At 28.5% G+C, this 92,130-nt stretch carries 68 protein-coding genes and 5 tRNA genes; 42 read left to right on the top strand and 31 right to left on the bottom strand.

The genetic code is table 11. The annotated features are described in order from the left end of the window. Positions 1 to 122 precede the first annotated feature (122 nt). From lysS to IQC44_RS03595, 3 genes are read right to left on the bottom strand one after another with little or no spacing between them, the layout of a single operon-like run. Positions 123 to 1,646: a lysine--tRNA ligase gene (gene lysS, locus IQC44_RS03605; RefSeq protein ID WP_198304840.1), complete on the bottom strand. Its 1,524-nt coding sequence runs from the start codon at positions 1,644 to 1,646 to the stop codon at positions 123 to 125. 11 nt (positions 1,647 to 1,657) lie between these two features. Then, positions 1,658 to 2,359 (bottom strand): CvpA family protein, encoded by a 702-nt coding sequence (locus tag IQC44_RS03600; protein ID WP_198304839.1) that lies wholly within the window; start codon positions 2,357 to 2,359, stop codon positions 1,658 to 1,660. Positions 2,360 to 2,416: 57 nt separating this feature from the next. Beyond that, a complete protein-coding gene (locus IQC44_RS03595; protein ID WP_198304838.1) occupies positions 2,417 to 4,489 on the bottom strand; it encodes a sensor histidine kinase in 2,073 nt (690 codons plus the stop codon). 109 nt (positions 4,490 to 4,598) lie between these two features. Here IQC44_RS03595 and ispG point away from each other — a divergent pair, with 109 nt between their 5' ends. The 3 genes from ispG to IQC44_RS03580 all read left to right on the top strand — a co-directional run bounded on the left by ispG (position 4,599) and on the right by IQC44_RS03580 (position 7,564). Continuing rightward, positions 4,599 to 5,660 (top strand): flavodoxin-dependent (E)-4-hydroxy-3-methylbut-2-enyl-diphosphate synthase, encoded by a 1,062-nt coding sequence (gene ispG / locus IQC44_RS03590; protein WP_198304837.1) that lies wholly within the window; start codon positions 4,599 to 4,601, stop codon positions 5,658 to 5,660. Then, complete coding sequence (locus IQC44_RS03585) at positions 5,660 to 7,105, top strand: replicative DNA helicase (RefSeq protein ID WP_198304836.1); 1,446 nt, start codon at positions 5,660 to 5,662, stop codon at positions 7,103 to 7,105. Before ispG ends, IQC44_RS03585 begins: the two co-directional genes overlap by 1 nt. A gap of 63 nt (positions 7,106 to 7,168) precedes the next feature. Beyond that, entirely contained in the window at positions 7,169 to 7,564 is a 396-nt protein-coding gene (locus IQC44_RS03580) for a type II secretion system protein (protein WP_198304835.1), read from the top strand. On the opposite strand, the gene IQC44_RS03575 is transcribed toward IQC44_RS03580, so the two are convergent. After that, positions 7,565 to 8,368, bottom strand: coding sequence for a DNA ligase (locus tag IQC44_RS03575; protein WP_198304834.1), 804 nt, complete (start codon positions 8,366 to 8,368; stop codon positions 7,565 to 7,567). 130 nt (positions 8,369 to 8,498) lie between these two features. On the opposite strand from IQC44_RS03575, the gene apt reads away from it, so the two are divergent. The 4 genes from apt to IQC44_RS03555 are packed head-to-tail and all read left to right on the top strand — an operon-like array spanning position 8,499 to position 12,382. Further along, positions 8,499 to 9,047 carry an adenine phosphoribosyltransferase gene (gene apt / locus IQC44_RS03570; protein ID WP_198304851.1) on the top strand — a complete coding sequence of 183 codons (549 nt, stop codon included), beginning with the start codon at positions 8,499 to 8,501 and terminating at the stop codon, positions 9,045 to 9,047. Positions 9,048 to 9,058: 11 nt separating this feature from the next. Beyond that, the gene (gene trpB / locus IQC44_RS03565; RefSeq protein ID WP_198304833.1) at positions 9,059 to 10,270 is read left to right on the top strand and encodes a tryptophan synthase subunit beta; all 1,212 of its coding nucleotides are present in this window, start codon (positions 9,059 to 9,061) and stop codon (positions 10,268 to 10,270) included. Between the two features lie 8 nt (positions 10,271 to 10,278). After that, entirely contained in the window at positions 10,279 to 10,980 is a 702-nt protein-coding gene (locus IQC44_RS03560) for a DedA family protein (RefSeq protein WP_198304832.1), read from the top strand. Then, entirely contained in the window at positions 10,970 to 12,382 is a 1,413-nt protein-coding gene (locus tag IQC44_RS03555; RefSeq protein ID WP_198304831.1) for a leucyl aminopeptidase, read from the top strand. The genes IQC44_RS03560 and IQC44_RS03555 overlap by 11 nt, the downstream gene beginning before the upstream one ends. Before the next feature lie 59 nt (positions 12,383 to 12,441). Here the strand turns inward: IQC44_RS03555 and IQC44_RS03550 are convergent, their stop codons facing one another. The 11 genes from IQC44_RS03550 to selA form a co-directional block, all read right to left on the bottom strand. After that, a complete protein-coding gene (locus IQC44_RS03550; protein WP_198304830.1) occupies positions 12,442 to 13,236 on the bottom strand; it encodes a restriction endonuclease in 795 nt (264 codons plus the stop codon). 48 nt (positions 13,237 to 13,284) lie between these two features. Beyond that, a tRNA-Leu gene (locus IQC44_RS03545) sits at positions 13,285 to 13,371 on the bottom strand. A 21-nt stretch (positions 13,372 to 13,392) separates the two neighbouring features. Continuing rightward, positions 13,393 to 13,468, bottom strand: a tRNA-Phe gene (locus IQC44_RS03540). Positions 13,469 to 13,491: 23 nt separating this feature from the next. Then, positions 13,492 to 13,576: transfer RNA gene (locus IQC44_RS03535), tRNA-Tyr, on the bottom strand. 23 nt (positions 13,577 to 13,599) lie between these two features. Then, positions 13,600 to 13,674, bottom strand: a tRNA-Gln gene (locus IQC44_RS03530). A gap of 71 nt (positions 13,675 to 13,745) precedes the next feature. Beyond that, positions 13,746 to 14,492 (bottom strand): hypothetical protein, encoded by a 747-nt coding sequence (locus IQC44_RS03525; RefSeq protein WP_198304829.1) that lies wholly within the window; start codon positions 14,490 to 14,492, stop codon positions 13,746 to 13,748. Between the two features lie 9 nt (positions 14,493 to 14,501). Continuing rightward, a complete protein-coding gene (locus IQC44_RS03520; protein WP_198304828.1) occupies positions 14,502 to 16,601 on the bottom strand; it encodes a hypothetical protein in 2,100 nt (699 codons plus the stop codon). A 15-nt stretch (positions 16,602 to 16,616) separates the two neighbouring features. Next, complete coding sequence (locus IQC44_RS03515) at positions 16,617 to 17,561, bottom strand: hypothetical protein (protein ID WP_198304827.1); 945 nt, start codon at positions 17,559 to 17,561, stop codon at positions 16,617 to 16,619. A gap of 3 nt (positions 17,562 to 17,564) precedes the next feature. Then, a complete protein-coding gene (locus IQC44_RS03510; RefSeq protein WP_198304826.1) occupies positions 17,565 to 19,046 on the bottom strand; it encodes a UvrD-helicase domain-containing protein in 1,482 nt (493 codons plus the stop codon). Next, on the bottom strand, positions 19,043 to 20,872 hold the full coding sequence (selB, locus tag IQC44_RS03505; protein WP_198304825.1) for a selenocysteine-specific translation elongation factor: 1,830 nt from the start codon (positions 20,870 to 20,872) through the stop codon (positions 19,043 to 19,045). Before selB ends, IQC44_RS03510 begins: the two co-directional genes overlap by 4 nt. Then, entirely contained in the window at positions 20,865 to 22,220 is a 1,356-nt protein-coding gene (gene selA, locus IQC44_RS03500; protein WP_198304824.1) for an L-seryl-tRNA(Sec) selenium transferase, read from the bottom strand. The genes selB and selA overlap by 8 nt, the downstream gene beginning before the upstream one ends. Positions 22,221 to 22,276: 56 nt before the next feature. On the opposite strand from selA, the gene IQC44_RS03495 reads away from it, so the two are divergent. The 8 genes from IQC44_RS03495 to IQC44_RS03460 all read left to right on the top strand — a co-directional run bounded on the left by IQC44_RS03495 (position 22,277) and on the right by IQC44_RS03460 (position 32,390). Beyond that, positions 22,277 to 22,375: transfer RNA gene (locus IQC44_RS03495), tRNA-Sec, on the top strand. A 74-nt stretch (positions 22,376 to 22,449) separates the two neighbouring features. Next, positions 22,450 to 24,780, top strand: coding sequence for an EcoAI/FtnUII family type I restriction enzme subunit R (gene hsdR / locus IQC44_RS03490; protein WP_198304823.1), 2,331 nt, complete (start codon positions 22,450 to 22,452; stop codon positions 24,778 to 24,780). Continuing rightward, the gene (locus IQC44_RS03485) at positions 24,780 to 27,080 is read left to right on the top strand and encodes an nSTAND3 domain-containing NTPase (protein WP_198304822.1); all 2,301 of its coding nucleotides are present in this window, start codon (positions 24,780 to 24,782) and stop codon (positions 27,078 to 27,080) included. The genes hsdR and IQC44_RS03485 overlap by 1 nt, the downstream gene beginning before the upstream one ends. A gap of 422 nt (positions 27,081 to 27,502) precedes the next feature. Beyond that, positions 27,503 to 28,987, top strand: coding sequence for a class I SAM-dependent DNA methyltransferase (locus tag IQC44_RS03480; RefSeq protein ID WP_198304821.1), 1,485 nt, complete (start codon positions 27,503 to 27,505; stop codon positions 28,985 to 28,987). An 86-nt stretch (positions 28,988 to 29,073) separates the two neighbouring features. After that, complete coding sequence (locus IQC44_RS03475; protein WP_198304820.1) at positions 29,074 to 29,658, top strand: hypothetical protein; 585 nt, start codon at positions 29,074 to 29,076, stop codon at positions 29,656 to 29,658. 131 nt (positions 29,659 to 29,789) lie between these two features. Then, a complete protein-coding gene (locus tag IQC44_RS03470) occupies positions 29,790 to 31,019 on the top strand; it encodes a restriction endonuclease subunit S (RefSeq protein WP_198304819.1) in 1,230 nt (409 codons plus the stop codon). A 43-nt stretch (positions 31,020 to 31,062) separates the two neighbouring features. After that, positions 31,063 to 31,884 carry a tetratricopeptide repeat protein gene (locus IQC44_RS03465; RefSeq protein WP_198304818.1) on the top strand — a complete coding sequence of 274 codons (822 nt, stop codon included), beginning with the start codon at positions 31,063 to 31,065 and terminating at the stop codon, positions 31,882 to 31,884. After that, positions 31,881 to 32,390, top strand: a complete 510-nt coding sequence (locus IQC44_RS03460) for a tetratricopeptide repeat protein (protein WP_198304817.1) — start codon at positions 31,881 to 31,883, stop codon at positions 32,388 to 32,390. Before IQC44_RS03465 ends, IQC44_RS03460 begins: the two co-directional genes overlap by 4 nt. Before the next feature lie 10 nt (positions 32,391 to 32,400). Here the strand turns inward: IQC44_RS03460 and selD are convergent, their stop codons facing one another. Then, the gene (selD, locus tag IQC44_RS03455) at positions 32,401 to 33,438 is read right to left on the bottom strand and encodes a selenide, water dikinase SelD (protein ID WP_198304816.1); all 1,038 of its coding nucleotides are present in this window, start codon (positions 33,436 to 33,438) and stop codon (positions 32,401 to 32,403) included. A gap of 219 nt (positions 33,439 to 33,657) precedes the next feature. On the opposite strand from selD, the gene IQC44_RS03450 reads away from it, so the two are divergent. The 3 genes from IQC44_RS03450 to IQC44_RS03440 are packed head-to-tail and all read left to right on the top strand — an operon-like array spanning position 33,658 to position 35,354. Then, positions 33,658 to 34,749, top strand: a complete 1,092-nt coding sequence (locus IQC44_RS03450; protein WP_198304815.1) for a transglutaminase-like domain-containing protein — start codon at positions 33,658 to 33,660, stop codon at positions 34,747 to 34,749. After that, positions 34,746 to 35,072 carry a mercuric transporter MerT family protein gene (locus IQC44_RS03445; protein ID WP_198304814.1) on the top strand — a complete coding sequence of 109 codons (327 nt, stop codon included), beginning with the start codon at positions 34,746 to 34,748 and terminating at the stop codon, positions 35,070 to 35,072. The genes IQC44_RS03450 and IQC44_RS03445 overlap by 4 nt, the downstream gene beginning before the upstream one ends. Before the next feature lie 3 nt (positions 35,073 to 35,075). Beyond that, positions 35,076 to 35,354 (top strand): heavy-metal-associated domain-containing protein, encoded by a 279-nt coding sequence (locus IQC44_RS03440; RefSeq protein WP_198304813.1) that lies wholly within the window; start codon positions 35,076 to 35,078, stop codon positions 35,352 to 35,354. A 1-nt stretch (position 35,355) separates the two neighbouring features. Here IQC44_RS03440 and IQC44_RS03435 read toward each other — a convergent pair whose 3' ends face one another. From IQC44_RS03435 to IQC44_RS03425, 3 genes are read right to left on the bottom strand one after another with little or no spacing between them, the layout of a single operon-like run. Continuing rightward, positions 35,356 to 36,015, bottom strand: a complete 660-nt coding sequence (locus IQC44_RS03435; protein WP_198304812.1) for a response regulator — start codon at positions 36,013 to 36,015, stop codon at positions 35,356 to 35,358. Then, entirely contained in the window at positions 36,012 to 37,577 is a 1,566-nt protein-coding gene (locus tag IQC44_RS03430) for a sensor histidine kinase (protein ID WP_198304811.1), read from the bottom strand. Before IQC44_RS03430 ends, IQC44_RS03435 begins: the two co-directional genes overlap by 4 nt. Then, positions 37,574 to 38,713, bottom strand: coding sequence for an ABC transporter substrate-binding protein (locus tag IQC44_RS03425; RefSeq protein WP_198304810.1), 1,140 nt, complete (start codon positions 38,711 to 38,713; stop codon positions 37,574 to 37,576). The genes IQC44_RS03430 and IQC44_RS03425 overlap by 4 nt, the downstream gene beginning before the upstream one ends. A gap of 137 nt (positions 38,714 to 38,850) precedes the next feature. Here IQC44_RS03425 and IQC44_RS03420 point away from each other — a divergent pair, with 137 nt between their 5' ends. The 9 genes from IQC44_RS03420 (at position 38,851) to IQC44_RS03380 (ending at position 48,888) form a co-directional block, all read left to right on the top strand. Beyond that, entirely contained in the window at positions 38,851 to 40,536 is a 1,686-nt protein-coding gene (locus IQC44_RS03420; protein WP_198304809.1) for a 4Fe-4S binding protein, read from the top strand. Continuing rightward, positions 40,517 to 41,113 carry a TorD/DmsD family molecular chaperone gene (locus IQC44_RS03415; protein ID WP_198304808.1) on the top strand — a complete coding sequence of 199 codons (597 nt, stop codon included), beginning with the start codon at positions 40,517 to 40,519 and terminating at the stop codon, positions 41,111 to 41,113. The genes IQC44_RS03420 and IQC44_RS03415 overlap by 20 nt, the downstream gene beginning before the upstream one ends. Positions 41,114 to 41,193: 80 nt before the next feature. Beyond that, positions 41,194 to 41,418: a formate dehydrogenase gene (locus IQC44_RS03410; RefSeq protein WP_198304807.1), complete on the top strand. Its 225-nt coding sequence runs from the start codon at positions 41,194 to 41,196 to the stop codon at positions 41,416 to 41,418. A 27-nt stretch (positions 41,419 to 41,445) separates the two neighbouring features. Next, positions 41,446 to 44,244, top strand: coding sequence for a molybdopterin-dependent oxidoreductase (locus IQC44_RS03405; RefSeq protein ID WP_198304806.1), 2,799 nt, complete (start codon positions 41,446 to 41,448; stop codon positions 44,242 to 44,244). Positions 44,245 to 44,254: 10 nt separating this feature from the next. Beyond that, entirely contained in the window at positions 44,255 to 44,851 is a 597-nt protein-coding gene (gene fdh3B / locus IQC44_RS03400; protein ID WP_198304805.1) for a formate dehydrogenase FDH3 subunit beta, read from the top strand. A gap of 10 nt (positions 44,852 to 44,861) precedes the next feature. Continuing rightward, on the top strand, positions 44,862 to 45,818 hold the full coding sequence (locus IQC44_RS03395) for a cytochrome b/b6 domain-containing protein (RefSeq protein WP_198304804.1): 957 nt from the start codon (positions 44,862 to 44,864) through the stop codon (positions 45,816 to 45,818). After that, a complete protein-coding gene (gene fdhD, locus IQC44_RS03390; protein WP_198304803.1) occupies positions 45,815 to 46,672 on the top strand; it encodes a formate dehydrogenase accessory sulfurtransferase FdhD in 858 nt (285 codons plus the stop codon). Before IQC44_RS03395 ends, fdhD begins: the two co-directional genes overlap by 4 nt. Next, the gene (locus tag IQC44_RS03385; protein WP_228286245.1) at positions 46,635 to 47,648 is read left to right on the top strand and encodes a cysteine desulfurase; all 1,014 of its coding nucleotides are present in this window, start codon (positions 46,635 to 46,637) and stop codon (positions 47,646 to 47,648) included. Before fdhD ends, IQC44_RS03385 begins: the two co-directional genes overlap by 38 nt. A 1-nt stretch (position 47,649) precedes the next feature. Beyond that, entirely contained in the window at positions 47,650 to 48,888 is a 1,239-nt protein-coding gene (locus IQC44_RS03380; RefSeq protein ID WP_198304802.1) for a molybdopterin molybdotransferase MoeA, read from the top strand. Positions 48,889 to 48,914: 26 nt separating this feature from the next. Here the strand turns inward: IQC44_RS03380 and IQC44_RS03375 are convergent, their stop codons facing one another. Continuing rightward, positions 48,915 to 50,207, bottom strand: a complete 1,293-nt coding sequence (locus IQC44_RS03375; protein WP_198304801.1) for an NAD(P)/FAD-dependent oxidoreductase — start codon at positions 50,205 to 50,207, stop codon at positions 48,915 to 48,917. A gap of 16 nt (positions 50,208 to 50,223) precedes the next feature. Beyond that, a complete protein-coding gene (locus IQC44_RS03370) occupies positions 50,224 to 50,520 on the bottom strand; it encodes a c-type cytochrome (RefSeq protein ID WP_198304800.1) in 297 nt (98 codons plus the stop codon). A gap of 307 nt (positions 50,521 to 50,827) precedes the next feature. Between IQC44_RS03370 and IQC44_RS03365 the strand changes: the two genes are divergently transcribed. Beyond that, positions 50,828 to 51,493, top strand: a complete 666-nt coding sequence (locus IQC44_RS03365) for a DUF4198 domain-containing protein (protein ID WP_198304799.1) — start codon at positions 50,828 to 50,830, stop codon at positions 51,491 to 51,493. Positions 51,494 to 51,502: 9 nt separating this feature from the next. Then, positions 51,503 to 52,741, top strand: coding sequence for a PepSY-associated TM helix domain-containing protein (locus IQC44_RS03360; RefSeq protein ID WP_198304798.1), 1,239 nt, complete (start codon positions 51,503 to 51,505; stop codon positions 52,739 to 52,741). A gap of 21 nt (positions 52,742 to 52,762) precedes the next feature. Here the strand turns inward: IQC44_RS03360 and IQC44_RS03355 are convergent, their stop codons facing one another. From IQC44_RS03355 to IQC44_RS03340, 4 genes are read right to left on the bottom strand one after another with little or no spacing between them, the layout of a single operon-like run. Continuing rightward, complete coding sequence (locus IQC44_RS03355) at positions 52,763 to 53,353, bottom strand: helix-turn-helix transcriptional regulator (protein ID WP_198304797.1); 591 nt, start codon at positions 53,351 to 53,353, stop codon at positions 52,763 to 52,765. After that, complete coding sequence (locus IQC44_RS03350; RefSeq protein ID WP_198304796.1) at positions 53,353 to 54,726, bottom strand: HlyD family type I secretion periplasmic adaptor subunit; 1,374 nt, start codon at positions 54,724 to 54,726, stop codon at positions 53,353 to 53,355. The genes IQC44_RS03355 and IQC44_RS03350 overlap by 1 nt, the downstream gene beginning before the upstream one ends. Continuing rightward, positions 54,719 to 56,872, bottom strand: a complete 2,154-nt coding sequence (locus tag IQC44_RS03345) for a type I secretion system permease/ATPase (protein WP_198304795.1) — start codon at positions 56,870 to 56,872, stop codon at positions 54,719 to 54,721. The genes IQC44_RS03350 and IQC44_RS03345 overlap by 8 nt, the downstream gene beginning before the upstream one ends. A gap of 20 nt (positions 56,873 to 56,892) precedes the next feature. Further along, entirely contained in the window at positions 56,893 to 59,457 is a 2,565-nt protein-coding gene (locus IQC44_RS03340; RefSeq protein ID WP_198304794.1) for a TolC family outer membrane protein, read from the bottom strand. A gap of 222 nt (positions 59,458 to 59,679) precedes the next feature. Here IQC44_RS03340 and IQC44_RS03335 point away from each other — a divergent pair, with 222 nt between their 5' ends. Together IQC44_RS03335 and kcuS are read left to right on the top strand one after the other, a co-directional pair. Further along, positions 59,680 to 61,779 (top strand): carbon starvation CstA family protein, encoded by a 2,100-nt coding sequence (locus IQC44_RS03335; RefSeq protein WP_198304793.1) that lies wholly within the window; start codon positions 59,680 to 59,682, stop codon positions 61,777 to 61,779. A gap of 1 nt (position 61,780) precedes the next feature. Next, positions 61,781 to 61,978, top strand: a complete 198-nt coding sequence (gene kcuS / locus IQC44_RS03330; RefSeq protein ID WP_198304792.1) for a KCU-star family selenoprotein — start codon at positions 61,781 to 61,783, stop codon at positions 61,976 to 61,978. A 166-nt stretch (positions 61,979 to 62,144) separates the two neighbouring features. On the opposite strand, the gene IQC44_RS03325 is transcribed toward kcuS, so the two are convergent. Further along, positions 62,145 to 63,683: an ATP-binding protein gene (locus IQC44_RS03325; RefSeq protein ID WP_198304791.1), complete on the bottom strand. Its 1,539-nt coding sequence runs from the start codon at positions 63,681 to 63,683 to the stop codon at positions 62,145 to 62,147. Positions 63,684 to 63,825: 142 nt separating this feature from the next. On the opposite strand from IQC44_RS03325, the gene IQC44_RS03320 reads away from it, so the two are divergent. The 6 genes from IQC44_RS03320 to IQC44_RS03295 all read left to right on the top strand — a co-directional run bounded on the left by IQC44_RS03320 (position 63,826) and on the right by IQC44_RS03295 (position 79,588). After that, the gene (locus IQC44_RS03320; RefSeq protein WP_198304790.1) at positions 63,826 to 76,107 is read left to right on the top strand and encodes a Calx-beta domain-containing protein; all 12,282 of its coding nucleotides are present in this window, start codon (positions 63,826 to 63,828) and stop codon (positions 76,105 to 76,107) included. A gap of 123 nt (positions 76,108 to 76,230) precedes the next feature. Next, a complete protein-coding gene (locus IQC44_RS03315; protein ID WP_198304789.1) occupies positions 76,231 to 76,938 on the top strand; it encodes an ORF6N domain-containing protein in 708 nt (235 codons plus the stop codon). A 141-nt stretch (positions 76,939 to 77,079) separates the two neighbouring features. Further along, positions 77,080 to 78,507 (top strand): catalase, encoded by a 1,428-nt coding sequence (locus IQC44_RS03310; protein WP_198304788.1) that lies wholly within the window; start codon positions 77,080 to 77,082, stop codon positions 78,505 to 78,507. Between the two features lie 3 nt (positions 78,508 to 78,510). Then, positions 78,511 to 78,993 (top strand): ankyrin repeat domain-containing protein, encoded by a 483-nt coding sequence (locus IQC44_RS03305; RefSeq protein WP_198304787.1) that lies wholly within the window; start codon positions 78,511 to 78,513, stop codon positions 78,991 to 78,993. Between the two features lie 54 nt (positions 78,994 to 79,047). Beyond that, positions 79,048 to 79,362, top strand: a complete 315-nt coding sequence (locus tag IQC44_RS03300) for a BrnT family toxin (protein ID WP_198304786.1) — start codon at positions 79,048 to 79,050, stop codon at positions 79,360 to 79,362. Continuing rightward, positions 79,340 to 79,588 (top strand): BrnA antitoxin family protein, encoded by a 249-nt coding sequence (locus tag IQC44_RS03295; RefSeq protein ID WP_198304785.1) that lies wholly within the window; start codon positions 79,340 to 79,342, stop codon positions 79,586 to 79,588. Before IQC44_RS03300 ends, IQC44_RS03295 begins: the two co-directional genes overlap by 23 nt. Before the next feature lie 8 nt (positions 79,589 to 79,596). On the opposite strand, the gene ciaB is transcribed toward IQC44_RS03295, so the two are convergent. Together ciaB and aqpZ are read right to left on the bottom strand one after the other, a co-directional pair. After that, positions 79,597 to 81,489 (bottom strand): invasion protein CiaB, encoded by a 1,893-nt coding sequence (gene ciaB / locus IQC44_RS03290; protein WP_198304784.1) that lies wholly within the window; start codon positions 81,487 to 81,489, stop codon positions 79,597 to 79,599. A 103-nt stretch (positions 81,490 to 81,592) separates the two neighbouring features. Continuing rightward, positions 81,593 to 82,291: an aquaporin Z gene (gene aqpZ / locus IQC44_RS03285; protein ID WP_198304783.1), complete on the bottom strand. Its 699-nt coding sequence runs from the start codon at positions 82,289 to 82,291 to the stop codon at positions 81,593 to 81,595. Between the two features lie 199 nt (positions 82,292 to 82,490). On the opposite strand from aqpZ, the gene IQC44_RS03280 reads away from it, so the two are divergent. The 4 genes from IQC44_RS03280 (at position 82,491) to IQC44_RS03265 (ending at position 88,926) form a co-directional block, all read left to right on the top strand. Further along, entirely contained in the window at positions 82,491 to 86,735 is a 4,245-nt protein-coding gene (locus IQC44_RS03280; protein WP_198304782.1) for a response regulator, read from the top strand. Continuing rightward, positions 86,725 to 87,981 carry a diguanylate cyclase domain-containing protein gene (locus IQC44_RS03275; protein WP_198304781.1) on the top strand — a complete coding sequence of 419 codons (1,257 nt, stop codon included), beginning with the start codon at positions 86,725 to 86,727 and terminating at the stop codon, positions 87,979 to 87,981. The genes IQC44_RS03280 and IQC44_RS03275 overlap by 11 nt, the downstream gene beginning before the upstream one ends. 141 nt (positions 87,982 to 88,122) lie before the next feature. Then, complete coding sequence (locus IQC44_RS03270; protein ID WP_198304780.1) at positions 88,123 to 88,539, top strand: hypothetical protein; 417 nt, start codon at positions 88,123 to 88,125, stop codon at positions 88,537 to 88,539. A 240-nt stretch (positions 88,540 to 88,779) separates the two neighbouring features. Beyond that, positions 88,780 to 88,926, top strand: a complete 147-nt coding sequence (locus tag IQC44_RS03265) for a hypothetical protein (protein ID WP_198304779.1) — start codon at positions 88,780 to 88,782, stop codon at positions 88,924 to 88,926. 347 nt (positions 88,927 to 89,273) lie between these two features. Here the strand turns inward: IQC44_RS03265 and IQC44_RS03260 are convergent, their stop codons facing one another. Both IQC44_RS03260 and IQC44_RS03255 read right to left on the bottom strand, forming a co-directional pair. Continuing rightward, on the bottom strand, positions 89,274 to 89,546 hold the full coding sequence (locus IQC44_RS03260) for a type II toxin-antitoxin system YafQ family toxin (protein WP_198304778.1): 273 nt from the start codon (positions 89,544 to 89,546) through the stop codon (positions 89,274 to 89,276). A gap of 1 nt (position 89,547) precedes the next feature. Then, positions 89,548 to 89,745: a hypothetical protein gene (locus IQC44_RS03255; protein ID WP_198304777.1), complete on the bottom strand. Its 198-nt coding sequence runs from the start codon at positions 89,743 to 89,745 to the stop codon at positions 89,548 to 89,550. Positions 89,746 to 90,033: 288 nt separating this feature from the next. Between IQC44_RS03255 and IQC44_RS03250 the strand changes: the two genes are divergently transcribed. Then, entirely contained in the window at positions 90,034 to 90,498 is a 465-nt protein-coding gene (locus tag IQC44_RS03250; protein WP_198304776.1) for a hypothetical protein, read from the top strand. 283 nt (positions 90,499 to 90,781) lie between these two features. On the opposite strand, the gene IQC44_RS03245 is transcribed toward IQC44_RS03250, so the two are convergent. Next, on the bottom strand, positions 90,782 to 92,071 hold the full coding sequence (locus IQC44_RS03245) for a major outer membrane protein (RefSeq protein WP_198304775.1): 1,290 nt from the start codon (positions 92,069 to 92,071) through the stop codon (positions 90,782 to 90,784). Positions 92,072 to 92,130 lie beyond the last annotated feature (59 nt).

Genomic DNA, 92,130 nt, shown 5'->3' with positions numbered 1-92,130 from the left:
TCACTAGCAATCATCTCAAGGTGAGTTGTTTGTCTTACAAGCTCTGCTTCAACAATATCAAATACCTCAATATCAGCTGTTTTCAAATTATCTTTTGTTATGTAGTTCATCGCTTTTCCTTTTTATTTTTCAGTATTTTCATCTAAAAGTAAATCAAAATCTTGTTTTACAGGTTTCATTGCAGGGAAAAGTAAAACATCTCTAATAGAGTGTTCATTTGTAAGCATCATTACAAGTCTATCAATTCCTATTCCTTGCCCTGCTGTTGGAGCCATACCATAAGATAGTGCATTTACAAAATCTTCATCCATTTCGTGTGCTTCATCATCACCACTATCTTTTGCTTCCATTTGTCCTTCAAATCTACTTAATTGATCAAGTGGATCATTTAACTCACTAAAGGCATTTGCAATCTCTCGCCCTGCGATAAATAACTCAAATCTATCTGTAAGATGAGATTTTGTATCACTTCTTCTTGCAAGTGGTGAAATTTCAACTGGATACTCTGTAATAAATGTTGGATTTATAAGTTTACTCTCTACAAACTCATCAAAAAGCTCTCCTTGAAGTTGTCCTAAATTCATACTCTCTTTTGCTTCAAGTTTATTTGCTCTTAAAAACTCTAAAATTTTTGCTTTATCTTCAACTATATCTTGTGGAACTCCACCAATTTTATATAAAGACTCTATTAAAGGAATTTCAGTAAATTTTGTAAAATCAACTTCTAAATCGCCATAAGGAAGAGTTGTTGGAAGATTTAAATTTTTAAATAGATATTCAAAATACTCTTTTGTTAAAGCAATCAAATCTTTATAAGTTTTATATGCCCAGTAAAACTCAATAGATGTAAATTCAGGGTTATGAGTTGCATCCATTCCTTCATTTCTAAAGTTTCTATTTATCTCAAAAACAGCTTCAAATCCACCTACAATTAATCTTTTTAAATACAGTTCAGGTGCAATTCTTAAAAATCTATCAACACCTAAAGCATTGTGATGAGTTACAAAAGGTTTTGCATTAGCCCCTCCTGCAATTGGGTGCATCATAGGAGTTTCAACCTCTAAGAAACCTTTATCTTCAAAAAATCTTCTTGTAAGACTAATAACTTTACTTCTTGTATGGAAAGTTTTTCTAACATCAGAGTTCATTATTAAATCTAAATATCTTTGTCTATATCTTAGCTCTTTATCAACAATCCCGTGGAATTTTTCAGGAAGTGGAGAGATGGCTTTTGTAAGAATTTTTAAGTTATCAACATGAAGTGAAAGTTCACCTTGTCCTGTTACAAAAGGGTATCCAGAAACTTCAATAATATCTCCAACTTCTACAAATTTTTTAAAAATATCATTATAGAAATTTTCAACTAGATTATCTCTTGCTACATAAACTTGAAGCATTCCGCTCTCATCTTCAATCTTTAAAAAAGAGGCTTTCCCCATAAGTCTAAAAAACTTAATTCTTCCAGCTATTGTGAAATTTCTACTTTCATCTCTTTTAGTTTCTAAGTTAAAAATATCTTCATTTTTTTCTAAATACTCTTTTATAGTTAAATCTCTTTGGCTATCGTTTGCATAAGGATTTATTCCTAAATCTCTTAAGCTTTGTGCTTTTTCTATTCTTTGTTGTATATATTTGTTTTCAAACAATTTAAATCCTTTTAATTCTCTTTTGTATCTTCTGTTTTCTGATTTGAAAGTTCTTGTGTTACATCTTTAAATTTTTCTTCTAAACTATCTGTAACTTGCTCTTTTATATTATCTTCAACTGCTTTTTGTGTTTCATTTATATTTTCTTCTATTGATTTCTTAGCATCATCAATCATTTCACTTGGTTTTACTGTATCAACTGCTTTGTCTAATTTTTGAGTTAAAGCTGTTGTGTCAAGTTTTATAATATATGAACCAACACTTAATAAATGAGGCATAACCATAGAGTTTTCAAATTTCTCATCAATAACTTTTTTAAATGAAGCAACTTGATATAAGGCATAAGCGATAACTGCAAATATTAAAAATATTTTTAAAGCACCAAAAATAAATCCAAAAATTCTATCTATTGCACCTAAACCACTTGCACTAAATATTTTGCTAACAACAACTCCAGCACTATAAATAATCAGCCAAACAATTACTAATGCAGCAACAAAACCAATTAATTTAATAGTAGCTTCGTTTTCTAAAACTAAAATAGGAGCTATTAAATCTCCTAGCTCTTTAGATATTCTTGAAGCTACAAATATAGCACCAACAATACCTAAAAGTCCAAAAACTTCCTTGATAAAACCTCTAAAAAGACCTTTTAGTCCAAGTAATAATGTAATTGCAATAATTATTAAATCAAATAACGAAAAATCTTGCATCAAATTCCTTTTATTCTAAATCTGGGCAATTTTATCTAAAAATATCAAAATAAAAGTTTAATTAAAGTAGATTGTGAATTTTAATCCCTTTAACTTTTTGTTTTCATAAACAAATTCTTCATTTTTTAGCTCTATTTTTTTGTTTAAAGTATTTGTAAAAAACTCTTCAACAACATAAAGCCCTAATCCAACTCCAAAAGATTGATGTTTTGTAGTGAAATATGGCTCATAAACTTTTGAGATAATCTCTTCATCTATCCCTTTTCCGCTGTCAATTATATTTAGTGTTTTATCATCTAAAGTTATTAAAATGTATCTTTCTTGCTCTTTTGAATTTTCTATTAAAGCTGAGATTGAGTTATCAAAAATATTTAAAATAACTTCTGAAAAACTGTTGCTATCACAATCTAAAAGAATATCGTTTGAGTGTTCAAATTTACAAATTATTTTATTCTTATCAAAAATTGAATCTAAAAATTCTATTATTTCATTTATTGATTCAACAACTGAAACACTATTTCTTTCATCTTTTATAAAGAAATTTGTGAAATTTTCTATTGTATTTGATAATTTTACTGTATTAAAAACTATTGTGTCACAAGATTTATTGAGTTCATTATCACTTAAAATATTTAAATCTTTTTTGAGTTTAATTCCACTTGAAAGTGTACTTATAACACTTAAAGGTTGTCTCCATTGGTGAGCGATATTATTTAAAGTATTTTTTATAGCATTTAATTTTGCTTGTTGGAATATAAATCTTTGCTCATTTTTCTCTTTTTCAGTTTTAAAAATATCTTGAGAAATATCTGTAAATGTTGCTATTATTAAATTGTTATCTTCAATTTGACTAACTTTTACAGAAAAATGTTTTAAACTTTTATTGTTATCGTACATAGCAACTTTAAAATCTATATCTTGATTATTTAAAGCATGTTGAGCCCAATTTCTACCACTATAATCAATATCTAAAAGGTAATCTTCTCTATTCATATCAACAAACTTTTTGCAAATACACATATATCTATCTTTGAACTCTTTTAAAGATTTACACATTTTGAAGAACTCAAGTAGTTTTTTATTTGAGTCAATTATCTCTTTACCATTTGTAATAATTACAATACTAGATTGTGTATCAAGTATTAATCTATTCTTCTTCTCTTGAGATTTTATGCTATTTGTGTATTTTGTGTAAAAATATATAATAAATAGGAATAAGATTGTTATTAAGATTATTAATATTGTTAAAATATCTTGTTTTTTAATAGAATTTATATATTTAGAATCTATATTATTTAAATCATAAAAGTTTAAAATTGAACCGATTTTTTCATTTTTTTCATTTAAAAGGTGATAGTTTGCTATTAAGTAGCCATTTTCTACTAAATAAGTATCAATATTTACATATTTCTCAATACCATTATCTTCTAAATATTTGCATAGCTCTTTATTTGCATTTCCATTTGCAATATGATAATCATCTATAAAAGTACTTGATAATAAAGGATATTTTAAATTTTTTCTAAATCTTTTTTCTGCAATTATAATAGGTTCTAAATTGTCTTTTTCTAAATCTTCAGAAATAGAGTCAAAGTGTGTAACTACTTCTAAAGCTCCAAAAAGTTCATTATTATCATCTAAAATTGGAGTTCTAGCTTTTATACCTATATTAAAAAGCCCAATACTTATTGAAGTTGATATTTTTCTTAGTACATTTTGATTTTGTAAATCATCTCTAAATTGAACTCCATCTCTAATATCTGTCCAAGAACGATATAAGCTATTTCTATTTTTATCTAAAATTTGAATCCAAATATTTTTATATTTTGAATTATCTTCTATAAGTTTAGCTATATTTTTGTAGTTAAGCTTATCATAATCTTTATTTCTAAAGTGATTATATAGATTTTCATCCTTTGATAATGAAATTGCAATTGCTAAAGATGTATTTGATTTATCGCTAATTAGACTACTTACTTTTTCATTTATATTTTTATAAGTTGTTTGATAAATATTTTCTAAAAGCTCTTTTTGTTTTTTTGATATACTATTATAAGTTATAAAAGTTATTAAAGAAGAAATTATAGTAAAAACAAAAATAATAATTAGAAAATTTCTATTAATAGCCAATACTTCCCCTTTTGTGTATAAAGTAATTATACAATTATTATAAAAAATAATATCTTTTATAAAATTAAACTTCACTTTAATTTAATCAATTTTGGATAAAATCCCACTTATGATTAAAAGATACCCAACAAAACAGATAAAAGTAGGAAATGTCCTAATAGGTGGTGATGCACCAATAAGTGTTCAATCAATGACATTTACAAAAACATCAGATGTAGAAGCTACAGTTGAGCAAATAAGAAAACTTCATTTTGCTGGTGCAGATATTGTAAGAGTTGCTGTTCCACATCTTGAAGATGCAAATGCTTTAAAAGAGATAAAAAAACAAGTAGATTTACCTATAGTTGCAGATATTCACTTTCACTATAAATTAGCACTTATTGCTGCTGAGGTAGTTGATTGTATTAGAATTAATCCTGGAAATATTGGAGAAAAAAATAGAGTAAAAGAGGTTGTAAAAGCTTGTCAGGCTAGAAATCTTCCAATAAGAATTGGGGTAAATTGTGGTAGTTTGGAAAAAGAGTTTGAGGATAAATATGGACAAACACCAAAAGGTATGGTTGCAAGTGCTGATTATAATATTAAATTTTTAGAAGATTTAGGATTTACAGATATAAAAGTATCTCTAAAAGCCTCTGATGTTCAAAGAACTGTTGAAGCTTATAGACTCTTAAGACCTATGAATGATTATCCATTTCATTTGGGAGTAACTGAAGCTGGAACACAATTTCACTCTACTATAAAATCATCTATTGCTCTAGGAAGCCTACTTCTTGATGGAATAGGAGATACTTTAAGAGTTTCAATGACAGGAGAACTTGAAGAAGAGATAAAAGTGGGAAGGGCTATCTTAAAAGATTTAGGTATTTCAAAAGAGGGCTTAAATATTATATCTTGTCCAACTTGTGGAAGAATAGAGGCTGATTTAGTAAGTGCAGTTGCTGAGATTGAAAAAAGAACTTCTCATATAAAAACACCACTTGATGTTTCTGTTATGGGTTGTGTTGTAAATGCAATTGGAGAAGCAAAAGCTGCTGATGTTGCAATTGCTTTTGGAAAAGGAAGTGGGCTTGTTATGAAAAAAGGTGAAATAATTGCAAAATTAAGTGGTGATGAACTTATAAATAAATTTGTTGAAGAAGTTGAATTTGAAGCAAAAAGAAAAGCATAATGGATAGTATTTATAGCATAAATATTGAAAGAGCTGTTCTAAGCTCAATATTTTTTAATCCTGAAGAGCTTGAGGATATTTTAGGAATTTTAAAACCAAAAGATTTCTATCTTCCTGCACATAAAGCTATTTTTGAAGCTATGGTAAAACTTCACGAAGATGATATGCCAATTGATGAAGATTTTATTAGAAATAAGATTAATTCAAAAGATATTGATGATTCAGTTTTACTCGAAATTCTAAGTGCAAACCCTATTACAAACACAAGTGCTTATGTAAAAGAGATAAAAGATGCTTCTGTAAAAAGAGAACTTGCAACTTTAGCTACAACTATTAAAAAAGTTGCTATTGAAGAGCAAGTAAGTGCAAATGAAGCCCTTGATACTATTCAAGGAGAGCTTTATAAAATCTCTACAAATAGTGCAACAAGTGAACTTAAAGATATGCAAACAGTTACAGGCGATACTTTAGCATATATTGAAAAGATGAAAAAACTTGGTAATAAGTATTTAATAGGACAAACAACAGGTTTTGACTCACTTGATAAAAGAACAACAGGTTTTAATGAAGGTGATTTAGTAATCATTGCAGCACGTCCAGCTATGGGAAAAACCGCAATAGTTTTAAATATGGCACTTAAAAATATAGAAAGAGATAAAGGTGTTATATTTTTCTCTTTAGAGATGCCAGCAGAACAACTTATGTTAAGAATGTTAGCAGCAAAAACATCAATTCCACTACAAAATTTAAGAAAAGGTGATATGAATGATCAAGAGTGGTCAAAATTAAGTGATGCTTTTGGACAGCTAAATACAAAAAAACTTTTTGTTGATGATGGTGGAAGTATAAATATTAATCAACTTCGAGCAAGAGTGAGAAAATTAGCACAAAATGAAGATAATAAAATAAGTTTAGTAATAATAGATTATCTTCAGCTAATGCAAGGATTAGGAAACAAAGATAGACATCAAGAGGTTTCAGATATAAGTAGAGGTCTTAAAATGTTGGCAAGAGAGCTTAAAATTCCAATCGTTGCACTTTCACAGCTAAATAGGGGACTGGAAAATCGTCCAGATAAAAGACCCATGCTAAGTGATTTAAGAGAATCTGGAGCTATTGAACAAGATGCTGATATTATAATGTTTGTTTATAGAGACGATGTTTATAAACAAAGAGATGAAGCTAGAAAAGAGAAAGAGGCAAAGGATAAAGGCGAAGATTATAAGTCAAAATTTCAAGATAAACCAATAGAAGAGGCTGAAATAATTATTGGAAAACAAAGAAACGGACCAATTGGTACAGTTAAACTTGATTTTCATAAAAACCTTACAAAATTTGTAGATAAAGAGAATGATTTTGGAGGACAAGCTCCAATTGAAGTGGTTTTTGAAACAATTGCTGATGTAGAAAAAGAGGCAAATATAGATATTCCAGATATATTATAATTAGTTATATTATTTTAAGTTATAAAAATTTATAATCTCCTAAATTATTTTAGGAGATTTTCTATGAAAAGTGCTTTTTCTTTGCTTGAGTTGATTTTTGCTATTGTTATTTTGGGAATTATTGTTGCTTTTGCAGTTCCTAGATTTATGGATACAAAAGATAGTGCTTTAGCCTCAACTATAAAAAGAGATGTAAATACAGCTATAAACTCTATTCAATCTTATTATTTGTTAAATAATAAAATTGATAAAATTAGTGATGCTATGAATATTTCAGATACAAATTGGAATATTGAAGATTTAAAATTAAGTGATAAAAATGCTTGTTTATCTTTGGAAGTAAATAAAACAAAAACTCCAATCACAATAGATTTAAAGGTTGATACAACAAAAATTTCATCAATTTGCACAAAGATAAAAGATAGTGGATTGGTTACAAAAAGTTATGAAGTTTATTGATTATTCATCTTTTCTAACTCTTAAAAATGAGGCAAATTTTGGTTTATTGTTTTTTGTAAAACCATAATATTTAAATGTTACAGTTGAGCCAATTTTAGGTGGTTTTTTTCTATCTTTAAGAGAAAAACCACCACCTAATTTAAATATTGTTCCATCTTTTAGCTTTAAATTTAAACTTCTAAAACTTCCATCTTTATTAAAATTGTGAGAAATAACTTCTCCTTCTTCATCAAAAAATGCTTTAACTTTTAAAATATTTTGGCTTCTTCCTGCTTCATAAGATAAATTTGGATTTTTAACAATTACTCCTTCTCCATTTTTTCTTAATATTTCATCTAAAAAAATATTTAAATGTTTTTTATCTTTTATTTTTATTTGAGGTATTATTTTTATAAATTTATTTGGATTTTTTGATAAAAAATTTTCTAAAACTTTTAATCTTTCAAGAAAATTCCCATTTTGCTTTGGAACTTCGAAAATATTATAAGTTATATTTTCCCAATTTTCACTTTTGTTTTGCGATAAAACTATACTTTGAATATTTTCAAAATCTTCATATTTTGTCCAAAGTTCTCCATCTAGTTCAAAATTTGGAAAATTAACAGTAAACCAAGCAGGAGCATAGATTTTATTTCCATTTTTTGTTTGTAGCTCTTTTCCATTCCAAATTGCTCTAATTCCATCTAGTTTTTCACTCATTAACCAATCTTGTATATTATGCTTTGTTTCATCATATATAGATGGTTTTATAATATCAATAGAGAAACAGAGAGAAAAACTAAAAATTAGAAGAAAAATTTTCATAAAATACCTTTTAAATAATTTTTATAATTATATATAAAATTCTATTTTTTTACAAAAATCATAAAGAAATAATATTTATTTGGCTAGAATAGTGGACTTTTCTTGAATAGTAGAGGTTATTTTGAATAATATAAAAAATTTAGATAATAAAGATAAAGAGTTTTTATTAAACTCAATAAGAACAGTTGAAGATTTTCCAAAAGCAGGAATTAGCTTCAAAGATATTACTACACTTTTAAACAATAAAGATGCTTTTGAACTTTTAATGAACCATTTGGAAGAAAGATATAAATCATACAATTTAGATTATATAGCAGGTATTGATGCTAGAGGTTTTATTTTTGGTTCAGCTTTGGCAACTAGGCTTAAAATTGGTTTTGTGCCAGTTAGAAAAAAAGGAAAACTTCCAAGTACAACAGTTTGTGAAAAATATGAACTTGAATATGGTTTTGATGAAGTTGAGATACATTTAGATGCTTTTAGTACAAGTATAAATAAGCGAGTTTTATTAATAGATGATTTGGTTGTAAGTGGTGGAACAGCTTATGCGGCTGCTAATTTGATTAAAAAATTGGAAGCAAATTTAGTTGAAGCTTGTTTTATTATAAATTTTACAGTTTTAGCAGGTAAGAAAAAACTAGAAGAGTTAGTTCCTGTTTATTCTGTTTTAGATATTTAAAAGAGAGAAAAATGAGTAATTATATACCTAAAAAAAGCCCTTTTGATCCAAATGAGAAAGGTGAATTTGGTGGAGTTTTTGGTGGGCAATATGTACCAGAAACTTTAATGCCAATTTTAAAAGAGCTAGAACTTGCATATAGCAAATATAGATTTGATAAAGAGTTTTGGGATGAGGTAAACTACTACTTAAAAGATTATGTAGGACGAGAAAACCCACTATATTTTGCCCAAAATCTTAGTTCTGAATTAGATGCAAAAATATATCTAAAAAGAGAAGATTTAAACCATACGGGAGCTCACAAAGTAAACAATGTAATAGCTCAAGGCTTATTGGCTAAAAAAATGGGCAAAACAAAGGTAATAGCAGAAACAGGTGCAGGACAACACGGAGTTGCAACAGCAACAATAGCAGCACTTATGGGACTTGAATGTACAGTTTTTATGGGTGCAAAAGATGTGGCTAGACAAGAGCTAAATGTATTTAGAATGAAGCTTTTAGGTGCAAAAGTAATTGCAGTTGAAAGTGGAAGCAAAACTTTAAAAGATGCGATGAATGATGCTATACGATATTGGGTAACAAATGCAAGAGATACTTTTTATATTATTGGAACAGTAGCTGGTCCTCATCCATACCCTATGATGGTGCGAGATTTTCAAGCAATTATAGGATATGAAGCAAGAAAACAGATTTTAGAAAAAGAGAATAAATTGCCTGATTTTGTTGTTGCTTGTATTGGTGGTGGATCAAATGCTATTGGGATGTTTTCACACTTTTTAGAAGACAAAGATGTTACTTGTGTTGGAATTGAAGCAGGTGGTTTAGGTCTTGATACACCTAAACACGGAAGCTGTTTAGCTCTTGGAAGCCCTGGGATTTTACACGGGCAATGTTCATATCTGCTTCAAGATGATGATGGGCAAGTTCTTGAAGCTCACTCTATTAGTGCAGGGCTTGATTATCCAGGGGTTGGACCTGAACACTCTTTTCATAAAGATAATAAAACCGTAGAGTATGATAATATCACAGATAAAGAAGCACTTGATGCTTTTGTTTGGTTAAGTCAAAAAGAGGGAATAATTCCAGCTTTTGAGTCATCACATGCGGTTGCATATTTGAAAAAAGCAAAAGATAGAATAAAAGGAAAAACAGTAATTGTTTGTTTATCTGGTCGTGGAGATAAAGATATGATTCAAGCAAAGAGCTTACTAAATTTTGATTAAGGAATAAGATGAAAGAACTTTTTATAAAAATCCAACCATATATGGGAAAAATATTTGCTATATTTTTAACACTTTTTATATCATTTTTAGCATATGCTTTATATCAAGCACCAGTTGAGGGGATTGATGAAAAATTTGTATATCTTTTGAAGCAACATGGATATATTATTTTATTTGTTTGGGGAATGCTAGAAGGTGAAGCAGGGCTTGTTATGGCTGGTCTTTTATCTCACTCTGGTGATATGAATCTTTTTTTAGCAATTTTTATAGCAGGTCTTGGTGGATTTGCTGGTGATCAGGTATATTTTTATATTGGAAGATTTAATAAAGAGAATGTTTTAAAAAGATTAAGAGGTCAAAGAAGAAAGTTTGCTTTTGCTCACTTGCTTTTGAAAAAACATGGATGGCCAATAATATTTACTCAAAGATATATGTATGGAATGAGAACGATTATTCCAATTTCAATCGGACTTACAAAATATGATGCAAGAAAATTTGCATTTATAAATCTAATCTCTGCTTGGTGTTGGGCTGCTATTACAATAGTACCTGTTTGGTATTTTGGAGAGCAGATTATGGTTGTTCTTCATTGGGCAAAAGAACACTGGTATATGGCAATTCCAATAGCACTAATAGCTGGTGGAGGAATAGTTTATATGTTTAATAATGCAACAAAAAAAATTGAAAAAAGGGTAATGAATGAAAATTAAAATTTTAGAAATATCAAAATCAAAAAATTGTGATTTAGAGATAGTTTTAGTAAATAAAAGTGAAGATTTAGGCGATAAAAAAGAGCTTTTAGATAGTTTAGAGTTTAAAATTAAGGATGAAGCATCTATTTTTCTACCAGAATCAAAACTAATTTTTTCTGCATTTGAAGAATTTTCTTATGACTCAATAGCAATAGCTATTGCAAATGCAGTTAAAAAAGCTAGTGCAACAAAGTATAGAAGTGCAAAAGTTGTATTAAATAAAGAGTTAGAAAATGAGTTTAAAGCTTTGGTTGAAGGTGCAATTTTAGGAAGTTATAAATTTGAAACTTACAAAAGTGAAAAGAGCAAAAATGAGCTAGAGTTATTTTTCATAGTTGAGAAAAAAAGTGCAATATTAAGTGATATATTAGAAGAGTCAAAAATTATTTCAGAGGCTGTAAATTGTGCAAGAGATATGGTAAATACTGCACCACAAGATTTTACACCAAAAACTTTTGTAAAAGAAGCTGAAACTTTAGCAAAAGAGCTAGAACTTGAAATTGAAGTTTTAGGAGAAAAAGAGCTAGTAAAACAAAAAATGATGTCAATGCATAGTGTAGGACGTGCTTCAATTCACGAGTCTCAGCTAATTCACCTAAAATATAAACCAAAAAAAGCAAAAACAAAAATCGTTTTGGTTGGGAAAGGTTTGACTTATGATAGTGGTGGATTATCGCTAAAACCTGCAGATTTTATGATTACTATGAAAGCTGATAAATCGGGTGGAGTTGCCGTTTTAAATACTATTAAAACTATTGCAAAATTAAAACTTCCTGTTGAAGTTCATGCTATTATTGGAGCTGTTGAAAATATGGTTGGTGGAAATGCTTATAAGCCAGATGATATTTTAAAAGCAAAAAATGGAAAAACTATTGAAGTGCGAAATACTGATGCTGAAGGGCGATTGGTTTTAGCAGATTGTTTATGCTATGCTCAAGATGAAATCAAAAATATTGATTATATTTTTGATTTTGCAACATTAACTGGTGCTTGTGTGGTAGGGCTTGGAGAATATACAACAGGAATTATGGGAAATTGTGAAAACCTAAAACAAAAAGCATTAGAGTCTTGCCAAAAATGTGGTGAATATGCTACAAAACTAGATTTCAATAGATACTTAAAAAAATGTATAAAATCTGAAATAGCAGATGTTTGTAATATCTCTAATACAAGATATGGTGGAGCAATCACTGCTGGTATGTTTTTGGATAACTTTGTTTATGAAGAAAACAAAGAAAAATGGATACATTTTGATATAGCTGGTCCTGCTTTTGTTGAAAAAGCTTGGGGATACAACCCTTATGGTGCAAGTGGAACTGGTGTTAGATTTGCAGTTGAGTTAATAAAATCTCTTTCATAAAATAAAAGGGACTATAAAATAAAAATAGAACACTACATTTGTAGTGTTCTTTACTGTATTCAATTCTCTTCAAATGGGACACATTTAAATTTTATAAATTTGTTTTTTTCTAAAAATATTTCTGCTGATTTTGTTAATATATCTTCGTGAGAAACAATAAAATGGTAAGACACTTTTGTGTTTGTTAAATCTATATTTTTTAAATACAAAAAACAATCCCCAACAAATGCTCTTAAATCTTTTTGATTTATTTTATAACTATTAGACATAGACCAATTTTTGCACTGTACTAATATAATATTATTATCTTTTTTCGCAATTACATCAATTCCACCATCATCAAATGATTTTTCTATTCCTATATTTTGAACTTCATATCCTAAAACTAAATATTTATTTGAAATAAACTCTTCATAGCTATTTCCATAATGTTTCTTTTTTTTATGTTCATCAATATTACAAGCTAATATATATCTTGAGTATGTAGAAGTAAGCTTTTTAATTTTATAAACAACTTCGTTCATAAAAAAAGATTCCATATCATTATGTTTAACTTCTTCTAAGCTATAAAATGAAATATAAACATCTTTAAGAATATTATGTTTATATATCATTGTAACTGTATGTATTAATTCAATCTTATGTTCAAAGATATTAAAATTTCTATTTCCTAAAGAATCACTTAAATCTTTTCGTTTCCCATCTTTTGTAGAAACTAAAAAAACTTCTATTGTCCCAGTCATAAAAGAGATTAATTTTTTTAAGTGACTTATATTGCAAGGAGTATATATTTTAATTGTGATAGTTTCTAAATAAGGGAGTGATTGTTTTATTAAATAATAATCTTCATTCAATATTGCTAACCTTATATTAAATTTAAAAGTATTTTTTGTAAAAAGGGGTGGTGCGAATGGTGAGAATCGAACCCACACTCCAAAACTGGAACGGGATTTTAAGTCCCGCGCGTCTACCTGTTCCGCCACACTCGCACAAGTGTGTATAAATCAAAGTGGTGGTTCGAGACAGAATCGAACTGTCGACACAAGGATTTTCAATCCTTTGCTCTACCGACTGAGCTATCGAACCATAATTTGATTATTTAAAAAAAGTGGTGGTGAGAGAAGGATTTGAACCTTCGAAGCCGTAGGCGGCGGATTTACAGTCCGCAGGATTTGACCACTCTCCAACCTCACCATAATAAAAAAGACTTAAATTTTTGGATGGGGTAGAAGGATTCGAACCTTCGAGTGACGATACCAAAAACCGTTGCCTTACCGCTTGGCGATACCCCATTAATTTAAGTGGACGGAATTATATAATTATAAATATTAAGAATAGCTAAAATTTAAAGCTTTTTATGAAATTATTCATAAAAAGCTGGAATTGGTGGGAATGTATCAAATGATCTTTTTAAAGCAAAAGTTATAGCATTTCTATTTTTAAAATTTTGCATAGGATTTGAGAATTGAAGATATTTTATTGATTCATCTGCTGTTTTCTCTTTTTTATATACAAAGGCTACTTTTTTCCCACTTTTTACACTATTTTCGTATAAAGTTTTTGCATAATTAAATATATTTGGGAACTCTTTTTCATTTATTTTATCTCCCCAACAAAAATATACAAATTTCCCATTTGGGATGAAATTTTGAGCATCTATATACATAATATCTCTATCAAACTCTGTATTTTGATTTGAGTTATATTTTTCTAAATCTTCATTAAATTTTGATAATAAAGTTGAAGAGTCGATATGCCCTTCAATTAGGTTAAATAAATTTTTAATCTCTACAATTTTTCCACTACAATGTTCACTCATAGCTTGTTTAAATGCTGTAATATAGTTTTCACATTTTAATTCTACTAGAGTTTCAAAATCTTCAAAATCCTGTTTTAAAAGCTCTTTATTTGAATCAAAACCAACAGGTGTAACCACTGGATTGTAAATAAATACTGTTCCTATGATATTTTTCTTTCTATCATCTTTTGTTTTTATTAGGTTTTTTAGCTCTTTTGCACTTATTTCTTCATCATCTTTGTTGAAATACATATAGCTTTTTGTTAAAAAAACCTCTTCATATTTTGTCTCAATTTCTCCGTAATACTGCATAATTCTCCTTTATTTTTTGTTTACATAAGTTCTAAAATCGCCACACTCTTTGAGTAACTCTTTATAATATTTTGTATCGTTGAAGCTATTTTTTAGAGTATCAAAATCTTTTGCTCCACCACTTTTTAGAAAGCTTTCATAAAAATCATCACTATAACCATAATTCCAAGTTTTATTTTTTCTCCACCAAGAGCTAGATTGTGGTGCATCTTTTGATTTTAAATCAAAAAGTGCTAATTTTGTTTTTGCAATTTGATAAGTTATTTTTGCTTTTAACTCTTTGTCATTTGTACTTTCTAGTGCAAGATTATAGTGTTTTAAAGCAAGATTTAATTTATCTTCTTGAAGCTCTGGAGTATGTATATGGGCTACACTTCTATATGTTGTTGTAGCTTTTGAAGAGTTTCCAAAATAGCTTAAATTATACAAAGCATTTGCATATAAAAAGTTATCCATATCATTATTTTGGTTTTTTTGAAGTTTCTCTTCAATCTCTAAAATAGTATTTAAAAAATCTTTTATACTTAATTGCTCTTTTTTACCACTTCTATTATTTCCTCTAATAAGACCATTAAAAGGATTGAACTCTAGTTTATAATCTAAAATTCCTAAATCTGTATCTAATGCCTCTTTAAATTTAAGATTGTTTATTAAAACTGCAACTTTTGCATAAGCAAATTCGCCATCATTGTCTATTAAATTTTTAAATCTTTTTTGAAGATAAGTTTTTAGTTTTGAACTTTGAGGTTTTGCTAAAAACTCTTCAAATGTTTTAAATTTTTTCAAATCTAAATCTGTATAGTTTATATATGATGCATTTTGTGTCAAAAATAGATTAAAATCTAAATTTTGTTTTTTATACAATTTTGCTAAAACTTGTAAAGTGTATTCATAAATTGCATTTGATGTATGCTTCTCATCTATTAATTTTTCTATTTTATCAATAATTATATTTTCAGTTTTATCATCTATCTTTTCTAAAGATTGAAGATATAATAAATATGCAAAAGTTTGTACTTCATGAGATTTTGGATTTGTCTCTAAAAGAGAGTTTAAAACTCTATTTGCTTCATTAAAATCTTTTTTATACAAATAAAAATATGCTAAACTTAAATCTTGCAAATATCTATTTTCAAGCTCTAAACTATTTAAAAAATCAATATATTTTGTATAAAAGCTATTTTCATTTTCCCCATTTTCATCTTCAAAATAGTCTTCATTATTAAAAAAAGTTTGAGATTTTAAGAGTTCTCTATATAGCAAAAATTCAAGCCATTTTGAGTTTTTATCAAGAGCATAGATATTTTGCATCTCTTCAATTGTATTACTTGCATTATCTAAAGCTCTTAAAGTGTAAATAACAGCTTTTTCATCGCTATTTTTAGCTAAATTTATAACTTCGTCAAAATCTTTTTGCTCTCTTAGGTAAAAAAAGTTATAAAGAGCTAAATGAGAATTTATAGCATCTGGGAAAAGCTTTGAAAATAAGTACACACCTTTTGCTTTTTCACCACTTTTTATTATAGCACCTGCATATAAAGCATCTACCCAATCTTTTACAATAGAGTTTGAATTTTCTACTAAATAATAGTGTTTTTTATATATCTCTAAAGGTTTTTGTTTGTGGTAGTGAGCAAGTCTTAAAGCCAAAAAGAAATATCTTTGTTTATAAAAATCTGTTTTTGAATCTTCTAATTTTTTTAAAGCTTTTGAAATATAATTTGTACATCTTGTTGGTTTTGAATCACTGAAATTTGCAATAGTACAATTGCTTTGTTCATAGATAAAATTTATATAATCTTTTGTATCATTTTCTTCTAGGTTTGTAAGATTTTTATTATAAATAAAATCTTCAAGTTCAACTAAGCTATATTTGTTTTTTAGCTCATTTTTCCACTCTAAAAGGTTTTTTTCTCTATTTTTTTCTTCATATTTATACAGTATTTCATTATAAATTGCTGGGTCGTTTAAATCTTCACTAAATTGTAAAAAGATATTATCTCTTTTTTCCAAAAACATATATTCTATACTATTTGGATTCCAGTAATCAGCACAAGAAAATAAAGATATTTTCAACAATAGACTTATAAAAAGAGTTCTAAAAAACATATTTTTCCTAATTTCCTAATTTTTTAATAAATTTTGCAAATTATACTTTGTTTTGTATTTAATTGTATAAAAAATAACTTCATCAAAACTATTTTTTGATAATTTAAAAAAATCATCAAAAGCAATTTTAAGCTCTTTTTCATCTACATTTTCAACTCTTAAAATATCATCTTTATAGATATATTTTCCTTTAAAATAGTGACTATTTAGGACTTTATATCTATTGTTTCCAAGATTTTCAAAGTTATTTACTAGCTCTTTTTCATCTATATTTTCAAATAGATTTATAGCTTCTTCATCTCTAAATTGTACTGCTTGAGAGTATAAAGGAAGAGCTAATTTTAATTTTAGTGGATAGTTTTCAAAATTATAGTGATATTTTTTCGCTTCAGTATTATCTAAAATATAATTTTTTGTTTCAAAATCGGCTAAATTTGACATATTATAATACATCAAAACTCCATAATCAACTGGCGGAACTCCAGTTTTTTTGAAATATTTAATTTGATGAAGCCTAATTGTGGCACTCAAAGTTTTATTTAGCTCTTTTTTAAGCTCTTCTAAAAATAAAAAATAGTTACTTTTTGATGATTCACTCCAATCACAATCTATTTGAATTTCACTGAAATTGAATTTGTTTGTATATTTCAAAATTTCATTTGATAAAATCTTATAATCTACATTTTGCAAAGTTTTATTTGTAATAAAAATTACTGGAATAAAATCTTTTGGTGGATTTTTTATAAAATTTGTTTCAATAATTTCTAATTTATTTGCATATTTTATATCTAAAATTTTTATATATAGTTTTTCATTTTGATCATCTAAATTGTATTTGTTTTCCCAAAAATAAAATGAACTTGTAAAGTTTCTATCACTATCTTTTTGTATAAAAAATATTGAGATGGAAAAAAAAGAGATTACTATAAAAAATAGTAAATAAACAAAAGATTTTTTCATAATTTACTCCAAACTAGCTAGTGCTATAACACTTTTTACTCTTGTACTTGCTACATAATAGATATTTAGCTCTTCATTTATCTGATTAAAGCTAAGAGATTTTTTTGTATTTAAAATATCTTTTTTTGTAATAAAATCATCAGTCATAATAACTTGCTCATACTCCATACCTTTTGCTTTGTGTGTTGTTGTAAAAATTATATTCGCTTCCTCTTTTATAGTGGTTACCAAAGTTTTTATTTTTTTATTTATCTCAAAAATATTGTCACCATAAGTATTTATAAATTTAATTATATTTAAATACTCTTGATTTTTTGTCTCTTTTGCAAATGTTTCTAAATCATATATTGAAGAGAAATTTTTAAGCTCATCAACTGTTATTTTCTCATTTTTCCTATTTTTTAGATAAAAAATAGAGTAAACAGTTTGATTCATAAAAGAGTAACTTTGGTAACCACCTTCAAAATACATTTTTTTATTTCCACTTAGATATTTTATAATCTCTGAAATAAGGGCAAAAGATGTTCTTGAAATTATTGTAAAAGGTTTATTGAAATTTATAAACTCCAAACCAACTTTTGTTGAGCTTTCAATACCATTTATATTTAAAGTTTTTCCGCTATTTTGACTATACATTTTGTTTAATAAACTTTGTAAAGTTTTTGCATAAGAGTTTGAAAATCTAAAGCTAGTTGTCAGGTTATATGAAGGTAAATCTATCTTGGAAAGGGCATTTGTAGCATATCTAAAAGAGTAGATTTGCTGAAAACTATCTCCTACATAAACTCTTTTTTTTGCAAAATTTTCAACAATAGCAATCATAACATCGCTTATATCTTGGGCTTCATCTATTAAAATTAAGTCAAAATCTATATCTTTGCTCAAATTTTTGTTTAGATAATACATTTTTAAATAAAAATCGTGTGTTGCTTCTAAATGTCCTTGTTTCATTGCACCTAAAACAGCTTTTAGATGATTTAAGAGTTGTTTCTTCTCTTTGTTTATAAGCTCCAAATACTGGGCTTCAAAATCACTTTGTTTTATAAAATTATCTAGTAATTTCTCATCAAGAGCAATCAAACTAGAGTTACAATAAAAGTTTACAAAATCTTTTAAAACAGCTAAATATAAGTTTGAAGCATAGAAATTTCTTTGATTATTATCTAGTTCATAGTAGCTTAAAAATCTATCTAAAATATGGGCTTTTAGCTCATTTGTTAGCTGGTAGTTGTAGGCTCTTGTTTTGTTATATGCTAAAGAGTGAATTGTACTTGTTTGAAGATTTGAAACTTTAAAAACTTTTAATTTCTCTAAAATACTCAATTGCAAAGATTTATTATATGCCAAATAAAGTATTTTTAGATGTGGATTTTTTTGTGCATAAAGTAGCAAAGTTGTAGTTTTTCCACTTCCTGCAACTGCATTTATTTTAAATGAATCCAAAGAACTATTTATAATATTTTCTTGCTCTTGTGTTAAAATCAAGCCAAAACTCTTCTGTTTTCTAGTTTCTTTATATCGCTAAAATTATCCAAATAATCTAAATATGCTACAAGATATTTTCTACTTAAATCAACTCTTTGCTTGAAGTTAAAAATCTCAATATAGCCATCTTCTTTTATAATATCTCGCATTAGTTTTATTACAAAATTTAGGCTCTCAAAGTGTATAAAAAGATTGTGTGCTAGACGAATGACTTGCTTTTTTGCTGTTAGAGATTTTAAAATATTATCTCCTAAAACTCTATCAATATCAAGTTCATCATAGATATTATAAGGAGCAGTTGGGCTTAAATGTTCATTTTTAAGCCTATTTAGAAAAATATCTTCTAAATCTTTTTTAATATCTTCTTTTATATTTGCACTTTTAAAAAGATTTCCATCTTTTACTAAAAAGCCACTTCCAACTAAAATATCAATAGCACTTTGAATAAATCCTAAACTTGCCCACGAAACTCTTAAAGCTATTGAAGAGCTTGAAAGTAGGGCATATTGGTTTTTTGTATAGATATTTTTTATAAAATCAACTATCTCATTTTTTGTCTTTATTGGATAGATTACTAGCTCTTTTTCATCTATAAAAACATCTTCTAAACTCTTTGCAAAGTTTATTGCACTATCGTGTGAAAGAGCAAATCTTTGAGTAGATGAGATAACTCCTAAACCTCTTTTATGGGCATTTAAAAGAGTTTTAAAGGCATTTTTAAAATCTTTTTTATCCAAATCTTCTAGTAAAATCTTTTTTTGATTTTTATTCATAGGGTCAATTATTGGATTTAATACAACTCCACCTGCAATAGTCTCATTTTGGTTTCGTAAAATCAGTTTCTCTCCAAAAATGCAGAAGATGTTTTCATCTGCTTTTATTGTGGCAAATCCGCTCTCTTCACTTGTAATTGAGTCAAATAGCAAAACTTTTACTTCAAGTTTTTTTGAACCTATAAAAAGAGTGTAGTTTTGATTGTGGTTTAGTTTTCTGTTTTTTAGAGCTTTAAAGCTAATATCAATTGAGCTAAAACCTCTTAAAAAACCTTTTTTGGTAATTATATCTCCTCTATTTAAGCTATCTTTTTCAATATTTGCTAAATTTAGAGCAGCTCTGTTTGAGATATTTGCTTCAAGTGCATTTTGGTTATGTACTTGAATATTCTTTACACGACTCTCTTTTTGTAAATTTGGTAAAAATACTTTCTCTTCTAGTGAGATTTTTTGTCCCAAAACAGTTCCAGTAACCACTGTACCAATACCTTTTACACTAAAAACTCTATCAATATAAAATCTAAAAAAGTTCTCCTCTTGTTTTTGGCTACTATTTATTGAAAAAAGAGTATTTTTTAGCTCATTTATTGAAGCTTCATCATAAATTGATACTTTTTTTACAAAATTTATTATAAAACTATAAGAGCTTAAAAACTCTAAAATAGCTCTTTCTTGCTCTTGTAAAGTTTCACTATCTACTAAATCTTTTTTAGAAATTACTACTATAATATTTTTTATTCCCAAAAGCTCTAAAATCTCAATATGCTCAATAGTTTGGGGCATAATTCCCTCTTTTGCACTAATAACAAGCATTACATAGTCAAATCCAAAAGCTCCTGCAATCATATTTTTTATAAGTTTTTCATGTCCTGGAACATCTATAAAAGCTATGTTTCTTTCAGCTTTTGTAAGGTTTGAGAAGCTTAAATCAATAGTTATTCCTCTTTGTTGCTCTTCATTTGTGCTATCTCCTTCAAAACCATTTAATGCTCTTACAAGTGCCGTTTTTCCGTGGTCAATATGTCCTGCTGTTCCAATAATTATATTAGCCATTTTTAAAAATCTCTTTTAATATTTTTTCTAATGTATCCATTTCATCTTCTAAAATTGTTCTAAAATCAAGTACCACTTTATCATTTTCAATTCTAGAAATAATTAGATTTTTTCTTAAAATCTCTTCAAGTATATTTGCTTTAAAATCCTTATAAACAAGGCTTAAAACTACTGTTGGGATTTTTCTATTTGGAGTTGTTCCACCACCAATTAAAGTTTGTGAAGTTTGAATTTGTGTTTTTAAATCCAAAATATCTTTTAAACTCTCTTGAAGTTTTATTGCTCTTTTTTCTAAGTCTTCTACTTTTGTATTTAGCATTTTAAGAGTTGGGATTTTATCAAGTTCATTTTTTAGATATAAATTAATACTCTCTTCAAGAATGGCAAGGGTGATTTTATCGACTCTTAGCATTCTTAAAAGCTGATTTTTCTTTAGTTTATCTATAAGCTCTTTTTTCCCAACTATAACTCCAGCTTGAACACTTCCTAAAAGTTTATCTCCAGAAAAACTAAGCAAACTAGGGTTTAATTTCATAAGCTCTTTAATGCTAGGTTCATTTTTATCCAAATTATAAGGAAGCGAGTTTATATGCCCACTTCCCATATCATAATAGTCTATTAGCTTATGCTCTTTTGCTAAAGATGAAATATCTTCAAAGCTTACATCACTAGAAAAACCAACTATCTCATAGTTTGATTTATGCACTTTTAAAAGCATACTAGTTTGCTCATTTATTGCATTTTCATAATCTCTTAAATGAGTTTTATTTGTAGTTCCAATCTCTTTTAAAACTGCTCCACTTTGAAGCATAACTTCAGGAACTCTAAAACTTCCACCAATCTCAACCAACTCTCCACGGCTTACAACAACTTCTTTATTTTTACAAAAAGTGTTTAAAATCAAAAAAACAGCACTTGCATTATTGTTTACAATTAGTGCATCTTCACAACCTAAAAGCTCTTTTAAGCTCTTTGTAATATGCTCGTATCTCTCTCCCCTTTGACCTTTTTCTAAGTTGTACTCCAAGTTATTATAAGAACTTGCTATTTTTATAGCTTTAGAAAATGTTGATTTATCTATCAAACTTCTTCCTAAATTTGTGTGAACTATTATTCCTGTTGCATTTATTAGGGGTTTTAAAGAAGATGAAGTTATATTTTTGTACTCGTCTAAAATCTCATTTATCAGCTCTTTTTCATCTATATTTTGAGTTTTGTTTTCTAAAATATCTGCTCTTAAATTTGAGATTTTATCTTTTGTTATCTTTTTTATTAAACTTTTTGATAATCCTTCAAAAGCTTTGTTTGTGATAAACTTATCAACCTTTGGAATAGATTTTAAAATCATTTTTAACCTTTTTATATATCTTTAAAGGTTTGTATTATACTATAACAACCTTATTTGGAGGGTATGTGTATCTGGTGAGCACCACAGGCTTCAACCCTGATTGACGGTTTTGATGACAAAGCTGTGAGAGGTTCGATTCCTCTACCTTCTCGCCAAATAATCTTATCAAAATAACAACTCATTTAATCAACACTTAGCTATAATCAAGTATTTTATAATAGGGAAAAATATGTCTTATAGTGAAGCTGATACTCGTGCAAATTTAATAGATCCAAAACTAGAAAACTCAAACTGGAAATCTTCAAATATAGTTAGAGAGTACTATTTTACAGATGGAAGAAAGTTAATTGGTGGAAAAAGAGGAAAGAGATATTTTGTAGATTATCTTCTAACTTACAAAAATACAAATCTAGCAATAATTGAAGCAAAAGCCCAAAACAAAGACCCACTAGATGGAATACAACAAGCTATAAACTATGCACAAAAACTAAAAATTGATTTTGTTTACTCTACAAATGGAGATAAAATCTATGAACACTCTTTGCTTAGTGCAAATGGAGGGTTTATAGAAAACTATCCAAGCCCACAAGAGCTGTTTATTAGAAAATATGGACAAATTGAAGAGAAAAAAGAGAACTCTATCACTCAAGCCTTTTATCTTGAAGATAAAAAACCACGATTTTATCAACAAATCGCCGTTCAAAAAGCAGTAGAAAATATAGTAAATGCTAAAGATAGAGTGCTTTTAACTCTAGCAACTGGAACTGGAAAAACCTATATTGCTTTTCAGATAGTTTATAGGCTTTTTTCTTCAAAATGGAATAAAGAAAACAAAAACAGAAGACCAAAAGTTTTGTTTTTGGCTGATAGAAATATCTTAAAATTTCAAGCTTTTAATGAGTTCAATCCCATGGAAAAAGAGCTAGTTGATATAAATGGAAGAGATATAAAAAAAAGAGGTGGAAAAGTTCCTACAAATGGAAATATATTTTTTGCTATTTATCAATCTATTGCTGAAAACAAAAATAGAAGTTTTGATACAAGCGAAGATGAAAATGAAGATGATGTAACAGCATATTACAAACAATATCCAAAAGATTTTTTTGATTTAGTGATAATTGATGAGTGCCACAGAGGAAGTGCAAATGATGAGAGTTCGTGGAGAGATATTTTAAACCATTTTTCAAGTGCTACACATTTGGGACTTACTGCAACTCCAAAAAGAGATGACAACAGCGATACTTATGCTTATTTTGGAGAGCCAATTTATGAATACTCTTTAAAAGATGGAATAAACGACGGATTTTTAACTCCATACAAAGTAAAAAGAGTTCAAACAAATATAGATGAGTACAAGTTTAATCCAGATGATATTATAAGTGGAGAGTTAAAAGAAAATATAGTAAAACTTGAAGAGTTTGAAAGAAGTGTGATTATCCCAAAAAGAACGAAGCTTCTAGCAAAAACAGTTTTGCAAAATATAAATCCACTTGATAAAACTATAATTTTTTGTGTAAATCAAAAACACGCACTAGATATGAAAGTTGCAATTGACAAATATAAAACTATAAAAGATAACAATTATTGTGTAAGAGTTACAAGTGATGAGGGCGATATAGGAAGAGATTTTTTAGAGAAGTTTCAAAACAATGACTTGGATATTCCTGCAATTCTTACAAGTTCAAAGATGCTTACAACTGGAGTTGATGCAAAAAATGTAAGAAATATTGTTTTAACTGCACCAATTAAATCTATGACAGAATTTAAACAGATAATTGGACGAGGAACTAGAACTTTTGAGGGGAAAGATTTTTTTACAATTATAGATTTTGTAGGGGCTACAAATTTGTTTTATGATAAAGCTTGGGACGGGGAAGCTGAAGTTTTTGAAAAAGAGCAAAAAGAGCAAAAAGAGGATAAAGAGAAAAAAACAGAAGATAAAAAAGATTTTGATGATTTTAAAGAAAAAGAAGAAAAAGAGAAAAACGAAAAAGTAACAATAGATATAAAAGGCAAAAAATTAAAAGTTATAAATATAGAAACAACTTATGTAGGTTTTGATGGAAAACCTCTAAGAAGTGCAGACTATTTGGAGTTTTTAATAGGAGTTTTAGGAAGATTTTACAACGATGAACAAGCTTTAAGAGAGATTTGGAGTAGCCCAAAAAATAGAAAAGAGTTGCTTGAAGAGTTAAAAAAATTAAATATAGATGAGCTTCAACTAGAAGAGCTAAAAGAGATTTTTGAAGCAAAAAATAGCGATATTTACGATATTTTAGCCCACTTATCTTTTAATCTTGATATAAAAACAGTAAGCGAAAGAGCTTTGAGTGTAGAAAACTCAAAATTTATAGAGAAATATCAAAATGAAAAAGCAAAAACTTTTATAGAGTTTATCCTAGAAAAATATAGAAAATATGGCTTCAAAGAGCTAGATGAGAATAAACTCTCAACTTTAATAGAGCAAAGTGGAATTGATAAAAAAGAGCTAATCTCTTCTTTTGGTAAATATAAAATAAGAGATGAGTATTTTGAGCTTCAAAGGGAGATTTATAGATAATGATTGATTACGACTTTTCAACACTAAATGATAAAGAGTTTGAAAATTTATCTATCGATTTAATTTCAAAAGATAGAGATAAAAGATTTGAACGATTTAAAGCTGGAAAAGATGGTGGAATTGATGGAAGATTTTATTGTGATAATGGCTCACAAGAAATAGTTCAATGTAAACATTATTTAAAAACAGGTTTTAGCGGATTGATAACTTCATTAAACAAAAAAAATGATAAAGGAATCAATGAAATTGACAAAGTAAAAAAATTGAATCCATCTAAATATATTTTTGTTACATCATTACAATTATCTGCCGAAAATAAAAAAACAATCAAAGATATATTTCATTCATATACAAAAAATGATAATGATATATATGGGCAAGAAGATTTAAATCAAATACTTGGGAACTATCCTGATATTGAGAAAAGACATTATAAACTTTGGCTAAGTAATACGGTTGTTTTAGATAGGATTTTAAATAATGCTATTGAAAGTAGGAGTGAATTTTTACTAGAAGATGTAAAAGAAAAGTCAAAATATTATGTAGTAACTGAAAATCATCAAAAAGCTATAGATAAACTTGAAGAATCACATATTATAATAATAGCAGGTGAACCTGGAATTGGTAAAACTACTTTAGCAGAGCATTTAGCCTTGTGGTATGTTGAAAAAGATTTTAAGCTTTATAATATAGAAAATTATATTAATGAAGCAGAAAGTGTTTATAAAAGAGATGAAAAACAGATATTCTATTTTGATGATTTTTTAGGTGCAAACTATTTAAATGCAATAGAAGATAAAAAAGATTCTTATATTGTTAAGTTTATGGATAGAATTAAAAAAGATAAAACAAAACGATTTATTCTCACAAGTCGAACAAATATTTTTAACCAGAGCTTGGCACTTAGTGATACTTTTAAAATTAAAAATATAGAGAATGAAGAGTTCATAATAAAAATTGAATCTTTAAAAGATATTGATAAAGCACATATCCTTTACAATCATATTTGGCATAGTGAATTGGATGAGGAGTTTATTGATGAAATTTATATTAATAAAAGATATAAGGATATTATTAAGCATAAAAATTTCAACCCTAGATTGATAGAGTTTATAACAGACATAAAAAAAATACAATTAGAAAAAGTAGTGGCGAAAAATTATTGGGAATATATACTTGATAAGATAAATAATCCACAAGATATTTGGAAAAATACATTCGATAAACAAAGTGATAGTTTTACTCGTGCTATTGTTATGTTAACTGTATTTAATGGAAATCAGATAGAAGAAAATAAACTTAGAGATTCTTATTATAAATATATTGAGTTGGCTGGATTGAATAATAGTTCCCATACATCCAAAGAATTTGATAGTATCATAGAAGAAGTTGTTAAATATTTTTTGAATAGAAATCTAACATATAGTAAAAAAATAGAATATTCCTTATTTAATCCATCAATAGCTGATTTTGTATTAAATAGATATAAAAATAATCTTATGATATTGAAAAATATATATAGATCATTAGAGAATGACAAATCATTAGTTAGTCTATTTAAATTAAATAAAAATGGATTTATAAAAGATAAAGATTATTTAGAAATTTTAGATTTGCTGTTAAGTGAAGCAGTTATTGAAAAAAATATAGATTATTTAATTAAATTAAATCATTTTGCACATCAGACTTCCTTAAATGTTAATCAAACAGTATTGAGAAGATTGATACAAAAAATTATAAATGGTGAAGAAAGTACAAAATGGATTAAAGATTTTTCTAATCTTTTAAATTTATTTAATATTAGTGAGTTTATTGTAAGTGATTTTGATTTCTTTTCAGATATTATTTTCTATGCATCTAAAGATATTGATGATATTAATAGTTTGATTAAGATATATAATTATTTTAGTATTGAAGATAAAGATGTTGATAGAGAAATCAATGATTTAATTACAGAATACTTTAAAGAAGAGTTAAGAAATGAAGCAGATTCAATATATGAAGGAGATATTGAATTTGAAAACTTTATAAATGATGAAGGCTGCTTTGAGGTCATTGATGGAGAGGTAGAACAGATTATCGATAGTAAATATAGTGAATTAGAAACAAGTCTTGAATATTTTTCTGGTTTAAATATAGATGAATATGCAATTAAAGATGAAATTGATATTTATGATATTAAGCAAAGATTATCATATGATTATACATCTGAGAAATACAATGATTTTAGTTATGAAAAAGATGATGATTCTTCTCAAAAATTAACAAAAAATGATATTGAAAGTTTATTTGAGAGGTAATAATAAATAGAAAGTTCAATAATTTATCCTTAGTAAATAGGACTTTGGTAAACTTAAATGGAGTTACAAGGATTATAAAAATAAAAATAGTAAATATTTTATAAATTTAGAGCTTTTTGATATGTTGAAAAAAGGCATTTAAAATGACATATAAAATTAATATGTCGAAAAAAGTAAAAATTTCGACATAAAAAATCAATATGTCGAAAAATTAAAATATTTTCGATATAAGCTATGAGTAAAAAATCAGAAAATTTACACATAGTTTCAAACCTATGTTAAAAAAATAGAAAAAAATTAACATAGTTTCAAAGCTATGTAAAAAAAACAGCAAAAATTTAACATATAAGAAGTGATATGTAAAAAAAACAGCAAATTTTTTACATATAGATTTAAAAACACCAACGAAAAAGGAAAGAAATTTGGAAAGCAAAATAAACAGAATAACAGATATTTTAAGAAGAGATGATGGAATAAGTGGAGCAATGCACTACACAGAGCAGATTTCTTGGGTACTATTTTTAAAATTTTTATCAGATTTTGAAGATAGTAGCTATGAAGATGCAGAGCTAGATGGAGAAACATATAGCTATATTTTAGATGAAAAGTATCGTTGGAATATATGGGCTGCACCCAAAAAAGATGGAAAAATAGATATTTTAAATGCTTTAAGCGGAGATGATTTACTAGATTTTGTAAATAAAGATTTATTTCCATATCTAAAAAGTTTCAAAAATATCACAGAAAACCCAAAATCTATAAAGTACAAAATAGGGGCTATTTTTGAGTTTTTAGACAATCGTATCGCAAACGGACATACACTTAGAGAAGTGCTTGATATTGTGGATGATATGAATTTTCACTCATCTTCTGATTTGTTTCAACTTTCACTTATTTATGAAAAACTCTTAAAAGATATGGGAAGCGATGGTGGAAATAGTGGGGAATTTTACACTCCACGACCGCTTATAAAAGTAATAACACAAATCGTAAACCCAAAAATAGGGCAAACAGTATATGACCCAGCGGTTGGAAGTTGTGGATTTTTAATCGAAGCATATAATCATATAAAATACAAAGATGTAGAAAAAAATATACAAAATGAGCTTTCAACAGATCAGTTGAGGTTTTTAAATGAAGATACTTTTTTTGGAAATGAAAAAACCCCACTATCCTATGTGATGGGTGTTATGAATATGATTTTACACGGAATAGAATCTCCAAATATAGCTAAAAAAAATACACTAACAGAAAATAATAGAGGACTTGAAGAGAAAGATAGATTTGATTGTATTTTAGCAAATCCCCCTTTTGGTGGAAAAGAAAAAGAGCAGATACAAAACAACTTTCCAGTAAAATCAAATTCAACAGAGTTGCTATTTTTACAACATATGATGAGCCATTTAAAACAAGGTGGAAAGTGTGGAGTTGTAGTGCCTGAGGGTGTTTTATTTCAAACAAATAGTGCATTTTCTAGTGTAAAACAAGAGCTACTAGAAAAGTTTAATGTCCATACGATTTTATCTCTTCCTAGTGGAGTTTTTTTGCCTTATAGTGCGGTAAAAACAAATGTTCTGTTTTTTGATAGAGCTGGAAGTACAAGCGAAATTTACTACTATGAAGTAAATCCACCATACAAGCTTACAAAAAATAAACCAATAATCTATGAGCATTTTGCAGAGTTTTTAGAAAGTTTTGAAAAAAGAGAAATTACTCAAAATAGCTGGGTTGTAAATGTAAATGATATAAAAGATTTTGATTTGAGTGCAAAAAATCCAAATAAAAATGAGAAAATAGAACACAAAAGCCCAATAGAACTTGTAGAAAATATAAAACTAAACAATGCTTTGATAGATGATTTATTAAATGAAGTTGAAGATATTTTGATTGGAAAAAGTGTTGAATAAAAAAAGTCCCAAGCTTTATCTCAAAGGATAAAGACTTACTGGGCACCATGGAAGAATTATAACGAAATAGAAAAAGGAAGTCAAGTTTGAAAGATATTGTAAAAACTCAATTCTTATCTACTCAACGATTGAATGTTTATGTTGATTTTGAAGAATATCAACATAATCTAAAAAATTCAAAAGAGTCTTATGTCTTACTTTGTATGTTGGAAGTTAGTTTACGAAACTCTATAAATCATTGTTTTCTTGAAAATATATCTACCAATTGGCTTGAAAATGATTTTTTAAATAGTAATTCAAAAAATAAGATAAATGAAGTTAAGCAACGGATAAATAAAAGTTCAAATACAGATATTCATAATAAAATAATATCAGAACTTAGTTTTGGATTTTGGACTGCATTATTTAGAAAAGATTATGCACATATTATGAGAATAAAAACAATCAAAGATATATTTCCAAATTTACCAAAAGCAAGTGAAAAATTTATAGACAGAGATTATATGAACAAAAAATTAAATCATATTAGAATATTCAGAAACAAAGTATTTCACTATGATAAAATTATCAATAAAAAAGAGTTCGAAAATATTTATAATGATATTTATGAAATATTAGGATATTTTGATATTGAAATAGCAGAATTTACAAAAAAGGTAAATTGTGATTAAAATAAATATTTTTGGATTTAGTAAAAAAGTGTTGAATAAAAAATCACCCCAGGCTATATCTCGGAGCTTGAAGCTTGTATATAGGCTTACAGGGGAATTACAAAAGGATTATAAAATGTTTAGGCTTAAATATGAGTGAATTATATGAGTTACCAAAAGGTTGGGAGTGGAAGAAGTTAGGAGAATTAGCTAAGTTTCAAAGTGGTGGTACTCCTTCAAGAAGCAATAAGGCATATTGGGAAAATGGAGATATTCCTTGGGTTAAAATTTCAGATATTACAGATGATATGTATGTATCTAAAACAGAAGAATTTATTACTAAAAGTGGATTAGATAATTCATCAGCTAAATTATTTTCAAAAGGAACAATTCTTTATACAATATTTGCAACAATAGGAAAAATAGGAATATTAGATATTGAAGCTACTACAAATCAAGCAATTAGTGGTATTCAACCAAATGAAAATATAGATTTATTTTATATGTACTATGGTTTGAAGTTTATTACAAATGAAATTCAAAAAATATCTGTTGGAGTTGCACAAAATAATATCAATCTTACAAAATTAAAAGAGCAATGGTTTCCACTTCCACCACTTGAAGAGCAAAAAAGGATTGTGGAAAAACTGGATTTGCTTTTTGCTAAAATTGATAAAGCTATTTTACTTCATCAAAAAAACATAGATGAATCAGATATTTTTATGGCAAGTGTTTTAAATGATATTTTTGAAGAATTAGAAGAGAAATATGAGAAAAAATATTTAGATAATATTGCATTTCTTATAGATGGTGATAGGGGAGTTAATTATCCAAAAAAAGAAGAGTTTTTTGAAGATGAATTTTGTTTATTTTTAAATGCAAAGAATGTAACAAAAAATGGTTTTATATTTTTAGAAAATCAGTTTATAACAAAAGAAAAAGACAATATTTTAAGAAAAGGAAAATTAGATAGAGAAGATTTAATAATAACTACTAGAGGTACAATAGGTAATGTTGCTATCTACGATAAGTCAATTAATTTTGATAATATAAGAATTAATAGTGGTATGGCAATTATAAGACTTAAAGATAAAAATTCAATATACAATAGGTATATCTATAAATATTTATTTTCTCCACAATTTATAAATTACTTGAAAGATGTACAAAGTGGAAGTGCACAGCCACAAATTACTATCAAAAATCTTAAAGAGGCAGAAGTATCACTCCCACCCCTAGAAACTCAACAAAAAGTAGTTTCATATTTAGATGAAATTTCAAGTAAAATAGAAAAAATAAAAGAGCTTCAAAAATCAAAAATGCAAAGTCTAAAAGAGCTAAAAGCTTCAATTTTAGACAAAGCATTTAAAGGATTGCTATAAAGTGATTTTGTATAATAACAAAAGATATTTTTAAAGGATTATTTTGAAAAATTTTATATCAAAATTAGCTCTATTTTTCACTCCTATTTTCTCCTCAAAACTTGAAGAGGGAATTAAGGCTTATGATGAGTTTGATTATATAAAAGCTTTTAAAATTTTTGAAAAATTTGCCGAAAAAAACAATAAAATAGCTCAATATTATTTAGGTAGAATGTATGAAAAAGCCGATTTTGTGGAAAAAGATATAGAAAAAGCAATGTTTTATTATGAAGAGGCAACAAAAAAAAATCACGCAGATGCGGCTTTTTGTCTTGCTATGATATATCATAGAGGAAAAGATGTTCCAAAAGATGATGAAATAGCAAAAGATTATTTTGATTTGGCAATTATAAATGGAAATCTTGAAGCAAAAGAGATGATGAAACTTTTTGAAGAAGCTGAAGCAAAGATTTATTTAAAAGATGGAATTGCATTTTTTAAACAAGAAGAGTATCTAAAAGCTTTGGATGTTTTTAAGGCTTTGGCGAAGAAAAATGACACAGATGCACTTTTTTATATAGCTTATATTTGTGAATATTTTGATTTTGAGCAAAAACCTGATAATATTGAGCCTTTTGAACTCTTTTTAATTTCAGCTAATGCAGGAAATAAAAATGCTCAATATGAAATGGGTTTGCAAGAGTACTATAAAGACAACTATGAAGAGGCTGTTTTATGGTATGAGAAAGCTGCAAAGCAAGGCTTAAAAGATGCCCAAAAAAATCTTTCAACTATGTATGAATTGGGATATGGAGTAAAAAAAGATTTAAATATGGCAAAATTTTGGATGAAAGAATTTCTAAATAGTGATAAAGAGGATATATGAAAAGATTAATTTTATTTTTTGTATTACTTACAATTTTAAATGCAAAAAATTTTGATGATGTAACAAGAGCTTTGGAAAATGAAGATTATAAAGAGGCTTATACAATTTTAAAAAGTTTAGAAAAAAAGCAGGATAAAGATGTTTTGTTTGAGTTGGCTAGATTGTATGATTATGGCTGTTGGGTTAGACAAAATATCAGTGAAGCAGTAAAATATTATAAAAAATCTGCAGCTTTAGGACATACTGAAGCAAAATATAATTTAGGGATTATATATTATTTGGGTGAAGAGAGTATCAAAGATACAAATACAGATGGAAAGCCAACATCTTGTAACAAATATATGGATGAGAAAGATGATATAAAACCTAGTTTAGTAGAAGTAAAAGAGGATTTTAAAGAGGCTTTAACTTGGTTTTCTAAAGCGAGTAAAGATGGATTTAGCGAAGCAAAGCACTCAATAGAGCTTATTTGTGAAACAAGACCAGAGGTTTGTAAGCAAAACTAAAAAGTTTTGCTTAACAAACTATAATTGGACTACTACTTTTTGGTATTACTTCACCAACTATTTTTGCATATCCAAAACTTAACTCTTCAAGCTCTTTTATATACTCTTTTGCATCGTCTTTATTTATAGCTATTAAAAGTCCACCAGATGTTTGAGCATCGCATAGTATTGTTCTTAGAGTTTCATCTACACTAGAAGAGTAGCTAACTTTATCTTCTAAAAATTTTTGGTTTCTTTTTGAACCTCCTGGAACTACTTGCGCTTTACATAGTTCGTAAGCCTCTTTTACAAAAGGAACATTTCTTGAGTTTATAGAGAAGCTAATATTTTCATTTATACACTCAAAAGCATGACCCAAAAACCCAAATCCTGTAATATCAGTACAAGAGTTTACTCTATATTTTTTCATAATTCTTGATGGTAAATAGTTTAAACTAGCCATAATATCAGCACAATGTTTGATTAAAGGAAGTTCTAGCAAATCTCTTTTTATTGCTGTTGTTAAAACTCCCATACCCAAAGGCTTTGTAAGAACCAATACATCACCAGCTCTTGCACCATTATTTCTTTTTACATCTTTTGGGTTTATAACTCCTGTTACACTAAGTCCATAGTACATCTCAGGCGAACCAATAGTATGCCCACCTAAAAGTGAGCCACCACACTCTTTTACTTTATCAAAACCACCTTTTAATATCTCAGCTAAAGCCTCTTTTGATACATTTTTACTATCAAAACCAACAATATTTAGGGCTGTTTTAACTTCACCTCCCATAGCAAAAACATCACTTAAAGAGTTTGCAGCTGCAATTTGCCCATAAATATATGGATCATCAATAACAGGAGTTATAAAATCTACTGTTTGAACTAAAGCTAAATCAGGGCTTAGTTGATAAACTCCAGCATCATCACTTGTATCAAATCCTACTAATACTTGTTCACTATTTGCTTTTAGGTGGCAAAGAGCTTGTTTTAGATCCCCCGGACCCATCTTTGCAGCACAACCAGCAGCTTGAACAAATTTAGTTAATTTATATTCATTGTTCATTTGCCTATCTTTATTTTAAATTAAAAGTATTATACTTAAGCAATTTAAAATATTTAGTTAAATAAAAGTAAAAAATATTTTACTATTTAAGTTGCAACTTATAAAAAATTGACTATGATTTTTCTAATATAGTTCATAGACCATAGGTTATGGTTCGACATAAAGGGCTTAAAACTCTCCTTTATCTCTTAATAGAACAAAAAAATATAGAGAAAAATCATGAAAAGACGAACATTTTTAAAAACAACTTTTGCACTATCAAGTGCAGCATTTTTGTATCCAAATATTGCATTGGCAAATGCTAAAAATCCATTTGGAATCTCTAAAACACCAAGAAAATTTCAAGTAACAAATAGTTATGAGTTTGAACAAAGTAGTGAAGTAACACAACTTTGGGTACCACTTCCAAAAGATGAAAGCTACCATAAAGTTGTAAATTTTGATTATAAAGGAAACTATACAGAAGCAAAAATTGTAAAAAATCCTTATGATACAAGAGTTTTATATGTGAAATGGGATAATAAAGATGTAAAACCTAATTTAGATGTAGATTTTGCACTTGTTATGCAAGAGAGAACTACTGATTTTTCAAAAGCTACAGCAAATACTGATTATCCAAGTGATGTAAAAGTTTTCTTAGAAGGTACAAAACATATTCCTGTAACTCCTAAACTTACAAAGTATGCAAAAGATATATCAAAAGATACAAAAACTCCACTAGAAATTGCAAAAGCAATATATGATTGGACAACTACAACTATGTATAGAGATGAGAGTGTTGTTGGTTGTGGAATTGGAGATGCCCAAAAATCTATTGAAGATAAAATATATGGTGGAAAATGTACAGATATAAGCTCTGTTTTTGTATGTTTATTAAGAAATGCTGGAATTCCAGCACGAGAAACTTTTGGAATAAGAGTAGGGCAATCAAAAATTTCAAATGCTTGTGGAAAAGCAGATGATAAAGGCTTTGCAGATGTTACAGGTGGACAACATTGTCGAGCAGAGTTTTATATAGATGGGATTGGTTGGGTTCCTTGTGATCCTGCTGATGTTTTAAAAGTAAAACTTGCTGAAAATTTACCAAATGATGATAAAAAATTAGCTAGTGTAAAAGATTATTTCTTTGGTTCGTGGGAGATGAATTGGGCTGCATTTAATAGTGCAAGAGATTTTATCTTAGAGCCAAAACCGACTCAATATCCACTAAATATGCTAGGTTATCCTTATGCTGAAGTTGGTGAAGATGCAAAAGATTATTACAAACCAAAAGAGTTTAAATACACTTATTCTTCACAAGAGATTTTATGAAAAAATCAAATTTTGCGATAATTGGTGCAGTTTTTACTGCACTATTATCGACTTTATGCTGTTTACCAGCTTTTTTATTTCTGTTTTTTGGAGTATCAAGTGGAGTTTTAGGCTTCTTTACGACTTTGGAATATAGTAGAGTTCCACTTGCTATTTTATCTCTTATATTTTTTTTAATTGCAATTTATAATTTTAGGAAAAAAATATCTTGTTCTTGTAGTAAAAAAGATAGAAAAAAACAGTATATTTTGTTTAGTTTATTTTTTATTTTGATTTTAGCTTTGCTTTTTTATCCTGAGATTTTACCACTTTTTATGGAGTAGTTTATGAAAATTTTAGTTCTATTTTTATTTTTAGCAAAATTTATTTTGGCTTTAGAAATATCTGTTTTCAAAGTTGATGGTATGCACTGTCCACTTTGTACAACTGCTGTTAAAAAGGCAATTAGTGAAGTTGATGGAGTGCAAAAAGTAAGTGCAAGACTTAATACAAAAGAAGTTAGTGTTATTTATGATGAAAAAGTAAAAATAGAAGATATTTTAGAAGCTATAAAAACCACTTCATATATTGGAGTTGAAATCTCTACAAAAAAGTTTGAAGAGTAATTTATATACTCTCCAAACTACTTTCATTAAAAACATAGGTTTTATGAGCAGATTTTACTAGGATATTTCTATCTGCTAAATCTTTAAATAGTTTTATAAGTGTTGGTTTTGAGATAGAAAATTGCTCCATAATCTCACTATATGAGCCAAAAAATTGATTTTTTTCATTTAAATTATTGAAAATATATTTTATAATTTCTACTTGTTTTGTCTCACTAATAGCCCCAATAGTTTTTACAATATTTTGATTTTTCTTTAGCTCTTTTTCTTGAATTTTTGGTAAAAGAATATTATGTAAAGTATCTAAAAGTTCATTTATATTTATAGGTTTTACTATATAGTTTTCAACTTTTAGTTTTATAGCTTCAAGTAGATAATCTGTGTCTGTATGGGCTGTTGTAAGAATGCTTGGAATATTTATATCTCTATTTTTTAGGTATTTTAAAAAGTTTATTCCATTTTCATTTTCTAGTAAAATATCACTAATTATTACATCAATATCTTGTTCTACAATTATTTTCATAGCTTCAACTGTTGTTTTAACACTATAAAGTTTTTTTACAAAGTCTTCCAAAATATCGCTTGTATGTCTTAATAAATCTTCATCATCTTCAAGATAAAGAATGTTGAAATTTTTTAAAATATCAAAATTTTTGCTCATAAATCCTCTTTTAGTGGTATTTTTATTGTGAAAGATGCACAAGAAAAAACTCTATCATCTATCATTTTTTGTTTTATATTTTTGCAAGAGAGTTGTCCTTTTATATGTCTTTCAATTATTTGTTTACTCATATAAAGCCCAATTCCAGTTCCTGCACTTTTGTATTTTGTTGTGTAATATGGCTCAAAGATTTTTGGCATAACTTCAAGTGGAATTCCACCACCATTGTCAATAATATTTACAAACAAAAAATCTTTTTTGCTATTTACAACAATTTTTATTATTCTATCATTTTTATCAACATTACTTATTAAAGCATCTTTAGAATTACTTATAATATTTAAAAATATATGTGAAAGTTCATTGTAGTAGCTCAAAATTTCAATATCTTTTTTTATAATTAACTTTAATTTTATATTTTCTTTATTTAATAGATATTTTGAAAGCTCTATTGTATGCTCTATACAATCTTTTATAAAAAATCTCTTTTTTGCACGGCTAGGGTCAAAAAAGTTTTTAAAATCATCAAGTGTATTTGACATATTTTGTGCCAAAAGTAGGGCATCTGCTACTTTTTGTTCTACAAATTCTGGGCTTAGTTTTCCCATTTGCATTTTAATTTGAAAGCTTTGAATAATCATAGATAGACTTCCCAAGGGTTGTCTCCACTGATGAGCAATATTATTTAACATCTCTCCTAAAGAGGCAAATCTTGCTTGTTGAAACATAATAATATCTTTTTTCCTATTTTTACTCACCTCTTGAGCAACTTTTAGTTCAAGTTTGCTGTTTAGCTCTTTTAACTCTTTTGTTTTGTTTTCTACACTTTTTTCTTGGCTTTCGTGTATTTTTCTAAAGTGTACGGTTATAAACAAAGATAAAATAAGAGTAAATAAAAGCACCAAAAAAATAGAGATAAATGAGAAAATTGTAACAATATTAAATATATTATCTGTATCTCTTTTTTCATTTATAGCCAAAGTTAAATCATAATTTACCAAACTAGAAAGATAGATAGTTGTTGTATCGATTTCAAAAATTATTTGTGAAAAGTTATTGTTTTCATCTTTTAAATTTTTTGTTAAATCAAAGATTTTTTCTATCTTTTTATCTATATTTTTTATAATATCTTCTTGTAAAATCTTATTTTCATAAAAATTATTTGAGTTTAAAATAAACTCTTTTAGAATAGAAATAATATAAACTTTTTCATCTAATTTTAATCCAGTTTTATAGTTTTGCCAATTTTTATTAATAATCTCTTTTGCAATTTGTAAAACTTCAATAGTTTGATTGTAGTTTAAATTACCATTTTCAAAGCTATTTAGAGTATCTTTCATATTTATTTTATATGTATCTTTGATATTTTCAAGCTCTATTAAACCTTTTGTTCTCTTTTCAAATAAAATATCAAAATCGTGTTTTAGAGTAAAAATTGATATTTGAGATAAAATAATTATACAAAGCATTCCACCAGCAATTATTAAAATTAAGAAATTTGTTTTATATGAGAATTTTAGACTATTAAAATAGTTTAGAATTTTTGTTAATAAGTTTCTCATTTTAACTCTTTAAAACTATCTTCTACATACTCAAAAAGATATGTATTTTTGAGTAAATGTTTATTTTTATAATCTATTTCTATCTCATAAAGAAGCTCTTTTGGTGTGTTTTCTATGGCTTTTATAAACTTTTTTTTTGTGAGATTACTATTTGCTTTTGAAAGAGCATTTACCAAAACTTTTGATGCCAAAAAACTCTCAAAAGATAAAAAACCCAAACTTGAATTTGGAGAGTATTTTTTCATAATCTCTTGATACTCTTGTACAATTTTTAGATTTTTATCATCATAATTTGGTACAACTTGAGAAAAAATAATATTTTTTGTATCTGTTTTTGAAGCTTTTAGTTCATCTATTATTGAGTTTGCATCAGAAAAAGAGATATTGCAAAATATTTTATCTTTCAAAGTTTCATCATTTTTTGCTTTTTGTAGAAAAAAACTATTTGCTCTATATGCTCCTATTAAAATTATTGCATCTGGATTTGAGTTTTTTATTTCACTAAAAGCATGTTCAATAGCAAGTGTATTTCTTTTGTAATTTCCTGTTGAAGCAAGATTTAGATTGTTATTTTTTAGTATTTGTAAACTTGAAATATATCCCTCTTCTCCATAATCATCATTTTGATAAAAAATTGCTATATTTTTACTATTTTTATCTTTTAAATAAGAGATTAATTTTTCAAGCTCTTGTTTATATGAAGCTCGAAAATTTATTAAAGTGCTTAAGCTTCTATCTTGTAAAAATTCTGCTCCTGAAAATGGTGAGAAGATTAAAATATTTTCATCATAAACTATAGGTAAGACTCTTTTTATTGTTGGTGTTCCAACAAGCCCAAAAAAAGCAAAAATATCTTTTTGATGAAGTTTTTTTATATTTTCATAGGTTAAATCTGGTTCATATTTATCATCTAAGACTCTAAACTCTAAGTTTCTATTTTTTACAAGATTATTTTCATTTGCATAATCAAAATAGCTTTTTGTAGCACTATAAACAGCATCTCCCCAAGGTTGCATTAATCCACTTAAAGGCATAGAAGAGGCTATTTGAATATTTTTATTGTTATATTGTTCTTCTTTTTGGAAAAAATAGAGCAATAAAATAGCAAAGGCAATAGGTAAAATTTTTTTAATCATATAGAAGTTTACTAAAGTGTTTATTAAAGATTTAAATGTGTAAATAAATCCGATATTTTAACTATTTAAGTACACTTTAATTTGTATCCCTATAAAATAAGGTAAAATATTTTTTACTAAAATTAAGGGCATAGGTTATGCAAGAGTTTATATACTACAATAAAGAGGGTTTGGATTTCCCTTTAAGTGAAAAAATCCAAGTTGCTACTTCTTTAGATGATTTAAAAGGCAAAAGCTTTTTAATATCAAACTCAAATGAACTAGAAAGTGAATTTATTGCAAATGAGATAGATTTTTATATTAGAAATTCACAAGATAGTTTCTCAAAAAAAATTGAAAATGTTTTAAAACTTTATGAGATGAATGCTCTAAAATTTGATTTTTCGCAAGATTTCCCACAAGAGCATAAGATTTCAAACTCTTTAATGATTATTTATGAAAATGTAGATGATTACAATAACTTTACAAAATATTTACAAAAAGATGAATTTGAACTCTATAGAGTTGAAGAGAAACTAATAAAAGAGATAAAAAACTCTATTGGAAACTTTGAAGTTATTGTAAATAGCAACGATAAAGAGATAGTTTTAAAAACTTCTCAAATTGTTTGGTTTGACCAAAAACTAAAAAAAGTTAAAAAAGGGATTTTTGACCCAAATTTAATCTCTAGTGAAAATATTGTAAAGATTTTAAAAGAGAATATTTCTAGTTTTACATCTAAGAAAACTATTCTTTATGATAAATCAATTTGTCAATATAGTGAGCGAAAAGATGAAATTTGCTCAAAATGTGTTGATGTTTGTCCTACAAATGCAATTACAAAAGATGAAAAAAATAGAAAATTGGTTTTCTCTTTGGTTGATTGTATAACTTGCGGAGAGTGTGTTAGCTCCTGTCCTAGCGGTGCTTTGAATAGTGCCGCAACACCAATAGATAGTTTATATGAAATTTCGCAATTTTATAAAAATACAAAACCTTTAATAATATCTTCAAAAGCTGATATTTCAAAATTAAATGTAGCTTTAAATGAGAATGTTTTACCACTTTATATTGTTGGGGATATTTTTGATGAAACTACATTTTTAACATATTTACAAATAAGTGGTTCTCAACTAATTTATGCTTCAAATGATATTTCAAAAGGTACAAATGAAAGTATTAGAATTGTAAATGAGATATATTTAAAAAAATATGGAAAAATTGCTATATATTTAGTTTCAAATGAAGCTGAATTAAAAGAGGCTTTAGAAAATCAAGAGTTAATAGAAAACTCTTACTATAACTTCAATCAAGCAAATATGAAAAAAAGAGAAATTTTCTCATATAGACTTCAACATCTTGTAGAAAATGAAGATTTAGGAGTTGTAAAAACTGGTGAACATATACATTATGGAAGAGTAAAAGTAAATGAAGCAAATTGTACTTTATGCCTTTCTTGTGTTGGTGCTTGTAATGTAGATGCTCTTTTTGCTGTTGAAGAGGATTTTACTCTAAGAGTAAATCCTAGTCTTTGTACAGCTTGTGGATATTGTGAAGCTGTATGCCCTGAAAATGATTGTTTAACTATAAATTATGATGAGTTGGAATTAAATCCAAATTGGTTTCAAGAGTCTATTTTGGCAAAAGATAAACTTTTTGCTTGTGTTGAGTGTGGAGTTGAGTTTGCTACAACAAAAGCAATTGAAAAAATTGCAAAAATGATGGAGCCAATATTTGCAAAACAAAGCCCAGCAAAGGCTAGAAGCCTATATTGTTGTGCTGATTGTAAGCCAAAAATTATGATTATGGAGGAGATTAGTAAAAATGCAAAATATACAAACTAATCAAGCAAGGCTTTTTGTTTATAATCTTCTATCTCTATTTTTTATTGAAGAGTACACAAAAACAAAACAAGATGAGATTGTAAAAAATCTTGAAATTTTAAGTCAAAATGCTTTTAGCCCTATTGTTGAAAAAGCTTGTATTGAGATTTTGGAATTTTTAAAACAAAAAGAGCAAAATGAGATTTTCAACCACTATCAAGAGCTTTTTTTAATCCCTTTTGGAGAGTGTGTTCCTATTAGTGTTTCGTGGTATCACGAACAAAGAGAGGGTGGAATAATGCAGTTAAAAGTAAAAGATGTATTAGCAAAAACAAAAATAAGAAAAGATGAAAACTCTTTTACAGCTCAAGAAGACCATTTGGGATTTATCTTTACTCTTTGTGCATATTTGTTGGAGCAACAGCTAAATGAAGAGATAAAAGAGGATTTACAAAAAGAGCTTTTTGTTGAAGTTTTAAGTCCATATATTGATAAGTTTTTTTATAGATTAATGGCAGCAAAATCTCCTATATATTCAAATGTTGGGCTTATAGTAGAGAGTTTTTATGAGTTTGAGAAAGCTTATATAGAGTCTTAAACTTTTTAAAAAAGTCGCTCTAAAAATTTATTAGAGTTTTTAGAGGGGCTTTTTACCCTGAATTAAATAAAGGAGTTATCATGGCAGATGAATTAGAACAACGAAGACAATTTATCAAAAGAGCAGCAATTGCAAGTACTGTTTTGGCTGGAAGTGTTGTAGCAACAGCAGCAACAACTGAAAGACAAGATAGAGGAGCAACTAGCAGTAAAGGTAACGGAGTGGTTGTTGGAAGATCTACTAAAAAAGAGATCTTATATAAAAAATCAGCAGCTTGGGAAGAGTTTTATAACTCTACTAATTAATAAATAAATTTTAAAAAGGAGGATGGCATGGGAGCAAATAGCTTTGGTAGAAGAACATTTTTAAAAATGGCTTCACTAGCGACTGCTTTTACAGCTACATCTGCTTTTGCAAATACAAATAAAGTTTTAAGAGATGCAACTGAAGAGGAAGTAAGAAATCCTTTCCCAGGTTCAAAACTAATAAAATCAATTTGTACACACTGCTCAGTAGGTTGTGGAGTAATAGCTGAAGTTCATAATGGTGTTTGGGTAAGACAAGAAGTAGCTCAAGATCACCCAATAAGTAGAGGTGGACATTGCTGTAAAGGTGCTGATATGATTGATAAAATCAGATCAACAAATAGACTGCAATACCCTACAGAAAAAATTGCTGGAAAATGGAACAGAGTATCATGGGATGATGCTATGAATAAAATTTCTAATAAACTTTTAGAGTTAAGAGAGAAATTTGGACCAGATTCAGTTATGTTTTTAGGTTCAGCAAAAACAAGTAATGAGCAAGGATATTATATTAGAAAATTTGTTTCAATGTTTGGAACAAATAATATAGATCACCAAGCTAGAATTTGACATAGTCCAACAGTTGCCGGTGTGGCAAATACATTTGGATATGGAGCTATGACAAATCACTTAGGAGATATGCATAAATCTAAAGCCATTATAATTATTGGAGCAAACCCTGCTGATAATCATCCAATTGCGATGCAACATATCTTAAAAGGGAAAGAGCAAAATGGTGCAAAAATAATCGTTGTAGATCCAAGATTTACAAAAACTGCTGCTAAATCGGATTTATATTGCCGAATTAGAACAGGAACAGATATTGCCTTTTTATATGGAATGATTAGACTTATTAGAGAGAACAAATGGTATGATGAAAAGTTCTTAAATGATAGAGTACACGGTGTAGATTTAATCTTTAAAGAGTGTGAAGAGTACACACCTGAACATGTAGAACACATTACAGGGCTTCCAAAAGAGGATTTAATTCAAGCTGCAACACTATTTGCAAGTGCAGATCCAGGGTGTTTGATTTGGAATCAAGGTTGGACACAACACACAATTGGTTCATCAAATACTAGACTTGGTTCAATTATGCAATTAATCTTAGGAAATGTTGGAAAACCAGGTGGTGGATGTAATATTTTAAGAGGGCATGATAATGTTCAAGGTGGAACAGATATTGGATGTTTATCTGATAGTTTACCAGGATATTATGGATTAGCTGAAGGTTCTTGGAAATATTTTGCAAGGCAGTGGAAAGTTGATTATGAGTGGTTAAAAGGAAGATTTAAATCAAAAGAGATGATGGAATCTAAAGGTAACTCTCTTTCACTATTTGCAAATGGAGTTTTAGATGAGAATAATGCTAAATATAATGGTGGTTCAACTCTAAAAGCACTTGTTTGTATTGGAAATGGAATTTCAACGGTAACAGATGTAAAAAGAATTAAAGATGCACTAGATAAACTTGATTTAGTTGTATTTATTGACCCATATGTAAATGATGCTGCTGTTATTACAACAAGAAGTGATAATTTATTCTTACTTCCAGCTGCTTCACAAGTTGAAACAAGTGGAACAGTTGTAAACACAGGACGAAGTGTTCAATGGAGAAGTAAAGTTGTTGAGCCACTTTATGAAGCAAGAACAGACCATGATATTTTATTTGATTTTGCAAAAAGAATGGGCTTCTACAACGAATTTATTGCAGGTATGGGTAAAGGTGATAACTTTACTTGGCCAGAAGATGCAACAAATGAGATAGCAAGAGCTTTAAAAACTATAGGAATGACTGGAATTACGGCTGAAAGAGTTAAAAAACACCAAGAAAATTGGCACTTATTTAATAATACTACACTTCAAGGAACTGGAGAGTTCTCTAAAGAGTATTATGGATTGCCATGGCCTTGTTGGACAACATCACACCCTGGAAGCCCAGTTTTATATAATACTACTTTACCTGTAAGTCAAGGTGGTATGGGATTTAGAGCAAACTTTGGACTTGAAAGAGATGGAGTTAGTCTTCTTGCTAGTGAAGGAAGTCATCCAAAAGGTTCAAAAATTAAAGGTGGATATGCTGAAATAACTGCTTTAAATATTGAAGAACTTGCTGGAATTACACTAAGTGATGAAGAAAAAGAGTTAGTAAAAGGTACAAACTGGAAAACTGATGATAGCGGTATTTTAGTAAAATATGCAATTGAAGCTGGACTTGTTCCTTACGGAAATGCAAGAGCTATGACAATAGTTCCATCATTTAGTGATCCAATTCCAAAACATAGAGAGCCACTACACTCATTTAGACCAGATTTAATTGAGAAATATCCAGCTCCTAAAGATAAAACAAATCACTTTAGGGTTGATATTCCTTATGAATCAAGACAAAATGAACAAGTGTGGGTAAATGACTTCCCTATAAATATAGTTTCAGGTCGTGTGGTTGAGCATATGGGAACAGGAACGGAGACAAGAGCATCGCATTATTTAGCAGAACTTAGCCCTGAAATGTATGGAGAACTTCATCCAAATACAGCAGCTAAACTTGGAATTAAACATGGTCAAATGATGTGGGTTCACGGAACTAAAGGTGGAAAAATAAAAATTAAATGTAAAGTTAGTCTAAGAGTTGCTGAAAATTCAGTATTCTTACCTCAAAACTTCTCAGGATGGTGGAGTGGTGAAGATTTACTTACAAGATACCCAGACCAAACAGCACCATATGCAAGAGGTGAAAACTCGACACAAGTTACAAGTTATGGGTTTGATCAACAAACAGCTTGTCCAGAGACAAAATGTTCTCTTGTAAGAATTGAAAAAGTATAAAGGATTAGTCATGAGTAGTAATAATGTAGATTTTTCAAGTATGAAATTTTATTGTGATGAAAACCTTTGTATCCACTGTAATGGTTGTGTTGTTGCTTGTAAAGAGGCTCACGAAGTTCCTGTTGGTGTAAATAGAAGAAAAGTTATAACTGTAAATGAGGGAGTTGTAGGAGCTGAGTTCTCTTTGTCTATGGCTTGTATGCATTGTGATGATGCACCTTGTCAGCAAGTTTGTCCAACTGATTGTTTTTATATAAGAACAGATGGAATTGTTTTACACGATAAAGATAAATGTATTGGTTGTGGATATTGTTTATTTGCTTGTCCATTTGGAGCTCCTCAGTTCCCACAAGATGGTGCATTTGGTACAAAAGGAAAAATGGATAAATGTACTATGTGTGCAGGTGGTCCACTTGAGACTAATACACCTGAAGAGTATAAAAAATATGGACAAAATAGAATAAGTGAAGGAAAAGTACCTATGTGTGCTTCTATGTGTTCAACTAAAGCTTTACTTGTTGGTGATGCAAATGAGATTGCAAAAATAAAAACATATAGAGCAATAAATAAGAGAAAAGGAATTGCAACTCCTTCTTATGGTTGGTAAGGAATAATTTATGGAAAAAAGCTCATTCTTTCAAAGAAATAAAGCTTATATCTTCACTCTTGCTGGACTTGGAGTTGTAGGAACAGTTTTTGTTGGATTTATGATGATTATGGATTGGGAGTACTTGTTTAAGTACACAATCCATGTATTAACAGGCGGAAATCTTGATGGTATTTTAGTTCCAGCAGATTCACACTATAAAGAGATGGTAAATAGAGCATTTGGACCAAACTATGAAGCTATTGCTCCTGAGATAATACGAGCTAGTAATGAAAGACAACTTTATATTTGGTGGGTTTTTGTAGCTGAAATTGCAATATTTTGTTATATGTATGCAGTTTATGGAAGAAAAGAAGCAATTATCACAAACCCAAATGATCAAGTAGAAGTATTTTCTTTAGTTCATAGAGCTATTATTTGGTTAAATGTATTTATTATCATTACTTTGATTATTACAGGATTTAATATAACTTGGAGTTTAAGAAGTGAAGGTGGTTATTTACCATTTATTCTTAGAGGTACACACGAAGTAACAGGACTTTTATGGTTTCCTATTTGGTTATTAATGACTATTATTGCTTTTAAAGATTTAAAAATCTTATCAAAAAATAGTCTAATAGCAAAAATAGTTCTCCCTGGGAAATATAAGCCTATGAAAAGAATTATTTATATAGCTTTTGTTACTATGGGAGCTGGATTACTACTAAGTGGTGCTATTATTTGGTATATGCATCCAGATGCTTATACAAATGCTCAATATATTCAGTTTAAAAGAGCATTATTATATGTGCATTTTGGTTCAAGTGTTTTAATTATGTTCTTCCTTATGGATTTTGTCTATTCTGCTTTAGTTGCTGTAAAAGGTAACCTAAAAGGCTTAATAACAGGAAAATACCCAAGAGAGTATTTAGAACAATTAGCACCTGATGTATTAGAAGATATTAAACAAAGAGAAGGAAAAAAATGACTTCTTTTATTGGAACTGAGACTTCCTTGTTGGCTAATTTTAAAGCTGAGGTTAAAACCTCAGTTCCTAATAAAACAAACACAAAAAAAGTTATCGTAGATAAATTTTTTGAAAATAACTTTGAGAGTTTTGAAGATTTTGTTATAAAAGATGAGAAGATTGATTTTTATTTAAATGGTGAAAAGCTAATTTCAGTAATGAGTTTAAAAGAGCATCAAGATGCTCATATAGTTGGATTTTTACTTAGTGAAGCTGTAATTTCTAGCCTAAATGATATAAAATTATTAGAAGTTAGTGAAGATGGTTTGAGTGTTTTTGTAGAAGCAGATATTTCAAATATTGCTTATGAAAACCTGTTTAAACAAAAAACTTTAACTTCTGGATGTTGTGTAGGGGTTACAGGAAATGCTGAAAAAGCTTTTGATTGTGCTTTTATCTCAACAAAATATAGTCTAAAATCATCTTTTATCTTAAAACAGATGAGTGAATTTAACAAATCTTCAAAGCTCTTTGATGATACAGGTTGTGTACATAAAGCAAGAATAGTTTTAGAAGATGGAACATTTTTTGAAACAGAAGATATAGGGCGACACAATGCTATTGATAAAGTAATTGGTCTTGTAACTTTAAATAAAAAAGATTTAAAAAAAAGTGTTTTATATGTTACTGGAAGATTGTCAAATGAGATGGTGGTAAAGTGTGTAATGCATAAAATCCCAATAGTTGTATCAAAAGCAGCGGTTACTTTTGAGGGAATAAAAGCTGCAAATGAACACGGAGTTACACTTATAGGTTTTGCAAGAGAGCATAAAATGAATGTTTATACTCATAGTGGAAGAGTTTTTCTTGATTAAGCTAAATTTTTTACAATACAATCAGACAAATTTAGATTTATTAAACAATAATTTAAGCCTTGATAGCTTAGTTACAAATAGTGAATTTGATGATTTATGCAAAGATTTTTTAAATCATTTTGGCTTTAAAAAACTAAAAACTTTCTCTTTTTCAAAAGAGGGTTTTTTAGGACTTTTTTTAGAGTTAAAAGATAAAAAAATTGCTGTAAGTTTAGGTGAAAGTATAGCTTTGCTTGAAGGTGCAAAACTTTATGAAAGTTTAGGTTTTACTCTTTCTTATTTACCTTTAAAAAAGGATGGAAGTGTAGATTTAGATTTTTTGGAAAATGAAGATTTTGACTATATTTTTATCTCATCTTATATTATGGATACTTTTTTAAAAACTAATTTAGAAAAGATAAAGAGTATTTCAAATGCAAAAATTATCTCAAATGCAAGTGCAGATTTCTCAAAATCTAGCGATATTATATATTTTGATAACTATAAGCTAAGTGGTTACTTTTTAAGTTCTGTAATACTTTTTTCTGATGATAGTTTTGCACAAGAGTTTATTGGTTTTACAGACTCTTTGGCTATATTTTCTTGTTTTAAGTCATATCAAAATATAAAAAAAGATATTACTATAAAAGATATTTTTTTAGAAAAATTAAAAGCTAAATTAAAAGATGATTTATATTTCTTTGTTGATAATAAAAATACACTAAAAAACTCTTTTCATATAGCTTTAAAAGGTATAAAAGCAAGAGAGCTTATACGAACTTTGGCATTTGAAGATATTTTTCTATCAAATGGAGAGGGCTGCTCTTTGGGGCTATCTAAACCATCAAGAGTAATTCAAGCTATGGGATATGATGAACTTGCAAGTAGAAATGCTTTAAGTTTTAGTTTTAATGAAAATTTTAGTGCAAAAAAAATAGATTTTATAGTAGATACAATATATAAAAAATATAGACAAATAAGAAGTTTTGGAGAGTAAAATGAAAAAGAGTTTAAATTATGTTGATTTTAGCGTTGCTTGTAAGATTAGTTTAGAGCTTATAAAACCTATTACAAATATAGAATTTGTAGATATTTTAAACTCTTTAGGAAGAGTTGTAAGTAAAGATATATTTTGCAAAAAAAATCTTCCAGCTTTTGATAACTCTGCAATGGACGGCTTTGCTTGTAAATTTGAGGATAGAGGGAAAACTCTTAAAATAGTTGATACTATTTTTGCAGGTGATAAAAAAGAGTTTAAAGAGCTAAAAAGTGGCGAATGCTACAAAATAATGACAGGAGCAAAAACTCCTTTTGGAACTGAAGTTGTTATTCCTTTTGAGCTTTGTGAAGTTTCACAAAATAGTGTAAAAATTCCAGAAGATATAAAGCTAGGCTCTAATATTAGGCTAAAAGGTGAAGAGCAAAAACTTGGTAATATCTTGATAAAAAAAGGTGAAAAAATAACAAGTTCGCATATTGCTTTATTGGCTACTCAAGGACTTATGGTTATAGAAGTTTTTAAAAAATTAAATATAGCAATTTTATCAACAGGAAATGAGTTAAAAGAGCCTTGGGAAGACTCAAATGATGATGAGATTTACAACTGCAATGCCTTTGCTTTGCAAACTTTACTAAAAGAAAATGATTTTGAAGCTACATATTGTGGGGTTATTCCTGATAATTTAGAAGAAACAGTATCTTTTTTAAACTCATTAAAAAAGTATGATATTGTTTTAAGTAGTGGGGGAATTTCTATGGGAGAGGCTGATTTTTTAGCCGAAGCTTTTGAAATGTGTGGTTTAAAAGTAGCATATCATGGAGTAAATTTAAAACCAGGTCGAGCTATGCTTTTGGGAGAGTTAAACTCTACAATTTTTATCTCTTTACCTGGAAACCCATTGGCGGCTTTGATAAATTGCTATTTATTTGTAATGCCAATACTTAAAAAATATCAAAATGATAGCTCTTTTTATCATGATTTTATTTTGTGTGAAAATAAGACAAATTTCAAAGTAAAAGGAAATAGAGCAGAGGCAGTTTTTGGAAAAGTTACAAATGGAGTTTTTGAAGTAACAAGAGAAAACAAATATGGTTCAGGAATGATAAGTGCCATATATGAGAGTAATGCTTTGGCAATATTTTTGGGTGAAAGTAATCAAGTTTTAGAAAATAGGGCTATAAAAGTTTTGGAGTTTAAAGGTAGATTTACAAAAGATAAAGTAGCTTTTATAAACTAAAAATTAGGAGAATTTCTCCTAATTTTTTATTTGAATATATCTTTTGCTTGATTGTCATACCAAGCATAAGCATATTTTGCTTCAAGAAGTCTGATATGTCCATCTGGGTCTTGCTCAGGACTTACTCCTCCTGCACCATCTACACTTTCAATTTTATCATCATGTGCATTGTAAACAGCAGCAATAGAAATACCATAAGTTGGGCTTAATAAACTATAACAAGTATTTGCAAGTTTTGGAGGATTTACTATCTCTTTATTTGCTAAAATTCTTGCTATTTGCATAGCTACAACTTTACCTTGAGTACTTGCACTAAATGCTGATTTTGGCATAGGTGCTGCACTTGAAGCATCTCCTATAACATGCACATTTTTTACAAGTTTAGATTCAAAAGTTTTTGGATGAATTGGACACCAATCTTGACCTTCTGGTACAAGACCTGAATCAAATGCTAGTTGTCCTGCTTTTTGATTTGGAATATAGTTTAAAACATCAGCAACAACATCTTCATCTTCAGTTTTTACAGTTTTTTTAGCTGGATCAACACTTATAACTTTTCCACCAAATTGACCTGCTCTCCACTCAATCATATCACCATAAAGCTCTTTCCAACCATTTGTAAATAGAACTTGTTTAGAGAATTTATCTTTTTGATCCAAGATAATAATTTTTGAATTTGGTTTATTTGTTTTTAAATAGTGAGCTACTAATGAAACTCTTTCGTATGGTCCAGGAGGGCATCTAAATGGATCTGCTGGAGCAACCATTACAAAAGTTCCACCATCTTTCATATTTTCTAGTTGTTTTTGTAAAAGTATTGTTTGTTCACCAGCTTTTACAGCATGAGGTGCTAATTTTTGATTCTCTTGTGTATAACCTTTTTCATATTTAAAGTCAATTCCAGGACTTACAATAGCTCTTGTATAGCTGATTTTTGAGCCATTTTCTAAAATTACACTGTTTGTTGCTCCATCAACTTTTTTAACTTTTGCATATACAACTTTAACATTGTGTTTTTTTTCTAAAGCTGATAAGTCTTGTTTTATAAAATCAATTTTTTCCATTCCTGCAATTACTGCATTTGAGAAAGGACAAGTGTAGTACTCTTTATTTTGCTCAATTACAACAATCTCTACATTTGAATCAAATTTTCTTAAATATCGTGCAGCTGCTGCTCCACCAAAACCACCACCAACAATAACAACTCTTTGTTTATTTGCTGGAATTGTTGCTAAATTATTTGCTAAACCATTACAAGCAGCAAAAGATAGAGCTGTTGCTCCTAAAACTATTTTTCCGAAACTTCTTCTATTTAACATAATTTATCCTTTTTGCTTATTTAACTTTTGAAAAGTAGTAAGATAGTTGCTCAAGCTCTTCATCAGTAAAACCTTTTGTGTGCTTTTGCATCATATATGTATCAACTCTTTTTCCTGCTTTATAATCAAGCAGTGTTTGGTACATATAATTTTTATCAAGACCTGCAATAGTTGGAATTGCAGCATCTGATTTTCCATCTGTTCCATGGCAATTTGCACATGAAAGTGAAAGCATTTCACCTCTTACGGCATCATATTCAACAGCATAAGATAAACTTGCAAGAGTTACAAGTAAAAAAGCTAGTTTTTTCATCAAATCTCTCCTTATTATTAATTCATTAAAGATATTAAAGATAATAAACTTAATAGCAATTTAATAAAATAAGTAAAAAATAATAATAAATACTAAAGATAAATTTTGTAACATTTTTACACATTATTATATTTGTACTTTAAAAAAATAATTTTATTTTAGAGTTTAATTTGAAGAATTAATTGCAAGTAGCTTATCAAGATAAAGCCTAAAAAGTCCAATTGTGATAATAATTATTAATTTGTTAATATAGCATTAAGATAGGTCTTGTAGAATTCAAAGTTTAATTATAAATATAGGAGCAAATATGAAAAAATTCGTTTATAGTATGATGTTATCATCAGCTATTATTGTAGGTGCAAATGCACACGAAATTTGGTTAGAGCAAGATAGTAATAAAACTACTGCACAGCTATTTTTTGGACACTTTGAAATAAAAGAGAAAGAAAGCGGTGAAAAATTTGCAAACATTAAAGAGGGTGTTGCTTATCCAAAAGATTTAGTAAAAGATGTAAAAAGAAATGATAATAATATTACATATACTTTTTCAAAAGCTACTGATGCAGTTGTTGTAAGAGAAGATGCACCAAGAAAAAATAAAACAGATGGAACTAGTACAAAAAGAATTTCTTACTCAAAAGTTGGTATTACAAATAAAGATGCTATTACAAAATTTGACATTGTTCCTGTTGATGCAAGTAAAAATATGTTTAAAGTTGTTTTTTATAATAAACCTTTAGAAAAAGCAAAAATAACAGCTATATCACCTACTGGTTGGACAAAAAGTTTTATGGCAAATGAAAAAGGTGAGTTTGCTATTGAAACTCCATGGAAAGGTGCTTACCTTTTACAAGCAACTTTTGAAGACTTAACAAAAGGTGAAGAAAATGGTGTAGCTTTTGATAAAACTGTTCATAATTTATCTTTAAATATCACAAATGAGCAAGGTTTACCTTGGGAAGTAAAGAAGTAAGGTTAGTTTATGCATAAATCAGTTTGGTTTCAAATACATTGGTTTTTTGGGTTCGTTTTTGGAATTCTTCTTCTACTAGTAGGTGTTAGTGGAGCGGTTTTATCTTATGAGAAAGAGATTTTAAGAGCTATAAATAAAGATACATATTTTGTACAAGTTCCACAAAATCAAGAAAGATTAAGTGAAGCAGAGATTTTAAAAATTTATGTTGAAAAAAATCCAAGTGAAAAGATAAATAGTATAGGTTTTTCTACTCAAAAAGATACTTCTGTAACATTAAATATAGCAAAAGAGGGTGAGAGAAAAGGTCTTACTATATATTTAAACCCTTATACAGCTGAAGTTTTACCTGATGTTGTAGGTAAAGATTTTTTTATGTTTTTCTTCTCTTTACACAGATGGTTGGCTATGGATGGAGATTTTAGAAGTATAGGAAAAAATGCAGTTGCATTGGCTACTATTGCTGCAATAATTCTTACTATTGGTGGAGTTATTGTCTATTGGGGAAGAATAAAAAATAACTTTTTCAAAAGTTTTACTTTTAGTTTTAAACATAAAAATAGAGCATTTTTATCAACTATGCATAGTGCTTTAGGTATGTGGGTTGTACCATTTTTCTTATTAATGTGTCTTACTGGTCTTTATTGGTCTTATGATTGGTATAGAGGTGCTATGTATAGTGTATTTGGTGTAGAACAACCAAAAAGAGAAGCTCCAGCTCAACAACCAGCACAACAAAATCAGCAAAAACAAGCTCAAGGAGAAAGACCTCAGGCTGGACAAGGACAACAAAGAGCTGAAAGACCTCAAGGTGAAAATAGACAAAATACTCCACAAGTTATAGTTTATGAAGATATTAAACAAACAGTTGAGATTTTTAATAAAAATGTTGCTAGAGATTATAAAAATGCTAGTCTTAGATTAACTCCAAGCAAAGAAGGAACATATACAATATCTTATTTATATGCAGATGCAACACACTTTAGAGAGTCAAACTCTATGGAAATTGATTTTAAAAATCAAAAAGTTACAAAAGAGGCAAAGTTTGAAGATAAGAAATTAAATGAACAGATAATGAGTAGTATTTTACCGCTTCATAGTGGAGAATATTTTGGTTGGTTTGGACAACTTGCATATTTTATCTCTTCAGCTTTAATGGCACTTTTTGTAATTACTGGATATATGTTATATTATGATAGATGGAAGAAAAAAAGAGCAAAAGCTCAAAGAGAGAAAGCTATAAGCTAAGGTTTTAAACCTTAGCTTTTTTTATAAGAATAGCTTCATAAAAGCTGCTCTATCTTGTATATTTAACTTATCGTAGATATTTTTTATATGTTTTTTTACAGTATTGATTGTGATATTTAACTCTTCACAAATCTCTTGATTTTTGTAACCATCTTTTAGTAAATATGCTACTCTTTTTTCACTATTTGTAAGATTTTCCAAAATACTATTTTTGCTATCATCAATTTTATAATCAGAAATATCTCTAAAAAGCTCAGTTGCAATTTTTGGTAAAAGCCAAATATGATTAGTTTTTATACTCTCTATACTTGATTTAAAAAATACTAAATTCATCAAAGAGTTTCCATATCCATCTACTTTTTGAGCTAACCAAAGTTTTGCATTTTGTAGAGTTGGAACTCTCTCTAAAACTAAAATTTTATTATTTTTTGATTTTAGCTCTTTAATTGTAGAAAATTTTATAGAGCTACAAGAACTAAAAATAAAAATAGAGTTTTCAAGATTTAAAATATCTTTTTCATCTTCTAAAACTACAATTTCATAACTGTTTTTTAAAATATTTCCCCATCTTGTAAGCAGATTTATATCCCTAGAAAAGCAAAAAATCTTCATCATCTCTCCGTAAAAGTGTATGTTTTTGTTTTTAATATTGGTTTTAATATATAATCTAAGATAGTCTTTTTCCCTGTAATAATATCTACATCAGCTATCATTCCTGGAATTATATGTTTTTCAACTCCATCTTTTTCAATATAATTTTTTTCTGTTTCAACTCTTACAATATAAAAAGTTTTTTCATCTTTTTCTGTAATAGTATCAGGGCTTATTCCTACAACTTTTCCATCAAGTCCACCAAATATAGAGAAATCAAAAGCTGAAAATTTAACTATAGCTTTTTGGTCAAGATAGATAAATGCTATATCTTTTGGTAAAACTTTTACTTCAACAATCAGCTTATTGTCAGTTGGAACAATCTCTAATAAATCTTGAGCAGGTTTTATACTTCTACCAATTGTATTTATATGTAGTTTTTGAACAAGACCATTTACAGGTGCTTTAACAATAGTTCTATCAACTTGGTCACTAGCAGCAACTTTAGAAGCTTGTGCATCTTTTAGTTGAGTTGTAACTTCATTTAGTTTTTCTCTTATTTGGCTATCATTTACCTCATAAGTTTCATTTATTTTTTTATTTAACTCTTCTATTTCAAAACTTGCTTTATTTGCAGCTAAAGAAGCACTAGAAAGTCTTTGTCTTGCATCACTTTGTTCTCTTTGAAGTTTAAGAAAATCAACTTGAGACCTAATTCCTCTTTCTACCATAGGTCTTGTCATCTCTACTTCTTTGCTTACAGCATCGAGTGAGAATTTTGCATGAGTTGATGTTTGTCTTGCATCTTGTAAGTCGCTTTGTTTCTGTTTTATTTGCTCTTTTAAAATAGCTATTTTTGACTCTAGTTGTTTTTTATTTGTTAAAAAAAGCTCTTTTTCATTTTGTAAAAATTCATTTAATTTTTCATCTTCACTTTTTTCAAAAATAAAATCTTCTCTTTTTAATTCAGCTTCAAATCTTTTTATTTGTGCTTGAAAATATAGAGCTTTTAGCTCACTTGACATTGCACTTGAAACACCTTTTTCATTTGAGATTTTGAGTAAAATTTGGTCTTTTACAACACTATCTCCCTCTTTTATCAAAATCTCTGAAACAATTCCACCTTCAAGATTTTGTATAATTTGGTTTTGTCCTGTTGGAACAACTTTTCCATTTCCTCTTGCAATCTCATCAATAGAGGCAAAATATGCCCAAATAATAAATGCAAAAATTGTAATAGAAAAAGAGACTAATACCCAGTGCATTCTTTTTGAATTTGTCTCTAAAACAGCAGCACTAAGGCTATTTATGTACTCTATATCTTTTTTTGATAAATTCTTATTTGATACTTTTGGAGCTTTTTGGAAAAAAGCATTTAAAATCTCTTTAGCCATTTTGACCTCCAAGAGCTTTTATAACTTCCTCTTTTGTTCCATCTAAAACTTTTTGTGCATTATTCATAACAATTACTCTATCAACAAGTGCTAAAAGGCTCATTTTTTGAGTAACCAAAAGTAGAGTTTTATCATCTTCATTCTCTTTTAAATTTTTTAATACAATATTTTCGCTTGTTTGGTCCATAGCATTTGTAGGTTCATCAAAAAGCCAAGTTTTTGAGTTGTTTATCAAGGCTCTAGCAATTCCTACACTTTGTCTTTGTCCTCCACTTAAGCCCAAACCTCTTTCACCTATTGGCATATCATAACCAGCTGGATGAAGTTTTACAAATTCATCTGTTCCAGAAGTTTTTGCACACTTAAGCATCCATTCATCATTTACAAATCTATGAGAACCTAAAATATTTTGTTTCATTGAACCTCTAAATAGATGAATATCTTGCGGAACATAAGATATATTTTCTCTAATATCATTTGGGTCTAGTTGATTTATATCTATTCCATCTATTAAAATAGAACCACTTTCAGGCTCATAAAGTTTTAAAATAAGTTTGGCAATAGTTGATTTTCCACTCCCAATTCTTCCAATAAAAGCAACTTTTTCACCCTCATTTATTTTAAAACTTACATTTTTTAAAGCATAAGCTTCACTATTTGGATATTTAAAACTTACATCAATAAACTCAATATTTCCTTTTAAATTCTCTCTTTTTACAAACTCTTTTGCAAGTGGTCTCTCAAGTGGTTTATTTACAATATCATCAAGCATTTTAAATGATGTTTTTGTATCTTCAAAGTTTGTTATAAGACCTACTAGTTGTCCCATTGGTGCAATTGCGCGACCTGAAAGAATCATAGTTGCAATTAATCCTCCCATTGTAAGTTTGAAATCTTGAATTAAAAAAACTCCAACACAAACAACTAAAACAGTATTAAATCCAACCATAAGACCTGTAACTGTAGGAATTGAAGCTCCTATTAGTTTTGATTTTAGACTTTTATTTGCTATTTCTCCTGTTGATTCTTCCCAGTCATATTGAATTTTCCCACTCATTCCATGAGTTTTTACAGTCTCAATATTTTGTAAAGCTTCAATTAAAATTCCATTTTTCTTTGCACTTGCTTCATAAGTACTTTCTATACTTTTTTGAAGAGGTTTTTTTATTAAAAAGGCATAAATTATAATAATCAAAACAGTAATAATAGGTACAATTACTAAAATTCCACCTAAATAAAATATAACAATAAAAAATAAAATAGCAAAAGGAAAATCTATTAAAACACTCATTGTTGCATTTGTTAGAAATCCTCTTACACTATCAAAGCTTTTTATATTGTTTGCAAAAGAGCCAACAGAAGCAGGATGAGAAGATAATTTTAAATCCAAAACTCTTTCAAAAATAATAGATGACATAATAATATCACTCTTTTTTGCTGCCATTTCAAGAAAATAAGAACGAATAAATTTTAAACTTGCATCAAGTAAAAATACCACAACAATACCTATTGTAAAAACTAAAAGTGTCTCTTGGGCATTGTTTGGAATAACTCTATCATATACATTCATAGTAAAAAGTGGAGTTGCCAAAACGAATAGATTTATCAAAATAGATGCCAAAATTACATCTTGATATATCTTTTTTGAAAAACCTAAAGTACTCCAAAACCAATGTTTTTGAGCTGAAAAATCTAATCTTTTTTTACCTTTTTCATCTTCATACTCATAGATTTTTTTTAGCATAAAAGCATAGCCTAAATATTCATCTTCTAGCTTTTCAATATCTATCCACTCTTCAAGAGCTTCACCATTTTCACTAAAAACTATTTTTGCTTTTGTTTTATCGCTACTTAAACTATCTAAAATACAAGCTTGATTGTTTGATAAAAGTAAGATACAAGGAAGTTGTAGATTTAAAAAATCTTTAATATCTTTTTCTACAAGTGTAGATTTTAAACCAGCTCTTAGAGCAACTCTTGAAAACATTGACTTTTTTTTATCTTTTGAAAAAAGTAAATTTTCACTTAAATTTGTCTCAAGTGGCAAACCAGCCACTAAAGACTCTGCTGAGTAAGGTTTGTGAAATAGTTTTGTAAATAAAACCAAACTCTTTAAAAGACTATCATCTAAAAAACTTTTTTGCAAACCAAACCCCTTTTATAGCACTATTTTTTTATTAATACTGCTTCAATTCTTCTATTTTTTGCTTGACCTTCAGCTGTATCATTATCTGCTATTGGTTCACTATAACCTTTTCCTTCAGTTTGTATTCTTGAAGCTTCAACTCCATTTTTAATTAAAAGTTCTTTAATAGCATCTGCTCTTTTTTGAGATAGATTTACATTATAAGCTGCACTTGTTCTTTTATCTTGACTTGCATGTCCACTAATAACTGTATCAAACTCTTTGTTATCATTTAAATATTTAGCAAATGCAACAACTTTTTCACTTGAAGCACCAAGAACTTTATCTGAAGCATTTTCAAATAAAACTTCTAAGTTTATAGTATTTGGGCAACCATTTTCATCAACACTGTAACCTTTTGGTGTATTTGGACATTTGTCTAATTCATTTATAACACCATCACCATCATCATCTTTAATATCAGTTTTCTTTGCAATTTCAGAGCTTTTTTGAACATATAATGCAACTGCTGTTACATCATTTAAATCTTTATCACTTCTATTTGTTTCTAAGAAATATCTATCATAATCTACTCTTGATTGAGCAACTAGCATTTTCTCATCAACACCTTTGTTTACTAACTCTTTTTTAATTGTTTGTGCATACTCAAGACCTTTATTAAAGCTCTCATCTTTATCTTTTGCACTTTGTGTGTTTCCAATTAGAGTTACAATTGCATTTGTTCCATTATATTTTTTAAGTTCATTTGCAATAGTGTCAAGATGTCTTTCACTTTTATTCATATTGATAAAAGGGAATCTTTTAATCATAGCAAAATCACCATACATTAACTTATTATCAAGTTCAGTAGATTTTACATTTTTATTTGCAGCAGTGTTAAATTCATAATCATATAAACCTAATTTTGCATCTTTTTTAGGGCTAGATTCTGTATATTGTAGAGCTGATTCGATATAATCTCTATCTTTTGCTACAAATTTATTTTTTGAATCTTTAATTTCACAACCATTTATATCTACAATAGCACCAAATACTGTATCTGGACATCTATCTTTACTATCTGGAATTCCGTCAAAATCGCTATCTTTTTGGTTTTTTACACAACCATAAGGAGTGATATTATCACCTTTTGTTGAATTATCGCAAAGGTCTAAACTATCAACAATTCCATCATTATCAACATCATATTTTACAGGTAATTCATCTTTTACAACATCAAGAGGGTTTATTGTAGGGTTGATTAATTTATTATAATCTTTATCTTCAACAATAGAGCTAACCATCATACCCATAGCATCTAAAATTCTATATTGAGCATATAATTTGTCCATTTGAGCATTTACAATTTGGCTTTTTGAACTTACTAAATCATTTTGAGCTGAAAGTAAATCAAGAAGTGTTCTTCTTCCCATTTCATACTCACTTTGGTAGCTTTCTAAAGTCTCTTGTGAATTTTCATAATATGTATGTAAATCTTTTAATTGTTTTCCAATCATCTCATAAGCATTCCAAGAAAGCTCTAAACCTTCAATAGTTTGTCTTTTTAAATCTCTTAAAAGTTCCACTTCTTTATTGATTGTACTTTTGCTTTTTTGAATATCAGCTATATGAGCTCCACCTTTAAATAAGTTCCAGTTCATTACAACATAAGCTCTTTGTCTATCATCAGCACTTCCATCAAAAGAGTTATCTTTGTTGAAGTCGTTATAAACTTGTTCAAACTCTAAATCAATTACTGGATAAAACTTACTTTTTTTCTCTTTATATAGTTCTTGAGCACCTTTTATATTAAAGCTACTTACTATTAAAGAAGGATTATTTGTAATTGCAATTTGAGCCGCTCTTTCAATACTTTCAGGCATAGCTAAATCCATTTTTGGTAACTCTAAAGTAGAAACATCAATATTTCTTCCAAAAAGTCTTTTAAATCTAGCTTCTTTGTCCATTGAGTTATTTTGTTGAACTGTTAAGTTTGAGTTTGCTAGTGATAATGAAGCATTTATTTTTGTCATCTCAGATTTTGTAGTTAAACCTTGATTATAAAGTGCTTGTACATCTTCATATATTTTTTTGTTTATTGCAACATTCTCTTTTGCAATTTGCAGAAGTTTATAACTTTTAATTACATCAATATATGATCCAACCATTTGAAATGCAATATCATTTGCATTTTCTACATAGTGATGAGCAGCAGCCATAATTCTAGCTTCTTGATAGTTCATTTTATGAGTTGTACTAAATCCATTAAAAATATTTTGAGTTAATTTTAATGAGTTTGTATAGTTAGCATAGTTTCCACTTTGAGTAACACTATGATCCCATCTACTATTTCCACTGTCTTTAAAATGACCTGCATTAGAAATACCAAAAGTTCCTCTATAATCTAAACTTGGTAACCACTCTGATTTAGCTATCTCTAAATCTTGTTGTGTTTCGTGAAAGTTTTTAAGTCTCTCTTGAACAACTGGATTTGTATCCATAGCTTCTAAAATACTCTCTTGTAATGTTAAAGCATTTAAGCTACTAACTCCTCCAAACATACAAGCAACACTAGCTGCTAAACTTAAAAATCTATTTTTTGCCAAAATTTTTCTCCTTGTTAAACTAAAAAATAATTGTAACCACATTTTAATATGAAATAGTATCGATTTGGTATCAAAAAGTTATTATAATCAAAATAATTTAAAATTCCTTGTAACAAAGCCAATAAAAATAAAAAATAAAATTATTTTATTTAAACTTATTATTTTTATATATTTTTGTTATACTTATTTCGAAATTTTATATTTTTTTGAAAGGATTTTACTATGAACAAACTAATGTGGATTGTAATAGCAATAATTGGGGCTTTATGCTTTGGTTACTTAGCATTACAACAAGGTGAAACAGTTTCTGCTATGTATTTAGTTGTAGCTGCTGTTTGTATCTATATGATTGCATATAGATTTTATGGAAGATTTATTGCCTATAAAGTTTTAGAACTTGATAAAAATAGAGCAACTCCAGCTATGGTTCACGATGATGGAAGGGATTTTGTTCCTACAAATAGGTCTGTATTATTTGGACACCACTTTGCAGCAATTGCAGGAGCAGGTCCTTTAGTTGGCCCAATCCTAGCAGCTCAAATGGGTTATTTACCTTCTATGCTATGGATTTTGGTTGGTGGAGTTTTTGCTGGTGCTGTTCACGATTTCGTGGTTTTATTTATCTCTTCAAGAAGAGATGGTAAATCTTTGGGAGAGATTGTAAAAGAGGAACTAGGAACTTTTGTAGGAAGTATTACTATGATTGCTATATTTGGGATTATGTTAATCATCATAGCAATTTTAGCAATGGTTGTTGTAAAAGCACTTGCTGTTTCTCCTTGGGGACTATTTACTATTGCTATGACTATTCCAATAGCTATTTTTATGGGAATATATATGAGATTTATAAGACCAGGTAAAGTAGGAGAAGCTTCAGTTATAGGATTTATTCTTCTGATTTTTGCTATTCACTATGGAAGTGTGATAGCTGCTGATCCTGTTTGGGCTGCTAGATTTACTTTTGATGCTCCAACACTATCTATTATTATGATGGCATATGGGTTTATAGCTGCAATTTTACCTGTTTGGTTCTTACTAGCTCCAAGAGATTATTTATCAACATTCCTAAAAATTGGGGTAATTGCTCTTATGGCAGTTGCAATTGTTATTGTTGCACCTGATATTCAAATGCCAAAAACAAACCCACAATATTTTGATGGAAGTGGACCTGTATTTGCTGGAGCTATCTTCCCATTTTTATTTATTACTATTGCTTGTGGTGCGATTTCTGGTTTCCATGCATTAATCTCAAGTGGAACAACTCCAAAAATGCTTGAAAATGAAACTCATGCACTTCCTGTTGGATATGGTTCTATGTTAATGGAGAGTGCTGTTGCTATTATGGCTTTAATATGTGCTACTATTTTACACCCTGGATTATATTTTGCTATAAATTCACCAGCTGCATTTATTGGAACTGATATAGTTCAAGTTGCTAGTACAATTTCTAGTTGGGGATTTACTATAAGTCCTGATGAAATTATTGGATTAACAAAAAATATTGGTGAAGAGACTCTTTTATCAAGAACAGGAGGAGCTCCTACTTTTGCTATTGGGGTTGCACTTGTACTTCACGAATTATTTGGTGGAATTGATATGATGGGATTCTGGTATCACTTTGCTATTTTATTTGAAGCACTATTTATTTTAACTGCTGTTGATGCAGGAACTAGAGCTTGTAGATTTATGGTTCAAGATATTTTAGGAAATGTTTATAAACCTTTAGGAAATACAAACAACTATTTAGCTGGACTTATTGCTACTTTTTTAAGTGTTGCTGGATGGGGATATTTTCTTTATCAAGGAGCTATTGATCCAAAAGGTGGAATCTATTCACTTTGGCCACTATTTGGAGTAAGTAACCAAATGTTAGCTGGTATGGCTCTTTTACTTGCAACTGCTATTTTATTTAAAATGGGTAAAGCAAAATATGCTTGGGTTACAGTATTACCTGCTATTTTTGTTTTAACTGCAACACTTTATGGTGGAATTCAAAAAATCTTACCATTTAAAGAGGGAGATAGAGTTCATAATGCTGTAAGTCATGTTGCTATTGCTCAAATTCAGATTAAAAAAATAGCTGATTTAGAGGCAAAATTACCAACTCTTACTGATGAAGTAGAAATTGCAAAAGTAAATAAAGATATTTCAGCAGCTTCTCATATTAAGTTCTCAAATATCTTAAATGCTATTTTGGCAACTTTCTTTATGATTACTACACTTTTAGTAATCATTTCAACAATTTTGGTTTGCTTAGGAAAACTAAGAATTCCTCTAAAAGAGTCGCCTTATGTTAGTTTGGAAAGCTTGAAAAAGGCTTGATATGATTAAAAAAATCAAAGCTTTATATGAAAAATCTGAAAAGTTTTTTCATCCCCTTGTGGGGCTTTCTAGCTATGAAAAATATCTTGAGCATATGAAAAGAACTCACCCAAATAAAGAAGTTTTAAGTAGAGGTGAGTTTTTTAAAGAGGCTATTGATAGGAAATATAACTCTGGCGGTTTTAAAAAGTGTTGTTAAACACTATAAGAGTAGAGTTTCTACTAAACACAAAATTTTAGATTAAACCTAAAATCTCAAAAATAGTACCTTTTTTGGTACTATATAAAATAAAAAAATCTACTAATATCTTTCTTTAATATAAAATTTAGATAAGTATAGAGTTAAAGTTTATGAATAACTTCTTTTAAATCTTCTCCCACTCAAAATTACTTATATTTTTTTCCTTGCTATCAAACTCAATTCCTACTAAATAAATATCTTTTTTCTCTTGCAGATATTTTTGTGCATAGTTATTCTCTTTTATCTGCTCTAAAGCATTTTTGCCATCTACTTTAAATTCTATTATAAATATTGCTTGAGGCATAATAATAGTTAAATCTATTCTTCCTCTGTTTGTAACATCTTCACCAATAATATGTAAACCCAAAGATTGAAGATAGATAAAAACCACACTTGCATAGAAGCCCTCGTAAGTGTGAATATAATTATTTGAGTAGTTGTTGTATGGAATTTTTGCAAATATTGAGACTAAAGAGTTTTTAAAATCTTCCATATTGTTTGAAAGCAAACTTTTATAAATAATAGTTTTTTTAGGCAAATACTCTCTATCTTTTAGCAAATAATTTATAATATAATCACCAAAAGATAACCTAACTTCTTTGTTTGGTATTTTTAAAAGATATTCAAGTGTTCCAAAAGGTGTTTGCATAACTTTATCAATAGTTAAATAGCCTGTTTGATAAAGTATTATTTCTAAATCAAGATTATTTATATCAAAACTAGAAAGAAGTTTTTCATCCACTTTTAAATCTGATAAATTTGGTAAGAAATATCTATTTTTTTCTATTAATTTTATTAAAAAAGTAGGAGTTCCAGTTTCAAACCAGTAGTTTTTAAACATAAAGTTATTTCTAATAAACTGTAACAAATCAAATGGATTATACATAGGACTTCCTAGAAAATTATATCCATTGTACCACTCTTTTACCATTTCCATATCTGCTCCAGCTAAATGCTCTTTAAATACTGTTTCTAAATCATTTTGGCTATATCCACAAATATCTCCAAACTCAACATTTAAAGATATATCTTCAATATTATTAAGTCCAGAAAAAATAGAAGTTTTTGCAAATTTACTAACACCAGTTATAAATGCAAACTGTATAAGCTCATCATTTGTTTTTATTGCACCATATATACCTGATAAAACTTCTCTTATATCTTTAGCTAGTTCAGGGTTTGTAATATTATCTAGTATTGGTTTATCATACTCATCTATTAAAACAACTACTTTTTCTTGGTATTTTTCATAAGTTTTTTGAATAAGGTCTCCAAAGCTTCTAAGGTCTCTACTGTCGTATCTACACTTTACACCAAGTCTTTCACTATTTAAGTCTATATTTTGTTCAAATTTATCTGTAAGTTCATCAAGATTCCTATATGTACCATCTGAAAAAGCAATATGAATAACAGGATGCTTTCTATCCCAATTCCATTTATCTTCTATTTCCAAACCAGCAAAATACTCTTTTTTCCCTTCAAAAATATTTCTTAAAGTATCAAGAAACAAAGACTTTCCAAATCTTCTAGGACGTGAAAGAAAAACATATTGATAATTTTCTATTAAATCATAAGCAATACCTGTTTTGTCCACATAAACAAAATCATCTTCTCTTATTTTACTAAATGTTTGAATACCAATTGGAAGTTTCTTTAGTTTCATATTTTTAACCTAGATTTTTAAATTTGTTTTGATTATATCTAAAATTGCTTGTATAGAAAATAGTACCCAAACGGGTACTATACAAAACAAAAAAAATCTACTAATATCCTGCCATAATATAAAATTCTATAAAGGAAAAAATATGGCAACACAAGCAGGAATAGTACAATCACTACAAAGTGGGAAATTCTTTGTAAAAGATGAATTAGGGAATATAAAAGAGCTTAAACAAGGCGATATTATAAATGAAAATGATACAGTTTACGGAGATAGTTCAAACTCAAGTAGTTCAAAAATAGAGATTTTACTTGACGGAAATGATGTAATTGTTTTGATGCAGGGACAACAACAGTTAATAGATTCTTCTTTAATAGAGACAGCTTTTGGAAGTGAAGAGCTATTTTTTACAAGAGGAGATTTAGAGCAAATCCTAGAAGCTCATAGAGCAATGACTGATATAGAAAGCGATTTAAGAGATGCTAAATTTAAAGGTGACAAAAATATCACTGAAGAAGAGACAACAGAAGGACAAGAAGAAGTAGAAGATGAAGAGAGTTCTGCTAGTCAATTTGCAGCAAGAACAGGAGCTATGACTGATATAGAAAGTGATTTAAGAAAAAAACTTTTTTCAAGTAGTATAAATCTAAGAAAAGAGGAAAATGCTCTTGGAAATGATTTTAAACTTCCAAAATCACAAAGTTATAGTGAAGCTCAAAATAATTTTAACAATCAAACAAACAACAATAAACCGCTAGGAGAAAGACCTTCAAATCCATTTGAAAAACCAACATATCCTACAACACCACCAACTAGACCAAATACAGATAAACCAACAGAAGAGCCAGATAGACCAACATCTGAAGTAAGACCAGATGAGCCAAAACCAGATGTAAAACCACCTGTAACTCCACCACCAGCACCAGAATCAGCTGCAAAATTAAGTATAGATGACCAAATCATCTGGGAACAAGATGGAAAAATGTGGTTTACAGTTACTCTTGATAAGCCTTTAAGTGGAGATGTTACATTTACATATAAAACAAGTTCAGGAACAGCAACTGAAGGAAAAGACTATATAGGAAAAACAGGAACAATCACAATTCCAGCAGGATCTACAAGTGTAAAAATTCCCGTAGATATTTTAGATGACTTCTTCTATGAAAAAAGTGAATATTTCAATATAGATATTACAAATATCACAGGAAATATAAATAAAAACGATTCAAAAACACATGGAATAGGAACTATTCTTGATAATCCTCCTGTAAAAGATAGTCCAATCACTCCAAACTCTCCAGATAGTTCTACAGGTTCTTATGGAGAAGAAGATACTGTTTATGCAATCATAACAGGAGATCCAACTGTAAAAGAGGGTGATAAATCTGGCTATATAGTAAAACTTGTTGATAAAGATGGAAATCCTGTAGTTGTGGATGAAAATACAGATGTAACTGTTGTTTATAAAAATATAACAACTCAAGACAATGATACACAATATAAAAATGGCGATAAAATCACAATAACAATCCCAAAAGGCTCAAACCAAGCAACTTTTATAGTAGAAACAAAAGATGATTTTTATGCTGACAATGGAGAAAAATTTAATCTTTCAATCGAAAAAGTTGATACAAATGAGTTTGAGAATGTTGTAATTGGAGATAAATATGGAAATAATAAAGATGTTACAACTGAGATTTTAGATAACACAACAACAAATCCAAATAACCCAAGTACAGTAGAGCCAAATCAAGAACAAGTAATCTTAAAAATAGTAGCAGCCGATAAAGATGGAAATCCAATCATAAAAGATGGAAAATATGTTTTTGCAAATGAAGTTCCAGAGGGATCAGATGCAAAATATAAAGTTTTAGCATTTGCTCCAAATACAACAGAGTTTAAAACTACTGATAAGCTAGATATTCAAGGTGGAAAAGTAACAATAAAAACTGAAAATGGTTCTGCAAATGGTGTAAGTAATCAAACAAAAATAGACGGAAGCGAAGATTATAAAACTACACAAATTGAAGTTGATTTAGATTCTGTAATTAGTGTTGAAACTTTTGATGATTATTTAAAAGATGGTGGAGAAACTTTTAATGTAGTTATTGTTGATAACTCATATAAACACCCAACAACACCAGTTTATGAGAATGTAAAAACAGATACAAAACCAGTAACAACAACAATAACAGATAATCCATCTAAAATTGACCAACCAGATACAAGTACAAATCCAGATGATAAAACAACTGGAATATACGACCAAACAGATACAGTATATGCGGTAATCACAGGAACTCAAACAATAAAAGAGGGAGATGAAAGTACAGCTTATACAGTAAAACTTGTAGATAAAAACGGAAATACAGTAATTCCAACAAAAGATACAAAAATCACAGTTACTTATAATAATATCTCAACACAAGATGAGGATACACAGTATAAAAATGGCGATACAATAGAAGTAACAATCCCTGCAAATAGTTCAGAAATCACATTTACAGTAAAAACAAATGATGATGTATATAAAGATAACAACGAACAATTTAATCTTACTATTACAAATATAGAAAATACAGGTGAATTTGAAAATGTAAAAATCGGTGATAAAAATGGAAACGACAAAAATGTAATTTCAACTATCACAGATAATACAAATACAGGAACAGAAGCAAACATAGACCCTGTAAATATAGTACTTGTTGCTTTAGAAAAAGGTCAAACATTAGTAGATATTACAGATAGCAACGGAAAATTAATCTATAAAAACACAAACACAACTCCTGAAAGTGGAAAATTATATTATATTGCAGTTGCAGTTGATAAAGATGATAAAGTTCTAGTTCAAAGTGGACAAGTTACAGTAAATACAGCAAATGGTACTGCAACAGGACATAATAATCCAACAAAAATAGATGGAAGTGAAGATTATAAATCTTTGGTAAATAAACCTATAAATATTGGAGAAGTATTTGAAGTAGAGACAAATGATGATTATTTAAGAGAAGATAGTGAAGCATTTACAGTTAAAATAACAGATGTTGTAAATACAAACTATGAAACACCAACTATTGATACTACAAAAGATACAGTAACATCGACTATTACAGATAATCCAGCAAAAGTAGAACAACCAGATATAGGAACAGGAGAAGATAATCCAACAACAGGAAACTATGGGAAAGATGATACAGTTTATGTGAAAATATCAGAAACTCCATCAGTTGATGAGGGTGGAAATTTAGTTCATACTGTAACTTTAGTTGATAAAAATGGAGTAGAAGTAAAAGTTCCAGCTGGAGAAAGTGTAACTGTAAATTTAACATATAGTGCAAATACTGGAAGCTTTACAGAAGATGATTTATCTACAATAGTAAAAACTGTAACAATTACTGGTGGAAATAGTTCACAAAACTTTACAAATATTTCAATAGTAGATAATAAAGTTGAAGGTACAGAAAAATACAATGTAACAATTGGGAGTGTAACTCAAAGTGGAGCATTTGAAAATGTTGCAATCCATACAGATAAAACAACAACAGGAGAAATAAAAGATAATCCTGTAAAAATAGTACTAGTTGCTACAGACTCAAGTGGAAATGTTCCTTTAGATAGTGATGGAAAAGTAGATTTAAGTAAAAATACAAACCAAACTCCTGAAGGTGGGAAACTTTATTATATTGCAGTTGCAATTGATAGTAATGGAAAACCATTAGATGTACAAGCAGGTAAAGTAAATGTAAGCTATGGAGCAACTCCTGATAATGGAACAACAGATGACTACACAAAACAAACAGGAAAAGAGACACAAGTAACAATAGGAGAAGTTTTTGAAGTAACAGCAAAAGATGATTATTTTGCTGAAGGAAATGAAAACTTTGATGTTGTTATCTCTAATCCAACAAATACACCTTATGTAACACCTAGTATTGTACAAGATAAAGTAACATCAACTATTACAGATAATCCAGCTTCTAAAGATACAAGCACAACACCACCAACAACTCCAACAGAGCCAACAAGTCCAACAGACTCAACAGTAAAATATGGAGAAGAAGATACAGTTTATGTGGTAATAACAGGAGATCAATCTAAACTGGAAGGCGAAGAATTACTTCATAATCTAAAACTTGTAGATAAAAATGGAGTGGAAATATCAATTCCAACTGGAGAGACAATAACTGTAACTTTAAGATATACTTCTGATACAAATCTTGAAAATAGTGATTTTAAAACAGGCGAAAATCAATATAGTAAAAATGGAACAATAACTGTAGAACTAGATTCAAATGGTAAAGCAACTATAAAAAATAAATCTGAAATAGATTCTTTTGTTGAGGGAAGTGAAAAATATACTTTGAGTATAGATAAAATCACTCAAGATAAAGGAGTATTTGAAAATATTCAAGCAGGATATAGTGATTCTTATAAAACTGCTAATTCAGTTGCATTAGCTGGAAAAGATGGAACATCTGTAACAGGAACAATTTCTGATAATGCTGTAAAAATAGTTCTTGTAGCAGTAACAAAAGATGATATAAATGTAGATGGAACAGTAAAAAAAGACAATATTATTAAAGCAGATGGAACAGTAGATGTAGATAAAAATACAAACCAAACTCCAGAAGGTGGAAAATTATACTATGTAGCAGTTGCGATTGATAGTAATGGAAAACCATTAGATAAACAAGCAGGAAATTTAGCAGTTTCTTATGGAACTACACTTGTTTCAACAGATAAAGATGCCTCATTAAGTGGAACAGATACAGATATAGCTAATAATCCAACAACAGCAGAAATAGGTAAAGTATTTACTGTAGATGCAAAAGATGATTTTTATGCAGAAGGTGATGAAAAATTTGAAGTAACAATTTCAAATCCAGATTCTACAGCACAATCAACTTATGGAAATAATGTTAGTGTAGATACTACAAAAAATAAAGTAACATCAACTATTACAGATAATCCAGCAAACAAAGATACAAGTACACCAACAACTCCAACAGAGCCAACAAGCCCAACAAACTCAACTCCAAAATATGGAGAAGAAGATACAGTTTATGTGGTAATCACTGGAGATGATACAAAATATGAGGGAGAAACTTTAACTCATACTATTAAACTTGTAGATAAAGACGGAAATCCTGTAACTATACCAGCTGGAGAAGAGATAACTGTAACTATAAATTATACAGGAAGTGCTACAGAAGGCACAGACTATACAGGAACAAAAACTGTAACATTTACATCTGTTACTGGAAGTACTCAAACAATTAGTAATCCTACACTAGATGATTATTTTGCAGATAACAATGAAAGTTATACAGCAACTATTGGAAAAATCACTCAAAAAGATGGTGTTTTTGAAAATATTGAAGCTGGATATAGCCAATCTTATAAAACAGCAAATAGTTTAGGAGCAGATGCAGGAAAATCTGTAACAGGAACAATCTTAGATGATACAGATAATACTCCAAATATCCCAACAGATGGTGGAACAAAAGAACCAACAAAAGACCAAGTAATATTAAAAATAGTAGCTGTTGATAAAGATGGAAATCCGATACTTAAAAATGGTAACTATATGGATATAAGTGAAGTAAATGAGGGAGATAAAGCTTACTATAAAGTATTTGCATTTGCTCCAAATACTACAACTTTCAATGATTCTACAAAAGTAACAGTTCAAGGTGGAACAGTAACAGTTAGTACAGAAAATATTAGTGGTGGTGCAGTAGGTATCTCAGTATCACAAAATACTCTTAATGGAACACAAGATTATACTTCTCAAAGTACAGTTGTTGTAACAGTTGGAACTACTGTTTTTGAAGTTCAAACTCTTGATGACTACAAAGCTGAAACAGAAACAAATGAGACATTTAAAGTTAATATAGATACAAACTCTTATAAACACCCAAGTGATAATGTAGCAAATGCTATTTATGAAAATGTAACTATTGATAATACAGGAGTTACAAGTACAATAGTAGATAATGATGCAGTAAAAAACAGTATACCAGTTGTAACTGGTGGAGCAGATGGCACAGTTTACGGACAAGAAGATACAGTTTGGGCAGTAATTGAAGCTGATAAAACTTCTGTTGTAGAGGGAAATAAAGTTACATATACTGTAAAACTTGTAGATAAAGATAATAAGGTTGTAACAGTATCAAGTGCAACAGATGTTAAAATCAAGTTTACAGGTGTAACTGGAAGTGAAGCAGAACTAAATGATTTATTAAAAATCTTTAGTGGAGATTCATCTAGTACAACAGAAATTTCTGGTGGTTTTGATAGCACAAATAAAGAATTAACTATCACAATTCCAAATGGTAATTCACAAGTACAATTTACTATCCAAACAAAAGATGATTTTATACAAGACGATAATGAACAATTCAATTTATCAATTAGTGATATTGTTTCAACAGAGTTTGAAAATCTTGTATATGATAAAACAAAAGCAGAGACAGACAATAAAACAACTACAACTATAAAAGATGGTGTAACTTTGGGAACACCAGTAAATACGATAGTTCTTGAAGATGGTTTAAATACTACATCAACAGATAATATAACGGTAGTAGTTAAAGGAAAGAACTATACTACACCAGTTGGTACATCTGAAAATTCTCTAAAAAATTCTTTGGGAATTATAAATCCAAATGCTGATACATATACAGTATCTTTTGATAAAACGATTACAACAACTGACAAAACAAGTAATGGACAAGTAATTACTTATTCTTACAATGAAAGTGGAACTCTTTTAACAGCAAAGAGAGCAGATGGAAAAGATGTATTTACAGTAGAACTTAAAAAAGATGGTACAAATGATGTATATGATTTCAAATTACTAGAACCAATGGATCATACTTATGGAGACAATATTAAAGATACATTTGATATGACTTTTAACTTTAATGTAACTTCTAATGGAACAAAATCAGATAATGTACCATTTATTGTTACAGTAGTGGATTCTGTACCAAATGCAACTCCTAAAACAGTAGATACGAAAGAAGATACTCCAATAACTATTAGACTTGCAGATGATAATTTTGAATCTGGGGAAACAGTTAAAATAAATGGTACATATTATACTATTGGACAAAGTGGTATAGCTATCTATGAACAAGGAGATACAACTAAACAAATTGGTAGTCTTACAATCAATACAAATGGTACAGTTACATTTACTCCAAGTCCTGATTATAGTAACCACAATACTACAAAAAGCCCACAGTTTACATATACTGTAAAAGATTATGACGGAGATGAAGCAACATCTACAGTTACAATAAATGTAAAACCAGTAGCAGATGCTCCAGTTATTGTAAAAAAAGATGTAAATACAACAGAAGATGCTGGAAACACACAAGAAGGATCTAATAAAATAGGTTTAGAACTAAAAGTTCCATATTTATCAAAAGATAGTGATAGATTTGCTGATACAACAGTAACACCAAATATTGCATCTGGTACAGGTGATCAAAATATTGGAACTGGAGATAATCCTGAAAGAAACGGAGAGATAACTCTTACATTTACAAATGGTGATAAAGTTACAGGTGCAAAAATATTTAGTGGTTCAACAGAAGTAGCAACTATAAATTCAAATAATCAAGAACTAAAAGTTGTGATAGTTACAGAAACTGGTGGAGATGCATCTAAAATAGATTATACTTATCATCATAAAGGGACATTACCAGCAAAAGGTGGAAATGTTTTATATCTTACAAAAGCAGAGTATGAAGCACTACAAATCCAACACGCAGAGGATAATGACACAGATATAAAAATCACAATAGGAGTAACATCTTATGAAGTTGATGATAGTGGTAAACCATTAAATGCAAGTGATTCAACATATACAGATAAAACAAATACAGATTTATCAAAAACAACAACAGCAGAAATGACTGTAAAAATCAAAGCTGTAACAGATGATATTACTTTAAATTGGGATAGTAGTAAAATAGCTTCAGCTGGTACACTTGATGGTACAAGCAAAGTTTTAACATTTAATTCTATCACTGAAAACAACTCAAACCCAAAAACTGGAGAAACAAAAACTGAAAATGTACTAGACTTTGGTTCACTTCTTACAAAAACAAGTGGAGCAGGAACAGATACAAGTCTAGATTTAGATGGTAGTGAAAAACGAAGTTATACTATTTCTTTAACTCCAAAAGATGCAAATACAACTTTACCTGATTTTATCTATATTACAATAGGTAATCAAAAAGATATTAAAGTAAATAAAACAGGAACTGGAGAGTATAAATTAGACTTTGATAGTGCAAATAACAAACTTGAAAACCCAGAATTCAAAATCAAATTCCCTGATTACTGGAGTGGAGAAGTAGAAGGAACTATTACTCTTAGAACAAAAGATTATGGTGTTGATAATGATGCAGATACTACCGATTATAGTGGATTAACAGGTGAAACTCTTGGAGAAGCAAACGGAGTTAAAAAAGCTGAAGTTAAATTTGAAGTAAAAGTTAATCCAGTTGCAAACCTTGCTACAATAGAAATAGAACAAGCTATTGGATATGAAGATGCAGGAAGAACAGGTGGAAATACTACTGATAAAAATGGAGCAATCACAAATCCAGAAAATGGTATTCCATTAAGTATTAAAGTAACAAGTGATGATAAAGATAGTTCAGAAACATTTGATGTAACTATTTCTAATCTCCCAAATAATGGTTCATTGTATGTAAAAGACCCAATAACAAATGAATTTGTACTTATAACTTATAGTAACTCAGGTGTTCCTACAATAAATCTTTGGAATAGTGGAACACTAACTACATATTCATCAGGTAATATTCTAGTTGGAAATAATACAGTAACAATAAAAAGTCTTACAAATGCAAAGCAACCAGATATTAAATTTATTCCTGCACACAATGATGACGCAGATTTTACAGGTACAAATGGATTTAAAGTAAATGCTGCAACAACAGATGGAACTAGTATAAAAAGTTCAACAGAAGTTACAATAGATGTAATTGTTAAAAATAAAGCAGATGCACCTGTTGGTACTGATTTAACGACAGATACAAGTAAGTTAATTACAGTAGGAGGTACTTCTTATATAAAAGCAACAGAAGATACAAATATCAATCTTAAAGATATTTATAAAACACCTGATAATTTAGCTTCTTATGATGATAGTGAAGAGTTAACTATTAAGATAGAACTTCCAACAGGATTTACTATAAAAGAGGGTAGCCCTTATGAAATAATAGATGTTAAATATGTAGTAAAAGCTGATGATATTAAAAGTGGAAAAATAGAAATTGTTCCTCCTTTAAACTTTAGTGGAAATGCAGAGATTAAACTTACTTATGTAACTACTGAAAAAGCAGGAGAAAATGATAGTAAAACATGGAATACTCAAACTGTAAATATTTTTGTGCAACCACAAGCTGATGATGTAAATGTAGCTAATAGTTCAACTATTTATGAAGATGGATTAGATGTAAATGGTGGAGCTTTAAATACAAAAGTAGATTTATCAGCTACTTTAAAAGATACTGGAACTACAAATGGAACTGAAACTATTGAGGGTGTTTATATCTCAAAAGCAACTATTGATGAGATGATTTTAAAAGGTTATAAATTATATATCGATGGAACAGAGTTAAGCACTTCATCAACTGTTTCAAAAACTGTTATTTTAGAAGATAAAAGCACTGATACAAAAGTTTATTATTTAATTGACAAAGATAAATTGGACAAAGTAACTGTATTACATACTGATACACATAAAGTTAATGGTGATTTTACTTTAGATGTAGCTTATGAAGTAAAAGATACAAATGGAGCAAGTTCTGATACAAAAATATATGAGCATACTCATAGTGTAATAGTAAAAGCTGTAACAGATGCACCAACTCTAACTTTAGGTACTATAACTGGTACAGATGTAACAATTGATAATACACTAGGTAGTGAAAAAGTAACAGTACAAAATGGTTCAACATCTACTTTCACAATTCCAGTTACTACAACAAGTGATGATAAGGATAATAGTGAAAAAGTACAAGAGATTGTAATCTCTGGTGTACCACAAGGTGTTGAAGTTGAAAATGCTGAATATATGGGATACAATGGAAGCCCTGATAATGGAATTTGGGTTATAAGAGGTACAAATCTAACAGATAATAATTTAGATAGTGATGGTGCTTTACAAAGTATTAAATTTGTAGTGAAAACTGGTGCAGATTTTGAAGACAGACCTATTAAAATCACAACATATACAAAAGATGAAGCAACAACAGATACAAAAGTAGAGAGTAGTTCAAAAACATTTACTCTTATTAAAAATTATAATGCTGGAACTGGTACTGGAACTCCAGCAGATTTAGAGTTAGCTTCTAAAACTTTTAGTGCAACAGAAGATACAGAGTTTAGCTTAGGAAGTATGCTTGAAGTTAAATTAAAAGATGGTGGTAATACTGGAACTGGTGGAGCTGTTATCACTATTACAGATATTCCAGAGGGTTCTAAGATTACAGGTTATGATTACTCTTATGTAGAGGGTGGAAAAACTTACTATGTAGTTTCTGGAAACGGAAATGCTGCTGATATGAATACAAAATTATCAAATGTAAAAATAACTCCACCAAAAGATGTAAACTCATCACAAGGAGTTGGAAAAAATGAAGATGGTATAGATTTAAAAGGAGATATGAAATTTACAGCAACTATTGCTACACACCATAATGGAACATATAACAAAGGAAATAAAGTAGAGGTAACAAATACTATCACACCTGTAACAGATGAGATGACAGTAAAAGTTGAAGCAACTGGAACTTTAAAAGAGGATACTCCAGTAGATTTAAAAATTACTTTATCAAATCCAAGTGATGCAACAAAAACAGAACTTGTAGGAAATAGTTTAACTATTAAAATAAATGAAACTTGGAAAGATGATGCAACAGGTGGTGTAGGAACAAAAGGGACTTTAACAGGGGATAATTATAATATAGTTGAAAGTCCTGATGGAACTTATACGATTACAAAAAAAGATGGAACAGCCTTTACAGTTGATACACCAATTACTGGTTTAGTTTATACTCCAGCAACAAATAGAGATGGAGATGTTAAATTTGAAGTAAGTGTACAAAATAAAGAGGGTAACTCTGTAGCATTGACTTCAAAAGGTGAAGCAAATATTACAGTTAAACCAGTTATAGATTTTGTATTAAATAATACTACTGTAGTTACAAATGGAAAAGAAGATGTTGCTGTAATTATAGGAGGTACAACTCTTGCAAATTCAATGAAATTAGAATTTGATGCAGGTACTATGACTGATAGTTCTGAAAGTTTTGGAAGTATAGTATTGGATAAAATCCCAAATGGATTTACAGTTTGGTATAAAGATACAGATGGAACATTGAAAATGGCTACTAATATAGGGCAAATTGGAAATGGTTTTGTACTAAATCCAAATATAACTCCTGCAGAAACTACTCACTACAATCAATGGTTAGTACCACAAATTGGTACAGGAAATGCTTTACCAGAGATTTATATAAATGCACCGACAAATTGGGCAGGAGAGTTCAAATTTGATGCTACATTTAAAGTAAAAGAGCAACAAGGAAGTTTTGAAACTCATAATGTACAAGAAATAACGGGAAAAATAACTCCAGTTGCAGATGGTGTAACTATCACTCCTACACTTACATTTGGAGATGCATTCTCTTGGTTGGATTTAAAACTAAATGCATCTATGAAAGATATAGATGGCAGTGAAACAATGAGTTTAGAACTAACTGGACTTAGTGCAAATTCGCAATTTAAAATTGAAGGTGGAGCAGTAATTAAAGCTTATGGACAAAGTGATACTATACCTGAAACTGAAAAACAATATGCAAAATGGGATGGAGCTAAATGGACTATCACAGGTATCAAATATGATGAGATAAACAAAATCCAATTCACAAGTGATAAAGATGTTACAAGTGTTGGAGTTAATGCTTGGACACAAGAGATTAAAGCTGATGGTACAAATGTTACTGATACTGATGCAACATCGTCTAAGGTAACTGGAAGTTTTAATGTGGATGTAAAAGAGATTTCTGGAAACTTTACTCTTGATAAAGGTATTGATTTAGATTTTAGTAAACTTGGTACATCAAATATGAAAAATGTAACTTCAATAGATTTAGGGACTAGCAATGGTAAAAATGAAATACTAAATCTAAAACTTTCTGATGTTTTAGCTATGACTAATAGTAGTAAAGAGCTAATCATCAAAGGGGATGAGAATGATAAAGTTACATTTAGTGGAACAGGATGGACAAAAGGTACTAATGACGGAACTTATACTGTTTACTCAAATGATACTGCAAAAGTAAAAATTGATAATAATATCACAGATATAACAGGATTATAATCTTCTTCGGAACAGGGACTTTAGTCCCTGCCTAATAAAACAATTTCCATTACAAATTGACATATTTTTATATACATTTTATAAAACCTGATATAATTTAAAAAATTATATATAAGGTTAAAAATGCAAGATTTAATCATAAATGAAAATAGTATAAAAGATAAAATCCACAATATAAGAGATATGCAAGTTATGTTGGATAGGGATTTAGCAGAACTTTATGGGGTGGAAACAAAAGTTTTAAATCAGGCTGTAAAAAGAAATATAGAAAGATTTCCAAGTGATTTTATGTTTCAACTATCAAAAGAAGAGTTTGATAATTGGAAGTCACAATTTGTGACTTCCAATTCAGATAAAATGGGATTAAGAAAAATACCTTTTGCTTTTACAGAACAAGGAGTTTCTATGCTTAGTGCAGTTTTGAAAAGTGAAATAGCTGTTATTATGAGTGTAAAAATTATTCGTGCATTTGTAGAGATTAGAAAATTTATACAAGAAAACAACTCTTTATTTGTAAGACTTGATTTAATAGAAAAAAAACAAAGCTTGTATGAAATAAAAACAGATACAAAAATAGAAGAAATATTCAAAGCCTTAGAAGATAGAAATAGTATTCCAGCACAAAAAATCTTTTATGACGGGCAAATATATGACTCTTACTCTTTTGTAAACGATTTATTAAAAACAGCACAAAAAGAAATTATTTTAATAGATAACTATATTGATGATACAGTTTTTACTCTGTTTCGGAACAGGGACTTCAGTCCCTGCTACACATGGATTGACTGGACTGAAGTCCAGTTTCCGAAAACTCGCACGATAGATTTTTGATATAAATGATATTTTATCTAAATTGCACTAATTCGCAAAAAAATTATATATAAAATTCAGCAAAGATTAATATATAAACCTATAGAATACTTTTATTCAAAGGATAATTTTTATCCTTTAAAATTAAAAGTAGGAGATAAGATGAAGAAAGTTATGACAACAACGGGTGGAAATCCAATCGCAGATAATCAAAACTCTTTAACAGCAGGTGAGAGAGGTCCTGTTTTATTACAAGATTATCAACTAATCCAAAAATTAGCTCATCAAAATAGAGAGAGAATCCCAGAAAGAGTAGTTCACGCAAAAGGGAGTGGAGCATTTGGAGTTTTAGAAATAGAGCAAGATATTTCAAAATATACAAAAGCAAAAGTTTTACAAAAAGGAGAAATTACAAAACTTCTTTTAAGATTTTCAACAGTTGCAGGAGAAAGAGGAGCAGCAGATGCTGAAAGAGATGTAAGAGGATTTGCTCTTAAGTTTTATACAAAAGAGGGAAATTGGGATTTAGTTGGAAATAATACACCAGTATTTTTTATAAGAGATGCTTATAAATTCCCTGATTTTATCCATACTCAAAAAAGAGATCCATACTCAAATTTAAGAAGCAATACAGCTGCTTGGGATTTTTGGTCTTTAAGTCCTGAAAGTTTACATCAAGTTACGATTTTGATGTCTGATAGGGGTATTCCAAAATCATTTAGAAATGTAAATGGTTATGGTTCGCATACTTATAGTTTGATAAATGCAAGTGGTGAGAGATTTTGGGTTAAGTTCCACTTTAAAACTCTTCAAGGAATAGAGACTATCACAAACAAAGAAGCTGAAGCCTTGGTTGGAAAAGATAGAGAGTCAAATCAAAGAGATTTGTTTGAAAATATTGAAAAAGGAAACTTCCCAAAATGGAGTTTTGAGATTCAAATTATGAGTGAAGAAGAGGCAAAAAACTGTGAGTTTAACCCATTTGATTTAACAAAAGTTTGGCCACACAAAGAGTATCCTATGATAAAAGTTGGAACTATGACTTTAAATGAAAACCCACAAAACTATTTCCAACAAGTAGAACAAGCTTCATTTAGTCCATCAAATATTGTTCCAGGAATTAGCTTCTCGCCTGATAAAATGCTACAAGCTAGAATTTTCTCATATCCAGATGCACAAAGATATAGAGTAGGAACTCATTATGAGATGTTGCCTGTAAATAGACCAATTGTTGAAGTAAATACTTATAATATTGACGGAAGTATGAATTTTGAGATAAAAGAACCAACAAAAGCATATTATGAGCCAAATAGTTTTGATGGAGCTGTTGAAGATAGTAGCTATTTAGAGCCAGATTTAGCTGTTGGAGATGTTGCAAAAAGATTTGACCACAGAGTTGGAAATGACGATTTCTCTCAGCCAAGAGCCTTATTTTTATTAATGAGCCAAAACCAAAAAGAGCAACTATTTAGCAATATAAAAGATGCTATGGATGGAGTTCCTAGAAATATTGTAGATAGACAACTAGCACTATTTGAAAAAGTTCATCCTGATTATGCAGCTGGTGTTAAAAAAGCTTTAGGAATATAAAAAATGGAAGCCACACAAGAAGAGCAAAAAAGATATGAAGAGTTACAAATCCTTGCCTTAGAGTATTCAAGGCAAGGTAAAATAGATGAATTAAAAAAGATGATAGAATATGGAATGCCCGTAAATTTGGCAGATTTAAAAGGAAATACTCTTCTTATGTTGGCTTCATACAACGGCAACTTGGAGACTACAAAAATGCTAGTAAACTTTGGTGCTGAAGTTGATAGAAAAAATGACAAGGGACAAACACCACTCGCTGGTGTTTGTTTTAAAGGTTATTTAGAGATTGTAAAAGTTTTAGTTGAAAATGGTGCAAATATCCACGAAAACAACGGACTTGGCACAACTCCACTTATGTTTGCTTCTATGTTTGGGCATAGTGAAATTGTAAAATATCTAAGTGAACAAGATAAATCTAAAAGTTTTAAAACAAAGCTTTATCTTCTGTTTTCAAAATTTGTTGGGCTTTTTAGGAAAAAGAGTTAATTTTATTTTTATATTTTATGTATATAATAACAATATACAAAAAGGAATTAAAAAATGTTTGATTGTTTGAATACAGATGATATTATTGGTTTTGATTGGGATAGTGGAAATATCTATAAAAATGAAAATAAACATAATATCAAATGGCAAATAATTGAAGAGATATTTTTTAATGAACCTTTAGTGTTATTGGAAGATAAAGCACACTCAAACGAGATAGAATGTAGATGTGTAGCTTTAGGTTTTACAAATGATAAACAACTTTTGACTGTAATTTTTACCAAAAGATATAATAAAATTAGAGTTATTTCAGCAAGAGCTATGAGCAAAAAAGAGAGGATTTTCTATGAAAACTTTACCAAAATTTAAAAGTCAAAAAGAAGAGATAGAGTTTTGGGATAAAAACGATATAACAGAGTTTTTTGATACAGAAAATGCAAAAATAGTAAGATTTCCAAATCTTAAAAAAAGTACAAAAACTATATCTTTGCGACTTCCAGAAGATATGCTTGAAAAACTAAGAGTTAAAGCAAACTCTTTAGATATTCCATATCAATCTTTTATAAAAATGATAATCCAAAAAGAGTTAGCTTAAATCTAACTCTATTTTATATAATTCTCTTTTTTATCCTCACTATCCAACTCCTGCCCAATTTCTTGGTATCTTTTGAAGTAGTATTTTACAAAAGAGTTGATAACATCATCATTTGGCATAAAATATTTCTCTTTTTTTGTAGCATAACGATTTAAAAACTCTGTAGCATCAAGTTTTTCTAAATAGTGTTTTGCCAAAGCAGTGTAGTTTTCTATATACCAAATTTTCAATCTTTCAAATTTTTGCTCACTTAAATCTATATTTAGTTTTTTTGCTTCATCGTCCCAAAGCAAAACTTCACTTGCAAAAAGCCCTGATAAGTGGATTAACCCTTCACAATAGTATGGTTGCACTTCATCAACTTCCATCCACGAAATTAACCCAATACTTCTTTTTACTAAATCAATTAAAACTTGCTCTTTTAGGTATTTTTCATCATTTTGTTCATCTAATAAATATGAGATTAATCCTCCTGTTGTTGCCTTGAACTCTTCAATATTTTTGAAATTCCCAGTTTTATTCATAAAGCTTTCCGTCTCTTCATCGCACCATAAAATATGCCCATATTCATGCCCAATAGTGCTAATATCATAAACTTTGTGCCAAGAAAGTGTTTCATTAAAAAGGAAAGTTCTATCTTTTGTTAAAAGCTCTTGTCCAAAAATCTCTCTTGAAAGCTTCAAAAATGGTTTTGCCCTGCTACTTTGTAAAATCTCATCTGAAAAAGCAAAGATTTTTTTACCCTCTTCAAGGCTAACTACTTCATCATTTGGTACAACTTGAGCCGAAAAAAGCCCATTTAGTTCAGCTCCAAAAAACAGAGCTGGTCGCCCTACATAAAGCTGAACTTTATCAAGTGAAGCAAAGCTAAAATCATATATTTTTTTATACTCTTCATTTTTTGGATTTTCTTCAAAACTACTATAAATCTTGCTAAATGCTGATTTTATCTTAGATACTCTATGGTCATTTTGTGCAAATTTTGGATTTGTAAGCCTTATATCCCACTCTAGGGCAACTGCTTTTCTAAAATGGTCTTCATAATATTCAAGAGGATGACCTATTTGAATTGGAGTTTTTATCTTCATCCAAGCTCTATCAACATCTGCCCATTTTCCTACTAAACTATCTGTTTTATCTTCACTAAATGCCACTATCAAGCTTTGGATATATGCTATATATTCCCATTTTTGCTCATAAACTTCATCTTCAAGTTCGATTAATTTATCTACAAACTCTTCAAGAGCATCAACTACTGCTGTTGTCTCTTTTTTGAAAGCTTTTATATATGCTTTTGAAGTGTAGTTTTCATTTTCTTTTACCAAAGCAGAGTAACATCTATCGGCAACTATTCCCCCATGTCCTTTATCAAACAGATTTTGCTCTTCAAGATATTTCATTATCTTTGCTTCATTTCCATCAAATTTAGCCATTAATTCTTTGTTTATACCATTTATTATGTGTGCTGTCCAAGAGCTTTGCCAAGAAGACATAGCAAGACCAACACTATAAACTCCTATAAAAATTTCTCTATAAAAAGGTGTTAAGAGTCTGTTTTGTGTTATAAAATCTACTAGATTTTTGTGTTTTTCATGCCAATATTTTTTTACAAATAAAAAAGCTTTTTCTTGTAAGGAAATAATTTCACTCTCTGTTTTTTCCAATTTTTTTAGAACTTGAACTAGGCTATCATCTCTTAAATTAACTAGCCTTGTAACAAGAGCAAATCTTAAATCTTCACTTTGTTTTAAGCCCAAATTTTCTGCAAATTCATCAAAAAGGCTTAGTTTTTCAAACTCTTTATTTTCTAAATATTTTAAATATAAGTTTGTATTTGCTTTTTGTTCTTCTAAAAAGTCATATATTTTTTGTAAATCATCTATAAATTGTTGTTTTTTCATAATAAATCTCTTTTTTTTTAATTAAGAAAGTATTATAGCTATAAAAAGATGAGAAAGATTTAATTTAAGATAAAACTTATCCCAAATTTAGGGATAAGTTTGATTAATCTTCAGTAGAAAATAAGAGTCTATATACAATTCCAGCAATAATAGCACCCACAATTGGAGCTAACCAAAATAACCATAGTTGGTCAATAGCCCACGAACCTTGAAATATTGCAACACCTGTACTTCTTGCAGGATTAACTGAAGTGTTTGAAACAGGAATTGTAATCAAGTGAATTAAAGTTAAAGCAAGACCAATAGCAATTGGAGCAAATCCAGAAGGAGCTTTTTTGTCTGTTGCACCTAAAATAACCATTAAAAACATAAAAGTCATTACAATTTCAGCTAATAAAACAGAAGCTAAACTATATCCATTTGGAGAGTGTTCACCAAAACCATTTGAAGCAAATCCAGAACTCGCATCAAATCCAGCTTGTCCACTTGCAATTAAGTATAAAATAAATGCACCAAAAATTCCACCTAAAACTTGAGCAACAATATACGGAATAAGCTCTTTTGCACTAAATCTTCCACCTAAATAAAGCCCAACAGAAACGGCAGGATTTAAATGACATCCAGAAATATGTCCTATTGCATAAGCCATCGTTAAAACTGTAAGTCCAAATGCTAAAGAAACTCCTACAAATCCAATTCCAAGCTCTGGATAACCAGCTGCTAAAACAGCACTACCGCAACCACCAAGTACAAGCCAAAATGTACCTATAAATTCTGCAATAAGTTTTTTTGATAAACTCATAAAATAATCTCCTAAAATAAAGTAGATATATTTTATAATAAAAAAACTAAAAATATTATTATTTATTAGGGGAGTAATAATAGCAATCTATAATAAACTATTATTTATTATTAAGATGTTAAAATCAAAAAGATAATAATTGACATAAATATAAATCTTTATTCAAACAATTTGTCAAGTATGCAAATATGGGGAAGCTATGAATTTTTTTAAGATAAACTTAAATATAAAGAATTTTACTTATGGCTGGTTTATTTTCTCGATATTGTTTATAATTTTACTTGCATCCCTGCAAGCTTATTTTGAGTATAAAAGAGCGATTGAGAATACTAAAATTTCTACTAGTAATGTAACAATGCTTTTAACTAAAAAATTTGAAAATGACTTTGAACAAGCAGAAAATATACTTAAATTAGCAGAATATGTTGTTTTAACTCTTCCAAAAGAGAATAACAATTTTTATTCATCTAGTTTTGACCAAAAAAAGAAAATAGTAAATGATAAATTTAGATTTTTACTTAGTAGTTTTAGCAATGTAAGTGTTATAAATTTTGCAAATAAAGAAGGTGATATTTTATACTCATCAAATAGTTTAAATTCTCTTGTTAATATTTCAAGTAGAGAGCATTTTCAGATGCTGAAAAATAACAAAGATTTAAATACAACATTTTCGGATGTTCTTTTTTCTTTTACTTCTAGTTCCTACTCTATTATCCAAGCTAGAGCAATTCGAGATGAGAATAAAGATTTAGTAGGTGTATTAACAGCACTAATAGATATTTCAACAATAAACGATACTTTAGCTTCTATAAATACTGGAAAAGATGGAGTTGTTCTTATTAGAAATAGTGATACAAGTAGTTTAATTGCCAGATATCCAGAAGCTGAAAATGTTAATGTAAATAGCAAATTACCCGATTCAAATCCTACAATTGTAAGGGTTAATAATGGAGAGAAAATTGGAAGTTTTGAATATATAGCTTCAACAGATAGTAAGAAAAGAATAGGTAGTTTTTTAGTAATGGATAAATACCCTTTTTATATTCAAACTGCAATTTCAGAAAAAGAGTATTTACATCAATGGAAAAAAAATCTTCTAATAGCAACTATTTTAATTGTACTTTTTATAATAGCTTCTTTTTTATTATTTAGAACTATGAGAGCAAATTACTTTAAAGAGTTAAAACTTTCAAGAGAGATTACAATAGTTAAAAATAGATTTGAAAATATGTTTAAAGTTCACTCAGCAATAATGCTTCTTGTAGATGCTAAAACTGGAAATATTATTGATGCAAACATTAGTGCTTGTAAATTTTATGGCTATACACTAGATGAGTTTAAAAAATTAAATATCTCAAATATAAATGTTTTATCAAAAAAAGATATTCAAGATAAGATTGAAGAGGCTACAAAGCTTAATAATAATACTTTTATATTTCCTCATAGATTAAAAAGTGGTGAAATAAAAACTATTGAATCAAATACTTCTCCAATAGAGACAGAAAAAGGAAAAATTCTTTTTTCAATAATAAAAGATATAAGCAAACAAATAGAGTTAGAAAAAGAGATTCAAGAAGAGAAAGAGAGATATAAAAATCTTACTAACTACTCATCAGATGCTATTTTTATTTTAAATATAGAAGATGGAAAACTAGTTGAATTTAATAAAAGAGCTAGAGATTTTCTTGGATATGATAATAATGAGATGAAAGATCTCTCAATCTTTGATTGGGATACTAGTATTAATAGTTTTGAAGAGTATCAAGATGTTGTTTCAAAGATTAATCAAGCACCTATTTATATTGAAAGAGTTCATAAAAGAAAAGATGGTAGTGAATATCAAGCTGGTATTACCTCTGTAAAGATAAAATTAGGAGAAAAAGAGTATTTTTATGCTTCTATTAGAGATATTACTGAGCAAAAAAAGATTGAAGCAAAAATTCTTGATACAACTTTAAAACTAGAGTTAGCAACTACAGCTTCAAAACAAGGTATTTGGAGATTAAACTTTGCAACTAATAGTTTAGAGTTAGATGACAATATGTATAAAATCTATGGAATAACTCCACAAAAAGATATAAATAATTATGAACTTTGGAGTAATGCAGTTCTTGAAGAAGATTTACCTATTGTAGAAGAAAAAATAAATATTGCCAAAGATACAAATGGTACTTTTGATACTATATTTAGAATAAAAAGATCAGATAATAATGAAATAAGGTATATTAAAGTATCTGCAATTTGTCAATTTGATGAAAATGGAGATAAAATTGCAATGGTTGGCTCAAGCATTGATATAACCGAATTAGAAATTGCTAAAATAAAAGCTTTAAAAGCAAATGAAGCAAAATCTAAATTCTTAGCTAATATGTCTCATGAGATTAGAACTCCTCTTAATGGAACAATTGGACTTATAAATTTAGTTTTAGACACTCCTTTAAATCCTTTACAAAATGATTATTTAAATAAAGCTATTCAAGCTTCAAACTCTCTTTTAAATATTATTAATGATATTTTAGACTATTCAAAAATAGAGATAGGAAAATTAGATATTTTAAAAGAGCCATTTTATTTAAACCAACTTTTGGAAAATATATCTAATATTTTTGGTTACAAAATTTATGAAAAAGGTTTAGAATTTAGCTTTACTGTTGATCCTAAAATAAATAATAGTCTAATTGGAGATAGTTTAAGATTAACTCAAATATTAAATAACTTTATTGGAAATGCTATTAAGTTTACTCAAAAAGGTAATGTTCATGTAGATATAAATCTTATTAGAAAAAATGAAAATAAACTTCTTTTAGATTTTAGTGTAAAAGATACAGGAATTGGAATAGCTTTAGAAAATCAAAATAAACTTTTCAAAGCATTTAATCAAGAAGATAGTTCAACAACAAAAAAATTTGGTGGAACGGGGCTTGGTCTTGTAATAGCAAAACAACTTGTAGAATTAATGGGTGGAGAGGTATATTTTAACAGTATAAAAGATAAAGGAAGTACTTTTGGTTTTAAAATTGAGCTTGAATATATAAAAGATACTATGTTTATAAAAGAGAATTTAAAAACTTATATTAATTCTAATTTCTTAATAATAGATGATAGTGAGATAGATAGAGATTATTTAAAAAAGGTATTATCATCATGGAAAATAGACTCTTTAAGTGCATCTAATGGTTTAGAAGCTTATGAAATAATAACTCGTGAAAAAATAGATTACATAATAGTAGATTGGCATATGCCAGAACTAAATGGCTTAGAACTTCTAAAAAAACTTCAAGATAATAATATCAATATACCTAACATTTTAATGATAACTGCTCATAATAAACAAGAGCTTCTTAATGAGGCACAAAATAGTAATATTTATATTGAAAAAGTTATTGAAAAACCTTTTACTCCATCTACTTTATATAATACAATTTTTGATAAAAAAATAGAGAACAAAAGAGCAGAGAGTGAAAAAATGAAATTAACCTCTTTAAAAAAAGCTTTAGTTGTTGAAGATAATGAGATTAATCAACTTGTTACAAGTAAAATGCTAGAAAGTATTGGATTTGATATAGATATTGCAAATGATGGTCTTGAAGCTGTAAATATGGTAAATAAATCTAATTATGATATTGTTTTTATGGATTTACAAATGCCAAAAATGGATGGATTTGAAGCTACTAAAAAAATTAGAGAGTTTAATAAAAACACTCCTATTGTAGCACTTAGTGCTGCTGTTATGGATGAAGATAAAGAGTTAACTTCATTAGCAGGTATGAATAACCATCTTGCGAAACCTTTAATTCGAAGTAAACTTGAATCAATATTAAAACAATATTTTGAGATGGAATTGATAGATAATAAGTTAAATAAATCTAGTACTATTTTTATAAAAGGTATCAATATTTCATCTGTAATTGAAAACTACAATACAGATATAAATGATATTTACAGAATGTATGAAAAATTTTATAAAGAGTATAAAGATATAGATAAAGATTTAGCATCTTTGAAAAATAGTGAAAAAGAGTACTTTGAATACCTTCATAAATTAAAAGGAGTTAGTGGTAACCTTCATATTCAAGAAGTTTTTGAAACTTCTAAAAAGATTTATGACAATAAAGAATTATCATTTTCTAATCATCTTATTGAAATTACTAAAAATATTTGTGAGAATATAGAGAACTCTATTCTTCCAATATTAAAAAGTAGTCAAAAAGATATAAAAACTTTAGATTTAAAAGAGTTAAAAAATGGTATTGAAAAATTAATTGTAGATTTAAAAGATTATGAATATATATCTAGTGAGAAGATTGGTTTACTTTTAGATAATTTAAAAACTCTTTTACCCAAAAAAGATATTGATTTATTAAATAAATCATTTGAAAAAAATGACAATGAAACAGTTATCTCTTTATTAGAAAATATTTTAAAGGATTTAAATGCAAAATAAAAATACCATTTTAGTTGTTGATGATCAATCTATTAATATTGATTTTATTGTTACTAATTTTAAAGATAAATATAATATCAAAGTAGCATCAAATGGTGAAATGGCTTTGAAAGTTTTGGATAAATTTAAGATAGATTTAGTTTTATTGGATATTCAAATGCCAATTATGGATGGTTATGAAACTATTAAAGAGATTAAGAAACAAGATAGATTCAAAGATTTACCTGTTATTTTTTTAACAGCAAAAACAGATAGTGGCTCTTTAATAAAAGGCTTTGAATTAGGTGCAAAGGATTATGTAAGAAAACCTTTTAATACTAAAGAGTTGAATGTAAGAGTAAATAATCATTTAGAGACATATAAATTAATTAAAAGATTAGAACTATCTTATAAAAACCTAGAAAAACTATTAGATACTCAAGCTAATATTGTGATTTTAACAAGTGGTGAAGAGTTGAAGTTTGCTAATCGTAAATTTTTTGAATTTTTAAACTTTGAGAATTTGGAAAAATTTAAAGAAAAACACAAATGTATTTGTGAATTTTTTATAGAAGATGACAACTTCTTTCATCTAAAAAAGATTGAAGAAGGTGCAAACTGGTTACATGAAATAAACTTACTAGAAGATTCACAAAGAGTAGTGTTAATTAAAAATGAGACAACAGAGTTTGCTTTCTCAGTATCAATAAATCAATATGATATAGATACAATGATTGTAAATTTTACGGATATATCTGAAACTTTTAACCAAAAAATGATATTAGAGAAAAAAATTCTTCATGATAAACTAACAAATGCTTACAATAGAGAGTTTTTTGATCAAAATTATAAAAAGTTTATATCAGAAAGTAGTTCAAACTCAAAACTAGCAATAGCTATGTTAGATATAGATCACTTTAAATTAGTAAATGATAATTATGGTCATGATATCGGCGATCAAGTATTAATTCAATTTGTAGATACTCTTAATAAAAACTCTAGAAAAAGTGATATTTTAGTTCGTTGGGGTGGAGAAGAGTTTATAATGATTTTAAAAATAGATGAAGCCTCTAATCTTCAAAAAATATTAGAATCTTTAAGAAAATCTATAGAATCTTTTGATTTTAATACAGTTGGACATAAAACTTGCTCTATAGGTGGAACTATTTACTTAGAAAATGAAGATATATTGAAAACCATAAAAAGAGCAGATGAAGCAGTTTATAAAGCAAAAGAGTTAGGAAGAAATAAGGTTGTAATTTTTTAATTTTTTTATTACAAATATTTTTTCTTATTTGATTTAAATTTATTTCACTGTATTAAATACCATTTTTCGTATTTAGGTATTGAACTTCATATATTTTTATTACTCCACCAATAAATAATACGAATTTTAGTATCATAATGCATGGAAAAAATAGATGCAAGAAAATTAACACCGCGAGAGTTGTCTGAGAAACGAAAGATTGCAATGAGGCTGAGGGAAAGGGGTATTTCTAGTAAAGAGGTTGCAGAGATAGTAGGTATGTCTGCCCAAACGATTTCAACATACTATACGCAGTATAAAAAAGATGGAGCAAAAATCTTTAAAGTGAAAAATGTGGGCAGACCAAAGAACGTTGGTAAAACACTATCGGATGAAGAAGAGGTAAAAATCATTCGAATGCTTATAGATACAACTCCTCAGCAGTTGAAATTTAAATTTGCATTATGGACAAGAGAAGCTGTACAATCACTCATCAAACATGAGCTTTCTATAGATATGCCAATATCAACAGTAGGATACTACTTGCCAAATGGCAGTTCACTTCAAAGAAACCTATAAAAAGAGCCTACGAGAGGAAAGATACTGTCACACAACAATGGTTGGAAGATGAATATCCAAAAATAAAAAAAGAAGCAAAAAAAGAGAATGCCGATATTTGGTGGTGTGATGAGACTGCATGCCAAAGTCTTCCAAACAATCTCAAAGGGTATGCACCGGTAGGAACGCATAATAAACCCGTATTGACACATACTGCCAAAAAGTTCAAAATCAATATGATCTCTTCAATACTTTGAAAATTTGTATAAGCTAAATCCAAACTCTACTTCAAGAATATCTACAAAAATAGGAAAAACACTTGTAGGAATAGACCCCGATAAATTTGAAATTTTTATAGATGATATTTTAGATTGTTTTGATAAAGATTTGAAAGATTATATAAAATAAAAGTGGCGGATAATAAGCTCCGCCGTGAATGTCTTTGTATTATATCTAAAGTATAAATCATTTGTCAATAGATTTTATCCGTCCAATACATATGGCACAAAGGGTTATTTTCAATAAGATATTCTACAGGAGTTTTCATTAGTAAACTATGATGTGGAATTTCTAACACTCCCCAAAACTGGAGTTTAACTCTATCTCAATTTGCTATATTTTTCGAAAGATAATAAACTTAAGATTTAATCAAATTTTTAAGTTATGGTGTGATAGGATTTCTCTCCTATCAGAATTTGCTTGACACGGAATATTTAACGGTCTCTTGTACTTTTAAAAGGAAAGTTTTAATTCATCTATTTTTTAAATAAATCACTATGAGAACCTATACCAATACAAGTTAAAACTAAAATATCATTTTCTTTTAAATATATTAAAAGTAAATCAGGTTTTATATGACACTCTCTAAACTTTTTTAAGTTACCCTTTAATTGATGATCTTTATATTTTTTATCTAAAATTTGATTATTTGATAAAATAAAAACAACTTCATCTACTAAATCTTTATCATTTTGATTTAGTTTCTTCCTTTGTTTTTTAAATTGTAGAGAAGTTCTTATTTCAAACATATTAAGAATTCATAGCTTTTTTATAGCTTTCAAAATCATAAAAAGATTCTGTCTTTCCATCTTCAACTTCTTTTATAGCTTCCAAAAGCTCTTTTGTGGGCTCATCTTCTATTGTAACATTTGCATTTGGTGAAAGTTTTATAATACTTTTAATAACATCTAAAAGCTTATTATCTACATTTTCTATTGTTACAACCATTTTTATTCCTTTATAAATATTTTAAATTTATTATACTCAAAATAGATTATCATTGGCAAGGGCAGAAGTTATTTTGGAAACTGGACTTTAGTCCAGTCGAAAGAAAAAATTGCTTTTCTAAATTTGAAGAGCAGGGACTGAAGTCCCTGTTCCGAAACAATAATAAAAAATAATAAATGGATAGCTTGTTTTTAGTAAAAAAATATTTTTTGTTATAAATAGAAATTTCATAGCGAAAAAAAGATAATTAGATAAAATACAAAAAAATATAAATTATAAAGGTTCAGTTTGGAATATAACATACTATTTTCAAAACTTCAAAAAGAGCTTTCAGATAGAAGAGTGAATAACCATAAAAAAGGCTACAAATTCAATAAAAATCAACAAGCAGTATATGATTTTGTAATAGGAAGAAAAAGTATTGTTCAATTAGAAGTAAATGAAGAACAATATTTTATTAGAAAAAATGATTTTAAACATATTCTTGAAAGGCACTATGTTCCAAATGATGAAATAAATTTAAAAGATGGAAGAGTATCATCAAATGACATTTTAAATATTGCGAATGTTATAAAACATGGTAGAAAATTAGAGGAATATGAAATCAAAGATAACGATTTTAATAATAAAACAGGATATGTTCAAATAAAGAACGATATTAAATATATAGTAATTCTTAGTAAAGACAAAAATGGATATTGGTTTATAAGCTTTTTTAGTAATGAAGAAAAGGAGCTGGGCGACTGTTTTTAAACCTCCGTTGGGTAAACTAACGCAAACGGTTACGCTAACCAACTCTCAATTTCAAGTGAGATTATATCACAGATAATTATCTGTGTCAATAGTTTTTAAGCAAAAAAAAAGGTTGGGATAAACCCAACCTTGGAAACTGGACTTTTCTCAACACTTGTTTTACAAGGTTTCGCTCTAAGCTGTCCAGTCGAAAGAAAAAATTGCTTTTCTAAATTTGAAGAGCAGGGACTAAAGTCCCAGTTCCGAAGAAAGCAGGGACTAAAGTCCCTGTTCCGAAGTCAAATTAGAATGTATAAGCAACTTGTAATCTTCCCATATTTTGGTCAATATTTTTATTACCAGAACCATAATCTTTTTCAGTATAGTTACCATATCTTAAATAAGTATTTAAGTTTTTAGACATTTTGTATGTTAATTGTCCATAAATTTCTTTTTCTTTTGTATTATCATAGTTCTCTTTAGATCTTAAATCACCATAATTTAAAGTGAAGTTTAAGTTATCTAAAATATCAGCACCTAAAGCAAGTTGCCAATAGTTAGCTTTTGTAACAAAAGAGTTAATTGCCCAACCAAGAGAAGCATTTTTTGCATCTTGATCAACAGCAGTTAAACCACCATGTTTACCTGTTCTTGTATATGCAACTCTAGCATTAACTATATCAAATTTACCAGCAACTGCTGCTCTAAACATATCATTTTTTCTATCATCACCAGTAATACCTGTATCAGAATCTAATTTAAGGTTTACATATCTAGCTTCTAAATCTAATTTTGCATTTTCAGCTAAATCAACTTTTCCAGTAGCTGCTAAAGTGTATGAATTAAATGTATCTTGCATACCTAAATACCAAGCTTCTAATTTAACAAAATCTAAATCACCTTGGATAGTAGCAACATATACATCTGAACCACCTTTAATAACTTTACCTTCAGTAGTTGTAGAAGTAGTAACATCGTAACCAAGTCTATCTTGACCTATAACTGTAGTTTTAGTAGTATATATTCCATTTCCAACAGAAGCACCTTCCCCTGATTTATCTATATTTGTTGAGTTAAAGTATCCAGCACCTAAAGTTATTGCATCAATAGTTGTAAGAGCTAAGATACCTGTTCCTGATTGCTCATTTCCATTAATATCAACTGCAACTGTATATGGAGTAGCTAAACCTTGTTTACCAATATTTACAACAGTATTTGGAATAGCTGTTAAACCAAAGTATGCTTGTGATAAGTTAACATCTGCTGAACCATCACCGATACCATCTTTTTTAGCACTTAGACCTGAACCTGAACCATTTGCTGAAGCCCATCCCATATTGTGTTTATCACCTACGATAAATCTTGAATTAAATTTAACATAATCATTTACTTTTGAAGAAAGATTTAAACCGATTTTATATCTGTTCATTTCAGTTCTTGAACCTTTTTCATCATCAAAGTTATCATATCTGTAAACTACTGATCCAGATACTTCTACATTTTTGATTGCTTCTTCTAATGGTTGAGCATTAGCAGTACTAAAACCAGCAACTGCAACAGCTGCTACTAAACTTAATTTTGAGATTTTTCTCATGTGTTTTCTCCTAAAATTTCGAAATTTTAATCGATTAACCAAAATGTATAATAGTTTGG

The organism is Arcobacter vandammei (genome assembly GCF_016106035.1).
Classification (GTDB): Bacteria; Campylobacterota; Campylobacteria; order Campylobacterales; family Arcobacteraceae; genus Aliarcobacter; species Aliarcobacter vandammei.
Note: the sequence above shows the minus strand (reverse complement) of the source record. Positions and strands in the feature narration are given on the sequence as shown.

What these genes read in the sequence shown, in the direction of transcription:
- IQC44_RS03600 (WP_198304839.1), bottom strand. Translation starts at nt 2,359, where the DNA reads ATGCAAGATTTTTCGTTATTTGATTTAATAATTATTGCAATTACATTA.
- ispG (WP_198304837.1), top strand. Translation starts at nt 4,599, where the DNA reads ATGATTAAAAGATACCCAACAAAACAGATAAAAGTAGGAAATGTCCTA.
- IQC44_RS03585 (WP_198304836.1), top strand. Translation starts at nt 5,660, where the DNA reads ATGGATAGTATTTATAGCATAAATATTGAAAGAGCTGTTCTAAGCTCA.
- IQC44_RS03580 (WP_198304835.1), top strand. Translation starts at nt 7,169, where the DNA reads ATGAAAAGTGCTTTTTCTTTGCTTGAGTTGATTTTTGCTATTGTTATT.
- IQC44_RS03575 (WP_198304834.1), bottom strand. Translation starts at nt 8,368, where the DNA reads ATGAAAATTTTTCTTCTAATTTTTAGTTTTTCTCTCTGTTTCTCTATT.
- trpB (WP_198304833.1), top strand. Translation starts at nt 9,059, where the DNA reads ATGAGTAATTATATACCTAAAAAAAGCCCTTTTGATCCAAATGAGAAA.
- IQC44_RS03560 (WP_198304832.1), top strand. Translation starts at nt 10,279, where the DNA reads ATGAAAGAACTTTTTATAAAAATCCAACCATATATGGGAAAAATATTT.
- IQC44_RS03555 (WP_198304831.1), top strand. Translation starts at nt 10,970, where the DNA reads ATGAAAATTAAAATTTTAGAAATATCAAAATCAAAAAATTGTGATTTA.
- IQC44_RS03525 (WP_198304829.1), bottom strand. Translation starts at nt 14,492, where the DNA reads ATGCAGTATTACGGAGAAATTGAGACAAAATATGAAGAGGTTTTTTTA.
- IQC44_RS03520 (WP_198304828.1), bottom strand. Translation starts at nt 16,601, where the DNA reads ATGTTTTTTAGAACTCTTTTTATAAGTCTATTGTTGAAAATATCTTTA.
- IQC44_RS03515 (WP_198304827.1), bottom strand. Translation starts at nt 17,561, where the DNA reads ATGAAAAAATCTTTTGTTTATTTACTATTTTTTATAGTAATCTCTTTT.
- selB (WP_198304825.1), bottom strand. Translation starts at nt 20,872, where the DNA reads ATGGCTAATATAATTATTGGAACAGCAGGACATATTGACCACGGAAAA.
- selA (WP_198304824.1), bottom strand. Translation starts at nt 22,220, where the DNA reads ATGATTTTAAAATCTATTCCAAAGGTTGATAAGTTTATCACAAACAAA.
- hsdR (WP_198304823.1), top strand. Translation starts at nt 22,450, where the DNA reads ATGTCTTATAGTGAAGCTGATACTCGTGCAAATTTAATAGATCCAAAA.
- IQC44_RS03485 (WP_198304822.1), top strand. Translation starts at nt 24,780, where the DNA reads ATGATTGATTACGACTTTTCAACACTAAATGATAAAGAGTTTGAAAAT.
- IQC44_RS03470 (WP_198304819.1), top strand. Translation starts at nt 29,790, where the DNA reads ATGAGTGAATTATATGAGTTACCAAAAGGTTGGGAGTGGAAGAAGTTA.
- IQC44_RS03460 (WP_198304817.1), top strand. Translation starts at nt 31,881, where the DNA reads ATGAAAAGATTAATTTTATTTTTTGTATTACTTACAATTTTAAATGCA.
- selD (WP_198304816.1), bottom strand. Translation starts at nt 33,438, where the DNA reads ATGAACAATGAATATAAATTAACTAAATTTGTTCAAGCTGCTGGTTGT.
- IQC44_RS03450 (WP_198304815.1), top strand. Translation starts at nt 33,658, where the DNA reads ATGAAAAGACGAACATTTTTAAAAACAACTTTTGCACTATCAAGTGCA.
- IQC44_RS03445 (WP_198304814.1), top strand. Translation starts at nt 34,746, where the DNA reads ATGAAAAAATCAAATTTTGCGATAATTGGTGCAGTTTTTACTGCACTA.
- IQC44_RS03440 (WP_198304813.1), top strand. Translation starts at nt 35,076, where the DNA reads ATGAAAATTTTAGTTCTATTTTTATTTTTAGCAAAATTTATTTTGGCT.
- IQC44_RS03435 (WP_198304812.1), bottom strand. Translation starts at nt 36,015, where the DNA reads ATGAGCAAAAATTTTGATATTTTAAAAAATTTCAACATTCTTTATCTT.
- IQC44_RS03430 (WP_198304811.1), bottom strand. Translation starts at nt 37,577, where the DNA reads ATGAGAAACTTATTAACAAAAATTCTAAACTATTTTAATAGTCTAAAA.
- IQC44_RS03425 (WP_198304810.1), bottom strand. Translation starts at nt 38,713, where the DNA reads ATGATTAAAAAAATTTTACCTATTGCCTTTGCTATTTTATTGCTCTAT.
- IQC44_RS03420 (WP_198304809.1), top strand. Translation starts at nt 38,851, where the DNA reads ATGCAAGAGTTTATATACTACAATAAAGAGGGTTTGGATTTCCCTTTA.
- IQC44_RS03415 (WP_198304808.1), top strand. Translation starts at nt 40,517, where the DNA reads ATGCAAAATATACAAACTAATCAAGCAAGGCTTTTTGTTTATAATCTT.
- IQC44_RS03410 (WP_198304807.1), top strand. Translation starts at nt 41,194, where the DNA reads ATGGCAGATGAATTAGAACAACGAAGACAATTTATCAAAAGAGCAGCA.
- fdh3B (WP_198304805.1), top strand. Translation starts at nt 44,255, where the DNA reads ATGAGTAGTAATAATGTAGATTTTTCAAGTATGAAATTTTATTGTGAT.
- IQC44_RS03395 (WP_198304804.1), top strand. Translation starts at nt 44,862, where the DNA reads ATGGAAAAAAGCTCATTCTTTCAAAGAAATAAAGCTTATATCTTCACT.
- fdhD (WP_198304803.1), top strand. Translation starts at nt 45,815, where the DNA reads ATGACTTCTTTTATTGGAACTGAGACTTCCTTGTTGGCTAATTTTAAA.
- IQC44_RS03385 (WP_228286245.1), top strand. Translation starts at nt 46,635, where the DNA reads ATGTTTATACTCATAGTGGAAGAGTTTTTCTTGATTAAGCTAAATTTT.
- IQC44_RS03380 (WP_198304802.1), top strand. Translation starts at nt 47,650, where the DNA reads ATGAAAAAGAGTTTAAATTATGTTGATTTTAGCGTTGCTTGTAAGATT.
- IQC44_RS03375 (WP_198304801.1), bottom strand. Translation starts at nt 50,207, where the DNA reads ATGTTAAATAGAAGAAGTTTCGGAAAAATAGTTTTAGGAGCAACAGCT.
- IQC44_RS03370 (WP_198304800.1), bottom strand. Translation starts at nt 50,520, where the DNA reads ATGAAAAAACTAGCTTTTTTACTTGTAACTCTTGCAAGTTTATCTTAT.
- IQC44_RS03365 (WP_198304799.1), top strand. Translation starts at nt 50,828, where the DNA reads ATGAAAAAATTCGTTTATAGTATGATGTTATCATCAGCTATTATTGTA.
- IQC44_RS03360 (WP_198304798.1), top strand. Translation starts at nt 51,503, where the DNA reads ATGCATAAATCAGTTTGGTTTCAAATACATTGGTTTTTTGGGTTCGTT.
- IQC44_RS03355 (WP_198304797.1), bottom strand. Translation starts at nt 53,353, where the DNA reads ATGAAGATTTTTTGCTTTTCTAGGGATATAAATCTGCTTACAAGATGG.
- IQC44_RS03350 (WP_198304796.1), bottom strand. Translation starts at nt 54,726, where the DNA reads ATGGCTAAAGAGATTTTAAATGCTTTTTTCCAAAAAGCTCCAAAAGTA.
- IQC44_RS03335 (WP_198304793.1), top strand. Translation starts at nt 59,680, where the DNA reads ATGAACAAACTAATGTGGATTGTAATAGCAATAATTGGGGCTTTATGC.
- kcuS (WP_198304792.1), top strand. Translation starts at nt 61,781, where the DNA reads ATGATTAAAAAAATCAAAGCTTTATATGAAAAATCTGAAAAGTTTTTT.
- IQC44_RS03325 (WP_198304791.1), bottom strand. Translation starts at nt 63,683, where the DNA reads ATGAAACTAAAGAAACTTCCAATTGGTATTCAAACATTTAGTAAAATA.
- IQC44_RS03320 (WP_198304790.1), top strand. Translation starts at nt 63,826, where the DNA reads ATGGCAACACAAGCAGGAATAGTACAATCACTACAAAGTGGGAAATTC.
- IQC44_RS03315 (WP_198304789.1), top strand. Translation starts at nt 76,231, where the DNA reads ATGCAAGATTTAATCATAAATGAAAATAGTATAAAAGATAAAATCCAC.
- IQC44_RS03310 (WP_198304788.1), top strand. Translation starts at nt 77,080, where the DNA reads ATGAAGAAAGTTATGACAACAACGGGTGGAAATCCAATCGCAGATAAT.
- IQC44_RS03305 (WP_198304787.1), top strand. Translation starts at nt 78,511, where the DNA reads ATGGAAGCCACACAAGAAGAGCAAAAAAGATATGAAGAGTTACAAATC.
- IQC44_RS03300 (WP_198304786.1), top strand. Translation starts at nt 79,048, where the DNA reads ATGTTTGATTGTTTGAATACAGATGATATTATTGGTTTTGATTGGGAT.
- IQC44_RS03295 (WP_198304785.1), top strand. Translation starts at nt 79,340, where the DNA reads ATGAAAACTTTACCAAAATTTAAAAGTCAAAAAGAAGAGATAGAGTTT.
- ciaB (WP_198304784.1), bottom strand. Translation starts at nt 81,489, where the DNA reads ATGAAAAAACAACAATTTATAGATGATTTACAAAAAATATATGACTTT.
- aqpZ (WP_198304783.1), bottom strand. Translation starts at nt 82,291, where the DNA reads ATGAGTTTATCAAAAAAACTTATTGCAGAATTTATAGGTACATTTTGG.
- IQC44_RS03280 (WP_198304782.1), top strand. Translation starts at nt 82,491, where the DNA reads ATGAATTTTTTTAAGATAAACTTAAATATAAAGAATTTTACTTATGGC.
- IQC44_RS03275 (WP_198304781.1), top strand. Translation starts at nt 86,725, where the DNA reads ATGCAAAATAAAAATACCATTTTAGTTGTTGATGATCAATCTATTAAT.
- IQC44_RS03270 (WP_198304780.1), top strand. Translation starts at nt 88,123, where the DNA reads ATGGAAAAAATAGATGCAAGAAAATTAACACCGCGAGAGTTGTCTGAG.
- IQC44_RS03260 (WP_198304778.1), bottom strand. Translation starts at nt 89,546, where the DNA reads ATGTTTGAAATAAGAACTTCTCTACAATTTAAAAAACAAAGGAAGAAA.
- IQC44_RS03255 (WP_198304777.1), bottom strand. Translation starts at nt 89,745, where the DNA reads ATGGTTGTAACAATAGAAAATGTAGATAATAAGCTTTTAGATGTTATT.
- IQC44_RS03245 (WP_198304775.1), bottom strand. Translation starts at nt 92,071, where the DNA reads ATGAGAAAAATCTCAAAATTAAGTTTAGTAGCAGCTGTTGCAGTTGCT.